97 protein-coding genes are annotated in these 115,343 nt (G+C 63.3%); 47 read left to right on the top strand and 50 right to left on the bottom strand.

What is annotated here, in order from left to right; translation table 11 throughout:
* Positions 1 to 287: 287 nt before the first annotated feature.
* Entirely contained in the window at positions 288 to 2,249 is a 1,962-nt protein-coding gene (gene acs, locus OCX61_RS06880) for an acetate--CoA ligase (protein WP_261943143.1), read from the bottom strand.
* Between the two features lie 419 nt (positions 2,250 to 2,668).
* Here acs and OCX61_RS06875 point away from each other — a divergent pair, with 419 nt between their 5' ends.
* A complete protein-coding gene (locus OCX61_RS06875; RefSeq protein ID WP_085675843.1) occupies positions 2,669 to 2,923 on the top strand; it encodes a DUF2790 domain-containing protein in 255 nt (84 codons plus the stop codon).
* Positions 2,924 to 3,022: 99 nt separating this feature from the next.
* On the opposite strand, the gene OCX61_RS06870 is transcribed toward OCX61_RS06875, so the two are convergent.
* Entirely contained in the window at positions 3,023 to 4,582 is a 1,560-nt protein-coding gene (locus OCX61_RS06870; protein WP_027921084.1) for a sigma-54-dependent phenylalanine hydroxylase transcriptional regulator PhhR, read from the bottom strand.
* A gap of 256 nt (positions 4,583 to 4,838) precedes the next feature.
* Here OCX61_RS06870 and phhA point away from each other — a divergent pair, with 256 nt between their 5' ends.
* The 4 genes from phhA (at position 4,839) to OCX61_RS06850 (ending at position 7,643) form a co-directional block, all read left to right on the top strand.
* Positions 4,839 to 5,627: a phenylalanine 4-monooxygenase gene (gene phhA / locus OCX61_RS06865; protein WP_261943142.1), complete on the top strand. Its 789-nt coding sequence runs from the start codon at positions 4,839 to 4,841 to the stop codon at positions 5,625 to 5,627.
* Between the two features lie 38 nt (positions 5,628 to 5,665).
* Positions 5,666 to 6,022, top strand: a complete 357-nt coding sequence (locus OCX61_RS06860; RefSeq protein WP_261943141.1) for a 4a-hydroxytetrahydrobiopterin dehydratase — start codon at positions 5,666 to 5,668, stop codon at positions 6,020 to 6,022.
* Between the two features lie 200 nt (positions 6,023 to 6,222).
* Positions 6,223 to 6,351, top strand: a complete 129-nt coding sequence (locus OCX61_RS06855; protein WP_256587427.1) for a hypothetical protein — start codon at positions 6,223 to 6,225, stop codon at positions 6,349 to 6,351.
* 98 nt (positions 6,352 to 6,449) lie between these two features.
* A complete protein-coding gene (locus tag OCX61_RS06850) occupies positions 6,450 to 7,643 on the top strand; it encodes an MFS transporter (RefSeq protein WP_261943140.1) in 1,194 nt (397 codons plus the stop codon).
* A gap of 136 nt (positions 7,644 to 7,779) precedes the next feature.
* Here OCX61_RS06850 and ydiJ read toward each other — a convergent pair whose 3' ends face one another.
* Positions 7,780 to 10,800, bottom strand: coding sequence for a D-2-hydroxyglutarate dehydrogenase YdiJ (gene ydiJ / locus OCX61_RS06845; RefSeq protein WP_261943139.1), 3,021 nt, complete (start codon positions 10,798 to 10,800; stop codon positions 7,780 to 7,782).
* A 152-nt stretch (positions 10,801 to 10,952) separates the two neighbouring features.
* Here ydiJ and OCX61_RS06840 point away from each other — a divergent pair, with 152 nt between their 5' ends.
* The gene (locus tag OCX61_RS06840; RefSeq protein ID WP_261943138.1) at positions 10,953 to 11,837 is read left to right on the top strand and encodes a LysR substrate-binding domain-containing protein; all 885 of its coding nucleotides are present in this window, start codon (positions 10,953 to 10,955) and stop codon (positions 11,835 to 11,837) included.
* A gap of 85 nt (positions 11,838 to 11,922) precedes the next feature.
* On the opposite strand, the gene OCX61_RS06835 is transcribed toward OCX61_RS06840, so the two are convergent.
* The 6 genes from OCX61_RS06835 to OCX61_RS06810 all read right to left on the bottom strand — a co-directional run bounded on the left by OCX61_RS06835 (position 11,923) and on the right by OCX61_RS06810 (position 18,612).
* Complete coding sequence (locus OCX61_RS06835) at positions 11,923 to 13,341, bottom strand: amino acid permease (RefSeq protein WP_261943137.1); 1,419 nt, start codon at positions 13,339 to 13,341, stop codon at positions 11,923 to 11,925.
* Positions 13,342 to 14,072: 731 nt separating this feature from the next.
* Positions 14,073 to 15,215, bottom strand: coding sequence for a 23S rRNA pseudouridine(2605) synthase RluB (gene rluB, locus OCX61_RS06830; protein ID WP_261943136.1), 1,143 nt, complete (start codon positions 15,213 to 15,215; stop codon positions 14,073 to 14,075).
* 273 nt (positions 15,216 to 15,488) lie between these two features.
* On the bottom strand, positions 15,489 to 16,256 hold the full coding sequence (gene scpB / locus OCX61_RS06825; protein ID WP_261943135.1) for an SMC-Scp complex subunit ScpB: 768 nt from the start codon (positions 16,254 to 16,256) through the stop codon (positions 15,489 to 15,491).
* On the bottom strand, positions 16,243 to 17,112 hold the full coding sequence (locus OCX61_RS06820) for a segregation and condensation protein A (RefSeq protein ID WP_510177790.1): 870 nt from the start codon (positions 17,110 to 17,112) through the stop codon (positions 16,243 to 16,245). Before OCX61_RS06820 ends, scpB begins: the two co-directional genes overlap by 14 nt.
* Positions 17,109 to 17,738 carry an L-threonylcarbamoyladenylate synthase gene (locus OCX61_RS06815; protein ID WP_261943134.1) on the bottom strand — a complete coding sequence of 210 codons (630 nt, stop codon included), beginning with the start codon at positions 17,736 to 17,738 and terminating at the stop codon, positions 17,109 to 17,111. The genes OCX61_RS06820 and OCX61_RS06815 overlap by 4 nt, the downstream gene beginning before the upstream one ends.
* Positions 17,739 to 17,751: 13 nt before the next feature.
* Positions 17,752 to 18,612: a PHP domain-containing protein gene (locus OCX61_RS06810; protein ID WP_261943133.1), complete on the bottom strand. Its 861-nt coding sequence runs from the start codon at positions 18,610 to 18,612 to the stop codon at positions 17,752 to 17,754.
* A gap of 67 nt (positions 18,613 to 18,679) precedes the next feature.
* Between OCX61_RS06810 and OCX61_RS06805 the strand changes: the two genes are divergently transcribed.
* From OCX61_RS06805 to OCX61_RS06785, 5 genes are all read left to right on the top strand, one after another.
* Complete coding sequence (locus OCX61_RS06805; protein WP_261943132.1) at positions 18,680 to 19,273, top strand: septation protein A; 594 nt, start codon at positions 18,680 to 18,682, stop codon at positions 19,271 to 19,273.
* Between the two features lies 1 nt (position 19,274).
* Positions 19,275 to 19,574 (top strand): YciI family protein, encoded by a 300-nt coding sequence (locus OCX61_RS06800; protein ID WP_008091826.1) that lies wholly within the window; start codon positions 19,275 to 19,277, stop codon positions 19,572 to 19,574.
* A gap of 132 nt (positions 19,575 to 19,706) precedes the next feature.
* Entirely contained in the window at positions 19,707 to 20,384 is a 678-nt protein-coding gene (locus OCX61_RS06795) for a response regulator transcription factor (RefSeq protein WP_027921069.1), read from the top strand.
* 124 nt (positions 20,385 to 20,508) lie between these two features.
* Positions 20,509 to 20,925: a Spy/CpxP family protein refolding chaperone gene (locus OCX61_RS06790; RefSeq protein ID WP_261943131.1), complete on the top strand. Its 417-nt coding sequence runs from the start codon at positions 20,509 to 20,511 to the stop codon at positions 20,923 to 20,925.
* 60 nt (positions 20,926 to 20,985) lie between these two features.
* The gene (locus OCX61_RS06785; RefSeq protein WP_261943130.1) at positions 20,986 to 22,323 is read left to right on the top strand and encodes a sensor histidine kinase; all 1,338 of its coding nucleotides are present in this window, start codon (positions 20,986 to 20,988) and stop codon (positions 22,321 to 22,323) included.
* Positions 22,324 to 22,457: 134 nt separating this feature from the next.
* On the opposite strand, the gene OCX61_RS06780 is transcribed toward OCX61_RS06785, so the two are convergent.
* Positions 22,458 to 23,015, bottom strand: coding sequence for a nitroreductase family protein (locus tag OCX61_RS06780; RefSeq protein ID WP_261943129.1), 558 nt, complete (start codon positions 23,013 to 23,015; stop codon positions 22,458 to 22,460).
* A gap of 102 nt (positions 23,016 to 23,117) precedes the next feature.
* Here OCX61_RS06780 and OCX61_RS06775 point away from each other — a divergent pair, with 102 nt between their 5' ends.
* Positions 23,118 to 24,572, top strand: a complete 1,455-nt coding sequence (locus tag OCX61_RS06775; protein WP_261943128.1) for a TrkH family potassium uptake protein — start codon at positions 23,118 to 23,120, stop codon at positions 24,570 to 24,572.
* Here OCX61_RS06775 and OCX61_RS06770 read toward each other — a convergent pair.
* Positions 24,529 to 25,590, bottom strand: a complete 1,062-nt coding sequence (locus tag OCX61_RS06770; RefSeq protein ID WP_261943127.1) for an AraC family transcriptional regulator — start codon at positions 25,588 to 25,590, stop codon at positions 24,529 to 24,531. The two genes, OCX61_RS06775 and OCX61_RS06770, sit on opposite strands and share 44 nt — an antisense overlap.
* A gap of 155 nt (positions 25,591 to 25,745) precedes the next feature.
* On the opposite strand from OCX61_RS06770, the gene OCX61_RS06765 reads away from it, so the two are divergent.
* Entirely contained in the window at positions 25,746 to 26,057 is a 312-nt protein-coding gene (locus OCX61_RS06765; protein ID WP_261943126.1) for an Mpo1-like protein, read from the top strand.
* Here OCX61_RS06765 and OCX61_RS06760 read toward each other — a convergent pair.
* A complete protein-coding gene (locus OCX61_RS06760; RefSeq protein ID WP_261943125.1) occupies positions 26,054 to 26,863 on the bottom strand; it encodes a UDP-2,3-diacylglucosamine diphosphatase in 810 nt (269 codons plus the stop codon). The two genes, OCX61_RS06765 and OCX61_RS06760, sit on opposite strands and share 4 nt — an antisense overlap.
* Positions 26,864 to 26,989: 126 nt before the next feature.
* Between OCX61_RS06760 and OCX61_RS06755 the strand changes: the two genes are divergently transcribed.
* Both OCX61_RS06755 and OCX61_RS06750 read left to right on the top strand, forming a co-directional pair.
* The gene (locus tag OCX61_RS06755) at positions 26,990 to 27,754 is read left to right on the top strand and encodes a helix-turn-helix domain-containing protein (RefSeq protein ID WP_261943124.1); all 765 of its coding nucleotides are present in this window, start codon (positions 26,990 to 26,992) and stop codon (positions 27,752 to 27,754) included.
* 183 nt (positions 27,755 to 27,937) lie between these two features.
* The gene (locus OCX61_RS06750) at positions 27,938 to 28,828 is read left to right on the top strand and encodes a DMT family transporter (RefSeq protein WP_261943123.1); all 891 of its coding nucleotides are present in this window, start codon (positions 27,938 to 27,940) and stop codon (positions 28,826 to 28,828) included.
* Between the two features lies 1 nt (position 28,829).
* Here OCX61_RS06750 and OCX61_RS06745 read toward each other — a convergent pair whose 3' ends face one another.
* Complete coding sequence (locus OCX61_RS06745) at positions 28,830 to 29,111, bottom strand: Rdx family protein (RefSeq protein ID WP_016498461.1); 282 nt, start codon at positions 29,109 to 29,111, stop codon at positions 28,830 to 28,832.
* Between the two features lie 67 nt (positions 29,112 to 29,178).
* On the opposite strand from OCX61_RS06745, the gene OCX61_RS06740 reads away from it, so the two are divergent.
* Positions 29,179 to 31,365 (top strand): patatin-like phospholipase family protein, encoded by a 2,187-nt coding sequence (locus OCX61_RS06740; protein ID WP_261943122.1) that lies wholly within the window; start codon positions 29,179 to 29,181, stop codon positions 31,363 to 31,365.
* 33 nt (positions 31,366 to 31,398) lie between these two features.
* On the opposite strand, the gene OCX61_RS06735 is transcribed toward OCX61_RS06740, so the two are convergent.
* Complete coding sequence (locus OCX61_RS06735) at positions 31,399 to 31,836, bottom strand: MarR family transcriptional regulator (RefSeq protein ID WP_261943121.1); 438 nt, start codon at positions 31,834 to 31,836, stop codon at positions 31,399 to 31,401.
* A 138-nt stretch (positions 31,837 to 31,974) separates the two neighbouring features.
* A complete protein-coding gene (gene recQ, locus OCX61_RS06730) occupies positions 31,975 to 34,119 on the bottom strand; it encodes a DNA helicase RecQ (protein WP_261943120.1) in 2,145 nt (714 codons plus the stop codon).
* Positions 34,120 to 34,365: 246 nt separating this feature from the next.
* Here recQ and OCX61_RS06725 point away from each other — a divergent pair, with 246 nt between their 5' ends.
* On the top strand, positions 34,366 to 34,953 hold the full coding sequence (locus OCX61_RS06725; protein ID WP_012315632.1) for a YecA/YgfB family protein: 588 nt from the start codon (positions 34,366 to 34,368) through the stop codon (positions 34,951 to 34,953).
* Positions 34,954 to 34,960: 7 nt separating this feature from the next.
* On the top strand, positions 34,961 to 35,326 hold the full coding sequence (locus tag OCX61_RS06720) for a YbaN family protein (RefSeq protein WP_261943119.1): 366 nt from the start codon (positions 34,961 to 34,963) through the stop codon (positions 35,324 to 35,326).
* A 125-nt stretch (positions 35,327 to 35,451) separates the two neighbouring features.
* Here the strand turns inward: OCX61_RS06720 and OCX61_RS06715 are convergent, their stop codons facing one another.
* A complete protein-coding gene (locus OCX61_RS06715) occupies positions 35,452 to 45,507 on the bottom strand; it encodes a retention module-containing protein (protein ID WP_261943118.1) in 10,056 nt (3,351 codons plus the stop codon).
* 467 nt (positions 45,508 to 45,974) lie between these two features.
* Between OCX61_RS06715 and OCX61_RS06710 the strand changes: the two genes are divergently transcribed.
* From OCX61_RS06710 to OCX61_RS06700, 3 genes are all read left to right on the top strand, one after another.
* On the top strand, positions 45,975 to 47,348 hold the full coding sequence (locus tag OCX61_RS06710; protein WP_261943117.1) for a TolC family outer membrane protein: 1,374 nt from the start codon (positions 45,975 to 45,977) through the stop codon (positions 47,346 to 47,348).
* Positions 47,349 to 47,423: 75 nt separating this feature from the next.
* Entirely contained in the window at positions 47,424 to 49,559 is a 2,136-nt protein-coding gene (locus OCX61_RS06705) for a type I secretion system permease/ATPase (RefSeq protein ID WP_261944274.1), read from the top strand.
* A 58-nt stretch (positions 49,560 to 49,617) separates the two neighbouring features.
* On the top strand, positions 49,618 to 50,970 hold the full coding sequence (locus OCX61_RS06700; RefSeq protein ID WP_261943116.1) for an HlyD family type I secretion periplasmic adaptor subunit: 1,353 nt from the start codon (positions 49,618 to 49,620) through the stop codon (positions 50,968 to 50,970).
* 556 nt (positions 50,971 to 51,526) lie between these two features.
* On the opposite strand, the gene OCX61_RS06695 is transcribed toward OCX61_RS06700, so the two are convergent.
* The 3 genes from OCX61_RS06695 to OCX61_RS06685 form a co-directional block, all read right to left on the bottom strand.
* The gene (locus OCX61_RS06695; protein ID WP_261943115.1) at positions 51,527 to 52,123 is read right to left on the bottom strand and encodes a tRNA-uridine aminocarboxypropyltransferase; all 597 of its coding nucleotides are present in this window, start codon (positions 52,121 to 52,123) and stop codon (positions 51,527 to 51,529) included.
* A 199-nt stretch (positions 52,124 to 52,322) separates the two neighbouring features.
* Entirely contained in the window at positions 52,323 to 53,888 is a 1,566-nt protein-coding gene (locus tag OCX61_RS06690; RefSeq protein WP_261943114.1) for a methyl-accepting chemotaxis protein, read from the bottom strand.
* Between the two features lie 124 nt (positions 53,889 to 54,012).
* Positions 54,013 to 54,906, bottom strand: coding sequence for a LysR family transcriptional regulator (locus OCX61_RS06685; RefSeq protein WP_027918723.1), 894 nt, complete (start codon positions 54,904 to 54,906; stop codon positions 54,013 to 54,015).
* Positions 54,907 to 55,131: 225 nt separating this feature from the next.
* Between OCX61_RS06685 and speB the strand changes: the two genes are divergently transcribed.
* The gene (gene speB, locus OCX61_RS06680; protein WP_261943113.1) at positions 55,132 to 56,082 is read left to right on the top strand and encodes an agmatinase; all 951 of its coding nucleotides are present in this window, start codon (positions 55,132 to 55,134) and stop codon (positions 56,080 to 56,082) included.
* 131 nt (positions 56,083 to 56,213) lie between these two features.
* A complete protein-coding gene (locus tag OCX61_RS06675) occupies positions 56,214 to 57,593 on the top strand; it encodes a sodium:solute symporter family protein (RefSeq protein WP_261943112.1) in 1,380 nt (459 codons plus the stop codon).
* 176 nt (positions 57,594 to 57,769) lie between these two features.
* Here the strand turns inward: OCX61_RS06675 and OCX61_RS27205 are convergent, their stop codons facing one another.
* Complete coding sequence (locus tag OCX61_RS27205; protein ID WP_308451135.1) at positions 57,770 to 57,898, bottom strand: PA1414 family protein; 129 nt, start codon at positions 57,896 to 57,898, stop codon at positions 57,770 to 57,772.
* Between the two features lie 124 nt (positions 57,899 to 58,022).
* Positions 58,023 to 58,916 carry a putrescine utilization regulator PtrR gene (gene ptrR, locus OCX61_RS06670; RefSeq protein WP_261943111.1) on the bottom strand — a complete coding sequence of 298 codons (894 nt, stop codon included), beginning with the start codon at positions 58,914 to 58,916 and terminating at the stop codon, positions 58,023 to 58,025.
* A 106-nt stretch (positions 58,917 to 59,022) separates the two neighbouring features.
* On the opposite strand from ptrR, the gene OCX61_RS06665 reads away from it, so the two are divergent.
* On the top strand, positions 59,023 to 60,192 hold the full coding sequence (locus OCX61_RS06665) for an MFS transporter (RefSeq protein WP_261943110.1): 1,170 nt from the start codon (positions 59,023 to 59,025) through the stop codon (positions 60,190 to 60,192).
* 67 nt (positions 60,193 to 60,259) lie between these two features.
* Here the strand turns inward: OCX61_RS06665 and OCX61_RS06660 are convergent, their stop codons facing one another.
* Positions 60,260 to 61,186, bottom strand: coding sequence for a DMT family transporter (locus tag OCX61_RS06660; RefSeq protein ID WP_261943109.1), 927 nt, complete (start codon positions 61,184 to 61,186; stop codon positions 60,260 to 60,262).
* Between the two features lie 106 nt (positions 61,187 to 61,292).
* On the bottom strand, positions 61,293 to 61,688 hold the full coding sequence (locus tag OCX61_RS06655) for a transcriptional regulator (protein WP_261943108.1): 396 nt from the start codon (positions 61,686 to 61,688) through the stop codon (positions 61,293 to 61,295).
* Between the two features lie 227 nt (positions 61,689 to 61,915).
* Here OCX61_RS06655 and OCX61_RS06650 point away from each other — a divergent pair, with 227 nt between their 5' ends.
* From OCX61_RS06650 to OCX61_RS06640, 3 genes are all read left to right on the top strand, one after another.
* Positions 61,916 to 62,218: a type II toxin-antitoxin system RelE/ParE family toxin gene (locus OCX61_RS06650; RefSeq protein ID WP_261943107.1), complete on the top strand. Its 303-nt coding sequence runs from the start codon at positions 61,916 to 61,918 to the stop codon at positions 62,216 to 62,218.
* On the top strand, positions 62,211 to 62,504 hold the full coding sequence (locus tag OCX61_RS06645) for an addiction module antidote protein (RefSeq protein ID WP_085675807.1): 294 nt from the start codon (positions 62,211 to 62,213) through the stop codon (positions 62,502 to 62,504). The genes OCX61_RS06650 and OCX61_RS06645 overlap by 8 nt, the downstream gene beginning before the upstream one ends.
* A 234-nt stretch (positions 62,505 to 62,738) precedes the next feature.
* Complete coding sequence (locus tag OCX61_RS06640; protein WP_261943106.1) at positions 62,739 to 63,011, top strand: ribosome-recycling factor; 273 nt, start codon at positions 62,739 to 62,741, stop codon at positions 63,009 to 63,011.
* 65 nt (positions 63,012 to 63,076) lie between these two features.
* Here OCX61_RS06640 and OCX61_RS06635 read toward each other — a convergent pair whose 3' ends face one another.
* Complete coding sequence (locus OCX61_RS06635) at positions 63,077 to 64,438, bottom strand: DEAD/DEAH box helicase (protein ID WP_261943105.1); 1,362 nt, start codon at positions 64,436 to 64,438, stop codon at positions 63,077 to 63,079.
* A 106-nt stretch (positions 64,439 to 64,544) separates the two neighbouring features.
* On the opposite strand from OCX61_RS06635, the gene OCX61_RS06630 reads away from it, so the two are divergent.
* The gene (locus OCX61_RS06630; RefSeq protein ID WP_261943104.1) at positions 64,545 to 65,846 is read left to right on the top strand and encodes a mechanosensitive ion channel family protein; all 1,302 of its coding nucleotides are present in this window, start codon (positions 64,545 to 64,547) and stop codon (positions 65,844 to 65,846) included.
* A 53-nt stretch (positions 65,847 to 65,899) separates the two neighbouring features.
* On the opposite strand, the gene OCX61_RS06625 is transcribed toward OCX61_RS06630, so the two are convergent.
* The 5 genes from OCX61_RS06625 to OCX61_RS06605 form a co-directional block, all read right to left on the bottom strand.
* Positions 65,900 to 67,261, bottom strand: coding sequence for a purine-cytosine permease family protein (locus tag OCX61_RS06625; RefSeq protein ID WP_261943103.1), 1,362 nt, complete (start codon positions 67,259 to 67,261; stop codon positions 65,900 to 65,902).
* 333 nt (positions 67,262 to 67,594) lie between these two features.
* On the bottom strand, positions 67,595 to 68,530 hold the full coding sequence (locus OCX61_RS06620) for an AEC family transporter (RefSeq protein ID WP_261943102.1): 936 nt from the start codon (positions 68,528 to 68,530) through the stop codon (positions 67,595 to 67,597).
* 1 nt (position 68,531) lies between these two features.
* Entirely contained in the window at positions 68,532 to 69,407 is an 876-nt protein-coding gene (locus OCX61_RS06615) for a carboxylate/amino acid/amine transporter (RefSeq protein ID WP_261943101.1), read from the bottom strand.
* A gap of 284 nt (positions 69,408 to 69,691) precedes the next feature.
* Positions 69,692 to 70,291, bottom strand: coding sequence for an FMN-dependent NADH-azoreductase (locus OCX61_RS06610; RefSeq protein WP_027918711.1), 600 nt, complete (start codon positions 70,289 to 70,291; stop codon positions 69,692 to 69,694).
* 110 nt (positions 70,292 to 70,401) lie between these two features.
* The gene (locus OCX61_RS06605) at positions 70,402 to 70,716 is read right to left on the bottom strand and encodes a 3-phosphoglycerate kinase (RefSeq protein ID WP_152953954.1); all 315 of its coding nucleotides are present in this window, start codon (positions 70,714 to 70,716) and stop codon (positions 70,402 to 70,404) included.
* A 48-nt stretch (positions 70,717 to 70,764) separates the two neighbouring features.
* Between OCX61_RS06605 and OCX61_RS06600 the strand changes: the two genes are divergently transcribed.
* The 4 genes from OCX61_RS06600 (at position 70,765) to OCX61_RS06585 (ending at position 74,960) form a co-directional block, all read left to right on the top strand.
* Entirely contained in the window at positions 70,765 to 71,688 is a 924-nt protein-coding gene (locus tag OCX61_RS06600) for a LysR family transcriptional regulator (RefSeq protein ID WP_261943100.1), read from the top strand.
* 13 nt (positions 71,689 to 71,701) lie between these two features.
* Positions 71,702 to 72,514, top strand: a complete 813-nt coding sequence (locus OCX61_RS06595; protein ID WP_261943099.1) for an alpha/beta fold hydrolase — start codon at positions 71,702 to 71,704, stop codon at positions 72,512 to 72,514.
* Complete coding sequence (locus OCX61_RS06590; RefSeq protein ID WP_261943098.1) at positions 72,508 to 73,065, top strand: peptidylprolyl isomerase; 558 nt, start codon at positions 72,508 to 72,510, stop codon at positions 73,063 to 73,065. The genes OCX61_RS06595 and OCX61_RS06590 overlap by 7 nt, the downstream gene beginning before the upstream one ends.
* Positions 73,066 to 73,127: 62 nt before the next feature.
* Positions 73,128 to 74,960 carry an ABC transporter ATP-binding protein gene (locus OCX61_RS06585; RefSeq protein WP_261943097.1) on the top strand — a complete coding sequence of 611 codons (1,833 nt, stop codon included), beginning with the start codon at positions 73,128 to 73,130 and terminating at the stop codon, positions 74,958 to 74,960.
* Positions 74,961 to 75,082: 122 nt separating this feature from the next.
* On the opposite strand, the gene OCX61_RS06580 is transcribed toward OCX61_RS06585, so the two are convergent.
* The gene (locus tag OCX61_RS06580) at positions 75,083 to 76,210 is read right to left on the bottom strand and encodes a GNAT family N-acetyltransferase (protein ID WP_261943096.1); all 1,128 of its coding nucleotides are present in this window, start codon (positions 76,208 to 76,210) and stop codon (positions 75,083 to 75,085) included.
* Between the two features lie 260 nt (positions 76,211 to 76,470).
* On the opposite strand from OCX61_RS06580, the gene OCX61_RS06575 reads away from it, so the two are divergent.
* Positions 76,471 to 77,715, top strand: a complete 1,245-nt coding sequence (locus tag OCX61_RS06575; RefSeq protein ID WP_261943095.1) for a putative porin — start codon at positions 76,471 to 76,473, stop codon at positions 77,713 to 77,715.
* A 203-nt stretch (positions 77,716 to 77,918) separates the two neighbouring features.
* Here OCX61_RS06575 and OCX61_RS06570 read toward each other — a convergent pair whose 3' ends face one another.
* Both OCX61_RS06570 and hrpA read right to left on the bottom strand, forming a co-directional pair.
* Positions 77,919 to 79,040 carry a beta-ketoacyl-ACP synthase III gene (locus tag OCX61_RS06570; RefSeq protein ID WP_261943094.1) on the bottom strand — a complete coding sequence of 374 codons (1,122 nt, stop codon included), beginning with the start codon at positions 79,038 to 79,040 and terminating at the stop codon, positions 77,919 to 77,921.
* A gap of 218 nt (positions 79,041 to 79,258) precedes the next feature.
* Positions 79,259 to 83,164 (bottom strand): ATP-dependent RNA helicase HrpA, encoded by a 3,906-nt coding sequence (hrpA, locus tag OCX61_RS06565; protein WP_261943093.1) that lies wholly within the window; start codon positions 83,162 to 83,164, stop codon positions 79,259 to 79,261.
* Positions 83,165 to 83,696: 532 nt separating this feature from the next.
* On the opposite strand from hrpA, the gene OCX61_RS06560 reads away from it, so the two are divergent.
* Both OCX61_RS06560 and OCX61_RS06555 read left to right on the top strand, forming a co-directional pair.
* A complete protein-coding gene (locus OCX61_RS06560) occupies positions 83,697 to 85,061 on the top strand; it encodes a glutamine synthetase family protein (RefSeq protein ID WP_261943092.1) in 1,365 nt (454 codons plus the stop codon).
* A gap of 30 nt (positions 85,062 to 85,091) precedes the next feature.
* Positions 85,092 to 86,399, top strand: a complete 1,308-nt coding sequence (locus OCX61_RS06555; protein WP_261943091.1) for an NAD(P)/FAD-dependent oxidoreductase — start codon at positions 85,092 to 85,094, stop codon at positions 86,397 to 86,399.
* Positions 86,400 to 86,511: 112 nt separating this feature from the next.
* On the opposite strand, the gene fadD1 is transcribed toward OCX61_RS06555, so the two are convergent.
* A complete protein-coding gene (fadD1, locus tag OCX61_RS06550) occupies positions 86,512 to 88,209 on the bottom strand; it encodes a long-chain-fatty-acid--CoA ligase FadD1 (protein WP_261943090.1) in 1,698 nt (565 codons plus the stop codon).
* Positions 88,210 to 88,552: 343 nt separating this feature from the next.
* A complete protein-coding gene (fadD2, locus tag OCX61_RS06545; RefSeq protein ID WP_261943089.1) occupies positions 88,553 to 90,241 on the bottom strand; it encodes a long-chain-fatty-acid--CoA ligase FadD2 in 1,689 nt (562 codons plus the stop codon).
* A 212-nt stretch (positions 90,242 to 90,453) separates the two neighbouring features.
* On the opposite strand from fadD2, the gene OCX61_RS06540 reads away from it, so the two are divergent.
* Both OCX61_RS06540 and OCX61_RS06535 read left to right on the top strand, forming a co-directional pair.
* On the top strand, positions 90,454 to 91,398 hold the full coding sequence (locus tag OCX61_RS06540; RefSeq protein WP_261943088.1) for an alpha/beta hydrolase: 945 nt from the start codon (positions 90,454 to 90,456) through the stop codon (positions 91,396 to 91,398).
* Positions 91,399 to 91,431: 33 nt separating this feature from the next.
* Complete coding sequence (locus OCX61_RS06535) at positions 91,432 to 91,902, top strand: MaoC family dehydratase (RefSeq protein WP_261943087.1); 471 nt, start codon at positions 91,432 to 91,434, stop codon at positions 91,900 to 91,902.
* A 112-nt stretch (positions 91,903 to 92,014) separates the two neighbouring features.
* Here the strand turns inward: OCX61_RS06535 and OCX61_RS06530 are convergent, their stop codons facing one another.
* The 6 genes from OCX61_RS06530 to OCX61_RS06505 form a co-directional block, all read right to left on the bottom strand.
* Positions 92,015 to 93,253 carry an RNA polymerase sigma factor gene (locus OCX61_RS06530; RefSeq protein ID WP_261943086.1) on the bottom strand — a complete coding sequence of 413 codons (1,239 nt, stop codon included), beginning with the start codon at positions 93,251 to 93,253 and terminating at the stop codon, positions 92,015 to 92,017.
* Positions 93,253 to 93,738, bottom strand: coding sequence for an SRPBCC family protein (locus tag OCX61_RS06525; RefSeq protein ID WP_261943085.1), 486 nt, complete (start codon positions 93,736 to 93,738; stop codon positions 93,253 to 93,255). The genes OCX61_RS06530 and OCX61_RS06525 overlap by 1 nt, the downstream gene beginning before the upstream one ends.
* A gap of 21 nt (positions 93,739 to 93,759) precedes the next feature.
* Entirely contained in the window at positions 93,760 to 94,104 is a 345-nt protein-coding gene (locus OCX61_RS06520) for a YciI family protein (protein WP_261943084.1), read from the bottom strand.
* Between the two features lie 43 nt (positions 94,105 to 94,147).
* A complete protein-coding gene (locus OCX61_RS06515) occupies positions 94,148 to 94,573 on the bottom strand; it encodes a YybH family protein (protein WP_261943083.1) in 426 nt (141 codons plus the stop codon).
* 420 nt (positions 94,574 to 94,993) lie between these two features.
* The gene (locus OCX61_RS06510) at positions 94,994 to 95,632 is read right to left on the bottom strand and encodes a LysE family translocator (RefSeq protein ID WP_261943082.1); all 639 of its coding nucleotides are present in this window, start codon (positions 95,630 to 95,632) and stop codon (positions 94,994 to 94,996) included.
* 78 nt (positions 95,633 to 95,710) lie between these two features.
* Positions 95,711 to 96,670, bottom strand: coding sequence for a threonine dehydratase (locus OCX61_RS06505; RefSeq protein ID WP_261943081.1), 960 nt, complete (start codon positions 96,668 to 96,670; stop codon positions 95,711 to 95,713).
* A 76-nt stretch (positions 96,671 to 96,746) separates the two neighbouring features.
* Here OCX61_RS06505 and OCX61_RS06500 point away from each other — a divergent pair, with 76 nt between their 5' ends.
* Entirely contained in the window at positions 96,747 to 98,108 is a 1,362-nt protein-coding gene (locus tag OCX61_RS06500; RefSeq protein WP_261943080.1) for an aminotransferase-like domain-containing protein, read from the top strand.
* A gap of 65 nt (positions 98,109 to 98,173) precedes the next feature.
* Here OCX61_RS06500 and OCX61_RS06495 read toward each other — a convergent pair whose 3' ends face one another.
* The gene (locus OCX61_RS06495; RefSeq protein WP_054885703.1) at positions 98,174 to 98,431 is read right to left on the bottom strand and encodes a DUF2790 domain-containing protein; all 258 of its coding nucleotides are present in this window, start codon (positions 98,429 to 98,431) and stop codon (positions 98,174 to 98,176) included.
* A 274-nt stretch (positions 98,432 to 98,705) separates the two neighbouring features.
* Between OCX61_RS06495 and OCX61_RS06490 the strand changes: the two genes are divergently transcribed.
* On the top strand, positions 98,706 to 99,155 hold the full coding sequence (locus tag OCX61_RS06490) for a GNAT family N-acetyltransferase (RefSeq protein ID WP_261943079.1): 450 nt from the start codon (positions 98,706 to 98,708) through the stop codon (positions 99,153 to 99,155).
* Here the strand turns inward: OCX61_RS06490 and def are convergent.
* The 3 genes from def to OCX61_RS06475 form a co-directional block, all read right to left on the bottom strand.
* Entirely contained in the window at positions 99,110 to 99,646 is a 537-nt protein-coding gene (gene def / locus OCX61_RS06485) for a peptide deformylase (RefSeq protein ID WP_261943078.1), read from the bottom strand. The genes OCX61_RS06490 and def overlap by 46 nt on opposite strands.
* On the bottom strand, positions 99,643 to 100,596 hold the full coding sequence (locus OCX61_RS06480; RefSeq protein WP_261943077.1) for a YihY/virulence factor BrkB family protein: 954 nt from the start codon (positions 100,594 to 100,596) through the stop codon (positions 99,643 to 99,645). Before OCX61_RS06480 ends, def begins: the two co-directional genes overlap by 4 nt.
* 147 nt (positions 100,597 to 100,743) lie before the next feature.
* The gene (locus OCX61_RS06475; RefSeq protein ID WP_261943076.1) at positions 100,744 to 100,923 is read right to left on the bottom strand and encodes a CsbD family protein; all 180 of its coding nucleotides are present in this window, start codon (positions 100,921 to 100,923) and stop codon (positions 100,744 to 100,746) included.
* Positions 100,924 to 101,168: 245 nt separating this feature from the next.
* On the opposite strand from OCX61_RS06475, the gene OCX61_RS06470 reads away from it, so the two are divergent.
* Entirely contained in the window at positions 101,169 to 102,638 is a 1,470-nt protein-coding gene (locus OCX61_RS06470) for a right-handed parallel beta-helix repeat-containing protein (protein WP_261943075.1), read from the top strand.
* 174 nt (positions 102,639 to 102,812) lie between these two features.
* Positions 102,813 to 103,193, top strand: coding sequence for a hypothetical protein (locus tag OCX61_RS06465; protein WP_060510375.1), 381 nt, complete (start codon positions 102,813 to 102,815; stop codon positions 103,191 to 103,193).
* Here the strand turns inward: OCX61_RS06465 and OCX61_RS06460 are convergent, their stop codons facing one another.
* Positions 103,194 to 104,030, bottom strand: a complete 837-nt coding sequence (locus OCX61_RS06460; RefSeq protein WP_261943074.1) for a CvfB family protein — start codon at positions 104,028 to 104,030, stop codon at positions 103,194 to 103,196. It lies immediately after the preceding gene.
* A gap of 131 nt (positions 104,031 to 104,161) precedes the next feature.
* Here OCX61_RS06460 and OCX61_RS06455 point away from each other — a divergent pair, with 131 nt between their 5' ends.
* Entirely contained in the window at positions 104,162 to 105,022 is an 861-nt protein-coding gene (locus OCX61_RS06455; protein WP_261943073.1) for a DUF6279 family lipoprotein, read from the top strand.
* 128 nt (positions 105,023 to 105,150) lie between these two features.
* On the opposite strand, the gene aceK is transcribed toward OCX61_RS06455, so the two are convergent.
* Positions 105,151 to 106,866, bottom strand: coding sequence for a bifunctional isocitrate dehydrogenase kinase/phosphatase (gene aceK, locus OCX61_RS06450; protein ID WP_261943072.1), 1,716 nt, complete (start codon positions 106,864 to 106,866; stop codon positions 105,151 to 105,153).
* Between the two features lie 240 nt (positions 106,867 to 107,106).
* On the opposite strand from aceK, the gene OCX61_RS06445 reads away from it, so the two are divergent.
* A complete protein-coding gene (locus OCX61_RS06445) occupies positions 107,107 to 107,982 on the top strand; it encodes a DMT family transporter (protein ID WP_261943071.1) in 876 nt (291 codons plus the stop codon).
* A gap of 13 nt (positions 107,983 to 107,995) precedes the next feature.
* The gene (locus OCX61_RS06440) at positions 107,996 to 108,454 is read left to right on the top strand and encodes a DUF4265 domain-containing protein (RefSeq protein ID WP_261943070.1); all 459 of its coding nucleotides are present in this window, start codon (positions 107,996 to 107,998) and stop codon (positions 108,452 to 108,454) included.
* 3 nt (positions 108,455 to 108,457) lie between these two features.
* Here OCX61_RS06440 and OCX61_RS06435 read toward each other — a convergent pair whose 3' ends face one another.
* From OCX61_RS06435 to cysK, 4 genes are all read right to left on the bottom strand, one after another.
* Positions 108,458 to 109,339: a DMT family transporter gene (locus tag OCX61_RS06435; RefSeq protein ID WP_261943069.1), complete on the bottom strand. Its 882-nt coding sequence runs from the start codon at positions 109,337 to 109,339 to the stop codon at positions 108,458 to 108,460.
* A gap of 116 nt (positions 109,340 to 109,455) precedes the next feature.
* Complete coding sequence (locus OCX61_RS06430) at positions 109,456 to 109,620, bottom strand: hypothetical protein (RefSeq protein ID WP_177408485.1); 165 nt, start codon at positions 109,618 to 109,620, stop codon at positions 109,456 to 109,458.
* Between the two features lie 165 nt (positions 109,621 to 109,785).
* Positions 109,786 to 110,721 (bottom strand): aspartyl/asparaginyl beta-hydroxylase domain-containing protein, encoded by a 936-nt coding sequence (locus OCX61_RS06425; protein WP_261943068.1) that lies wholly within the window; start codon positions 110,719 to 110,721, stop codon positions 109,786 to 109,788.
* Positions 110,722 to 110,893: 172 nt separating this feature from the next.
* Positions 110,894 to 111,868, bottom strand: a complete 975-nt coding sequence (cysK, locus tag OCX61_RS06420) for a cysteine synthase A (protein ID WP_261943067.1) — start codon at positions 111,866 to 111,868, stop codon at positions 110,894 to 110,896.
* A gap of 134 nt (positions 111,869 to 112,002) precedes the next feature.
* Here cysK and OCX61_RS06415 point away from each other — a divergent pair, with 134 nt between their 5' ends.
* From OCX61_RS06415 to OCX61_RS06405, 3 genes are all read left to right on the top strand, one after another.
* Positions 112,003 to 113,076 carry a DUF748 domain-containing protein gene (locus OCX61_RS06415; protein ID WP_261943066.1) on the top strand — a complete coding sequence of 358 codons (1,074 nt, stop codon included), beginning with the start codon at positions 112,003 to 112,005 and terminating at the stop codon, positions 113,074 to 113,076.
* A gap of 228 nt (positions 113,077 to 113,304) precedes the next feature.
* On the top strand, positions 113,305 to 114,150 hold the full coding sequence (locus OCX61_RS06410) for an AAA family ATPase (protein WP_023629931.1): 846 nt from the start codon (positions 113,305 to 113,307) through the stop codon (positions 114,148 to 114,150).
* A gap of 13 nt (positions 114,151 to 114,163) precedes the next feature.
* Entirely contained in the window at positions 114,164 to 115,342 is a 1,179-nt protein-coding gene (locus OCX61_RS06405; RefSeq protein ID WP_261943065.1) for a vWA domain-containing protein, read from the top strand.
* Position 115,343: the final 1 nt, after the last annotated feature.

The raw sequence follows: 115,343 nt of genomic DNA, 5'->3' as shown, positions 1-115,343 counted from the left end.
CGTTTCACCTTGCAGAAAATGGCCAGCGTGATGCACCAAAACGGAAAGGATATGTTTCCCTGCGCCCCGATCCTGTGCGAAATCGGTGACAGAAGAGTTACCGATGATTGTCGGGTAACAGTAAAGCAAAAACCCCGCCGGTTGCCCTGGCGGGGTTCAAGACAGGTTTCCCTGTGGGAGCGGCGGTTCGGCGCCCCGATTCACCCGCGAAGACGTCGGCAGCCTTACCGGCCTCTTCGCGAGTGAACTCGCTCCCACAGGATAGGCGATCAGCCCTCAGGGCAAGGTCAGGCCGTAGCCAGGCTCATCGCCTTGTGGGTGTCGATCAGGTGCTGCACCACGCCTGGGTCGGCCAAGGTCGAAATGTCACCCAGGGCATCGTATTCGCCGGTGGCGATCTTGCGCAGGATGCGCCGCATGATCTTGCCCGAACGGGTTTTCGGCAGCCCCGGCGCCCACTGGATCACGTCCGGCGAGGCGATCGGGCCGATCTCCTTGCGCACCCAGTTCTTCAGCTCCAGGCGCAGCTGCTCGCTCGGCTCGATGCCGGCATTGAGGGTGACATAGACATAGATGCCCTGGCCCTTGATGTCGTGCGGCACGCCAACCACCGCAGCCTCGGCGACCTTGGCGTGGGCGACCATGGCACTTTCGATCTCGGCGGTGCCCATGCGGTGGCCGGATACGTTGAGCACATCGTCCACGCGGCCGGTGATCCAGTAGTAGCCATCCTCGTCGCGACGCGCGCCGTCGCCGGTGAAGTACATGCCACGGAAGGTCTTGAAGTAGGTGTCGACGAAGCGGTCGTGGTCGCCGTACAGCGAACGCGATTGGCCCGGCCAGGAATCAAGGATCACCAGGTTGCCTTCGGCGGCGCCCTCGATCAGGTTGCCCAGGTTATCCACCAGCGCCGGCACCACGCCGAAGAACGGCCGGGTCGCCGAGCCCGGCTTGAGCGCCGTGGCACCCGGCAGCGGGCTGATCAGCACGCCACCGGTCTCGGTCTGCCACCAGGTGTCGACGATCGGGCAACGCTCCTTGCCAACGGTCTTGTAGTACCAGTTCCAGGCCTCGGGGTTGATCGGCTCGCCGACCGAGCCCAGCAGGCGCAGGCTGGAACCGTCGGCGCCGGCAACGGCAGCCTGCCCTTCGGCCATCATGGCGCGGATGGCGGTCGGTGCGGTGTAGAGGATGTTGACCTTGTGCTTGTCGACGATCTTCGACACGCGGGTGATGTCCGGATAGTTCGGCACGCCCTCGAACAGCAGCGTGGTGGCGCCGTTGGCCAGCGGGCCGTAGACGATGTAGCTGTGGCCGGTGACCCAGCCGACGTCGGCGGTGCACCAGTAGACTTCGCCCGGGCGGTAGTCGAACACGCGCTCATGGGTCAGCGCGGCATACACCAGGTAACCCCCGGTGGTGTGCAGCACGCCCTTGGGCTTGCCGGTGGAGCCGGAGGTATAAAGGATGAACAGCGGCTCTTCGGCGCCCATTTCTTTCGGGGCACAGTGGCTGGAGGCGACTTTCATCAGGTCTTCGAACCAGATGTCGCGGTGCTGGTGCCAGGCGATGTCGCCACCGGTGCGCTTGCACACGATGATCTTCTGCACGCTGTTGGTTTCGGGGTTGGTCAGCGCCAGGTCGACGTTGGCCTTGAGCGGCGTGCGACGGCCACCACGCAAACCTTCGTCAGCGGTGATCACCACCTTGGACTTGCAGTCGATGATGCGCCCGGCCAGGGCCTCCGGCGAAAAGCCGCCGAACACCACCGAGTGGATGGCACCGATGCGGGCGCACGCGAGCATGGCCACCACGGCCTCGGGGATCATCGGCATGTAGATGGTCACCACATCGCCACGGTGCACGTCCTGGCCACGCAGGGCGTTGGCGAACTTGCAGACCTGCTCGTGCAGCTCGCGGTAGGTGATGTTGCGGTGCTCGGAAGGGTCGTCGCCTTCCCAGATGATTGCCAGCTGGTCGCCGCGTTCTTCGAGGTGGCGGTCCAGGCAGTTGGAGGAAACGTTCAGAGTGCCGTCGGCAAACCACTTGATATCGACATGGTGGTCGTCGAACGAGGTCTGCTTGACCTTGGTGAAGGGCTTGATCCAGTCCAGACGCTGGGCCTGCTCGCGCCAGAAGCCGTCCGGGTTGATCACCGATTGCTGGTACATGGCCTTGTAGGTGGCCTCGTCGGTCAGGGTAGTGGCCGCAACCTCGGGACGAACGGGATACAGTGGAGCCGCACTCATCTGTGTTACCTCGGTGTAATAGTTGTTTTTGTATGGAATCGTTTGTAACTGTACCAGAGCGGGAAAAACCATACGACGATGGTAGTAGCACAGCCGGCGAATCTTCATGCGAACCGCGCGGAAGGCTCTAGCCCGCAGCCGCCGGCCCGACGAGGGAAAAATGCGATCAACCCTGCCAGGGGATTGTTACAGATTCTGGAAAAAGGCAAAAAAACTTTATCAAAACGCCCTCTGTTTCCCTTAGTTGCCCAGGCATAAGATTCACCTCGCCAGCAACGGCAAGGCGATTAACTACTGGAAACAGCCCCCACGAAGGCAATCAGTTAATCCCCTCTCATTTAGATAGTTGAACTTTGGCAATACTCGCGGCGCCACAAGCGCCGCGCGCCCCCTCACGACCTTAGACAGGTAAATAGAAAATGAAAGCTTTACTGGTATTGGTACTTGGCGGTCTTTGCGGCGCGGCGATGGCCGGCGAAGCAAACAATGTCGAGCAGATTCCGGTTGAACAGTACAGTTACTCGCAGCACCTGGACATTGCCCGCGTCATCTCCATGAGCGAAGTGCCCAACGTCTGTGAAGTCGTGCCAGCCCGCATGACCTATGAGGACTCCAAGGGCCAGAAGCACATTCTCGAATACCGCGTGATGGGGAACGGCTGCTCCAACGGCTGATACCTTGAATCGGGGCCCTGGTGGGCCCCGTTCGCGTTTTTGCCCGCCTACAACTTGGGCACCGACTTGAGCGTTAACGGGCCATTAAATAACAGGTATTTAATCCGCCGACTTGCCCAGGGAATAATCCCGCAACTTATTGGCAATCGTCGTATGGGAAACACCCAGGCGCTTACCCAATGCCCGGCTACTTGGAAATTCGCCCATCAGACTTTCCAGCACCGCCTTTTCAAATCGCCCGACAATCTGCGAAAGATCCCCATCCAGCGAAAACTCGCCCAACGGTTGCCGCACGCCATAGTCCGGCAGGCGAATATGCTCGCTTTTCACCACCCCGCCTTCGCATAACGAAACCGCCTGGAACAGGACGTTCTCCAACTGCCGCACATTACCCGGCCAGTGATACTGGCTGAGCTTGTCCATGGCCGCCGGTGCCAGGCGTGGCATGGCGCAGCCGATCTGCCGGCTGGCCTGATCAAGGAAGTGCTGCACCAGGCCCTCCAGCCCGTCCATGCATTCGCGCAGCGGCGGAATGTGCAGCGACAGCACGTTGAGCCGGTGATACAGGTCCTGGCGGAACTCGCCACGGGCGCACAACTCGGACAGGTCGACCTGGGTGGCGCAGATCACCCGCACATCCAGGTACACCTCTTCATCGCTGCCGACACGGCGGAAGCAACCGTCCTGCAAGAAGCGCAGCAGCTTCACCTGCAGGCGAGGACTCATCTCCCCGACCCCATCAAGGAACAACGTACCGCCAGCGGTCAGTTCCAGCAGCCCCAGTTTGCCTTCGGCACGCGCCCCCTCGAATGCCCCTGGGCCATAACCGAACAACTCGGTTTCTGCCATCGACTCCGGCAGGCCGGCACAGTTGAGCGCCATCAACGGCGCCTGGCCACGCGGGCTGGCCAGGTGGCAAGCGCGGGCCAGCAACTCCTTGCCGGTGCCGGTCTCACCTTCGATCAGTAAGGGCGCATCCAGCGGCGCCATGCGCCGCGCCTCACGCACCACCGCCGCCATCACTCGCGAACTCTGGAAGATGCTGTCGAAACCGCGCAGCTCCTGCTTGCGCACGTTATAGATGCGCTCACCGATGCGGTCGGCGCGATGCAGGGTCAGCACGGCACCGGCCAGGGCCTCGCTGTCATCGTGCTCGGACTGCAGCGGCGCGATATCGGCCAGGAACACATCACCCTTGACCTTGATGCGCAGGCCATTGATGCGCGACTTGTTGGCGCGCACCAGCTCAGGCAGGTCGAAATCCTCGACGTAGCGCGCCAGCGGCATGCCCGGCACCTCGTCGACCCGCACCCCAAGCAACTGCGCCGCAGTGCGGTTGGCGGCAACGATACTGCCGCCCATGTCGATCGACAGCACCGGGAAATCCAGCGCACCAAGCAGGGCATTGAGCTCCATGTGGCGGCGCTCACTGGGCATCAGGCCGACGCGCTTGACCCCGAATACGCCGGCAATCGATTCGAACTTGGGCCGCAACGCCTGGAACTGCAGATTGATCAGGTTCGGGCAGTGCAGGTAGATGGCGTTGCCATGGTCTCCCCCCACCTCGCCGCGCAGCACGTTGATGCCGTATTCCACCAGCAGGTTGAGGATGTCGCGAAGGATGCCGATGCGGTTCTGGCAATGCACTTTGATACGCATGGAAGCTCTCTCAGCAGCGAAGTTTTTCAACCTCGCACGGAAAAGTCGTAAAGATAAGCTGACAAAAACCCCGTTAAGGACAGCTTAATCAGGCGGATTTTCCGGCATGCCAGGCATTTTGTAAAATTATCGTTACGCAACACCGATCAAAGGGCACCTGCCCGCAGGGCCTGCCCCCGTGCAAATCATCCGCTGAAGGGATATTCCTAAATCATGTCGTGGACATAACAAGAAAAGCCCTCACCAGGAGAGCCACATGAAACAGACGCAATACGTGGCACGCGAGCCCGATGCGCACGGTTTTATCGATTACCCGCAGCAAGAGCATGCGGTATGGAACACCCTGATCACCCGCCAGCTGAAAGTCATCGAAGGCCGCGCGTGCCAGGAGTACCTGGACGGCATCGACCAGCTCAAGCTGCCCCATGAGCGCATTCCGCAGCTGGGCGAAATCAACAAGGTGCTAGGCGCCACCACTGGCTGGCAGGTTGCCCGGGTACCGGCGCTGATCCCCTTCCAGACCTTCTTCGAACTGCTGGCCAGCAAGCGCTTCCCGGTCGCCACCTTCATCCGCACCCCGCAAGAGCTGGACTACCTGCAGGAACCGGACATCTTCCACGAGATCTTCGGCCACTGCCCGCTGCTGACCAACCCGTTCTTCGCCGAATTCACCCACACCTACGGCAAGCTCGGCCTGGCCGCGACCAAGGAACAACGCGTGTACCTGGCGCGCCTGTACTGGATGACCATCGAATTCGGCCTGATGGAGACCGCCCAGGGTCGCAAGATCTATGGCGGCGGCATCCTCTCCTCGCCGAAAGAGACCGTCTACAGTCTGTCAGGCGAACCTGAGCACCAGGCCTTCGACCCGATCGAGTGCATGCGCACGCCGTACCGTATCGACATCCTGCAGCCGCTGTACTTCGTGCTGCCGAACATGAAGCGCCTGTTCGACCTGGCCCACGAAGACATCATGGCCATGGTCCAGCAAGCCATGCAGCTGGGGCTGCACGCACCGAAATTTCCACCCAAGGTCGCAGCCTGAGCGCCTTGCCGATAACAACTCGAAGCGGAAACCACACCATGAATGCCTTGAACCAAGCCCACTGCGAAGCCTGCCGCGCTGACGCACCCAAGGTCACCGACGACGAACTGGCCGAGCTGATTCGCGAGATCCCGGACTGGAACATCGAAGTCCGCGATGGCCACATGGAACTGGAGCGCGTGTTCCTGTTCAAGAACTTCAAGCACGCGCTGGCGTTCACCAATGCCGTGGGCGAGATCGCCGAGGCCGAAGGCCACCACCCTGGCCTGCTGACCGAATGGGGCAAGGTCACCGTGACCTGGTGGAGCCACTCGATCAAGGGCCTGCACCGCAATGACTTCATCATGTGCGCACGCACCGACAAGGTCGCCGAGGCGGCTGAAGGCCGCAAGTAGGCACCACGAACAGGGCCTCAAGGCCCTGTTTTTTTGCCCGCTTTCTATCCGAAATCTGTCCGGTATCCGCCCTGGAAACCGACAAGCGACCGGGAAAATTTACAAACTGTCATTCAGACTTGTGTATCCTGCCCGAGCTTCACGAAGCTTCGAACGCGCCTGGCGCAGACTTTTCACTCACACTTGCGAGGAACGACGAGATGCATGAAATCCCGAATCTTCCCTTCCCAAGCCTGAACCCCGAAGAGCCATCCGTTACCGTCCACGCCGAACCGACGCCTGCCGTCGATCAGGATGGTGACGATCAATCCAGCGCTGACCAGGAATAAACCGCGCATCCCTGAGACTGTGTGAAAACGGCTGACCTGCGGGCTACCCCCGTCATCACGTTTTCACACCGTCACGAACCTCTGCCACGAAGACCCTCATGCCTGACTCACCGCGCCCCCTTGCGGTCACCCTGCAAGTCGTTTCCATCGTCCTCTTCACCTTCATCGGCTACCTGAACATCGGCATCCCCCTTGCCGTGCTGCCTGGCTACGTGCATAACGACCTCGGCTTCAGCGCCGTGATCGCCGGCCTGGTGATCAGCGTGCAGTACCTCGCTACCCTGCTGAGCCGCCCTACCGCCAGCCGCATCATCGACAACCTCGGCAGCAAGAAGGCGGTCATGTATGGCCTGGCCGGCTGCGGCCTGAGCGGCGTGTTCATGCTGGCCTGCGCCTTCCTCACCGACTTGCCCTGGGTCAGCCTGGGTTGCTTGCTGGTCGGCCGCCTGGTGCTGGGTAGCGCGGAAAGCCTGGTGGGCTCTGGTTCGATCGGCTGGGGTATCGGCCGGGTCGGTGCCGAGCACACCGCCAAGGTGATTTCCTGGAACGGCATCGCCAGCTATGGCGCGCTGGCCATCGGTGCGCCATTGGGCGTGCTGATGGTCAAGGGCCTGGGACTTTGGAGCATGGGCGTGAGCATCATCCTGCTGTGCGCGCTGGGCCTGCTGCTGGCCTGGCCGAAGCGCGCAGCGCCCGTGGTCAGCGGCAAGCGCCTGCCGTTCATGCAGGTGCTGGGCAAGGTGTTCGCGCATGGCTCGGGGCTGGCCCTGGGCTCGATCGGCTTTGGCACCATCGCCACCTTCATCACCCTGTATTACGCCAGCCGCGGCTGGGCCAATGCGGCACTGACCCTGAGCCTGTTCGGCGCCAGCTTTATCTGCGCGCGGCTGCTGTTCGGCAACCTGATCAATCGGATGGGTGGGTTCAGGGTGGCAATCGTTTGCCTGTCGGTGGAAACCCTGGGCCTGCTCATGCTGTGGCTGGCGCCGAATGCCGAGATGGCGTTGGCGGGGGCGGCGCTGAGTGGTTTCGGCTTCTCGCTGGTGTTCCCGGCGCTGGGCGTGGAAGCGGTGAACCAAGTGTCGGCAGCCAACCGCGGGGCGGCGGTGGGGGCGTATTCGCTGTTCATCGACTTGTCGCTGGGGATTACCGGGCCGCTGGTAGGTGCGGTGGCATCGGGGTTCGGGTTTGCCTCGATGTTTCTGTTTGCGGCGGCGGCGGCGTGTTGTGGGCTGGTGTTGAGCCTGTATCTGTACAAGCAGGCCCGTAGCCAGCGCAAAAGTCCTGAATAACGGGTCGCCTGCACCGGCCTCTTCGCGGGCAAGCCCGCTCCCACAGGTTGAGCACTGACCTCAGGCCCAGTGGTCCCCCTGTGGGAGCGGGCTTGCCCGCGAATGGGCTGCGAAGCAGCCCACAGGGCCTTGCGGGTTAGCGCTTGGCGTACTGCAACACAACTTCCAGAGGGTGGCGCATCTGCCGCTCGGTCATGCGCTTGACCTGGCTGCGGCACGAGTAGCCGGTCGCCAGCGCCTCACCTTGCTTGTCCAGCTTGGTCGCCCACGACTGCTCGAAGATGGTCCGCGAAGTCTCCTGGTTGCGCGCCTCGTGCCCGTAGGTACCGGACATGCCGCAGCAGCCGGTCGCCTCGGTCACCAGTTTCAGCCCCAGACGGGCAAACACCTGCTCCCACTGCCGGGTGCTGGCTGGCACGTTGGTCTTCTCGGTGCAGTGCGCCATCAGGCGGAAGTTGCCCGACGCAGCAGGCGCCTGCTCCGGCAGCACATCCATCAGCCACTCCTGTGGCAGCAGGACGTTCGGGCAGGCATCCAGCCCCGGCACCTTCTGGTACTCCTGGCGATAGACCAAGGTCATCGCCGGGTCCAGGCCCACCAGCGGCACGCCGCAGTCAGCCAGGGCCTTGAGCTGGGCAGCATTACGGATCGCCGCCTTGGCGAAAGCGCCGAGGAAGCCTTGCACATGCAGTGGCTTGCCGTTGGCGCTGTACGGCGCCAGGAACACCCGGTGCCCCAGGCGATGGGCCAGTTCGATGAACGCAGCGAGCAGCGGCGTTTCGAAGTAACGGGTGAAGGCATCCTGCACCAGCACGATGCTGCGCTCGCGCTGGGCCGGAGTCAGCTCGCGCAGGGCCGGCACGCTGGCCATGCCGACACGGCAGCGGGTCAGGGTCGACTGGAAGTTGAAGCGGCTGATCAGCGGGCTGTCGACCATGCCGACCTTGTCCGCCAGCAGCTTGCTCACCCACTTCGAGCCCATCACGGCGTTGTACAGGCCGGGGGCATGGGCCAGGTACGGGATGGTGAACTCCAGCGAGCCGATCAGGTAGTCACGCAGCGGGCGCTGGTAGCGGCCGTGGTACAGCTCGAGGAAGCGCGAGCGGAAGTCCGGCACGTTGACCTTGATCGGACACTGCCCGGCGCACGACTTGCACGCCAGGCAGCCAGCCATGGCGTCGTACACCTCATGGGAGAAGTCTTCCTGGCCCTGGTTGCGTGCACGGTTGTTGCGCAGCCGCGCCGGCAGCCCCTTGAGCCACGACACCTTGTTGCGCGCCGCTGCCAGCACATCGATGTTGGCCTCGCCCTGCAGGCGCAGCCATTCGCGCATCAGCGAGGCACGGCCCTTGGGCGAGTGCTGGCGTTCACGGGTGGCCTTCCACGACGGGCACATGGCGTCGTTGGGGTCGTAGTTGTAGCAGGCGCCGTTGCCGTTGCAGTGCACGGCGCTTGGGAAGTCCTGCCACACCCGCTCGTCGATGGTGCGGTCGAGGTCGCCGCGCAGGGTCACGCCATCCACCGGGGTCAGGCCCTCGGCGCTGCCCGGCGGGGTGCAGATCTTGCCTGGGTTGAGCTGGTTGTGCGGGTCGAAGGCGCCCTTCAGGCGCTGCAGCGCCGGGTACAGCTCGCCGAAGTACTCGGGCACGTATTCCGAACGCAGGCCCTTGCCGTGCTCGCCCCACAGCAGGCCGCCGTAACGCTTGGTCAGCGCCGCCACGGCATCGGAAATCGGCTTGACCAGCGCGGCCTGGGCCGGGTCTTTCATGTCCAGCGCCGGGCGCACGTGCAGCACGCCGGCATCGACGTGGCCGAACATGCCATAGGCCAGGCCATAGCCATCGAGCAGCGCGCGGAAGTCGGCGATGTAGTCGGCCAGCTGCTCCGGCGGCACGGCCGTGTCTTCAACGAAAGGCTGCGGGCGCACCTCGCCCTCGACGTTGCCGAGCAGGCCCACCGAGCGCTTGCGCATGGTGTAGACGCGGGTCACCGCCTCGGCACCCTCGGCCAGGGTGTGGCCCAGGCGCTCGACGCTGGTGTCGCGCTGCAGGTGATCGATGAACGCCTGGACCCGGGCATTGACCTCGGCCGGCTCGTCACCGCAGAACTCCACCAGGTTGATGCCCAGGGTCGGGCGCTCGGGGTCGGCCGGGAAGTATTCGGCCACGCTGTGCCAGACGATGTCCTTCATCGCCAGCATCAGCACCTTGGAGTCGACCGTTTCGATCGACAGTGGCTTGAGCGCCATCAGTGCGTTGGCATCGCGCAGGGCGTCCATGAAGCTGGTGTAACGCACGTTGACCAGCACCGCGTATTTCGGGATCGGCAGTACATTGAGCTTGGCTTCGACCACATAGCCCAGCGAACCTTCGGCGCCGCACAGCACGCTGTTGAGGTTGAAGCGGCCCTGCTCGTCGCGCAGGTGCGCCAGGTCATAGCCGGTCAGGCAGCGGTTGAGCTTGGGGAAGGTGGTCTCGATCAGCTCGGCCTGGGTTTCCTGGATCTCCCGGGCCATGCGGTACACCTCGCCGACCCGGCCAGGCGCGGCGCAGGCTTGCTCCAGTGCGGCGTCGTCGATCGGCAGGCTGTGCAGGCGCTCGCCGCCGAGCAGCACGCTGTGCAACTCGAGCACGTGGTCGCGGGTCTTGCCGTAAGTGCAGCTGCCCTGGCCGCTGGCGTCGGTGTTGATCATGCCGCCGACGGTGGCACGGTTGGAGGTAGACAGCTCAGGGGCGAAGAACAGCCCGTGGGGCTTGAGCGCGGCATTGAGCTGGTCCTTGACGGTACCCGCCTGGACCCGCACCCAGCGCTCCTGCACATTGATTTCGAGGATCTGGTTCATGTGCCGCGACAGGTCGACGACGATGCCGTCGGTCAGCGACTGGCCATTGGTGCCGGTTCCGCCGCCACGCGGGGTCAGCTTGACCGCCTTGAAGCGTGGTTCGCCCATCAGCGTGGCGACCCGCGCCACGTCGTCGGCGTCCAGCGGGAACACCGCCGCCTGCGGCAAGCGCTGGTAGATCGAGTTGTCGGTGGCCAGTACCGTACGGGTACCGTAGTCGGCGCTGATCTGGCCACGGAAGCCACTGTTGCGCAGGGCCTCGAGGAATTCAGGGTAGTTGGCGCTCGGCGCAAGGGTCGACAGCTGGGCGATCATCGAAGGATGGCCTCTTGATATGGGCTAATTCACGGGATTCCTGTCGTGCCGGCATGCATTGTTTCATGCAGGGATGACGTATAGGTCAATGTTCCTGTAGTTTCGCTTCAGGGGCAAACGGATAATCCTGCCGCTATCAATGACTTTTATGAATGAATTACCGCCACCTGACACCGTCCATGTCGCTGCTGCTGGCTTTCGAGGCCGCCGCCCGGCATGAAAGCTACACCCGCGCCGCTGCCGAACTGTCGCTGACCCAGAGCGCGGTCAGCCGCCAGGTACAGGCGCTGGAGCAGCAACTGGGCCTGACCCTGTTCCGCCGCGAAGGCCGCCAGGTCCAGCTGACCGACGTTGGCAGGCTGTACCAGCGCGAGCTGAGCGAAGCACTGGGGCGCATCCGTAGCGCCACCTTGCAGGCGCTGGCCTACCAGTCCGGGGTCGGCACCCTGCGCCTGGCGACCCTGCCCACCTTCGGCTCGAAGTGGCTGCTGCCGCGCCTGCATGCGTTCTACAGCGCCCACCCGGGCATGCTCGTGCACATTCATTCACGTATCGAAGCGATCAATTTCGACACCAGCGAGATCGACGCCGCCATCGGCGTGGCCAGCCATGACCTGCCGGGCTTGATCTGCCACCGGCTGCATGCCGAGGAACTGGTGGTGATCCTGCCGCCCGAGGCAGGTGGCGATGGCCTTGGCTGGGGCCCGGCTCGGGTCAGTGAAGAGGTCCTGCTGAACGTGGCCAACAACCCCCATGCCTGGGGCGAGTGGTTTTCCCACCACGGCTTGCCGCACCGGGCGATGCGCCTGGGGCCGAGCTTCGAACTGACCTCGCACCTGATTCAGGCCGTGCGGGCCGGGATTGGCATCGGCCTGGTACCGAGGATTCTGGTGGAGGAAGAGCTGGCCAAAGGCGAACTGTTCAGCCCAGGGGCGGCGTTTGCCAGCCAGCGCAGTTATTACCTGATCTATCCGCCGCGCAATGAAGCACTGCCTTCACTGAGGGCATTTCGCAGTTGGCTGCTGGAACAGATCTGAATCCTGCCCCGCGAAGAGGCCGGAACAGGCAACAAAAACCCGATGCCAGTCACCTGGTATCGGGTTTCTTCAATCAACCAGCGGCTTACTTGGCCACGGTACCGGCAGTGCCATTGGCCAGTGGCCGGCGCTTGCCCTTGAGCAGGTAGGCAATCAGCATCGCTGCCAGCCATACCGGGATCGCATACACCGACACCTGGATGCCCGGAATCATCAGCATGATGCCGAGGATCAGCACCACGAAGGCCAGCACCAGGTAGTTGCCGTACGGGTACCACAGCGCCTTGAACAGCGGCTTCTGGCCAACGCGGTCAAGGTGCTGGCGGAACTTCAGGTGCGAGTAGCTGATCATCGCCCAGTTGATCACCAGGGTCGCGACCACCAGCGACATCAGCAGCTCCAGCGCATTCTGCGGCATCAGGTAGTTGAGCAGCACCGCAATCAGGGTCACGGCCGCCGACACCAGGATCGAACGCACCGGTACGCCACGCTTGTCGACCTTGGCCAGCGAAGCCGGAGCATCACCCTGCTCGGCCATGCCCAGCAGCATCCGCGCGTTGCAGTAGGTGCCGCTGTTGTACACCGACAGCGCCGCAGTCAGGACCACGAAGTTCAGCAGGTTGGCCGCCACATCGCTGCCCAGCAGCGAGAACACCTGGACGAACGGGCTGCTGCCGTAGCTGCCGCCGGACGCGTCGATGCTGGCGACCAGGTTGTCCCATGGGGTCAGCGACAGCAGCACGACCAAGGCACCGACATAGAAGATCAGGATGCGGTAGATGACCTGGTTGATCGCCTTCGGGATCACGGTCTTCGGCTTGTCGGCCTCGGCGGCGGTGAAGCCGAGCATTTCCAGGCCACCGAACGAGAACATGATGAACGCCAGGGCCATCACCAGGCCGCTGACACCGTGCGGGAAGAAGCCACCGTGGCTCCACAGGTTGCTCACCGAAGCGTCAGGGCCACCGTTGCCGCTGGTCAGCAGGTAGGCACCCAGGCCAATCATGCTGACGATGGCCACGACCTTGATGATGGCGAACCAGAACTCGGCCTCACCGAAGAACTTCACGTTCATCAGGTTGATGGCGTTGATCAGCACGAAGAACGCGGCCGCCGTGACCCAGGTCGGGATCTCCGGCCACCAGTAGTGCACGTACTTGCCCACCGCCGACAGTTCCGACATGCCCACCAGGATGTACAGCACCCAGCAGTTCCAGCCCGACAGGAAACCGGCGAAGCCGCCCCAGTAGGTGTGCGCAAAGTGGCTGAACGAGCCGGCCACCGGCTCTTCGACGATCATCTCGCCGAGTTGGCGCATGATCATGAAGGCGATGAAGCCGCAGATGGCGTAACCGAGGATCATCGACGGGCCGGCGGATTTCATCACGCCTGCCGAGCCGAGGAACAGGCCGGTACCAATCGCGCCGCCAAGGGCGATCAACTGGATGTGGCGGTTCTTCAGGCCCCGCTTGAGCTCGCCTGAATGCATGTTTTGTCCACTCATGAACGAAGTCACCTGCATTGTTTTTATCTGTGACGGAATCGGACCCACCGCGCTCGTGGCGCAGCGGAATGGGCAAGGTGGTTACCTTGGGTTTCCTGCCAACGGATACCGCCGGGGCGGATCAGCCAGGTGTGGGCAGGAGTGCGCGGTACGCAAGAGGGTCACAGGTAAAACGCGGCGCACTGTATACCCCTGCAAACGCGCAGGCGTCAACGCGTTGCATCGTTTCCTCGGGAAAAAACGCAGCGATCCTGTGGTAAGAGCCTGAAAAGGCGAAGTGATCGGCGTACATGGCGCCTCCATTTGTTGTTTTGTCAGCCCGGCTCTGCGGACGGGCTCTTGCACACGGCAATGAGCGCTATATCACCGTGGTACGGGGGTTTGGGCAAGACTGGACAGGGGCAAGGCTGGGGTTTCAAGGCAGGTGATGCGGCAAGTTTTGTTTACGCGAAAAGGAAAAATCCGAAATCGTGGCTGAACTCGAGCAACTCTGTATAACTTTCTTTACGGGGTGGTTTGAAAACTTGCCAGTCGTCCGAAAAATTCTTTTCCTTCAATATCTTGGGGCCGCTTTGCGGCCCATCGCCGGCAAGCGCGGCTCCCACAAAAGCAGGTTTACACGGTCAATGTGGGAGCCGCGCTTGCCGGCGATGGGCTGCGCAGCAGCCCCAAAATCTTGCAGGCATAAAAAAACCAGCCCGAAGGCTGGTTCTTGTTACCGCTGTGACCCATCAGCCGCGAGGCTTGCCGCGACCGCGACCGGCCGCCTTGTCACCGTCAGGCTTGCCAGGGCGCTTGCGCATCTCGCTCGGGCGCTCGGCCACGGCGCTGCCGCGGCTGCCTTTGCGCGGCGCTTCGTCACGGGACTGACGTGCAGGGCGCTCACCGGAGGCATCTCGTGGCTGACGCGCCGGGCGTTCACCCGAAGTATCTCGCGGCTGGCGTGCCGGGCGCTCAGCGGCAGCAGCGCCGCCGTCATGGGCCGGGCGCAGGCTGCGCACGCGCTCGTTGCGCCCCATTGGCCGGCTCGACTTGCGCTGCAGGCGCTCCATCTTGTCCTTGGCCTTGAGGTTCATGGCCGGCAGCGCCACCGGCTGCAGGCCCACTTCAGCGGCGAGAATGTCGATTTCGCCCTGGCTCATTTCACGCCAGCGGCCCATCGGCAGGTCGGAGTTGAGGAACACAGGGCCGAAACGCACGCGCTTCAGGCGGCTGACCACCATGCCCTGGGACTCCCACAGGCGGCGCACTTCACGGTTGCGGCCTTCCATCACCACGCAGTGGTACCAGTGGTTGAAGCCTTCGCCACCCGGCGCCTTCTGGATGTCGGTGAACTTGGCCGGGCCGTCTTCGAGCATCACGCCCGCCTTCAGGCGATCGATCATCTCGTCGTCGACTTCACCCCGTACACGCACGGCGTATTCGCGGTCCATCTCGTAGGACGGGTGCATCAGGCGGTTGGCCAGCTCACCGTCGGTGGTGAACAGCAGCAAGCCCGTGGTGTTGATGTCCAGGCGGCCGATGTTGATCCAGCGGCCTTCTTTCGGCCGCGGCAGGCGGTCGAACACGGTCGGGCGACCTTCCGGGTCGTCACGGGTGCAGATCTCGCCATCGGGCTTGTTGTACATGATCACCCGGCGGGTGGCCTCGGCGGCCTCTTCGCGCTTGATCAGCTTGCCGTCGACGGTGATGGCGTCATGCAGGTCGACGCGCAGGCCGAGGGTGGCCTCGACGCCGTTGACCTTGATGCGGCCCTGGCTGATCCAGGCTTCGACGTCACGGCGCGAACCGACGCCGATGCGCGCCAGCACTTTCTGCAGCTTTTCGCCGGCTGGCGGGGTGATTTCGGTATTTTGCAGGTCTTGCTCACTCATCTGGGCACCTCCCGGTGTAGGAATGAAATCAGGGTTCTGGCGACGAACGCGCCAAAAGGCCGCGCATCATACGCGGTTCGCTGGGGGAACGCACTGCAGGGTAGAGGGTTTTGTCGGCTTTGCGAGTGAATTCTGCCTAATGGTGATGTGTGGCCAGTGCCGGCCCTTTCGCGGGCAAGCCCGCTCCCACAGGTACTGCAGCGCACTCAGGGATGTGACCTACCTGTGGGAGCGGGTTTACCCGCGAAAGGGCCGGCACAGACAGCGGAAAAGTCAGGACTCTGACTTGCCCTCTTCCTCCACCGAGGCCTCGGGCTCTTCCTCGCGCAGGTCATCGAAGTCGGTCTTCAGCCCTTCCTCCATGGCATCCAGCTCTACCAGCAGGGTGCGGAAGCTGGTCTCATCTTTCGGCTCAGCCACCTCCTCTTCACCCAAGCTGGCATCGGCCAACGCCTGCAGGTGCGCCGGCACCGGGGCATCATCCGGGTCCAGCAGCGGCTCCGGCTCCATTTCGCGCAGCTCGGCAAGCGCCGGCAGTTCATCCAGGCTCTTGAGGTTGAAGTGATCGAGAAACGCCTTGGTGGTGGCAAACATCGCCGGGCGCCCGGGCACCTCGCGGTAGCCGACAACGCGAATCCACTCGCGCTCCATCAACGTCTTGATGATGTTGCTGTTGACCGCCACGCCCCGTACATCCTCGATCTCGCCGCGGGTGATGGGCTGGCGGTAGGCGATCAACGCCATGGTTTCCAGCAGGGCCCGGGAATACCGCTGCGGGCGCTCCTCCCACAGCCGGCCAACCCAGGGCGCGAAGTCTTCGCGAATCTGCAGGCGGTAACCGGTGGCCACTTCCTTGAGCTCGAAGGCCCGCCCGGCGCAGGACTTGCCAAGCACTTCCAGGGCCTTGCGGAACACCTTCGGTTCGGGGCGCTCGGCTTCTTCGAACAGCTCGTAGAGACGTTCAAGGGACTGCGGCTTGCCCGAAGCGAGCAGGAACGCTTCGATCAGCGACGCCAGGTCGCGGGGTTCATTCAGATTCATCAGGTTCTTCGACAGACTCGGGGCGCAGCCGCACATGGATCGGCGCGAAGGGCTCATTCTGCACCAGTTCGACCAGCGATTCCTTCACCAGCTCAAGGATCGCCATGAAGGTCACCACCACGCCAAGCTTGCCCTCCTCGGGCGTGAACAGCTCGACAAACGGCACGAAAGCGCCGCCCTTGAGACGTTCCAGCACGTCGCTCATGCGCTCGCGGGTGGACAGCGTCTCGCGGGTGATCTGGTGGCTTTCGAACAGGTCGTTGCGGCGCATGACCTCGGCCATGGACACCAGCAGCTCTTCCAGGCTGACCTGCGGCAGCAGCTTGCGCACCTTGGCCTGCGGGGCTTCCAGGCGCGGCACGACGATCTCGCGGCCAACCCGAGGCAGCTCATCGATACCCTCGGCGGCAGCCTTGAAGCGTTCGTACTCCTGCAGGCGGCGGATCAGCTCGGCGCGTGGGTCACCCTCCTCTTCCTCGACCTCGGTCGATCGCGGCAACAGCATGCGCGACTTGATCTCGGCAAGCATGGCTGCCATCACCAGGTACTCCGCAGCCAGCTCCAGGCGCACGCTCTTCATCAGCTCGACGTAGCCCATGTACTGGCGGGTGATCTCCGCCACGGGGATGTCGAGGATGTCGATGTTCTGCTTGCGGATCAGGTACAGCAGCAAGTCCAGCGGGCCCTCGAAGGCTTCGAGGATGACTTCCAGGGCGTCCGGCGGGATGTACAAGTCCAGCGGCATCTCGGTCAGCGCTTCGCCGTAGACCAGGGCCAGCTGCAACTGCTGGGGGGGCGCTTGTGCTGGCAAGTCTGCCTGTTCGGCAGGCGCCTCGGGTGCTTCCACCTGGCTCACGCGTTGACCATGAACGGCGTGGGGTCGCCGCAGCCTTCACGGATCAGTTCAGGCTCGTCGCCGGACAGGTCAATGATGGTCGAGGCCTTGAGGTCGCCGAAGCCACCATCGATGACCAGGTCGACATGGTGTTCCAGGCGCTCGCGGATCTCGTACGGGTCGGTCATCGGCTCGCTGTCGCCGGGCAGGATCAGGCTCACGCTCATCAACGGCTCGCCCAGTTCGGCCAGCAGCGCCAGGGTGATGCCATGGTCCGGCACGCGCAGGCCGATGGTGCGGCGCTTTTCATGCAGCAGCAGGCGCGGCACTTCGCGGGTACCGTTGAGGATGAAGGTGTACGGCCCAGGCACATGGGCCTTGAGCAGGCGGAAGGTGCCGGTGTCGACCTTGGCGTACAGCCCCAGCTGCGACATGTCGCAACACATCAGGGTGAAGTTGTGGGTCTTGTCCAGGCCGCGCAGGCGGCGAACCCGCTCGATCGCCGCCTTGTCGCCGATCTGGCAACCCAGGGCATAGGCCGAGTCGGTCGGATAGACCACCACGCCACCCTTGCGGATGATCTCCACCGCCTGGCGGATCAGGCGCGGCTGCGGGTTCTCCGGATGAATCTGGAAAAATTGGCTCACGAAGTCATCCTGTTCATAGCGCCATAGGCTGTTCATGGCTGAATCGACGCCACAGAGGTGGCAAGTCCTCGGGCAATGGCCGGTAGGCACCGATCTCGCCCCAGGTGCCGGGGCCGTGGAAATCGCTGCCAGCGCTTGCCAGCAGGCCGAACTCACGAGTAAGGATGGACATCGTGCCCACCTGCTCGGCCGGCATCATCCCGTTGACCACTTCAAGTGCCTGCCCGCCTGCCTGAATATAGTCGGCAATCAGCCGCCTGCGCTTGCTGCGGGTCAGATCGTAGTGCATCGGGTGCGCAAGGCTCACCCAAGCGTTGGACTGGCGAAGGGTGGAGACAGTTTCCTCGAGCGTTGGCCAGTGCTGTTTGACATCGCCCAGCTTGCCGGCCCCCAACCACTTGCGAAAGGCCTCGGCACGGTCCTTGACATGGCCCGCGCGCACCATGAATTCGGCAAAATGCGGCCGCGCCGGGGCGTTACCGCTGTCCCCCAGTTCCTGCTGCACGGCGCGCGCGCCATCCAGGGCACCGGGCATGCCCTTGGCCGCCAACCGTTTGTCGATTTCTTCGGCACGCAACCAGCGGCCACGGTGCAGGGCCTCGATGGCCTGGAGCAAGGGCGGCGCGTCGAGCGGGAAGTTGTAGCCCAGCACGTGAATGGTCGCGCCACCCCAGGTGCACGACAGCTCTACCCCGCTGATCCAATGCATGCCGCGCGCATGGCAGGCCTGGCGCGCCTCGGGCAGGCCTTCGAGGGTATCGTGGTCAGTCAGTGCCAGCGTTTGCACCCCGTGCTCTTGGGCCCGGGCGACCAGGTCCGTGGGCGACAGGGCGCCGTCGGAGGCCGTGCTGTGACAGTGCAGATCAACATTCATGGAGGAGCGCTTTCGCTGGAATCGATGTTTGTTATTATGCCGTCACATCCCGATTCTGGCTGCCATTGTGAAACAATTCATCGATTTCATCCCGCTGCTGCTGTTCTTCATCGTCTACAAGCTCGACCCACGCCCGATGGACGTTGCAGGCCACAGCTTCGAATTCGGCGGCATCTACAGCGCCACGGCAATGCTGATCATCAGCTCGCTGGTGGTGTACGGCGCGCTGTTCCTGCGCCAGCGCAAGCTGGAAAAGGGCCAGTGGCTGACCCTGATCGCCTGCCTGGTGTTCGGCGGCCTGACCCTGACTTTCCACAGCGAAACCTTCCTCAAGTGGAAGGCGCCGGTGGTCAACTGGCTGTTCGCCCTGGGCTTTGCCGGCAGCCACTTCATCGGTGACCGGGTGCTGATCAAGCGCATCATGGGCCACGCGCTGACCCTGCCCGATGCCATCTGGTCGCGCCTGAACGTGGCCTGGATCGCCTTCTTCGTGTTCTGCGGCGCCGCCAACCTGTTCGTCGCCTTCACCTTCCAGAACTTCTGGGTCGACTTCAAGGTGTTCGGCAGCCTGGGCATGACCGTGATCTTCCTGGTGGCCCAGGGCGTGTACCTGTCGCGTCACCTGCACGACGACCCTTCCACCTCCAAACCCAAGGATTGACATGCTCTACGCCATTATCGCCAGCGACGTCGCGAACTCCCTGGAAAAACGCCTGGCCGCACGCCCGGCGCACATCGAGCGCCTGCAACAGCTCAAGGCCGAAGGCCGCGTGGTGCTGGCCGGCCCGCACCCGGCCATCGACAGCAACGACCCGGGTGAAGCCGGTTTCAGCGGCAGCCTGATCGTCGCCGAGTTCGATTCCCTGGCCGCCGCCCAGGCCTGGGCCGACGCCGACCCGTACATTGCCGCGGGCGTGTACGACAAGGTCATCGTCAAGCCGTTCAAGCAAGTCCTGCCTTGACCTGATACCGCGTCGCCCGCGAAGAAGGCGACGCGGCTTCCCCCGCTCAAATTGCACGTACGTCCTCAGTCTGCGGTATCTTTGCCACTGGCGGACACAGAAGACGCCGTCAATGGTTGAATTGAGTGAGTCATGAGCGAGCTGTTACTGATTGATGATGACCAGGAACTCTGCGAGCTGCTCGGCAGCTGGCTGACCCAGGAAGGGTTTGCGGTACGCGCCTGCCACGATGGCCAGAGCGCGCGCCAGGCCTTGGCCGAGCATGCCCCGGCGGCCGTGGTGCTGGATGTGATGCTGCCCGACGGCAGCGGCCTGGAGCTGCTCAAGCAGCTGCGCAGCGAACATGCCGAGCTGCCGGTGCTGATGTTGTCGGCCCGTGGCGAGCCTCTGGACCGCATCCTCGGCCTGGAGCTGGGTGCTGATGATTACCTGGCCAAGCCCTGCGACCCCCGTGAGCTCACCGCCCGCCTGCGCGCCGTGCTGCGCCGCAGCCACCCCACTGCCACCACCACCCAGCTGGAGATCGGTGACCTGGCGTTCAGCCCGGTGCGCGGCGTAGTCAGCATCGATGGCCGCGACATGAGCCTGACCCTGTCCGAAAGCCGCATTCTCGAAGCGCTGCTGCGCCAGCCGGGCGAGCCGCTGGACAAGCAGGAGCTGGCGCAGATCGCCCTGGGGCGCAAGCTCACCCTGTATGACCGCAGCCTGGACATGCACGTCAGCAACCTGCGCAAGAAAGTCGGCCCGCATGCCGATGGGCGGCCGCGGATCGTCGCATTGCGTAGCCGTGGTTACTACTACAGCCTGTAAACCCGCATGGGGCCGCCTGCGCCCCATCTTTACCCTGCCTTTACGCTGCGCTGACTGCGCTTGACCTTGATCTCCCTAGACTGAGCTCATCCGGTAAACACCGGCCCATGAGAGGAGAGACACCATGCGCAAGACCCTTATCGCCCTGATGTTCGCCGCCGCCCTGCCAACCGTGGCCATGGCCATGCCTGAAGGCGGCCAGCGTCACGACGGCCCACATCATCGCGGTGATGCGCCTTTCGCCCAACTGGACCTGAGCCGCGACCAGCGCCAGCAGATCGGCAAGCTGATGGGCGAGCAGATGCAGAACCGCCGCGAAATCACCGAGCGCTACCTGAACAAGCTGCCGGCCGCCGAGCAGAAGGCCATGAAGGACGAACTCAAGGCCAGCCACGACAAGACCGACAGCCAGGTCCGCGCGCTGCTCAAGCCTGACCAGCAGAAGAAGTTCGACGAACTGCAGAAGGAACGCGAAGCACGCAAGGCTGAATGGCAAGAGTTCCAGACCTGGAAAGCTGAAAAAGCTGCCAAGGCCCAGTAAGCTGTGCCACCAATGCCCGGCCCGCCCTCAAGCGGGCCGGGCTTTTCCCGTTTACAGGAGGTGCTCTTGCGTTCTCTGTTCTGGCGCATCCTGGCCAGCTTCTGGCTGGCTATCACCCTGGTCGCGGGCCTGTCGATCCTGCTGGGCCACATGCTCAACCAGGATGCCTGGATCCTCAGCCGCCACCCGGGCCTGAAAACCATGGCCAGCCATTGGGCCAAGCATTATGAGCAGGAAGGCCTGGAGTCTGCCCAGGCCTTCCTGGAACGACGCAAGCAGCGCTACAAGATCGATGTGCAGGTGCTCGACGACAGCGGTGATGCCGTGGTGCCCGGCACCTTCCCGCGCCGCGCGGCAGCGTTCGAGGCACGCCAGCACAATGACGAGCGCCGCCTGCCGTGGCGCCGCCTGACCGAGGAATACACCAGCCCCGACAGCGGCGAGACCTACCTGCTGATCTACCGCATCCCGCACCCGGAACTGGACGCCTGGCACCGCGAGAGCCTGCTGTGGCCATTGAGTGCCCTGGGCATCGCCTTGGTGGTGCTGACCTTGTTCAGCCTGCTGGTGACCCTGTCCATCACCCGCCCGCTCAGCCGCCTGCGCGGCGCCGTGCATGACCTTGGCCAGGCCACCTACCAACAGAACAGCTTGGCACGCCTGGCCGCCCGGCGCGACGAGTTCGGTGTGCTGGCCAAGGACTTCAACAAGATGGGCGCGCGCCTGCAGAGCCTGATCGGCAGCCAGCGCCAGCTGCTGCGCGACGTGTCCCACGAACTGCGCTCACCGCTGGCCCGCCTGCGCATTGCCCTGGCCCTTGCCGAGCGCGCCGAAACCGAACAGCGCCAGGCCCTGTGGCCACGCCTGACCCGTGAATGCGACCGCCTGGAAGACCTGATCAGCGAAATCCTGACATTGGCCAGGGTCGATGCCGAGCAGGCCCATGCCGAACCCGTCGACCTCAACGCGCTGCTGGGCAGCGTGCGCAAGGACGCTCAGCTCAGCGCGCCGGAGCAGGAAGTGAAGCTGGAGGCCCAGCCTGGGTTGACCCTGCAAGGCTGGCCGACGCTGATCGAGCGTGCCGTGGACAACCTGGTGCGCAATGCCCTGCGCTTCAACCCGCAGGGGCAGCCGATCGAGATCAGCGCGAAGCGTGAGCAAGAGAAGATCGTGCTGAGCGTGCGCGACCATGGGCCAGGCGCGGCGCCGGAGCACTTGGCGCAGTTGGGTGAGCCGTTCTTCCGGGCGCCGGGGCAGGAGGCAGCGGGGCATGGGCTGGGCCTGGCGATCGCGCGCAAGGCGGCAGAGCGGCATGGCGGCAGCCTGGTGCTGGAGAATCACCCGCAGGGTGGATTCGTGGCCCGGTTGGAGTTGCCTGAGAACATTGCTGCCACCTGACAGAATGCCGGGGCTGCTTTGCAGCCCTTCGCCGGCAAGCGCAGCTCCCACAGGTACTGCACATCCCTTGAGGTCAGCGCTGTACCTGTGGGAGCCGCGCTTGCCGGCGATGGGCCGCAAAGCGGCCCCCTGGGTCATTCGCCCCAGGTACTGACGTACTCGGCAGTTTCGAGTATCGGCGCCGTGCGCGGCTCGGTCAGCGGCGTGCCGACATACAGGTAACCGATCAACTCCTCGTTCTCGGCCAAGCCCAAGCCCTTGTGCACGTGGGCGTCGAAGGCCATGTCGCCAGTTCGCCACACTGCGCCGATCCCCTGGGCATGCGCCGCAATCAGGATGCCGTGGGCCGCGCAACCCGCCGCCAGGCGCTGCTCGGACTTGGGTACCTTGAAGTGATCCTGCAGCTTGGCGATCACCACGATCAGCAACGGCGCACGCAGCGGCATCGCCCGTGCCTTGTCCAGCGCAGCCTGGCTGGCATCGCCCTTGCGCTGCAGCGCTTCGGCGAACAGTTCACCGAGCTTGTCGCGGCCCTGACCCTCGATGGTCAGGAAGCGCCACGGCCGCAGCTGACCGTGGTCCGGTGCGCGCAAGGCGGCCTGGAACAGCGCCTCACGCTGGGCCTCGTTGGGCGCAGGGTCGGTCAGGCGTGGCACGGAAACACGGTTGAGCAATGCGTCGAGAGCCTCCATCGGCTACCCTCCTGGCAGGTAAATGTGCGGCCATTCTAGCGTTTACATCACCAGACCCATAGGTAGAATGGCGCCCTTCCGTTTCGAGTCAGAGCAGATCACATGGCGTTGCCGACCTTAAGGATCATTGGTTTCATCATCGGCATCTTCCTGATCACCCTGGCGGTCAGCATGGTCGTGCCCATGGCGACCCTGGTGGTCTTCGAACGCACCGGCGACATGCCGTCGTTTCTCTGGTCCAGCCTGATCACCTTCATCGCCGGCCTGGCCATGGTCCTGCAGGGCCGCCCCGAGCACGTCCACCTGCGCCCGCGGGACATGTACCTGCTGACCGTCAGCAGCTGGGTGGTGGTGTGCGTCTTCGCCGCCCTGCCCTTCCTGCTGACCCAGCACATCAGCTACACCGACGCCTTCTTCGAGAGCATGTCCGGCATCACCGCCACCGGCGCCACCGTGCTCAGCGGGCTGGACACCATGTCACCGGGCATCCTGATGTGGCGCTCGATGCTGCACTGGCTCGGCGGCATCGGCTTCATCGCCATGGCGGTGGCGATCCTGCCGCTGCTGCGTATCGGTGGCATGCGCCTGTTCCAGACCGAATCGTCGGACCGCTCGGAAAAGGTCATGCCGCGCTCGCACATGGTCGCCAAATCGATCGTAGGCGTGTACGTCGGCTTCTCGATCTTTGGCGCACTGGCCTTCTGGTGGGCCGGCATGAGCCCGTTCGATGCCATCAACCACGCCATGTCGGCGATCTCCACCGGCGGTTTTTCCACCTCTGACCAGTCGCTGGCCAAATGGGACATCCCTGCCGTGCACTGGGTCGCGGTGGTGGTGATGATCCTTGGCAGCCTGCCCTTCACCCTGTACGTGGCAACCCTGCGCGGCAACCGCAAGGCGCTGATCCGCGACCAACAGGTGCAAGGCCTGCTGGGCATGCTGGTGGTGACCTGGATCGTGCTCGGCACCTGGTACTGGTACACCACCAACCTGCACTGGCTCGACGCCCTGCGCCACGTGGCACTGAACGTGACCTCGGTGGTCACCACCACCGGCTTTGCCCTGGGCGATTACAGCCTGTGGGGCAACTTCTCGCTGATGCTGTTCTTCTACCTGGGCTTCGTCGGTGGCTGTTCCGGCTCCACGGCCGGCGGTATCAAGATTTTCCGTTTCCAGGTGGCCTACATCCTGCTCAAGGCCAGCCTCAACCAGCTGATCCACCCGCGCGCGGTGATCAAGCAGAAATACAACGGCCATCGCCTGGACGAAGAGATCGTGCGCTCGATCCTGACCTTCTCGTTCTTCTTCGCCATCACCATCTGCGTGATGGCCCTGCTGCTGTCGCTGCTGGGCGTGGACTGGATGACCGCACTGACTGGCGCCGCCGGCACGGTGTCGGGCGTCGGCCCGGGCCTGGGTGAAGTGGTCGGCCCTTCGGGCAACTACTCGACGCTGCCGGATGCCGCCAAGTGGATCCTTGCCACCGGCATGCTGCTGGGGCGCCTGGAGATCATCACGGTGCTGGTGTTGTGTATGCCGGCGTTCTGGCGTCACTGACCTCGGCAGGCTCGGTACCCAGCCGGGCACGGTATTCACTGGGGGTCACATCGAACCAGCGGCGGAACGCCCGGTAGAAATTGCTCGGGTCGGCAAAGCCTAGCAAGTAGGCAGTTTCCAGCAGGGTCATGCCTGGCTGGGCCAGGTATTGCTCGGCCAGCTCGCGGCGGGTGTCGTCGAGCAAGGTCTGGAAACTGGTGCCCTCTTCCTGCAGCCGGCGCTGCAAGGTGCGCTGGGACAGGTGCAGGGCCTGGGCCAGGGTTTCGCGCTTGGGTTCGCCTTGCGGCAGGATGCGGCACAAGACCTGGCGCACGCGGTGAGTCACGCGGCTCTCCGAAAAGCGCGCGAGGTACTCACCGGCAAAGCGATCATGCAGGATGGCCATGGCTTCGTTGGCGGTGGGCAATGGCGCTTCCATGTCGGCCCGCTCGAACACCAGGGCATCGTGCGGCGCACCGAACACCAGCGGGGAATGGAACGCCACCTTGTACGGCTCGATATTCTTCGGTTGCGGCCCTTGCACCAGCACCCGCCGTGGCTGCACCGGTCGCCCACTCAGCCATTTGCACAGGGCCAGTGCGCAGGCCAGCGATGCTTCGGCGCTATGGCGGGTGGGCGGCAGGTGGTCGCCATGCACGGTCAGAATCAGTGAATAGCCTTCGGGGCCAAGGACAAAACTCAGGTCGGAGCTTTCGGCGATGATGCGCTGGTAGCGCACCAGCCGTTCGAACCCTTCGGCCAGGGTGCGGCTGGACATCAGTGCGTAGCCCACCACGTGGAAGGAGGCCGGGCGCACCACCCGCGCCATGTTCAGGCCAATGGCTTCGTTGCCCGACAGTTCGACCGCCAGCTGCCAGAGGCGGGTCATGGAGTCCTGCGGAAAACGTGCATCCGGGTCGTCGAGTGCAGCGAAATCAAGCCCCAACTGCTTGAACATGGCCGGGCAGTCGAGCCCTTCCAGCTCCAGCGCCTTGACAATCCCTGATGCCCAGCTGGCCGATGTGGTTCTTTCGCTCATGGCAGGCTTCTTATGCTGACCGCTTCATGCGATTAACCTCAAGGATACTTATTTGGCGCCTATTGTCACTGGCCGGCCCCGCCAATCACTCTAGACTCGATTCAGGCTCCACGCCGTGTATCCTGTCAAAAAGTGATAATCCCGGAGTACTGCCCATGGCCAGCACCACGCAGTTTCGCAGTTTCGCCGAATTCTATCCGTATTACCTGGGGGAGCACAGCAACCCCACCTGCCGGCGCCTGCACTTTGTCGGCACCAGCCTGGTGATCGCCTTGCTGGCTTACACCATCGGCAGCGGGAAGTGGTTGCTGTTGCTGGCAGTGCCGCTTTGCGGGTACGGCTTCGCCTGGGTGGGGCACTTCTTCTACGAGCGCAACAGACCGGCGACGTTCAAGCACCCCTGGTACAGCCTGGTGGGTGATTTCGCCATGTTCCGCGACATCCTGCTTGGCCGGATCAGCCTCTAGGCCGGCTCACGCAGGGCTGCCGCCTGTGCCTTGCGTGCCTGCGCGTCAGCCAGCCGGTACAGCTCGATGCTGCCGTCCCAGTGCTCGATCAGCGCCGTGCATGATTCGACCCAATCGCCACAATTGAGGTAATCCACCTCGCCGACCTTGCGTATTTCGGCGTGGTGGATATGCCCGCACACCACCCCGTGAAATCCACGGCGGGTGCACTCATGGGCAATCGCATCCTCGAAGTCGCTGATGAAATTCACCGCCCCCTTGACCTTGTGCTTGAGGTACGCCGACAGCGACCAGTAGCCATACCCGTAGCGCGCACGCCAGTGGTTGAGCCAGCGGTTGAGCACCAGGGTGAACTCGTAGGCACGGTCGCCCAGGAAGGCCAGCCAGCGGTGATAGCGGGTGATCACGTCGAACTGGTCACCATGGATCACCAGCAGCCGGCGACCATCGGCAGTCAGGTGCTCGGCCTCGTCCACCAACTGGATGTTGCCCAGCATCAGCTTCGAGTAACGGCGCAGGAATTCGTCATGATTGCCGGTGACGTAGATCACCTCGGTACCGCGCTTGCTCATGGTCAGCAGGCGGCGGATCACGTTGCTGTGGGCTTGCGGCCAGTAGATGCCGCCGCGCAGCTTCCAGCCATCGATGATGTCGCCGACCAGGTAGATGCGGTCGGCCTGGTAGCCCTTGAGGAACTGCGACAGGTGTTCGGCCTGGCAGTCACGCGTGCCCAGGTGCACGTCGGATATCCACAGCGTGCGCACGCGCTGCTTGCGTGACGGGCGGGAAAATTCGGCATGGGTCATGGGCAGGCTCCGGCGCTGTTTGCTGGAGACTGGCAGGCACAGGTGACAGGGTGGTGGCAGGGATGTGACGAGTGATGGCGTGCCAGGAATGCGGCACAATGGCTGGCAGCCCCACGAGGAAGCCCCATGGCCGGCCCGATACTTTCCTTGCGCCACTACCGCGATGAGCTGATCGCCCACAGCCACGAACACCCGCAATTGGTGTTCGGCCTGCACGGGCGCCTGGATTTCGAGGTACAGGGCCGCGGCGCCAGGGTCGCCCGCCAGGGGCTGGTGGTGGTACCCGCGGGCGCTCATCATACCTGCGGCAGCGCTGTCGGCAGCGATTGCCTGGTGCTGGACGTGCCCGGTGAGCACTGGCTGCATGAGCAGCTGGGGGCCCATGCCGATGCCAGCAGGCGCCTGCTCGACCAGCCTGGGGCACTGGGGCTTGATGATCGCCAACAGCAACTGGTGGACTGGCTGGCGGCGAGCCCCATGGACGACCCACTGATCGCCCGGCAAGGCGCGGTGCTGTTGCTGGCCAGCCTCAACCCCAGCGCCTCGGCCATCGTCACACCCAGCCATCGCCTGCCCTATGCGGCATTCGACGCGCATATCGAAGCGCATGCAGCGTACCCGTTGCAGGTGGCCGACCTGGCGCGCATCGCCGGCTTGTCCAGTACCCGGCTGCATGCACGGTTTATCGCAGAGTGCGGCATGACGCCGATGGACTACATCCGCCAGCGGCGTCTGCTCAAGGCAAGGCGGCTGGTCACGCAGACGTTGCTGCCGATGGGGGAGATTGCGGCGCAGGTGGGGTACAGCTCGCAGAGCGCATTTTCGGCGGCGATGCTGCGCGCGTTTGGTTGCTCGCCGTTGGCCATGCGGCGAGAGCCTGGCGACAACTGACAGCAGGATGGCGACAGAACCTGTTGCCCTGAGAATTTACACTTTGCTGCACCGGCCCTTTCGCGGGCAAGCCCGCTCCCACAGGAATATCGCCACCCTTCAGAGCAACACTTTTCCTGTGGGAGCGGGCTTGCCCGCGAAAGATCCGGTACAGCCAGTAAAGATCTTGAGCAAGGACCCAACATGAACCACCGCACTGCCCTCGGCGCCCTGCACATCGGCGCGCTGTTCTTCGGCCTGACCGGCGTCTTCGGCAAACTGGCCGCCAGCGCCAGCCCGGCGATCATCGTCTTTGGCCGCGCCGCCTTCGCCGTGCTGGCCCTGGCGCTGTTCGCCAGCCTCACCGGCCCCGGCTGGCGACGCCTGAGCAGCCAGGACATACGCCGCCTGCTGCTCGGCGGCGTGCTGCTGGCCGGCCATTGGGTCAGCTTCTTCATCGCCGTGAAAGTCGGTGGCGTGGCCATTGCCACCCTGGGTTTTGCCAGCTTCCCGGCCTTCACCGTGATCCTCGAGGGCTTGCTGTTTCGCGAGCGCATCCGCCGCAATGAAGGCGTGCTGGTGGCGCTGGTCAGCATCGGCCTGATACTGGTCACTCCAGAATTCGACCTGGCCAGCCAGGCCACTGGCGGTCTGCTCTGGGCTTTGCTCTCCGGCTTGCTGTTCTCGCTGCTGTCGCTGACCAACCGTGTCGGCTCAGGGCGCTTGCCGGCCGTGCAGGCGGCGCTGTGGCAGAACCTGGTGGTCGGCTTGTGCCTGCTGCCCTTCGCCGGCCCGGGCCTGAGCCAGGTGGCCAGCATGGACTGGCTGTGGATCGCCCTGCTCGGCATCTTCTGCACCGGTGTCGCCCACAGCCTGTTCGTGGCCAGCCTCTCGGTGATCAAGGCGCGTACCGCCGCCGTGGTGTTCGCCATGGAACCGGTCTACGGCATCGCCGTGGCCTGGGCGGTGTTCGCCGAAACGCCCACCCTGCGCATGCTGCTGGGCGGCGTGCTGATCATCTTCGCCATCGTGCTGTCCAGCCGCCTGGCCGCCGAACAACCGCCGCGGCACAAGGCCGTGGCCGAGGGCGCCTGACTCAGCGATCGTTGTGGCCCAGGTCGCGCTGTGGGTCGATCTGGTCGCGTACGCGCTGCTTGAGCACCTTGGCCTCGGGGAAGCCACCGTCGGCCTTGCGCTCCCAGATCTGCACGCCATTGCAGGTGATGCGGAAGATCCCGCCGGTGCCCGGCTCCAGCGCCACCCGGCCGAGGTCATCGGTGAAGGTGCTGAGCAGTTCCTGGGCCAACCAGGCGGCGCGCAGCAGCCATTGGCACTGCGTGCAATATGTGATGACGATTTCCGGCTTGTTGTCGGCCATGCTGAGGCATCTCCAGGTAAGGGGCCGCTTATACTAGCGGTCTTTAGCCTTCGGTTTGAGACTCACGATGCGCCGCCTGCTGTTCTGCCTTTTGCTGACGCTCACTGCCCTCACCGTCTTTGCCGCCGAGCCTGCCCGCCCCAAGGTCGGCCTGGTGCTGTCTGGCGGTGCCGCCCGCGGCCTGGCCCATATCGGCGTGCTCAAGGCCCTGGAGGAACAGGGCATACACATCGACGCCATCGCCGGCACCAGCATGGGCGCAGTGGTGGGCGGGCTGTATGCCTCTGGCTACAGCGTCGAAGAGCTGGAAAAACTCGCCACCACGCTGGACTGGCAGCAGGCGCTGTCCGATGCACCGCCACGCAAGGATGTGCCGTTCCGGCGTAAACAGGATGACCGAGACTTCCTGGTCAAACAGAAGCTGAGCTTTCGCGACGACGGCAGCCTCGGCCTGCCCCTGGGTGTGATCCAGGGCCAGAACCTGGCGCTGCTGCTGGAAAGCAAGCTGGCCCATACCGCCGACACCCGCGACTTCGACAAGCTGCCAATCCCCTTCCGCGCCGTGGCCACCGACATCGCCAGCGGCGAAAAGGTGGTGTTCAGCCGTGGCCACCTGCCGCAGGTAATTCGCGCGAGCATGTCGATCCCGGCCGTGTTCGCCCCGGTCGAACTGGATGGCCGCCTGCTGGTGGATGGTGGCATGGTCGACAACATCCCGCTCGACGTGGCCCGGGAAATGGGCGTCGACCTGGCGATCGTCGTCGACATCGGCACCCCGCTGCGCGACCGCAAGCAACTGGCCACGGTGGTCGACGTGCTCAACCAGTCGATCACCCTGATGACCCGGCGCAATTCCGAGGAGCAGCTGGCCAGCCTGCACCGCGACGACATCCTGATCCAGCCGCAGCTGGCCGCGTTCGGCGTCACCGACTTCGGCCGTGCCCAGGACATGATCGACGCCGGCTACCGCGCCACCCGCCTGCTCGACACGCGCCTGGCCACGCTGCGCCAACCAGAGCGCGACGCCAGCCTCGCCGTGGCGCGCTCGCCAGGCCAGCGCACGCCGGTGATCACCGCCATCAGGATCGAGAACGACTCCAAGGTCAGCGACGACGTGATCCGCTACTACATCCGCCAGCCGATTGGCGAGCCGCTGGCGCTCGACCGCCTGCAGACCGACATGGGCACCCTGTACGGCCTGGACTACTTCGACCGGGTGCAATACCGCGTGGTGCACAAGGGCAATGACAACACCCTGGTGATAAATGCCCGCGGCAAGCGCGGTGGCACCGACTACCTGCGCCTTGGCCTGAACCTGTCGGACGACCTTCGCGGCGACAGCGCCTTCAACCTCGGCGCCAGCTACCGCATGAACGGCATCAACCGACTGGGCGCGGAATGGCTGACCCGTGCCCAGCTCGGTGACCAGCAGGAGCTGTACAGCGAGTTCTATCAGCCCCTGGACGTGGGTTCGCGCTACTTCGTCGCGCCGTACCTTGACCTTGGCTCGCAGAACATCGAGGCGACCCTGGACAACGACCCGATCGCCGAGTACCGGCTGGAGCGCTATGGCTTTGGCCTCAACGTCGGTCGCCAGATCGGCACGTCCGGCGAAGTGCGCCTGGGCGTGGGCAAGGCCTGGGGCGAAGCCGAAGTGCGCATTGGCGACCAGGACCTGCCCTCGGTCAGCTTCAACGAAGGTTTCTACGAGCTGAAGTATTCGTTCGACACCCTCGACAACGTGTACTTCCCGCACCGTGGCGAGGACATCGGCCTGACCTTGCGCAAGTACGACAAGTCGCTGGATTCGGATGACGACTACCGGCAGTGGCTGCTGAACCTGGACAAGGCCTTGAGCGTCGGGGCGAACACCTTTGTGCTGGGTGGGCGCTACGGGCGCACGCTGGACCCTACCGAGGTGGTGACCTCGAGTTTCGTGCTGGGGGGTGCGCGGGAGCTGTCGGGCTTCCGCCAGGACTCGGTGTCAGGGCAGAACGTCAGCCTGCTGCGGGTGGTGTACTACCGGCGCCTGACGCCGCGGGCCTATCTGCCACTGGACTTTCCGTTGTATATCGGTGGGTCGCTGGAACGTGGGCGGGCCTGGAACAACGACAACGAGTTCGACAGTGGCTACATCAATGCGGCGAGCATCTTCCTGGGGCTGGAGACACCGCTGGGGCCGTTGAACCTGAGTTATGGGGCCAACAGTGCGAATGAGCAGTCGGTGTATCTGAACCTGGGGCATACCTTCTAGATTGCCGGGGCCGCTTTGCGGCCACCGGAGGGATCAGGATTTTTCCAGGTTGGCGAGAATCTTGGCATGCACCCGCATGCACACTTCCAGATCCGCCTCATCCACGCCCGTGAACAGCTCCAGGCGCAGGGCGTTGGCAATGGTCTCGATCTGGTCGATCAGCGGCTTGGCCGGTGGGCACAGCAGGATCTTCTTCGCCCGCCGGTCTTCCAGCACCGCCTGGCGACGTACCAGGCCCTGGCTTTCCAGGCTGTCGAGCAGCCGCGCCAGGGTTGGGCCTTCAACGCCCACGCTTTGCGCCAGCTCACGCTGGGTGGGCGCCTCCTCGAAGCGGGCCAGGTGCAGCAACACCAGCCAGCGCGCCTGGGACAGGTTGAGCCCGGCCAGGCGGCGATCCAGCTCGGCACGCCAGCCGCGGGACATCTGCGCCAGCTGCATGCCGAAGCGGTGTTGGTTGTCAGTCAGGGGCATAAGCAACTCATAGACTAGAACTAATTGTTAGTCAGCTAACCATGCTCCGAGGCATCAGGCAAGGCTGCCCGCCCCGGAAACGTCCGATAATCGTCAAAAAGGATGACAAGCATCAGCAGTTGACGGAAATGCCGCCCATCAGAGCTCGAACTCCGCCGCCAGTGCCGCACGCACACAGTACAGCACGCCTTCTGGCACCCGTGCGCCGAACAAGGGGGCAATCGCCGATACCGGCGGCAGTTCGCCCTCGCCGTCGAGGAAGGCGTCCTGCACTTCCATCATCAGGTCTTCCGGCAGGTCCAGTGCCTGCTCCAGGCTCAGCTCCTGGCGGCCAAGGGCCTCGGCCAGCAAGCTGTAGACGTTCTTCTCGCTGCAGTTGAGCTGCCCGGCGATCTGCGCTGGCGTCATGCCGGCGCGCGCCAGGCTGACCAGTTCATGGCGCAGGTCGAGCACCACCTTTGGCGCCTCCTCCGTGCCACCGGCGCCATTGAGCACCTCGAGGAAGGCCTGGCCATAGCGCTCCAGTTTGCGCGCCCCCACGCCACTGACCTGGGCCATGTCGCTGAGGCTGGTCGGCTGGCTGCGGAGCATTTCCAGCAGGGTGGAATCGGGGAAGATGACATAGGGCGGCACGCTGTGCTCTTCGGCCAGCTTGCGCCGCAGGGTTCGCAGCGCCTCCCACAGTTCGCGCTCTTCGGCGCGCACCAGCTGGCTGGCCGGGCTGCCGCCGCTGGAAGAAGCCTTGGCCACGGTCTGCGGCTTGAGGTCGCGGCGCAATTGCAGGTTCACCTCACCACGCAGCAACGGCCGGCAGCTGTCGGACAGGCGCAAGCCGCCATAGCCTTCAAGGTCGATGTCGACCAGGCCGCGCGCCACCAGTTGGCGGAACAGCGAACGCCACTCGGCCTCGGCCAGGCCCTTGCCTACGCCGAATACCGAAAGCTTCTCGTGTCCGAAGTTGCGCACTTTCTCGGTGTCCTTGCCCAGCAGCACGTCGACCAGGTGGCCGACGCCGTAGCGCTGGCCAGTGCGGAACACTGCCGACAACGCCTGGCGGGCAGGCTCGGTGGCGTCCCAGGTCTGGATCTGATCGACGCAGTTGTCGCAGTGGCCGCAGGGTTGTTCGAGGATTTCGTCGAAATAGGCCAGCAGCGACTGGCGGCGGCAGCGGGTTTCTTCGCACAGGGCCAGCATGGCGTCGAGCTTGTGCTGTTCGATGCGTTTGTGGCGCTCGTCACCTTCGGAGTTCTGCAGCATCTGCTTGAGCATCACCATGTCCTGCAGGCCGTAGGCCATCCAGGCATCCGATGGCAGGCCGTCACGGCCAGCACGGCCGGTTTCCTGGTAATAGGCCTCGAGCGACTTGGGCAGGTCGAGGTGGGCAACGAAGCGCACGTTGGGCTTGTCGATGCCCATGCCGAAGGCAATGGTGGCGACCATGATCAGCCCTTCCTCATTGAGGAAGCGATGCTGGTTGGCGGCGCGTGTCTCGGCGGCAAGGCCGGCGTGGTACGGCAACGCCGGAAAGCCTTGCTCGCAGAGAAACGCAGCGGTTTCATCGACCTTTTTGCGCGACAGGCAGTAGACGATGCCGGCATTGCCACGGCGCTCGCCGAGGAAGGCCATCAGCTGCTTGCGCGGCGCCTCCTTGGGCACGATGCGATAGAAGATGTTCGGCCGGTCGAAGCTCGACAGGAAACGCTCGGCGCCCTGCAGGTGCAGGCGCTGGACGATCTCCTCGCGGGTTCGCATGTCGGCGGTGGCGGTCAGGGCGATTCGCGGCACGTGCGGGAACAGCTCGGCCAGCTGCCCCAGTTGCAGGTACTCGGGGCGGAAGTCGTGGCCCCATTGCGACACACAGTGGGCTTCGTCGATGGCGAACAGCGAGATGTCAAGGCCGCGCAGGAAGTCCAGCATGCGTGGCTGCACCAGGCGCTCCGGCGCCAGATAGAGCATTTTCACCTCGCCCCGGCGCAGGCGCCCGGCCAGGTCACGCTGCTGCTCGGGGCTCAGCGTGGAGTTCAGCGCCGCCGCGGCAACACCGAGTTCGTCGAGGGTGGCGACCTGGTCGTCCATCAGCGCGATCAGCGGCGACACCACCACCGTCAGGCCCGGGCGCAGCAGGCCGGGCACCTGGAAGCACAGCGACTTGCCGCCACCGGTAGGCATCAGCACCAAGGCATCGCCGCCATTGGCCACGCATTCGATGATCGCTGCCTGGCGCCCACGGAAACTGTCGTAACCGAAGATATCCTTGAGAACGCGCTGAGCCTGTTCGAGCATGTGCAACTCCACAAATCGCCGTACCATCCTGGACACAGGCTGGACGAAAAACCCGCTCCGCACACGCCAAAAGCGTAAGCGGCTTTTGCCAGATGGCCGGGATAACCGGCCCCTGGATGAAAAACGGCGGAGTATACCGCAGTGCTGGCCCGCACAGGATGCCCGGTGACAGACGTTCCCTTTGCCCCGCTGGCGCCGCAAGGTGCTAGAATTCACTATCGTTTATTCCCCCAAGGTAGCCCTGTAATGTCCTTCGCCGAGCAACTGACCCGCCTGCAAGCCTTCCTCGACGCCGACGAGCTGCACGAAGAAGCGCTGGACTACGTCGCCGCACACGGCTACCTGACCGCGCTGTCGATCTGCTCCGAGGACGTCCCCGAGCGTGAATGGATCGACGCGCTGTTCGCCGAAGAGCCCCATTACGCCAGCGATGCCCAGCGCACCGAGATCGAAGCGACGCTGGTGGCCCTCAAAGGCCACATCGCCCGTCAACTGGCCAGTGACGAAGAATTCGACCTGCCATGCGACCTGGACCTGACCGACGAGCCGGACGATTCCGACCTGCGCGGCTGGTGCATCGGTTTCATGGAGGGCGTGTTCCTGCGTGAAGAGGCCTGGTTCGAGAACGCCGAGGAAGAAGTCAGCGAGATGCTCCTGCCGATCATGGTCGGTTCCGGCCTGTTCGACGAACAGCCTGAGTTCGCCGACATCGCCAGCAACGCCAACCTGCAGGACGACATGATCGTGCAGATCCCGGAAGCGCTGAGCGCGCTGTTCCTGCTGCTGCACGCTCCCGACGAGAAGCCGGCGCTGCTCAAGCCACGCCATCACTGAGTCGGCCGTGCGCTACCTGCTGCTGGCCGTCGGCTGGCTCAGTGTTGCGCTGGGGGTGCTGGGGATCTTCCTGCCGGTATTGCCCACCACCCCGTTCCTGCTGCTGGCGGCAGCCTGCTTCGCCCGCAGCTCACCGCGCTTTCACGATTGGCTGGTCAACCACCCCAAGCTTGGGCCGTGGATCCGTGACTACCTGAGTGGCGAGGGCATTCCGCTCAAGGGCAAGGTCTACGCCATCGGCCTGATGTGGGCAAGCATCGGGCTGTCCTGCTACCTGGTGCCGCTGTTCTGGGCCAGGACCTTCATGCTCACCAGTGCGGTGCTGGTAAGCCTGTACATCCTCAAGCAGAAGACCCTGCGCCGGCCCGGTTGAACGCTGCTCACTCCTGTTCTGGCCTCTTCGCGGCCAAAGCCGCTCCCGCAAGTACTCCACAGTCTTCAAATCTGTGGTGGACCTGTGGGAGCGGCTTTAGCTGCGAAGAGGCCGGAACAGGCAAATTAGACCGTATCCACCTTCAACGAATGGTCATTGATCATCCCATTGATGATGGTCGCAGTATCCTGCCCTGCCGAAACTACTCCGCCGGCCCCCGCAGTCACCCCGTAATGCTGGGCCAGGTCGACCCCCGCCAGGTCGATGGTCTGAGTCGGCGCCGCCCCTGCCACACTGCTGACCTCGATGGTCGAGACCACATTGCTGCCGCTGCCGCTGACCTTGAAGTGCAGGTAGTCATCCAGCGAAGCCGCAGTGGCATTTTCGCCCTGCAGCAGCTGCGACAGGTCCAGATGATCGCTACCCGGGGTGAAGTCGGTCACCGTGTCATGCCCGGTATCGCCCTTCTGCCAGACGAAGGTGTCGTTGCCGTTGCCGCCGGTCATGATGTCGTTGCCGGGCCCGCCGATGATGATGTCATTGCCGTCGCCGCCCTTGAGTACATCGTTGCCCAGGCCGCCGTTGAGCAGATTGTCGCCAGCATCACCGATCAAGGTGTCGTCGTAATCAGAGCCGATCAGGTTCTCGATGCCGGTCAAGGTATCGACACCGGCGGCACCGGTATGTTGTGGGCCGGTCAGGCTGAGGTCGACCGTCACCCCTCCGGTGGCCGAAGCATAGCTGGCGGTATCGTTGCCCGCCCCGCCATCGAGCAGGTCGTTGCCAAGGCCGCCGATCAACAGGTCATTGCCATTGCCGCCGTGCAGGGTGTCATTGCCTGCGCCCCCCACCAGCACATCATGGCCGTCACCGCCGTTGAGAAGGGTGTCGGCGTTGCTTGCCATCAATACATCATCGCCCGCCGTGCCGTTCAGGGTAGCCCCGGCCTGGTAAGTGATATCCACCGCGCCGGTAGCACTGCCGCCGTGGCCATCGCTGACCGTGTAGCTGGCCTGATGGACTTCGTTCACGGCGTTGCTGTAGTCGACCACCATGCTCAGCTTGTAGCTCTCGGCGGCCTTGCTGTTGTCCGACGGGTTGGCCTGATTGACCACATGGATGCTGTACACCCCGTCATGGCTGGCGGTGAAGCTGCCGCCATCGGCAATGGGCTGGTAGCTGCCGCTGGCATCCTTCCACGCCAGGCTCAGGTTGCCGTCGGGGCGGTCATGGTCCAGTTGCAGGGTCTCGCCCTTGCGCAGGCTGACGGTGATCACATCCTCGCCATTGGCGTTGCTGCTGTTGATGTTGCCAAGGTAGCCAAGCACCACCAGCGCCGCCGTCATGCTGCCGGCGGCAGTGGTGAAGGCGCTGCGCTCCAGGGCCTTGAACTGGTTGTCGAGCGAATCGCCATCACCATCGAAGGTGATGTTAGGGACGGTGTTGCCGAGGGTGAAGCCTGCCCCTTTGTTGGCGAAGTCCGTGTTGACGGTGATCGGCACCGCACTCAAGCGGTCGTTTTCTGCATCACTGTCATTGGCAAGCAACACGTCGGACGGCAGGCTGATACTGGCGCCGGCAATGTTGGTGATGACGTGGTCGGCAACTGCCACGGGGGCATGGTTGCCATTGAGCCACACCATCAGGTCGGTGCTGCTGGTATCGCCGTCATTGTCACTGACGGTGAAACCGAAACGCTCGACCTGGCTGTCACTGCCCTTGGGCGGCGTATAGGTGAACTCGCCGCTGTCCATGTTTACCAGCAGGCTGCCACCCAGGCTGGTCTTGATGGTGAGCGTATTGCCCGCGGTATCGAAGCTGGCCTGGTCTGCGCCACCGCTGGCCAGGTATCCACCCTGCCCCGCGTTGGCTTTCGGATCGTAGGTGTAGGTAGTGCCGTCCACCAGCAGTGCCTTGATGAACCCGCCATCGGCACCGAAGGTGCCACCGCTGAGCAGGCTGCCGGTAATCGGTGAGCCTTGCACGGTATCCGAAAGCACACCATAAAGCTCGTCGAGGTTGGTAACGACAGCCGAATGGGTGTCGGTATGGCTGCTGCCGTCGTAGGCCAACGGATCGAGGTTGCTGACATTGATATCCTTGCCCAGGCCGATGGCGTAGGCCTTGATACCATTGCTGTCGAGGAAGCTTTCCCAGCTGGTTTCGCGTGCGCCGGTGATGGCATGCCCGGAGGTAGGCTCGCCATCGGAGAAGAAGTAGCTGACATTCTGCGCATCGGCCAGCTTGCCATTCTGGGCAAAGGCCGTCTGCGCAGCGGTGGCCGCGCTGTCGTAGTAGGTCGAACCACCCGCGTGCAGGCCGTTGACGATCGACTTGGCCACGTCGATGCCGACCCATTCGGCCGACTGGATTTGCGCGCCACTGCCGAAGGTGACGATCTGCACCTTGATGTCGCCCATGTCGTCGTATTTGTCGAGCAGCGCAGAGATGGCTTGCTTGGTCGCTTCCAGGCGGGTCATGCCTGGAATGCCCGAAGCCGAGGCCATGCTGCTGGACACATCAATCACCAGCAGTATGTTGGAATCCACCTGGTCCGGCGTGATGATGCGCTCGGCGCAAACTGCATTGGGCACATCGTCGACGATGGTGATGGCGATGCTGCCGGTGATGCTGTGGCCTAGCGAATCCGTGGCCTTGTAGGTGAAGTTTTCGACCGCCGAATCGTCACCCGGGGTATTGGCGGGCGAGGTCAGCGTGTAGGTGTAGCTGCCGTCAGGGTTGACGCTGATCTGCCCATACTGGCCGACAGCGTTGCCCACCAGGCTGTAGGACAAGGCGCCTATGCCACCACTGGCCAAGCCAACCAGGCTGCCAGAGGCGGTTTCCAGGGGCGATGTCGGGTCGCTGCCGGTGACGGTACCTGCAGCCAGGTCGCCACCGTCCTTGCTCAAGTCCAGGGCTTTTTCAAACACCGTGGCGCTGCCGTCCATGCATACTTCGATGCGTGGGTCATGCACGTTGATAGTGATCGTCGTGGTGCTTTCGTCGCCATCGGCATCGCGGATGGTGTAGACGAAGGTGTCTACGGCATCGCGCGGCGACACCACGTCCGGGTTGGAGTGGTAGACCGCATTACCCTTCTCGTCGATGGACAGGTAGCCGTACTGGCCATTCACCTGGGTGTTCAGCTGGCCGACGGCCGAGGTGGAAGTATCGCTGCCAGCGCGTACGCCGACCACGTAGTTGCCGTCGCTGCGCACATCGGCACCGACCACATCGTTGTACAGCACATTGCCGCGCACCTCGTCGCCCTTGTACACACTGGTGTAATCACTGTGGGCTTGCGGCACGTCGTCGACGATGGTGATGACGATGGTGCTGGTGGCCGAATGGCCATAGGCATCCTGCACCTGATAGGTAAAGGACTCGGTAGCGCTGTTGGCACCGTCGTTGGCATGTACCGGCGAGCTGGCAGGTGACGTCAGGGTGTAGGTGTAGCTTCCGTCGGCATTGAGCTGAATCTGACCGTACTGGCCGACAGCATTACCCACCAGGCTGTAGGACAGAGCGCCTATGCCACCAGAAGCCAAGCCGGCCAAGCTGCCAGTAGCTGTTTCGAGGGGAGATGTCGGGTCGCTGCCAGTGACGGTACCTGCAGCCAGATCGCCACCTTCCTTGCTCCCATCCAGAGCTTTTTCGAACACTGTGACACCGCCGTCCATGCACACTTCGATACGCGGGTCATGCACGTTGATGGTGATCGTCGTCGTACTTTCGTCGCCATCGGCATCGCGGATGGTGTAGACGAAGGTGTCGACGGCATCGCGCGGCGACACCACGTCCGGGTTGGAGTGGTAGACCGCGTTGCCCTTCTCGTCGATGGTCAGGTAGCCGTACTGGCCATTCACCTGGGTGTTCAGCTGGCCGATGGCCGAAGTCGAGGTATCGCTGCCAGCGCGTACGCCGACCACGTAGTTGCCGTCGCTGCGCACATCAGCGCCGACCACGTCGTTGTACAGCACATTGCCGCGCACCTCGTCGCCCTTGTACACACTGGTGTAATCGCTGTGGGCTTGCGGCACGTCGTCGACGATGGTGATGACGATGGTACTGGTGGTCGAATTGCCGAGCGAATCTTTCACCTGGTAGGTGAAGGTTTCGGTGACGGTATTGGGGCCGTCATTGGCGTGGGCCGGTGAAGTGGCCGGTGAGGTCAGGGTATAGGTGTAGGTGCCGTCGGCATTCAGGTGGAGTTGGCCGTACTGGCCGGTGGCATCGCTCACCAGGCTGTAGGTCAATGCACCGACGCCGCCGCTGGCAGAGCCGACCAGGGTGCCGCTGGCGGTTTCGCGGGTCGAATCCGGGTCGCTGCCGGTGACACTGCCCGCGGCCAGGTCGTTGCCGTCCTTGTGCAGGTCCAGGGCGTTTTCGTACACCGTGACATCGCGGTCCGCGCAGGCCATCAGCGAGTTGTGCACGTTGATGGTGATCGTCGTCGTACTTTCGTCGCCATCGGCATCGCGGATGGTGTAGACGAAGGTGTCGACGGCATCGCGCGGCGACACCACGTCCGGGTTGGAGTGGTAGACCGCGTTGCCCTTCTCGTCGATGGTCAGGTAGCCGTACTGGCCATTCACCTGGGTGTTCAGCTGGCCGATGACCGAAGTCGAAGTATCGCTGCCAGCGCGTACGCCGACCACGTAGTTGCCGTCGCTGCGCACATCGGCACCGACCACGTCGTTGTACAGCACATTGCCGCGCACCTCGTCGCCCTTGTACACACTGGTGTAATCACTGTGGGCTTGCGGCACGTCGTCGACGATGGTGATGACGATGGTGCTGGTGGCCGAATGGCCATAGGCATCCTGCACCTGATAGGTAAAGGACTCGGTAACGCTGTTGGCACCGTCGTTGGCATGTACCGGCGAGCTGGCAGGTGACGTCAGGGTGTAGGTGTAGCTTCCGTCGGCATTGAGCTGAATCTGACCGTACTGGCCGACAGCATTACCCACCAGGCTGTAGGACAGAGCGCCTATGCCACCAGAAGCCAAGCCGGCCAAGCTGCCAGTAGCTGTTTCGAGGGGCGATGTCGGGTCGCTGCCAGTGACGGTACCTGCAGCCAGATCGCCACCGTCCTTGCTCCCATCCAGAGCTTTTTCGAACACTGTGACACCGCCGTCCATGCACACTTCGATGCGCGGGTCATGCACGTTGATGGTGATCGTCGTCGTACTTTCGTCGCCATCGGCATCGCGAATGGTGTAGACGAAGGTGTCGACGGCATCGCGCGGCGACACCACGTCCGGGTTGGAGTGGTAGACCGCGTTGCCCTTCTCGTCGATGGTCAGGTAGCCGTACTGGCCATTCACCTGGGTGTTCAGCTGGCCGATGGCCGAAGTCGAGGTATCGCTGCCAGCGCGTACGCCGACCACGTAGTTGCCGTCGCTGCGCACATCAGCGCCGACCACGTCGTTGTACAGCACATTGCCGCGCACCTCGTCGCCCTTGTACACACTGGTGTAATCGCTGTGGGCTTGCGGCACGTCGTCGACGATGGTGATGACGATGGTGCTGGTGGTCGAATTGCCGAGCGAATCTTTCACCTGGTAGGTGAAGGTTTCGGTGACGGTATTGGGGCCGTCATTGGCATGGGCCGGTGAGGTGGCCGGTGAGGTCAGGGTATAGGTGTAGGTGCCGTCGGCATTCAGGTGGAGTTGGCCGTACTGGCCGGTGGCATCGCTCACCAGGCTGTAGGTCAATGCACCGACGCCGCCGCTGGCAGAGCCGACCAGGGTGCCGCTGGCGGTTTCGCGGGTCGAATCCGGGTCGCTGCCGGTGACACTGCCCGCGGCCAGGTCGTTGCCGTCCTTGTGCAGGTCCAGGGCGTTTTCGTACACCGTGACATCGCGGTCCGCGCAGGCCATCAGCGAGTTGTGCACGTTGATGGTGATCGTCGTCGTACTTTCGTCGCCATCGGCATCGCGAATGGTGTAGACGAAGGTGTCGACGGCATCGCGCGGCGACACCACGTCCGGGTTGGAGTGGTAGACCGCGTTGCCCTTCTCGTCGATGGTCAGGTAGCCGTACTGGCCATTCACCTGGGTGTTCAGCTGGCCGATGACCGAAGTCGAAGTATCGCTGCCAGCGCGTACGCCGACCACGTAGTTACCGTCGCTGCGCACATCAGCGCCGACCACATCGTTGTACAGCACATTGCCGCGCACCTCGTCGCCCTTGTACACACTGGTGTAATCGCTGTGGGCTTGCGGCACGTCGTCGACGATGGTGATGACGATGGTGCTGGTGGTCGAGTTGCCGAGCGAATCTTTCACTTGGTAGGCGAAGGTTTCGGTGACGGTATTGGGGCCGTCATTGGCGTGGGCCGGCGAGGTGGCCGGTGAGGTCAAGGTGTAGGTGTAGGTACCGTCGGCGTTCAGGTGGAGTTGGCCGTACTGGCCGGTGGCATCGCTCACCAGGCTGTAGGTCAATGCACCGACGCCGCCGCTGGCAGAGCCCGCCAGACTGCCGGATGCGGTTTCACGCGTCGAGTCAGGGTCGCTGCCGGTAACGCTACCTGGGGCCAGGTCGTTGCCATCCTGATGAACATCCAGCGCGCTTTCATGGACCGTTACCCCGCCCACCGGGCCTGCGACGAGCGAGCAGTCCTGCACATTGATCGTGATGGTGGTGGTGCTCTCATCGCCGTCAGTGTCGCGAATGGTGTAGACGAATACATCACTGGCGCCTGGCGGCAGCACCGCATTCGGGTTGGCGTGATAGACCGCGTTACCCGCCGCATCGATGGTCAAGGTGCCGTACTGGCCGGCGATTGCGGTGTTGAGATTGCCGATGGCGGAGGTCGAGGTATCGGAGCCGGCACGTGCACCGACCACGACATTGCTGGTTCCTGCCTGATCTGCACCCAGCTTGTCATTCCAGAGAACATTGCCCGTGGCAGTACCGCCTTCCACGACGCTGGTGGAATCCGCCGCAGCCTGCGGCACATCGTCGACGATGTTCACATCCAGGCTGCCGCTGGCGGTGCTGCCATCAACGTCCTTGGCAACCACAGCGAAGTGTTCGCTGATGCTGTTGCTGCCTGCACCGTCTGGGTGGCTGCCGTTGTCGGTCAGCGTGTAGCTGTAGCTCACCACCCCGGTGCCCGGGTTGTAGCCGGTGATGGTCAGGGTGTTGCCTTCCGGTGTGGTCACCGATTGCGGGAAGCCGGCGGCCACGCCGCCAGTGACCACTGCGATGCCGCCCACGGTCAGGCTTTGCAGGCCATCCGGCGCCGTAACCTTGAAGGTGCCTTGCTGGGTCAGTGCATTCGCGTCTGGCGCGGTGCCGTCGCTCAGGTGCTTCTCGTAGACGGTCAGCTCACCGTTCTGCACGTCCAGGCCATCGAGGTTGACCGGGTCGTTGAGGTTGCTGATGTTCAGCGTCAGGGTCGCCGTGCTGGTGTCGCCGTCGGCGTCCTTGATCGTGTAGGTGAAGTTCTCCACCCCGTTGCCGCCACCGCCCAGGTTCTTGAAGTCCGGGGCGTTGGGGTTGAGCGTGTAGGTGTAGGAACCGTCGGCGGCCAGGACCAGCGTGCCGTAGGTGCCAGTGTAAGTGCCGGCGATCACTGGACCACCCACCACACGGTCGGCGCCTTGCACGTCGTTGGTCAGCACATTGCCGGTCAGTTCTGTGTGCTGTTCGGTCGCCGTGACAGCGTTGCTGTCATCCACTGCCTTCGGCACATCATCGACGATATTCACGTCCAGGCTGCCGCTGGCAGTGCTGCCATCGACGTCCTTGGCAACCACAGCGAAGTGTTCGCTGATGCTGTTGTTGCCTGCACCGTCTGGGTGGCTGCCGTTGTCGGTCAGCGTGTAGCTGTAGCTCACCACCCCGGTGCTCGGGTTGTAGCCGGTGATGGTCAGGGTGTTGCCTTCCGGTGTGGTCACCGATTGCGGGAAGCCGGCGGCCACGCCACCAGTGACCACTGCGATGCCGCCCACGGTCAGGCTTTGCAGGCCATCCGGCGCCGTAACCTTGAAGGTGCCTTGCTGGGTCAGTGCATTCGCGTCTGGCGCGGTGCCGTCGCTCAGGTGCTTCTCGTAGACGGTCAGCTCACCGTTCTGCACGTCCAGGCCATCGAGGTTGACCGGGTCGTTGAGGTTGCTGATGTTCAGTGTCAGGGTCGCCGTGCTGGTGTCGCCGTCGGCGTCCTTGATCGTGTAGGTGAAGTTCTCCACCCCGTTGCCGCCACCGCCCAGGCTCTTGAAGTCCGGGGCGTTGGGGTTGAGCGTGTAGGTGTAGGAACCGTCGGCGGCCAGGACCAGCGTGCCGTAAGTGCCGGTGAAAGTGCCGGCGATCACTGGACCACCCACCACGCGGTCGGCGCCTTGCACGTCGTTGGTCAGCACATTGCCGGTCAGTTCTGTGTGCTGTTCGGTCGCCGTGACAGCGTTGCTGTCATCCACTGCCTTCGGCACATCATCGACGATGTTCACATCCAGGCTGCCGCTGGCGGTGCTGCCATCAACGTCCTTGGCAACCACAGCGAAGTGTTCGCTGATGCTATTGCTGCCTGCACCGTCTGGGTGGCTGCCGTTGTCGGTCAGCGTGTAGCTGTAGCTCACCACCCCGGTGCTCGGGTTGTAGCCGGTGATGGTCAGGGTGTTGCCTTCCGGTGTGGTCACCGATTGCGGGAAGCCGGCGGCCACGCCGCCAGTGACCACTGCGATGCCGCCCACGGTCAGGCTTTGCAGGCCATCCGGCGCGGTAACCTTGAAGGTGCCTTGCTGGGTCAGTGCATTCGCGTCTGGCGCGGTGCCGTCGCTCAGGTGCTTCTCGTAGACGGTCAGCTCACCGTTCTGCACGTCCAGGCCATCGAGGTTGACCGGGTCGTTGAGGTTGCTGATGTTCAGTGTCAGGGTCGCCGTGCTGGTGTCGCCGTCGGCGTCCTTGATCGTGTAGGTGAAGTTCTCCACCCCATTGCCGCCACCGCCCAGGTTCTTGAAGTCCGGGGCGTTGGGGTTGAGCGTGTAGGTGTAGGAACCGTCGGCGGCCAGGACCAGCGTGCCGTAGGTGCCAGTGTAAGTACCGGCGATGACCGGGCCACCCGCCACACGGTCGGCACCCTGGACATCGTTGGTCAGCACATTCCCAGTCAGCTCGCCTTGCTGTTCGGTCGCCTTGACCACGTTGCCATCATCGAACGCCTGTGGCGCATCATCGTGGATGATCACATCCAGCGAGCCTTGGGCGACATCGCCGTCACTGTCACTGACCAGGACCGGTAACTGCTCGGTCAGCGACTTGGCTCCATCGTTCTCGATATGTTGCCCGGATGCAGTGAGCGTATAGGTGTAACTCACCTCGCCGGTGCTTGAGTTGTAGCCGGTAATCGTCAGGATGTTGCCCAGCCCGGTAGTGATCGACTGGCCAACGCCGGTCACCACGCCGCCTGTCACCACGTTGATGCCACCGACACTGAGATTGAACACGCCATCCTGAGCCACCACGGTAAAGCTGCCCTGCCGAGTCAAGGCCGCCGCATCACTGGCAGAGCCCAGTGGCAGGTTCGCCTCGTTCAGGCTCAGCTCACCGGGGGCGATATCCAGCCCCAGCAAGGTGACGGGATGATTTTCATCGATCGTCACAGGGCCCGTTCCGCCATCGCCGCCGCCAACCGAACGACCGTTGAGCGAACTGCCATTGCTGGGATCAAGGCCGCCCACTTCGCGGTTGGCCAGTTCGGGAAAGCCATTGAAACCCGCCGTCGGAAAGCCCACCACGGGATCGACGCGCGCGCCCACTTCACTCAGCATGACGAAACTATGGCCCCCTCCCACGGCCCCGGAAGCACTGCCGCTGCCTGGCCCGGCGGCAGTTGCCTCGGCGCTCTGGGTCGGGTCGTCGCCAGCGGCAATGGCCCGCTGGATACGTTCTACGTCACTCAATTGCGCGTCGCTCGGCGCAGCCTCGTGGCCCTGCCCATGGGGCGCCTGGCTGGCAAGCAGGTCCGGCGTCATCTCCAGGCTGCTGTCGCGGCCCAGCGTCAACTCGGCACCGTTCTGCAGGTGCACCGCCACGGCCCCTGCAGCACCGGTCTCCAGTTGCTCGCCAGCGAAAAGTCGGTCGCCTTCGATCAGGGGGCGCCGACTACCATCGCTGGCAACCGCGAAGACCTGACCAATCACCTTGCTGACCACACCGATTAACTTTGCCATGAGCGAACGCCTCCCCTTACTGATCGGCTACTTCAGCCAATGGCATTGCGTAGGCAGGTGTGGGCAGGGAGTCCGAAAAATCTCAACGGTGAGAATCGTTCTCTCAGGTACTACTTTGGCGATAGTAGTAATGTAAGTTGGCCATCAATTTATGCCAATTTTTTGTCGCCAAATTCCACTTTCACCTATCCGTTCCGCATCCTTAGCTGAAAAAAAACTGGACCTTACAGAAGTGCTTGAAAGTCGCGCCTTGCAACGGCTCGCGAATTCACTTGGATGAAACAATGTCTTGCTTTGCATAGACCGCATAAGTTTTTTTTCGCATAGGCGTTATGAAAAAATCTTCTTAGCTCGCGCGTTAAATGTTCTTAGCTCTGTTGTTACAAACATGAAACGGTTTGAACTATAAAAATCGTCATTTTATTGGCGAAAAGCAGGATTTTTTGTGACCAGGGAGAAGTAGCCCCATGCGCGTTCCAACCCCCCTCGCCAGCGCAATGCTGGTAGCCATGGCATGCACGAACGTCGAGGCGATGTCCCTCAACGAAGCTATCCAGAGTGCCGTGGACTACCACCCGCAGATCAGCTCCAACCGCAACAGCAAGCTTTCGGCCGATGAGGACGTCAAATTCGCTCGTGGTGGCTACTACCCGACCGTCGACCTGGTGGCAGGTTATGGGCGCCAGCGTTCGGACAACCTCAATACCCGTGGCCTCAACCCGGACGGCACGACCAACCACAACAAGGAGACCTTGAACTACACACAGTCGGAACTGCGCCTGCGGCAGATGATCTTCGACGGCTTCAACACCGCCAATGAAGTGGGCCGCACCGAGGCAGTGGCGACTTCTCGGGCCTACTACACCCAGGCCATCGCCCAAGATGTAGCCTTGCGTACCGTCGAGGTGTACCTGGAAGTGCTCAAGCGTCGAGAGTTGGTGGACCTGGCCAGGAACAACCTGCAGGCACACCTGCGCGTCAACGACCAGATCGGCCTGCGCAGCGAACGCGGCGTTGGCAGCACCGCCGACCTCGACCAGTCCCGCGCCCGTCGCGCCCTGGCAGAAAACAACCTGGATACCGCCGAAGTCGACCTCGCCGATGCCGAAGCCAACTTCTACAGCGTGGTAGGCCGCGTGCCTGACGAGCTGGAAGGGCCGCAGTCGATCAAGGTGGAAATACCCGCCACCCTCGATCAAGCGCGCGAAGGCATGCGCCAGAACAACCCGTATCTCAAGTCGGCCCAGGCCGACGTCAACGCCGCCGAACAGCAGTACGAAGTGGCCAAGTCGCCGTTCTACCCGCGCCTGGACGCCGTGCTGGCCACCGGCGCCAACAACAACATCGGCGGCGAGAAAGGCCACAGCAACAACGACTGGCAAGCTGGCGTCGAGCTCAGTTACAACCTTTTCCGTGGCGGCAGTGACAAAGCCCGGCTGCAATCCGATGCGCACAAGATCAACCAGGCCCTGGACATCCGCAACAACGCGCTGCGCGAGCTGACCGAGAACCTCAGCCTGTCCTGGAACGCCATGAACAACGCCCGCAAGCAGACCCCGACCGCGCGTGAGTACGCCGAAACCACCCAGCGCGTACGGGCGGCGTACCAGGACCAGTTCGGGCTTGGCCAGCGCACCCTGCTCGACGTGCTCGACAGCGAAAACGAGCTGTACAACGCCAACCGCCGCTACACCGAAGTGCGTTACACCGAAGAATTCTCGATGTACCGGGTGCTGGCGACCATGGGTGAACTGCTGAACAAGCAACGCATTTCGCTACCACCGGAGGCTATCGCCAACAACGAGGTCAGGACCGAGGCCAGATTGCCCGACATGCGCTGAGCGTCGAGCACACTGGCACGGATCGCCTGCACAGCAACCCATCCACCCTGGCGGGAGTAGGCCATCGTGACCAGTATGCAAAGCGCGCAGCCGCGCCCGGATGTCGATGACCCACTGCTTGATGGCCTGCTGATCCTGTGCCGGCTGCACGGCCGCCCGGCCAGCCGCGCCAGCCTGTGCAGCGGCCTGCCCCTGGCCCAGCAGCGTCTCGGGGCCGATCTGCTGCCGCGGGCCGCGGCGCGTGCCGGCCTGCAAGGGCGAGTGCTGGAACGGGCGCTGGATGACATATCGGCGCTCAACCTGCCTGTGCTGCTGTTGCTCGGCAATGGCCGCAGCGCGGTGTTGCAACGCTGGGGCGATGACGGCCGTGCGCTGATCCTGCCCTGCGAGGCCGAAGGCGGCGAGCAATGGGTCGAGCGTGAAGCGCTGCAGCAGGCCTACAGCGGCCACGCCCTGTTCGCCCGCCCGCGGCATACCCTGGAAGACGTGCGCTCCCCGCTGCTGCCGCGGGTCAACGCCTGGTTCCGCGACACCCTGCGCCATTCCCGCTGGCTGTATGGCGACGCCCTGCTGGCCAGCCTGCTGATCAACCTGCTTGGCCTGATGGTGCCGCTGTTCGTCATGCAGACCTACGACCGCGTGGTCCCCAACCAGGCGCTGTCGACCTTGTGGGTGCTGGTCGCCGGCCTGTTCATCGGCACCGCCTTCGAACTGGTGCTGCGCATGGTCCGCGCGCACCTGCTGGACCAGGCCGGCAAGAAAACCGACCTGATCCTCTCCGCCACCCTGTTCGAGCGCATCACCGGCATGGCCATGAAGGCCAAGCCCGCCACCATCGGTGGTTTCGCCCAGAGCATCCATGACTTCCAGGGCCTGCGTGAATTCCTCACCGCAGTCACCCTGACCAGCATCATCGACCTGCCCTTCGTGGCCCTGATGCTGCTGGTGATCGGCCTGCTCGGTGGCTGGCTGGTGCTGATCCCGCTGATCGCCTTCCCGCTGGCGGTGGGCTTTGCCCTGATCATCCAGGCCCGCCTGCGCGACACCGTGCAGAAAAGCCTGAGCCTCGGTGCCGTGCGCCAGGCCCTGCTGATCGAAACCCTGGGCGGCCTGGAAACCCTCAAGGCCTGTGGCGCCGAAAGCGAGCGCCAGTACCAGTGGGAGCACACCAATGCCGCCATCGCCCGCCTCGACGCCCACGCCCGCAACCTGTCATCGCTGGCCAGCAACGGCACGCTGTTCATCCAGCAATTCTGCGGCATGGCCACCATCGTTGCCGGGGTCTATAGCATCATCGCCGGCAACCTCAGCGTCGGTGCCCTGGTCGCCAGCTACATGCTCGGCAGCCGGGTGCTCGCGCCGCTCGGCCAGATCGCCGGGTTGATCACCCGCTACCAGCAGGCGCAGCTGACCATGCGCAGTACCGACGCCCTGATGGCCCTGCCCCAGGAGCGCCAGCCCGACCAGCAGGCACTTGAACACACCACGCTCAAGGGGGCGCTGGCGCTGAGCCACGTCACCTTCCGCTACCCAGGGCAGGTCAGCCCGGCGCTGCACGATGTGCAACTGGCCGTCACCCCCGGCGAGCGCATCGGCATCATCGGCCGCAGCGGCTCTGGCAAAAGCACGTTGGGGCGCCTGTTGATGGGTTTTCATCACCCCGATGAGGGCCAGGTTCTGCTGGACAACCTCGACCTGCGCCAGCTGGACATCGCCGACTTGCGCAGCCAGATTGGCTACGTTGCCCATGACCTGCCACTGCTGGCCGGCAGCCTGCGCGACAACCTGACCCTGGGCGCGCGCCACATCAGCGATACGCGCATGCTCGAAGTGGCCGAACTGACCGGCGTCAGCGAGCTGGCCCGGCAGCACCCGAACGGTTTCGACCGCCCGGTGGGCGAGCGTGGCCAGTTGCTCTCCGGTGGCCAGCGCCAGGCCGTGCTGCTGGCCCGTGCGCTGCTGCTGGAGCCACCGATCCTGATCCTCGACGAACCCACCAGCCACATGGACAACAGCAGCGAAGAACAACTGCGCCTGCGCCTGCTGGGCTGGGTGCCGGGCAAGACCGTGCTACTGGTCACCCACCGCACCTCGATGCTCAGCCTGGTGGACCGGCTGGTGGTGCTGGACAACGGCAAGATCGTCGCCGACGGGCCGAAGGATGCGGTGATCGACGCCCTGCGCAAGGGCCGTATCGGCTCGGCCCTTTGACTCAACATACTCGACCCCTGTGGGAGCGGGCTTGTCACTGAGAAAAGTGAGGTGGGCCATGTCCTTGAACCACAATATCCGCAGCAGCCATGGCACCGACAAGCGGGCCGAGCACGACTACATGCCGGAACTGGCCGGTGCCACCCTGCAGGACTCGCCTCGCCTGTCGCGCCTGACCGTGTGGCTGGCCGCGGCGCTGCTGCTGGTGGCGCTGGTCTGGGCCAGCCTGGCGGTGCTCGACGAAGTGACGGTCGGTGAAGGCAAGGCGATCCCGTCGAGCAAGGTGCAGGTGGTGCAGAACCTCGAAGGCGGTATCGTCACCGAGATCTTTGTGCGCGAAGGCCAGATGGTCGAAAAAGGCGCCACCCTGCTGCGCCTGGACGACACCCGGTTCAAGTCCAACAAGGGCGAAAGCGAGGCTGACCGCTATGCCCTGACCGCCCAGGTCGAGCGCCTGTCGGCAGAAGCCGAAGGGCGCCCGTTCGTGCTCTCGGACGAAGTGCGCGCCAAGGCGCCCCAGGTCGCCGACGACGAGATCGCCCTGTACGGCTCGCGCCAACGGCGCCTGGCCAGCGAAAAACAGACCCTCAACGAACAGCTGCGGCAGAAGAACCAGGAACTGGCCGAGTTCCGTTCCAAGGTCGATCAGTACCGCTCGGCCGTGGCGCTGCTGCAGCAGGAGACGGACATGTCGGCGCCGCTGGTGAGCAAAGGCGCCATCTCTCCGGTGGAGATCCTGCGCCTCAAGCAACGCACCGTGGAAGCCCGCGGCCAGCTCAATGCCACCAGCCTGGCCATCCCCCGCGCCGAGGCGGCGATCGCCGAGATCAAGAGCAAGATCGAAGAGTCCGATGCAAGCTTCCGCTCGGACGCGGCCAAGGAGCTCAATGACAAGCGCACCGAGCTGTCCAAGATCACCGCCACCAGCATCGCCATCGACGACCGGGTCAACCGCACGACGGTGGTGTCGCCCGTGCGCGGCATCGTCAAGCTGCTCAAGGTCAACACCATTGGCGGCGTGGTGCAGCCGGGCAGCGACCTGGTGGAAATCGTGCCGATCGAGGACAACCTGCTGATCGAGGCCAAGGTGCGCCCGCAGGACGTGGCCTTCCTGCACCCGGGGCAACCGGCGATGGTCAAGTTCAGTGCCTATGACTACACCATCTACGGCGGGCTCAAGGCCAAGCTGGAGCTGATCAGCGCCGACACCGTGACCGATGACAAGGGCAATGCGTTCTACCTGATCCAGGTGCGGACCGAGAAGAACCACCTGGGCGGGGACAACAAACCGCTGCTGATCATCCCCGGGATGGTGGCCACGGTGGATATCATCACCGGGCAGAAGAGTGTGCTGGATTATCTGCTCAAGCCGGTGCTCAAGGCGCGGACCGAGGCATTGCGGGAAAGGTGATTGGTTTGGATTGCGTGAGGGCGGGCAGGTGCATGTCGGGAGATTTTCTGCGCCTGTGAGATCGAGCGCCGCCCGCGCGGCGCATCGCGAGCTGCGCTCGCTCCTACGTTTGTTTCGGGCCAGTTATTCCTGGGGGATTTGCGCGCGGACGCCTTGGCGCATGGTGCGGTATCGCGTCGTACCAACAAGGCGGTCGCGCGCGCCTGCCACAGGCGTTACTGGCCCGAAACAAACGTAGGAGCGAGCGCAGCTCGCGATGCGCCGCGCGGGCGGCGCTCGATCTCACAGGCGCAGAAGATGCCAAGGCATGCACCCTCAAGCTCCAAATCACGCCAGCGGAGAACGAATACGAGGATCCTGGCAGGGCTCAAGGTAAGCATGCATGAAACTCCAAGTTAGGTTGGCTGCCACACATCGTCGCCAAACAATTGGGTGGCAGCTGTACGCCAAACCCGGTCGCGGAATGTGCCGCGACAGAGGGATTTATCCCTCCAAGGACTTTACGGTAAGCGGCGAAACCACCTCTATTGCCTATTCAACATGTAGGAAATCACTTTCATTCACCATGGTTTCGCTCGAACACATCAGCGCCCATCGCCTTGATCTGCCCTTCGATCAATGCCTCGAACGGCCGTAGCAACTCATCGAAACCGGCTGGCTGTTCCAGCACGTTCAACGCCTGCACCACCGCCTCGATGGTCGACACCGCCCCCGGCTCTGGCGCCTTGCGCAAGCGATAGCGGGAAGGTGCCACCTCGGCCAGGGTCACCCGGGGCAGCGCCTCCAGCAGCGGGTTCATGTACAGCAGCTTGCGGGCCTTGCGCCAAGTGCCGTCGGGGACGATCAGCATGAATGGCCTGTGGTCCGTTTCGTCGTAGGCTGCCAGCGCTTGTGCCTGCTCACCCGGGAACAGCAGCACAGGCCGATAGCCTGGGGTAGCCAACAGTTCGGCAAGGTCAGCAAACATTTCCCCCACCCGCAGTTCGGCATTGACCAGGCCCAAGGCGGCCAGGCGGGCGGTATTCAGCGCATGGGCGGTTTCACTGGGGTGCTGCAGCAGGACCACGCGGGTGCGGCTGTCGAGGCTGGGGATCAGTGGGCAGAGGCAATGGTCGAGCGGGCGCTGGCAGCGTTCGCAGCGGGGTCTGGGCATGGGGGTCTCCGTTGGCGGAGGGATTTTGCCACAGGCTGGAAAATTGGGCCCGCTTTGCGGGCCATCGCCGGCAAGCGCGGCTCCCACAGGGATATCGCAGACCTTGAAGACAGCGCTGATATCGCAGGCCTTGAAAACAGCGCTGTACCTGTGGGAGCCGCGCTTGCCGGCGATGGGCTGCAAAGCAGCCCCAAGGGCCTCAGCGGTTGAACCGCTCCGCCAGGCTATGCAGGTACTCGGCCATGCGTTCCAGATCCTGGCTGATCTCGGCCCCTTGCTTGGCCTGCCCCGCCGACTGGTCGCACAGCTGGGCAATGCGCACGATCTGTTGGTTGATGTCCTCGGCCACATGGCTCTGCTGCTCTGACGCCGTGGCCATCTGCTGGCTCATGCCAGTGATGCGGCTGACTGCCTGGGCGATCCCGGCCAGCGCCGTCTGCACCGCCTCGACGCTGTGCACGCTGTCTCGCGAAATCTGCTCGCCACGGCTGGCGCTGCTCACCGCCCGTTCGGCCCCGGCACGCAGCGAGGCGATGATCTGGTGGATCTCGTCAGTGGAAGCGCGCGTACGCCGGGCCAGCGAGCGCACCTCGTCGGCAACCACGGCAAAGCCCCTGCCCTGTTCACCCGCCCGCGCCGCCTCGATCGCCGCGTTGAGCGCCAACAGGTTGGTCTGTTCGGCAATCGAGGTGATCACATCGACCACACTGCCGATCGACTGGGTCTGCTCGGCAAGGGCATTGACTGCCTGGCCGATATCGCTGACCGCCTCGCTCATGCTGCCCATGGCCTTCAGGCTTTGCTGCGCCAGCTGGCTGCCGTGCTGGGCCAGTTGGTCGGCATCGCCGGCCGCGTGGGCGGTACTCTGCACGTTGTGGGTGACCTCCTGAATGGTCGCCGCCATCTGCGCGATGGCCGTGGCCGACTGGTCGGTCTCGCTGCGCTGGCGGTCGAGCATCTGCGCCTGGGCATCGGACAGGTCAGCCGATTGCGCGGCCCGTGACTTCACGCCGACGCCGGCATCCACCAGGCGGGTCAGTGCGGTTTGCAGGCGTGCCTCTTCGCTGATGATGGCGAGGTCGAGCTGGCCACGCAGACCAGGGTTGTCACTGTAGGTCAGGGCCACCAGTGGGCTGGTGAACGCTTTTGGATGCTCCGCGAGCGTGCGGCGGATTGCCTGGTGCTGCTGATGCTCGATCAGGTACCAGGCCACCAGCAAGCTGGCCATCAGCACCCCCAGAGCCCCATAAGTCGGCAGCCACAGGTAGCCGGCCGCGGACAACAGACCCGCGCCGATCAGTGGCCAGCCATGCCCCAGAAGCTGGCCCAGCCGGGCCGCCGCTGGCACCGCCGACTTGCCCCCGCGCAATCGCGCATAGAGCACTTCGGCACGGCGGATCTGCTCACGGGTCGGCACCGAACGCACCGACTCGTAGCCGCTGATGCGGCCATTTTCGTAGATCGCCGTGACATAGGCGCTGACCCAGTAGTAATCGCCGTTCTTGGCGCGGTTCTTGACCACGCCCATCCAGGGTTTGCCTTGCTTGATGGTTTCCCACATGTGCCCGAATACCGACGGCGGCATGTCGGGATGGCGCACCAGGTTGTGCGGCTGGCCGACCAGCTCGTCATAGGTGAAGCCGCTGATCGCCACGAAGGCATCGTTGCAATAGGTGATGCGGCTGTTGAGGTCCGTGGTGGAGATCAGGCGCTGATCGCTGGAAAAAGTTCTTTCATGCTCAGTGACGGGCAAATTCATGCGCATCTTGGGGCGGTCCCTGCTCGTATAGATGGAGGGCATCACAGCAATTAGAGGTTTAGCAGAACGCCATCACCGGAGCGGCCAGCCTGGTGTAGGAAACGGACTACTTTCCGACGAGCTGCACTCATCACCCCACATAGAGCTGGCTTTTGAGCAGGTCGCGGAAGGTCTGAATCAGCGGCTCGCGGCTGCGGCCACGACGGATGATCAGCGAGAATGGCGCCTGATAGCCGAAAGTGGCCGGCGATAGCACCCGCAGGTCGCCCTTGTCCGCCCACGCCTGGGCATAGTGTTCGGGCAGGTAGCCAATGTAGGCACCAGAGAGGATCAGGATCAGCTGCGCCTCCATGCTCTCGACCGTCGCCGCGCTGTGCTTGAAGCCATGCCGGGCCAGCTCGGCCTGGCTCCAGTACCCGCGCCCGACCATGCGCTGCTGGGTCACCACCTGTTCGGGGATGCGCCTCTCGGCGAACAGCGGATGGCGGCTGCTGCAATACAACCAGTGCTGCTCACGGTACAGCGGTTGGTAGAGCAGGCCGCTCATGCGCGAGGAGAACGCACCAATGGCCAGGTCCAGGCGGTTGTCCTGCACACCCAGCTGCAGTTCGTAAGGGCTGGACACCGACAGGTGCAGGTGCACGGCGGGGTGCTCCTGACTGTAGGCGCCGATCACTTCGGCCAGTGGCAGCGCGCGATCGCCCACCGTGGAGTCGATCACACCGAGGTTGAGGGTGCCGCGCAGCTCGCCCTTGAGCGCTGCGGCGTACTGCTCGAAACCATCCAGCTCGGCCAGCAGGCGCAGCGTCTCCTGGTGGAACAGTTCACCCTTGCTGGTCAGGCTGAAGCCGCCGCGGCCGCGGTGGCACAACACGATACCCAAGGCGCCTTCGAGCTGGCTCATGTAGGTACTGATGGCCGAGGTCGACAGGTTGAGCTCGCGCTGGGCATTGGCGAACCCCTGGTGGCGTACCACGCTGACGAAGATGCGCAGCAGTTTCAGGTCGGGCAAGGTCGATGCCATGGTGCAACGGTTCCGCAACGGTATATGCGCGCAGTCTAACCGCTCCCGCCGCCTTTAGTTCAGAAATTCCTGAAGTAAGTATTTGCCGGTAGCGATTCTTCCTACGCACTACCTTGCGCAGACTTGGCCGCAATGACCCTGCCCGCCGGCATATCCAGACTTCAAAGGCGTGCGGCGGCACAGGTTCGAACAAACAGAACAATCGACCGACTGATGAGGCCCACCGTGGACAAAGTTCTCCACCAACCACTGGGCGGCAACGAAATGCCGCGTTTCGGCGGCATCGCCACCATGCTCCGTCTCCCCCACCTGCAAACAGCCGAAGGCCTGGACGCCGCGTTCATTGGCGTACCGCTGGACATCGGCACCTCGCTGCGCTCCGGCACCCGTTTCGGCCCACGCCAGATTCGCGCCGAATCGGTGATGATCCGCCCGTACAACATGGCCACCGGCGCCGCCCCGTTCGACTCGCTGTCGGTGGCTGACATCGGTGACGTGGCAATCAACACCTTCAACCTGCTCGACGCCGTGCGCATCATCGAAGAAGCCTACGACGAGATCGTCGAGCACAACGTCATCCCGCTGACCCTGGGTGGCGACCACACCATCACCCTGCCGATCCTGCGCGCCCTGCACAAGAAGCACGGCAAGATCGGCCTGGTGCACATCGATGCCCACGCCGACGTCAACGACCACATGTTCGGCGAGAAGATCGCCCACGGCACCACCTTCCGCCGCGCCGTGGAAGAGGGCCTGCTCGATTGCGACCGCGTGGTGCAGATCGGCCTGCGTGCCCAGGGCTATACCGCCGACGACTTCAACTGGAGCCGCCGCCAGGGCTTTCGCGTAGTGCAGGCCGAAGAGTGCTGGCACAAGTCGCTGGAACCGCTGATGGCCGAAGTACGCGAAAAGGTCGGCGGCGGCCCGGTGTACCTGTCGTTCGACATCGACGGCATCGACCCGGCCTGGGCCCCAGGCACCGGCACCCCGGAAATCGGCGGCTTGACCACCATCCAGGCGATGGAGATCATTCGCGGCTGCCACGGCCTGGACCTGATCGGCTGTGACCTGGTCGAAGTCTCCCCGCCTTACGACACCACCGGCAACACCTCGCTGCTCGGCGCCAACCTGCTGTTCGAGATGCTCTGCGTACTGCCGGGCGTCGTGCGTCGCTGATACCGCTGTACCCCGGCAGGAGCCATGAGGGAGGGCCATAGAGGCCCGCCAACACAAGACAAGACCGCCGGGCGCCGTGAACACGCCTTGCGGTCGATCTCGCCATAATAAAGATAATCGGGAGACCCCCAATGGCCTTGGACATCATTGTTGTAATGATCTATACCGCCGGCATGCTCGGGCTGGGCTGGTATGGCATGCGGCGCGCAAAAACCCACGAAGACTACCTCGTGGCCGGGCGCAACCTCGGCCCGACCCTGTACATGGGCACCATGGCCACCACCGTGCTCGGCGGCGCGTCCACGGTTGGCACCGTGCGCCTGGGCTACGTCCATGGCATTTCTGGCTTCTGGCTGTGTGCCGCCCTGGGCCTTGGCATCATCGCCCTCAACCTGTTCCTCGCCAAGCCGTTGCTGCGCCTGAAGATCTTCACCGTCACCCAGGTGCTGGAGCGCCGTTACAACCCCATGGCCCGCCAGGCCAGTGCGGCGATCATGCTGGCCTATGCGCTGATGATCGGCGTCACCTCGACCCTGGCCATGGCAACCGTGCTGCAAGTGCTGCTCGACCTGCCCTTCTGGGCGTCGCTGCTGCTTGGCGGCGGCGTGGTGGTGGTCTATTCGACCATCGGTGGCATGTGGTCGCTGACCCTCACCGACATCGTCCAGTTCGTGATCAAGACCGTTGGCCTGATGTTCATCCTGCTGCCGATCTGCCTGTACAAGGCCGGCGGCTGGGATACCCTGGTGGCCAAGCTGCCGGCGGCCAGCTTCAGCTGGACCACCATCGGCTGGGACACCATCATCACCTACTTCCTGATCTACTTCTTCGGCATCCTGATCGGCCAGGACATCTGGCAGCGGGTCTTCACTGCCCGTGACGAGAAGGTCTGCCAGCGCGCCGGCACCACCGCAGGTGTGTACTGCGTGCTGTACGGCCTGGCTTGTGCCCTGATCGGCATGTCCGCGCATGTGCTGATGCCGGACCTGGCCAACCCGAACAATGCGTTTGCCGAGATGATCAAAGGCCAGCTGCCCGATGGCATTCGCGGCCTGCTGATGGCTGCGGCCCTGGCAGCCATGATGTCCACCGCCAGTGCCGGCCTGCTGGCAGCCTCGACCACCCTGACCGAAGACCTGCTGCCCAAGCTGCGGGGCGGCAAGCAATCGAGCCTGGGCGTCAGCCGCCTGTTCACCCTGATCACCGGCCTGGTGGTGTTGGCCATCGCCCTGGCAGTGAACGATGTGATCAGCGCCCTGACCCTGGCCTACAACCTGCTGGTCGGCGGCATGCTGATCCCGCTGATCGGTGCGATCTTCTGGAAGCGTGCGACCACCTCCGGCGCCATCGCCAGCATGACGCTGGGCTTTGCCACCGCACTGTTCTTCATGTTCAAGGACGGGCTGGATGCCAACACGCCGATCTACTACAGCCTGGCGGTTGGCCTGGTGAGCTTCGTGCTGGTGAGCGTGCTGTCGCGCAAGCCGGTGGGTGAAGTGAAGCTGGCCTGATCGATCGCATCAGGTTCTTCGCGGGCAAGCCCGCTCCCACAGGATCGCAACAGGCCTTGAAGCCATGCGATCCCTGTGGGAGCGGGCTTGCCCGCGAAGAGGCCCGCACAGGCGAGACAAATCTTGCAGAAACAAAAAGGCCGCAGCATCGGTCAGATGCTGCGGCCTTTTGCATTTCAGCGACGACGCGGCTGGCGCTGGCGCTGCTCTTCATCAGTCGGGATCGGCACCGGCTGCAAGGGTGGTGGAATCAGCCCCAAAGCGACGGCCAGGTCGTGGAGCCAGTTGAACATTTGGTTTTTCATAGTGCCCCCTTGACGGGTCAGCCTCACGGCAATTCAATCCTGCGATGTTTCATACAGATCATAGTCCGATGTCCTGTACTACGCATGCTCTTGTTCCTACAGATATGGCCTAGCTTGACGCGGATCAAGCGGAAACGGCGCATTCCGACGACTGGTTAATCGTTTCGCTTTGTTGCAAATCGATCCAGGCCTGCAAATTCGCCCCGCGCATGCCCTGGCGCCACATCAGCCAGGTTTCCGCGTGATCGAATGGCGATTGCAGGCGGTGGGCGCGAACCCGGTCACGCCCAGGCAGGCTGTCGAGCATCGATTGCGCCATCAACGCCACCCCTGCACCCGCGATCACGCAGGCCAGCATGCTCTGGTACGACTCGATTTCCATCACTCGCCCCATGGGCGTGTGGTCATGGGCGTACCAGGCCTCCAGGCGCATCCGGTAGGAACAGCCCTGGCGGAAGGTGAACACCGCCTTGCCCGCCACGTCCTTGGCACTGCGCACCGCCGGGTGCTCGGGGCTGGTGATCAGCACCAGCACTTCATCGCACAGCGGCACACCATCCAGCCCGGCCAGGCTCGGCGGGCCGTCCACCAGCGCCGCATCCAGCCGATGGCTGAGCAAACCTTCAAGCAGGTCGCCGCTGGGTGCCGCCTGTACCTGCAGGTTCACCGCCGGGTATTGCTGGTGGTAGCGCGCCAACAATGCTGGCAAGTGGATGGCGGCGGTGCTGTACATGGTGCCCAGCACAAAATCGCCGGCCGGCTGCCCACCCTGCACCGCCGCCACGGCTTCATCATGCAGCGCCGCCAAACGGTTGGCGTAATCGAGCAACACCTTGCCAGCGGGCGACAACTGCAGGCGCTGGCGCTCACGCAGGAACAGCTCCACCCCCAGTTGCTCCTCCAGTTGGCGCAGGCGCGTCGACAGGTTCGACGGCACCCGGTGCAGGCGCTCGGCGGCGCGGGTTACCGAACCTTCCTCGGCCACGGCCTGGAAGATACGCAGTTGGCTGAACTCCATTGCATTCTCCAAAACAGAACAACTTGATCATCATTATTCAATTTTATTGAAAGTCAATCCGCCCTAACCTGCCATCCATCGCATTGATTCGCGCAGGAGATTCCTCATGTCGCCGTTCGTACAACTGCTGGCCAGCGCCGTGGCGCTGATGATGGCCATGGGCATCGGCCGCTTTGCCCTCACTCCGCAATTGCCACAACTGATCGCCGAAGGCCAGTTCGACCTCACCGCCGCCGGGCTGGTCGCGGCAGCCAATTACCTCGGTTACTTCCTCGGCGCCGTGGACGCCATGTACGCCCGCCGGCCTAACCAGGTAAAACTGCGCCTGCACGGTGGCCTGTGGTTGTGCGTGCTGCTGACCCTGGCCTCCTGGGCTGCGGACGGATTCTGGAGCCACCTGCTGCTGCGCTTCGGTACCGGCGTGGCCAGTGCCTGGGTGCTGGTGATGATCACAAGCCTCAGCCAGCAAGTGGCCAATGCCCACAACCGTCAGCGCCTCGGGGCACTGGTGTTCGCCGGGCCTGGAGTGGGCATTGCGCTGACCGGTTTGCTGGCACTGGTCGCGCATCTGCTGGGGCTGGGTTCGGCGGCACTGTGGCTGGTCTATGCCGTTGCGGCGCTGGTCATGCTGCTGGCTGTACGCCCCTGGCTGCCTCGCGCGCTGCAACCTGCCGTGGTACCCGCCGCCTCGCAGCCGGGGCCGACCCGCAGCGTCGGCATCGGCCGCCTGGGCCTGGTCTATGCCTTGTACGGTGTGGGCTACATCCTGCCGGCCACCTTCCTGTCGCAGATGGCCAACCAGCAGTTCGGCGGCAACTGGATGGCTGACCTGTTCTGGCCAGCGTTCGGCCTGGCGGCGGCACTCGGTGTGGTGCTGGTGAGCCTGCGCCGGACGGGCCGCACTTCGGCCTGGCTGACGCTGACCCTGTGGTTGCAAGGCTTGGGGGTTCTGGCCTGCCTGATGGGCGGGGGTGTTGGCCTGGCACTGGGTGTGGTGCTGTGCGGCGGGCCATTCCTGGCGTGCATGCAACTGGTGATGCAGCGCTCGCGGGAACTGGCACCGCATGCCACGCAGCGCAATGCCGGGCTGCTGACCGCGTGCTTTGCCCTCGGGCAGTTGAGTGGGCCGCTGCTGGCAGCGCTGAGCAACCATTACAGCGGGAGCCTGCAGCCGGCGCTGGTGCTGGCTGCGGCGGGATTTGGAGTGGCAGGCGTGCTGATCTTGACCAGCGTACGAAGCCGTCAGGGTTGCCAGGCAGCAACCCGAATAGCCTGAAGTTCAGAGGTTTTCAGTACCGGCCCTTTCGCGGGCAAGCCCGCGAAAGGGCCGGTACTGGCAAACTCTAACCCACAAACCTGCGCAATTGCTGCTTCACCCAAGGCTCGGCACTCACCAGAATCACGCCCAGCAGCACCATCACTGCCCCAACCACGAAATTCAGACTCAACGGCTCACCCAACAGCACAACGCCGAAGGTGACCCCGAACAAGGGCGTGATGAACGAAAACACCGCCAGGTTGGAAGCCAGGTACTTGCGCAACAGCCAGAACCAGGTCAGGTAGCTGATGAACGACACGACGATCCCCTGGAACAGCACGCTGCCCACCGCCAGCGGCGTCAATCTCACATCGCCAATCTGCCCGCTGACCAGGGCGATCAGCAGCAAACCGGCAAACCCCACCGCCAACTGATAGAACAGGGTCAGGGTCGCCGGTGCCTCCGACAGGCGCGAACCACGCACCACCACCGTGGTCGCGCCCCAGGCCAGCCCGGCGAGCACGCCTAAGGCATCGCCCAGCAGCATGCGCCCATCCATTTCGGCGAACGACAGCCCCCCCGCAAATGCCATCGCAATCCCGGCAAAGGCCAGCAAGATACCCAGCCACTGCAATAACCGCAGCCGTTCGCTGGGCAACATGAAGTGCAGGCCCAGCGCCGTGAACACTGGCGCGGTATAGAGGAACACCGACATGTGCGCCGCCGAGGTCAGTTTCAGCCCCTCGGCGATGAACAGAAACTCCAGCCCGAACAAGCCACCGGCCAGCAGCCCTGCTCGCCAGGTAGTGCCCAGCTGTTCCCAGCCGCCACGCCAGCAGATCATCGCGCCCACCAGCAGCGCGGCAATGCAGTTACGCAGGGCGGCTTGCATCACCGGTGCGATATCCACCGCCGCGGTCTTGATCAGCACCTGCTGGCAGCCCCAGATCAGGCACAGCCCCAGCATTACCTGGAAGGCAAAGGCATCGGGGTTCTTGCGGGCCGCGCTCATGGGCGGGCCTTTTGGGTAGTCGGGGGCATGGGCAATGGCTCGGCAGTCTTCAAGGAGTACCGATTATCGGGTTTCCCGGCCCGCCCTTGCCAGCCTCAAAACGACCTCAAGCGATTTGCGCCTTGGCCGACACCTGGTCGAAGGTATTCTCGTCCAGCCCGTCTTCCTGCTCATCCAGCACCTGACGCGGGTGCTCGAAGCCCGGAATGCTGCTGTCGATCAGGCTCAACAGCCGCGAACCACGCTCGGTGAGCACGAAATTCTCGCCATTGCCGCCATCCTCTTGCGGCCGGCTCTCGATGAAGCCGCGCTCGAACAGCAGCTTTTCGTATTCGCAGGCACGGGTCTTGAGGTGGTCCAGGTCGCCCACCTGCTGGCCTTTGGCGGCCAGTGCCGCAGCATGCTGCTCGGCATAGGGGCGTGGCGTGAAGCTGTGACCGGCGCCGTTCTGCACTTCGTGCAGCAAACGCTCGATCAGGTCCCAGTCGTAGGTGCTGCTCATGGAGATGGCCTCCTGCTGTGGACGAAGGGGGTACACAGGTTGGGACCTGTTGGCAGGCGGGAGTGTTCCAAAAGTTACCTAGACACGAATCTTGCCGAATGTGACTACGACAGAATCCGGAACTGGAACGGCATGACGCAAGGTCGCTCACATCAGGTAACAAGTGGCAAAAGGTAGAAACTATTTGCTGCGTCCCGCGAATGTATTTTATAAACTACATTCGCCCGATGAAAAAATTAGAATCCAGCAGTTTCAGAAAATGGATAGTCGGGCTTCGAGATGCCAATGCGAGGGTCAGGATCATCTCCCGCATCAATCGGCTTGTGGAAGGCATGCCAGGCGACGTCTCTCCCGTTGGCCAAGGTATCAGTGAACTGAGGATTCACTATGGTCCGGGTTACCGGGTGTACTTTCACCAATCGGGTGATACGTGGGTAATTCTGCTTTGTGGTGGTGACAAAAGTAGTCAACCAAGAGATATCAGGGCTGCCCACCAGATTCTGCGTTCGTGGAGGATGCAAAATGACTGAGAAATTCTTCGAATTCGATCCAGCGGATTACCTCACCACACCTGAGGCAATAGCGCATTTCATGACAGATGCGCTGGAGACAGGCGATGCTGGCTATGTTGCGAAAGCCGTCGGCGTCGTGGCACGGGCCAAGGGAATGAGTGAGTTGGCAAAAGAGACTGGCCTTTCCCGTGAACAGCTTTATCGCTCGTTCAGCGAGCATGGCAACCCAACGCTCAAATCCTTTCTGGCAGTAATGAAGGCACTGGGCATAGATATGGCGGCCAAACCTCACCTTGCCCATTGAGCATCAGCTATTTTTCGCCAGGTAATTGATAAACAACCGAAACAACTCCGCATTCCCAGTAATCAGCTTGGCCACATCCACTCGGTTTCGGTCAGCTGGCCCTGAAGGATATCGACGAAGGAGCCGAGGGGGATCGCGGTAAATACCCAGAGGTATAGCCACCGGTCGTTGCCGCTGAACTAACCGTCTGCCAAGCGCCTCCACCGGGCATCACCCCCGCCGGAGGTAGAAAGGATGAAACCGCTGCTGCGCATCGCCTGTGCCACCGCCCTGTGCTGTGCCCTGCCCGCCTGGGCCTGCACGCCGGAAGAAGCGACAGAGAAACGTGAAGAGCTGGCCGGATTGGTCACTCAGCTGACCGAGCAGAACCCGCAGAAGGCCAAAGAGATCAATGATGAGCTCCAGGGGATGGAGCTGGGGACGGCGAGCAAGGACTTGCCCGACAAGTGTCAATTGATCGACAAGCGGATCAAGGAGCTGAAACAGGCGGAGAAAAAGGCTGAATAGGTAATAGCCTGTGCTGGCTTCTTCGCGGCGGTTCTACGCGAAGAAGCCAGCACCGCTATCGAATATTACTCAGCTGCCGGCTTGCGCTTCTTCAGCGGCGCCAGGCCATCGGAGCTGGCCAGCGGCGCATTCGGCCGTGGCTTGGCGGTCGGCTTGCGCTTAGCAGCAGCCTTTTTCTCGCCAGTCTTCTTGTCGACCTTCTTCTTCTTGGCGCCCACCGCCTTGCCCGAGGCCTTGACCTTCTTCGGCCCGCTGTAGGTGCCCTTCACTTCCTTGATCACCCGGCGCTCGAACTGCTGCTTGAGGTAGCGCTCGATGCTGGACATCAGGTTCCAGTCATTGTGGGTGATCAGCGAGATCGCCAGGCCTTCACCACCGGCACGGCCGGTACGGCCCACGCGGTGCACGTACTCGTCGCCGCTGCGTGGCATGTCGAAGTTGATCACCAGGTCCAGGCCGTCGATGTCCAGGCCACGGGCCGCCACGTCGGTGGCGACCAGTACCTTGGAGCTGCCCTGCTTGAAGCGCTCGATGGCCAGCTTGCGGTCCTTCTGGTCCTTCTCGCCGTGCAGCACGAAGGCTTTCACGTCCTTGGCCACCAGGTGGCCGTAGATGCGATCGGCCAGGGCGCGGGTGTTGGTGAAGATGATCGCCTTGTCGAAGGTCTCGTTGGCCAGCAGCCACTGCACGATCTGCTCTTTGTGCTGGTCGTGGTCGGCGGTGATGATCTGCTGGCGGGTGCCTTCGGCCAGCTGCGAGACGCTGTTGAGCATCAGGTGCTCAGGGTCTTTCAGGACCTTGCCGATGATGTCGCGCAGGGCCGCGCCGCCGGTGGTGGCGGAGAACAGCAGGGTCTGCTCGCGGTTCTCGCACTCCTTGCACAGGCGCTCCATGTCCTCGGCGAAGCCCATGTCGAGCATGCGGTCGGCTTCGTCGAGGATCATCACTTGCACGTGGGACAGGTCGAGGTTGCCGGCGTTGAGATGCTCGAGCAGGCGGCCCGGGGTGCCGATCAGCACGTCCGGCACCTTGCGCAGCATGGCGGCCTGTTCCTTGAAGTCTTCACCGCCGGTGACCAGGCCCGCCTTGATGTAGGTGAACTGCGAGAACAGTTGCACTTGCTTGAGAGTCTGCTGGGCCAGTTCGCGGGTCGGCAGCAGGATCAACGAGCGGATCTCTACCCGCCCGCCTTTCAGGTCGACCAGGCGGTTGAGCAGCGGCAGGACGAACGCCGCGGTCTTGCCGCTGCCCGTCTGCGCGGTCACGCGCAGGTCGCGCCCTTGCAGGGCCAGGGGGATGGCCGCGGCCTGCACCGGGGTTGGCTCGACAAATTTAAGCTCGGCCACGGCTTTAAGCAGGCGTTCGTGCAGGGCGAATTGGGAGAACACGGAGGTAACCTCAGGCAAGTGCGGGAAATTCAGTTGCATAGGGTAACGTTTTCTGCCGCCTTAGCCGAATTTCTTTTAGCAACTTTCTCGCCATCCGCGCTCTAATGGCGCTTCGTTTCGCTGCAATAGACCGGTTTACAAGCTTATGGACATCCAACGCATCTGGCGTGACAGCCTCGACCTGTGGGGCACCCTCGACCAACATCCACTGCTCCACGCCGCCATCGGCCTGGCGGTGCTGCTACTGATTTCCCTGGTCCTCGGCCGCCTGGCGCGCTTTCTGGTGCTGCACAGCGCGCGCCTGCTGGCCCGGCAGGCGGCGCTGAAGTGGCTCGACGACCTGCGCCATAACAAGGTGTTCCACCGCCTGGCCCAGACCATCCCGTCGCTGGTGATCCAGTTCGGCCTGAATCTGGTGCCGGAACTGTCCGACACCGCCCAGCACTTCCTCGGCAATGTCGCCCTGGCCTTCACCCTGCTGTTCATGACCATGGCCCTGTCGTGCCTGCTCGATGCCCTGCTGGACATCTACGCCCGCACCGAACACGCCCGCACCCGCTCGATCAAGGGTTACGTGCAACTGGCCAAGATGATGCTGTGGATCTTCGCCTCGATCGTCATCGTCGCCACCCTGATCGACCGTTCGCCGCTGCTGCTGCTGTCGGGCCTGGGTGCGATGTCGGCGGTGCTGCTGTTGGTGTACAAGGACACGCTGCTGTCGTTCGTCGCCAGCGTGCAGCTGACCAGCAACGACATGCTGCACGTGGGCGACTGGATCGAGATGCCGCAGGTCGGCGCCGATGGCGATGTGGTCGATATCACCTTGCACACGGTCAAGGTACAGAACTTCGACAAGACCATCGTCTCGATCCCGACCTGGCGCCTGATGAGCGAGTCGTTCCGCAACTACCGCGGCATGCAGCAGTCCGGCGGGCGACGCATCAAGCGCAGCCTGTTCATCGACGCGGCTGGCGTACGTTTTCTGACCCATGATGAAGAGCGGCGCCTGAGCCAGGTGAGCCTGCTTGGCGACTACCTGGCCGGCAAGCGCCAGGAACTGCAACGCTGGAACGAGGCCCTGGGGCCGGTGGCGGAGCTGTCGGCCAACCGCCGCAAGCTGACCAATATCGGCACCTTCCGCGCGTTTGCCCTGGCCTACCTGAAGAACCACCCCAACGTGCATCCCAACATGACCTGCATGGTGCGGCAGATGCAGACCACCGCCGAGGGCGTGCCGCTGGAGATCTACTGCTTTACCACCACCACGGCGTGGGCGGAGTACGAGCGGATCCAGGGGGATATCTTCGATTACCTGCTGGCGGTGCTGCCGGAGTTTGGCTTGAGCCTGTACCAGCAGCCGAGTGGCAATGACATGCGGGTGGGGTTGGCTGGGCGCGCGGTGCCAGAGCCGATGCCGCGTCGCCTTGAAGAAATGAACGAGGTTTGAGATTGCCGGGGCTGCGTTGCAGCCCCTTCCCCTTTCAAGGCCGAGTCAGATACCTAGCTTGCCAGAAGCGGTTTGCTTTCGCGGGCGTGGACCATGCAGTAGAGCGCGCCAGCCAGGATCAGCCCCATCGCCCAGCTGATGTCCGCCCCCAGCCACTCGGCCACGAAGCCCGTGTAGAACGACAGCTTCATGAACGGGATGGTCCCGATGATCGCTACGGCATACACCGCCAGGCTTCGACGATTGAAGCAGCCGTAACGCCCCTTGGCGTCATACAGTGCCCCCACGTCATACTGGCCTCGGCACACCCAGTAGTAATCCACCAGGTTGATCGCGCTCCATGGAATCAACAGGTACAGCTGGCCGATCAGGATGTCGGCAAAGAACGTATCGAAATTGTATTGGGTCGCGATGGCGATCAGCGTTGCCGCTGCGGTCAGGCCAGCCATCACCAGCGCCTTGGCAGTTGCGCTCACACGCCTGATGGTCTTGAAGGCGCCGAAGATGGTGACCGACGACATGTAGGCGCTGTACAGGCACAACACGTTGTACTGGATCACCCCCAGCGCAATCACAGCCAGTGCCAACGGCGCCCAGGGGCCAAACAAGCCGGCAATGGCGGTCGCAGGATCATGCCCCAGTGCCGAGGGTAACTCCACGGCCACCAGCGCGCCCAATGCCATCATGGCGAAGGAACCCAGCGCACAACCGCAATAGGTGGCCCAGAAAGTGGCGCGAGGGTTGACGTTGGCTGGGAGGTACCGCGAATAATCGGCCACATAGGGGCCATATCCGAGCGTCCACGAGGCGGCCTGGGCCACGATCAGGTTGAAGGCGGTGAATGAAAAGCCCGTGCTTACCGCCGCTGTGCCTGTCAGGTCGCCGGGGTGCAGCAGGATCAGCACCAGGGCGCCGGCAAAGACCAAGGTCGACAGCAGGCTCATCCACGCCCCCAGGCGGTGGATCAGTTCGTAACCGACAAAGCCGATGATGAAGGTCAGCACACCGACCACCACGATGGCCTGGTCATTGCTCATGGGCACCAGCGCCTGCACGGCATTGCGCATCAGCACGCCACTGGCGGCAAGGAACAGTACAGCGGCCGTGACCATCACCAGCAAAGGCAGCGCCGCACCATGGACACCGAACTGGGCGCGGCTCTGGATCATCTGGGGCACGCCCAGGTGCGGGCCTTGGGCGGAGTGCGCGGCCATGAACACGGTGCCGATCAGGTTACCGACCAACAAGCCCAGCAAGGTCCAGCCGAAACTCAGCCCCGACGCAGCGCCCAGGGTGCCGACCATCAGTGCGGTTATCTGGAAGTTGGAGCTGAACCAGACGGTGAACAATCGTTTAGGCGTGCCATAACGCTCAGCGTGTGGGACGAATTCGATACTTCGCGTTTCTAGCTTCACGCCGGTCTCCCGATTTCATTTTCATGATTATCGGGTAGGCACCGGCGGGGTTTGGGTTCATTAACGAACGCGCCTTAGCTAGCTGCGTCATGCCTTGCTTGATAACGTCAGGCTCTGCCCAGGCGGCTCATCCACAACAACGCCAGGATCACCGCCCCGCCGATGAGCAGCCTGCCAGTGGCTCGGGCTGGTTCCAGATAAGCAAATTGGCTGAGATAGCCCGGGGCTGCTTTGCAGCCCATTCGCGGGTAAACCCGCTCCCACAGGTGCCGCGCAGCCCTCAGGCCTGCGCAGATCCCGTGGGGGCGGGTTTACCCGCGAAGAGGCCGGCAGCTACCCCGCATACCCCAGCACGTATAGCAGCCCGGTCAGGGTCAGCAACGACGCCACGGTCGACAACAGGATCGTGCGTGAAATCAGCCCCGCCTCGCGGTTGTAATACTCCGCCAGCATGAACGGCCCGGTACCGGTCGGCAGCGCCGCCAACAGCACCGCCGACGCAGCCCACATGGTCGGCAGGCTGAACACCTTGAACGCCAATACCCAAGTCAGCGCCGGTTGCCCGACCAGCTTCAGCGCCACCAGCGGCCACGGGCTTGCCTGCGAACCGGTGCGTTTCTCGGCCAGAAATGCCCCCAGCGAGATCAACGCGCAAGGCGTGGTCGCCAAGGCCAGCATGTCCAGAAAATGCATCACCGGCTCGGCCAGCCCCAGACCGCTCATGGCCCACCCTGCCCCCGCCAGCGGCGAGATCACCAGCGGATTCTTCGCCAGCGCCTTGCTCACCAGCAAAACGGCGCGGCCGATCTGCCGCTCCTCCTGCAGGCCGATCTCGATCAGCGTCAGGGAAATCGCGAACACCAGGCAGACCACGATCAATGACGAGATCAGCGCCGGCTGCAGCCCCGGCTGGCCGAACAGCAGCAGGCACAGCGGGATGCCGATGTAGCCGGTATTGGCATAGCCGGCACTGAGCCCGTCGATGCTCGCCGCCACCAAGCCGTGGCCGCTGTGCAGGCGCCAGGCCAGGGTCACGACGAACATCGCCAGCGCACCGGCGCCGAAAGCGACGATGAACCCTGGGTGCCAGATCTCGCTCCAGGTTGCCGTGGCGGTGACCTTGAACAGCAACGCCGGCAGGCACAGCCAGACCACCATCTTGTTGATCTCGGCGGCGGCCTTGTCACCCAGTTTGTCTGTCTTGCGGCACAGGAAGCCGACCAGGATCAGGGCGAAGATCGGCGCGACGATGACGAAGATGGTGTGCATGTCAGGCCTTGCCAGCCGCTGGCGCCGTGACGCGGTTGCCCAGGCGGCTGAGCCATACCGACGCGAGGATGATCGCGCCACCGAGCAGCAACCGGCCAAGCGGTTCGTCGCGGTTCCAGATCAGCAGGTTCAGTAGCAGCCCCACCGGCACATGCAGGTTGTTCATCACCGCCAGCGTAGCGCCCGAAACCAGGCAGGCGCCTTTGTTCCACCAGTACAACCCCAGCGCCGTAGGGCACAGGCCCAGGAACAGCAGCACCAGCCATTGCACGTTGCTGGTCGGCAGGTGCTGGGCGTTGCCGAACAGCAGGAACGCCGGCAGCACCACGATCAACGCACCCAGGTAGAAGTAGCCGAAACGCTTGTAGTGCGGCAGGTCGCTTGGGTGGCGGGCAACCAGGTGACGGTACAGCACCTGGCCGGCGGCGTAGGTGAAGTTGGCCAGCTGCAGCAACAGGAAGCCGATGAAGAAGTCACCACTGATGCTGTCGAAACGGATCACGCCCGCCCCCGCCACCGCCACCAGGGCCGCGAGCAGCGCCCAGGGGTTGAAGCGCCGGTTCAGGGCGTCCTCGATCAAGGTCACATGCAACGGCGTGAGGATGGTGAACAGCAGCACTTCCGGTACGGTCAGCACGCGGAAGCTCAAGTACAGGCAGACGTAGGTGATGCCGTATTGCAGCGCGCCGATCAGCAACATCGAGCGCAGGAAGCGCGGCTCGACCTGGCGCCAGCGGGTCAGTGGCAGGAACACCAGGCCCGCCAGCACCACGCGCGCGAGCACGGCGAAGTAGCTGTCGACGTGCCCGGCCAGGTACTCGCCGATCAGGCTGAAGGAAAACGCCTGGATCAGCGCGACGATTATCAGGTAGCCCATGGTTGCCTCTCGTAAATCAAGGGCGCGACCTTAGCGGGTTGCGGCAAGTGAGTTCAACCATGAGGAATGTGGGGGCTGTAGCGGCCCTTTCGCGGGCAAGCCTGCTCCCACAGGTACCGCACAAGCCTTGAATGCTGTGGAGTACCTGTGGGAGCGGGTTTACCCGCGAAGAGGCCGGCACAGGCAATCCAAGAATCCCAGGCATAAAAAAGCCCGGCCATCAGGCCGGGCAGGTACACCCAAAGGAGCAAAAACAGGTGTCAGGGATGGGAATTCGTTGACCCTCAGGCCACCGCAGCCAGCTTGGCCTTGGCCTGGTTCAGGCCTTTCTCGTGGAACTCGCCGCTCATGTTCAGGCCTTCGGCGTGGATGAAGTCGACATCGTGAATACCGATGAAGGCCATCACCTGGCGCAGGTACGGTTCCTGATGGTCGCTGGTGGCACCGGCATGGATGCCGCCGCGGGCGGTCAGCACGATGGCGCGCTTGCCAGTGAGCAGGCCTTGCGGGCCGGTCGGGGTGTACTTGAAGGTGATGCCGGCACGCAGCACGTGGTCGAGCCAGGCCTTGAGGGTGCTGGGGATGGTGAAGTTGTACATTGGCGCAGCCAGCACCAGCACATCGGCAGCCAGCACTTCATCGGTCAGCTCGTTGGAACGGGCCAGGGCCTCCAGTTCAGCGGCGCTGCGCTGTTCTTCAGGCTTCATCCAGCCACCGAGCAGGTTGGCATCCAGGTGCGGCACCGGGTTCACCGCCAGGTCACGTACGGTGATCGCGTCGGCCGGGTGCGCCGCCTGCCACTGCTGGATGAAATCACGGGTCAGTTGACGGGAAACGGAATCCTGCTGGCGGGCGCTGCTTTCGATGATCAGTACGCGGGACATGGGGTGCCTCCATCGGCAAATAGGGTTGCGATTCGATGGAGGTGAGATTAAGGCTTGACCTATCGATAAAAAAGCGTAAAAAGTGGGTTCAATCTATCGATTAATCCGTTTTATTGCGCTTTGCAGTCCAGCGCGATACGCAGCTTGATGATCTGCCGATTGAAATTGGCCGTCACATCGACGCTTTTACCGGCCGGCACGTTGACCCGGCGCACCCGCGGCGCCTCGGGCCCGTTGCGGAAAGTCACCTTGCAGGCCGCCGGCACTTGCCCATAGTTGTTCAGGGTAATGGAACCGATATCGTAGGCAGTGTCGTAGGTGGTGTAGTCCAGCTTGACCCCGGTCAGGTCCTTCTCCACGTCGATGGGGTAAGCCATGGCCCCAAGGGGCAGGCACATCAGTATTGCCGCACAACATTTCTTCATGGGGCGCTCTCCTTGAAAGAGCGCAGCTTAGGACAACAGGAGCCAAACATGAAAGCGCCGCGCGTGACCCTGGATCAATGGCGGACCCTGCAGGCAGTGGTCGACCATGGCGGGTTTGCCCAGGCCGCCGAAGCCCTGCACCGTTCGCAGTCTTCGGTCAGCTACACCGTGGCGCGCATGCAGGAGCAACTGGGTGTGCCGCTGTTGCGCATCGATGGCCGCAAGGCCGTGCTGACCGAGGCCGGCAACGTGTTGCTGCGCCGTTCGCGGCACCTGGTCAAGCAGGCCAGCCAGCTGGAAGACCTGGCGCATCACATGGAGCAAGGCTGGGAAGCCGAGGTACGCCTGGTGGTCGATGCGGCCTACCCCAGTGCCCGCCTGGTGCGCGCCCTGGCTGCGTTCATGCCGCAGAGCCGCGGTTGCCGGGTGCGCCTGCGTGAGGAGGTGCTGTCCGGCGTCGAGGAAGTGATGCACGAAGGCATCGCCGACCTGGCCATCAGCAGCTACAGCATCGGCGGCTACCTGGGCAGCGAATTGAGCTCGGTGGAGTTCGTCGCTGTCGCCCACCCCGAGCACAGCCTGCACCGGCTGGGCCGGGAGATCACCTTCCAGGACCTGGAAAGCCAGTTGCAGGTGGTGATCCGCGACTCCGGTCGCGCCCAGCCGCGCGATGTCGGCTGGCTCGGCGCCGAGCAGCGCTGGACGGTCGGCAGCCTGGGCACTGCCGCCACCTTCGTCGGCAGCGGCCTGGGCTTTGCCTGGTTGCCACGGCACATGATCGAACGCGAACTGCACGACGGCGTGCTGAAGCCGCTGCCGCTCGATCAGGGTGGCAGCCGCCACCCACTGTTCTACCTTTATTCGAGCAAAGAGAAGACCTTGGGCCCGGCTACGCAGATTCTCATCGACCTGCTGCGCAATTTCGACACTGCGCCACTGGACGTGCCCTTCGCAGCCCCCCCACAAGCTTGAGAGGACCGCGCCCATGGCCTATTTCGAACATGAAGGATGCTCGCTGCATTATCAGGAATATGGCCAGGGCGAGCCCCTGGTCCTGCTGCACGGCCTGGGTTCCAGCAGCCAGGACTGGGAGCTGCAGGTACCCGAGCTGAGCCGCCACTACCGGGTGATCCTCATGGACATCCGCGGCCACGGCCGTTCCGACAAGCCCCGCGACGGTTACCAGATCGCCACCTTCAGCGAAGACCTGCTGGCCCTGCTCGAACACCTGCAGACCGGCCCGGTGCACTTCGTCGGCCTGTCCATGGGTGGCATGGTCGGTTTCCAGTTCGCGGTCGATCACCCGCACTGGCTGCGCAGCCTGTGCATCGTCAACAGCGCCCCCGAGGTCAAGCGCCGAACCCGCAGCGACTGGTTGTGGTGGCTCAAGCGCTGGGGACTGGCGCGCATCCTCAGCGTCGAGACGGTCGGCCAGGGCCTGGCCGCACGGCTGTTCCCCAAACCGGGGCAAGCCGAACTGCGCAAGAAGATGGCCGAACGCTGGGCACGCAATGACAAACGCGCCTACCTCAAGAGCTTCGATGCCATCGTCGACTGGGGCGTGCAGGAACGCATCGGGCAAATTCGCTGTCCCACGCTGGTGATTGCCGCCGACCACGATTACACCCCGATACACCTTAAAGAACGCTACGTCGCCCTGATGCCCCACGCCAGGCTGGTGGTCATCGACGATTCCCGGCACGCTACGCCCCTCGATCAACCCGAGGTCTTCAACCAGACCCTGCTGCAGTTCCTTGCAGCCGCTTCCACCTCTCAAGGATCATTGAGCCCATGCTGAAAAAACTCCTGCTCACCGCCTGCTCGGTCGCCTTCGCCACCAGCGTCATGGCCTCCGACAAGACCCCGCACGTACTGCTGGACACCAGCTTCGGCCAGGTCGAAATCGAGCTCAACGCCGAGAAGGCACCGGTCAGTACCAAGAACTTCCTGCAGTACGTAGACAGCGGCTTCTACAACAACACCATCTTCCACCGGGTGATTCCGGGCTTCATGGTCCAGGGCGGCGGCTTCACTGACCAGATGGTGCAGAAAGACACCCAGGCCCCGATCAAGAACGAGGCCAGCAACGGCCTGCAGAACACCCGTGGCACGCTGTCGATGGCGCGCACCTCCAACCCGAACTCGGCCACCAGCCAGTTCTTCATCAACGTCGCCGACAACGACTTCCTCAACCCGGGCCGCGACGCCGGTTACGCCGTGTTCGGCAAAGTGACCAAGGGCATGGAAGTGGTCGACCAGATCGTCAATTCGCCAACCACCGTCAAGAAAGGCATGCGCGATGTGCCGGCCGACCCGGTGTACATCAAGTCCGCCAAACGCATCGACTGACCGCAGGTTTCACAGGGACGTGAAACCTTCCAGGGTCGGGTAGCACAGGAGTCTTGTCACCCATGCTGTACCGCCGTTTCGAGCAACTGATCGACATCTTCCGCGACGCGCCCAGCGAGTCGCCGCCCGGCCAGGTCTGGCCGTTCTACCTGTACTACCTGCGCCAGGTCTGGCCCAGCTTTCTCGCCCTGTTGGTGGTCGGCCTGTTCGCCTCGCTGATCGAGGTGGCGATGTTCAGCTACCTGAGCCGCATCATCGACCTGGCCCAGGGCACGCCCAATGCCAATTTCTTCAGCGAACACAGCGGCGAACTGATCTGGATGCTGGTGGTGATCCTGCTGCTGCGGCCGGTGTTCTTCGGCCTGCACGACCTGCTGGTGCACCAGACCATCAACCCCGGCATGACCAGCCTGATCCGCTGGCAGAACCACACCTATGTGCTCAAGCAGAGCCTGAACTTCTTCCAGAGCGACTTCGCTGGGCGCATCGCCCAGCGCATCATGCAGACCGGCAACTCGCTGCGCGACTCCGCGGTGCAGGCGGTGGATGCGCTGTGGCATGTGCTGATCTACGCCATCACCTCGCTGGTGCTGTTCGCCGAGGCCGACTGGCGCCTGATGCTGCCGCTGCTGCTGTGGATCATCGGCTACATCGCCGCGCTGTACTACTTTGTGCCGCGGGTGAAGGAACGTTCGGTGATTTCCTCCGATGCCCGCTCCAAGCTGATGGGGCGGATCGTCGATGGCTACACCAACATCGCCACCCTCAAGCTGTTCGCCCATACCGACTATGAACAGCAGTACGCCCGCGAAGCGATCCGCGAACAGACCGAGAAAACCCAGCTGGCAGCGCGTGTGGTCACCAGCATGGACGTGGTCATCACCACCCTCAACGGCCTGCTGGTCGTCACCACCACCGGCCTGGCGCTGTGGCTGTGGAGCCAGTCGCTGATCACCGTCGGTGCCATTGCCCTGGCCACCGGCCTGGTGATCCGCATCGTCAACATGTCGGGCTGGATCATGTGGGTGGTCAACGGCATCTTCGAGAACATCGGCATGGTCCAGGACGGCCTGCAGACCATCGCCCAGCCGGTCACCGTCACCGACAAGCCCCAGGCGCCGCCACTCAAGGTCAGCCGCGGTGCCGTACGCTTCGACGACGTGGACTTCCACTACGGCAAGGCCGCCAACGTGATCGAAGGGCTGAACCTGGACATCCGCCCGGGCGAGAAGATCGGCCTGATCGGCCCGTCCGGCGCCGGCAAGTCGACCCTGGTCAACTTGCTGCTGCGCCTGTACGACGTGCAAGGCGGGCGCATCCTGATCGACGGCCAGGACATCGCCGAGGTCAGCCAGGCCAGCCTGCGCGCACAGATCGGCATGATCACCCAGGACACCTCGCTGCTGCACCGCTCGATCCGCGACAACCTGCTGTACGGCCGCCCTGGCGCCAGTGAAGCGGCGCTGCACGAGGCCGTGCGCCGTGCACGGGCCGACGAGTTCATTCCGCAGTTGTCGGATGCCCAGGGCCGCACCGGCTTCGATGCCCATGTCGGCGAGCGTGGTGTGAAATTGTCTGGCGGCCAGCGCCAGCGCATCGCGATTGCCCGGGTGCTGCTGAAGAATGCCCCGATCCTGATCATGGACGAAGCCACGTCGGCACTGGACTCGGAGGTCGAGGCGGCCATCCAGGAAAGCCTGGAGACGCTGATGCAAGGCAAGACGGTGATCGCCATCGCCCACCGGCTGTCGACCATCGCCCGGATGGACCGCCTGGTGGTGCTGGACAAAGGGCGGATCGTCGAGAGTGGCAGCCATAGTGAGCTGCTGGAGCAGCAAGGGCTGTATGCCCGCTTGTGGCATCACCAGACCGGGGGCTTTGTCGGGGTCGACTGAGTGCTGTTCTGGCCTCTTCGCGGGTAAACCCGCTCCCACAGGGACCGCACAAGCCTAAGGGCAACGGTGATCCTGTGGGAGCGGGCTTGCCCGCGAAGAGGCCGGTACAGGCAGTAAAGATCTTATTCCTTGCGGTAAGGCAACATGCCCTTGGCCTCCTCGGCATATCCCCTCACCCCTGCCCGCTCCTGCTGCAGAAAATCCTCCACCGCCCGCCGCAATCCCGGGTGCAGCAAGTAATGCCATGACCGCGTCAGCACCGGCTCGAACCCGCGAATCAGCTTGTGCTCGCCCTGGGCCCCGGCATCGAAACGCTGCAGCCCTTCGGCAATGGCAAAGTCCATGCCCTGGTAGAAGCAGGTCTCGAAATGCAGCCGGTCGAACTCATCGAGGCAGCCCCAATAGCGACCAAACAGGCTATCGCCCCCAACCAGGCTCAAGGCCATCGCCACATCACGCCCACCCTGACGCGCCATCACCACCCGCACCGCCTCGGGCATGCGCTCGGCCAGCAGGCTGAAGAACTCCCGGGTCAGGTACGGCGCGCGCCTGCGCACCGCATAGGTGTTGGCGTAACAGAGGAAAACGAAATCCCACTGCACCTCATCCAGTTCGTCACCGCGATACCAGCGAAAATCGATGCCGTGCCCTGCCACTTGCTCACGTTCCTTGCGCATCTGCTTGCGTTTGCGTGAGCTGAGGCTGTCGAGAAAGTCCTGGAAGTCCCGGTAGCCATGATTGCGCCAATGGAACTGGCAACCCAGGCGCTCCATCCAGCCCGGCAGGCCAGCCATCTGCGCATCCAGCTGGGCGTCGGTGAAATTGATGTGTGCCCCGGACAACCCGCCCTTGCCCAGGTATTCCGGCAACGCCTGCAACACCAGCAGTGCGTCGGCTGGGTCGGCCGCCAGCAGGCGCGGCCCGCTGACCGGGCTGAACGGCACGGCACCGAGCAACTTGGGGTAATAGGCGATGCCGGCACGCTCGCAGGCATCGGCCCAACCGTGGTCGAACACGTACTCGCCATACGAATGCCATTTGCGATAAGCCGGCAGCAGCGCACGTACCTGCCCGTCGCGCTCCAGCACCAGGTGTTCGGCGGCCCAGCCAGTGTTGGGCGCAACGCTGCCGCTGTCTTCCATGGCACTGAGAAAGGCATGGCGCAGGAACGGTTGGCCAGGGGGGACCAGGGCATCCCAGGTCGCCGCTGGCAGGTCACGCAGATGGGCAAGGCTGTAGAGACTAGTCACGTTTTCGACTCGCTGTGCAAGGCCATCAGTATCGGCGAACAGAGGCCCGTGGCTCAAATGAGGATCGGCCTGTTTCGTCTTTCATTCTCGATTACTTAACCGCAGTGCCACTAATTAGACATTATTCTGTCATTGCCCCCCGCAATACTTGCGCCTGTTTTCCGGAACCCCAGAACCTGTCTAGTCAGGCCCTTTCCGAAGACATGCCAACATGGGGCGGGCGCTGAGCCTCCCCAAATCTTTTTAGTAGGGAGAACCTTATGCGTCTTGTTTCTACACTTACCGGAGTGAGCCTCACCGGCATGATGCTGGCTCTGAGTACTCCGGCCAGTGCTGCTGTCGACGCCAAGCTGCTCGAAATGCTCCGCGCCAACGGCTCGATCAACCAGGCGCAGTACAACGAACTGCAGGGCGACCTGGCAAAAGAAACCAAGGAAAAGGCCGACCAGAAAGCTCAGTCCGAACGTATGAGCGCTTTCGAACAAAAAGTGGCATGGGCCGCCAAGACCCAGATCAAGGGTGATGTGCGCCTGCGTTACGAAGACGTCAACGTCGACAACCCGATCTCCCGCAGTGGCAACCAGGACCGCGAGCGCGTGCGTGCCCGCGTCGGCTTCTACAGCGAGATCAACCCGCAGGTCGACGCCGGCGTGCGTGTGGCCACCGGCAGCAGCGCCGATGCCCGCTCGACCAACCAGAGCCTGGACAACTACTTCGAGAAGAAATCACTGTGGGTCGACCTGGCCTACCTCGACTGGCACCCGACCGCCGTCCCTAACCTGCACCTGATCGGCGGCAAGATGATGCAGCCTTGGGTGAGCATGGGCGACATTATCTGGGACAGCGACATCAACCCGGAAGGCGTGGCTGTCACCTACAAGACCAACGCCGGCCCGGCCGAGGTGTTCGGCAGCATCGGTCACTACAACCTGAAGGACAACGTCGACGGCGACGGCGTGCAGTTCAAGCACGACGCACAGCTGTACGCGGCCCAGCTGGGTACCAAGTTCAACGCGGCTGACACCGTCAAGGTCACTGTCGGTGCCAGCCTCTACGGCTACGACAACGACAAGGCCTCGGCGGCGCTGCGTTCGCTGGGCAACACCACCGACGAGTTCAACCTGGTTGAAGGCTTCGGCCAGCTCGACTTCACTGGCTTCGCCATCCCGCTGTCGGCTTACGGCCAGTACGTCAAGAACACCGAGAGCACCGATGGCAAGGACACCGCCTGGCTGGCGGGCCTGAAGTCGAAGATCGGTGCCTGGAGCCTGGACTACAACTACCGCGACGTACAGCGTAATGGTGTGGTCAGCCTGTTCACCGACTCTGACTTCGGTAACGGCTTCACCGGTTCCCGCGGTCACAAGTTCAAGGTCGGTTACGAAATCGACAAGAACTTCGCCCTCGGCGCGGCCTACATGATGGCCAAGACCGACTACTCCAACCTGCCGAACAGCGATGCTGACGTCGACACCCTGCAGGTGGACCTGGAAGCCAAGTTCTAAGCTGCAAGCTCCTCTGCTTCACGCTGAGGCGGGAAATACCGACCCCATCCGGTATTTCCCGCCTCTTTTTTGCCTGCCAGAAATGCACCCGGCCCCTTCGCGGGTAAACCCGCTTCCACAGGTACTCCACAGGACTTGTTAACCGTGGTGTACCTGTGGGAGCGGGTTTACCCGCGAAGAGGCCGGTACAGTCTCTACAAAACTCAGCGCTTGCGCAGAATCACGCTACCAATCGAATAACCTGCACCAAACGAGCTCAGCACGCCAAGCGACCCTTTGGCCAGATCATCCTGGTACAGGTGGAAGGCAATCACCGACCCGGCCGAGCTGGTGTTGGCATAGCGGTCGAGAATCACCGGTGCCTCTTCCTCGCTCACCTCACGCCCCAGCAGCTTCTTGACGATCAGGTGGTTCATGCTCAGGTTGGCCTGGTGCAGCCAGAAGCGTTTCACATCGCTTGGTTGCAGCCCGTTTTCCTGCAGGTGCTCACCGATCAACTCGGCCACCTTCGGGCAGACCTCGCGGAACACCTTGCGGCCTTCCTGGATGAACAACTTGTCCGCCGCGCCCTCGCCCTCTTCCGCCGCACGGTTGAGGAAGCCGAAGTTGTTACGGATGTTGTTGGAGAACTCGGTCCACAACTTGCTGCTGACGATGTCGAACTGGTGCGCCGAGGTGGCCTGCTCGGCACGCTCGATCAGCACCGCGGTAGCGGCATCACCAAAAATGAAGTGGCTGTCACGGTCACGGAAGTTCAGGTGGCCGGTGCACACCTCCGGGTTGACCATCAGCACCGCACGCGCCTGCCCCAGGGCCACACTGTTGGCGGCGGTCTGGATGCCGAAAGTGGCCGACGAACAGGCTACGTTCATGTCGAAGGCAAACCCCTGGATGCCCAGCGCCTGCTGCACTTCGATGGCGATGGCCGGGTATGGGCGCTGCAGGTTGGAGCAGGCGACGATCACCCCGTCGACATCCGCCGGGGTGCGGCCCGCGCGTTCCAGCGCCTGGCGCGCAGCGGCCACGCCCATTTCGCAGAGGATCGACTGCTCGTCGTTGGAACGCTCCGGCAGGCGCGGCTTCATGCGTTGCGGGTCGAGGATGCCGGCCTTGTCCATGACGAAACGGCTCTTGATGCCCGAGGCCTTTTCGATGAAGGCGGCGTCGGACACGGGAGCTGCTTCGAGTTCGCCACGCTCGATGGCAGCAGCGTTGTCCTGGTTGTACTGCTGCGACCAGGCATTGAAGGAGGCCACCAGTTCATCGTTGGAAATGCTCTGGGCCGGGGTATACAGGCCGGTGCCGCTGATCACGACGTTATGCACGATCGATCCTCTGCTCAAAGGCCATCGCCACGGGGCGCTGGCTGGGAATATGACAGAATAATGGCACTTTAGTACCAATTTCACGACGAGGGCTGCGCCCTCGATCGCGGATGAATCCGCTCCAACAGAAGGCTGCTATCCCTGTAGGAGCGGATTGATCCGCGATGGGCCGCAAAGCGGCCCCCAAATTCACTGAAGTGTGCCACAAATCAAGGAAGTTAGCCTTCCACCTGGCTCCACTGCTTGCTCAATCGCTTGTCGGAAATCGGCACTTTTGTACCCAACTGCTGGGCAAACAGCGATACCCGATACTCCTCCAGCAACCAGCGGTACAGGGTCAGCTGCTCATCGCGCTTGCCTTCCTGGGCATGCTTGTCGGCCCGAGCCTTGTACTGCGCCCACAGGTTGCCCAGCTCGCCGCTCCAGACCCGGTCCTTCTGCACCTGGCCGCCCAGCTTCTCGAGGCGCAACTCCACCGCCTTGAGGTAACGCGGCAACTCCTTGAACCAGGCTGCCGGGGTCTCGCGCACGAAGCCCGGATAGACCAGGTTGGCCAACTGCTGCTTGATGTCGTTCAGCGCCACCGCCTGGCTCAGGTCGATCTTGCCCTTGAAGCGCTTCTGCAGGCCGTGCCACAGCTTGAGCACTTCCAGTGTCTGCCGGGCCAGGCGTTCGGCGTGCTCGGCCCAGCTGCCACGCTTGCGCTCGGCCAGCCCGGCCAGGGCGGCACCGTCACGCGGCAAGGTCGCTTCACCGTCAAGGATGCAGCTGTCGAGGCTCGCCAGCAGAATATCCTCGACCAGCGCCTCGATCCGGCCCAGCTCGCGGTACAGCAGCCCCAGCTCGGTCAGCCCCGGCAGCTTGCCGCGCAGGAACTTGGCCGGCTCCGCCAACTGCTGCAGCAGCAGGCGCTGCAGGGCACGACGGTGCTGGAACTCGGCTTCGGCCTGGGTCGAGAAACGCCCTTCGCGCACAGTGCCGTTTTCTTCCACCAGCGCCGGGTACACGGTCATCGACAGGCCGGCAATCTTCTGCTGGGCGGTCTGCTTGACCTCGCTGAAGGCCTTGGCCTGCACCGGTTGCTCGCTCTTCTCGGTACGCGGCACGGCCAAAGCGGCCTGGCTGGCAGCAGCAAAGCGCGCGGTCAGCTCGGCCAGGTCGCGGCCTTCGCCAAGGAACTTGCCCTGGCCATCGACCACTTCGATGTTCATCCGCAGGTGGCCTTCGACCAGGTTGACCGACTCGGCCCAGGCCTCATCGGAAACCCGCGCGCCGGTCATGCGCAACAGCTCCTGGCCCAGCGCCTGGGGCAGCGCACCCTGGCCGAAGGTCATGCGCGCCAGCGAGGCCTTGACGAAGTCCGGCACCGGCACGAAGTTCTTGCGCAGGGCCTTGGGCAGGTTGCGCACCAGCGCCACGCACTTGGCTTCCAGCAGGCCTGGCACCAGCCACTCCAGCCGTTCGCCCGGCAGGCTGGGCAGCAACGGTGCTGGCACGCGTACGGTCACGCCGTCACGCGGGTGGCCCGGCTCGAAGTGGTAGGTCAGCGGCAGGCGCAGCTCGCCGACCTGCAGGCTGTCGGGGTACTGCGCCGCGGTGACTTCGCTGGCCTCGCGGGCCAACACGTCTTCCTCGCGCATGATCAGCAGATTCGGATCCTTCTGGCTGTTCATGCGGTACCAGGCGTCGAAGGTCGCGGTCTGATGGATTTCCGCCGGCAAGCGTGCTTCGTAAAAGGCGTACAGGGTTTCTTCATCGGCAAGAATGTCACGCCGACGGGCCTTGGCCTCCAGTTCGTCGAGCTCTTCGAGCAGGCGCTTGTTAGCGGCCAGGCACTTGGCCCGCGACTGGATTTCACCGCCAACCAGGCCTTCGCGAATGAAGATTTCCCGCGAGGCAACCGGGTCGATCGGGCCATAGTGCACCGGGCGGCGGCCGACCAGGATCAGGCCATACAAGGTGATCTGCTCATAGGCCACCACCTGCCCGCGCTTCTTTTCCCAGTGCGGTTCGAAGTGATTCTTCTTGATCAGGTGGGTCGCCAGCGGCTCGATCCAGTCAGGCTCGATCTTGGCGACCATGCGCGCATACAGCTTGGTGGTTTCCACCAGCTCTGCGGCCATCACCCACTGCGGGCGCTTGCGGCCGATGCCGGAAGAAGGATGCACCCAGAAGCGCCGCTGGCGGGCACCCTGGTAATCACCTTCTTCGGTCTTTTGCCCGATCTGGCTGAGCAGGCCGCTGAGGATCGCCTTGTGCACCTTGTGGTAGTCGGACGGCTCTTTGTTGACCGCCAACTGCAGCTCGCGGCAGATCAGCGACAACTGGCGATGGGCATCGCGCCACTCACGCAGGCGCAGGTAGTTCAAGAAATTCTTGCGGCACCAGTTGCGCAGCGGGCTGGCAGTCAGCGCCTGGCGCTGCTCTTCAAAACCCCGCCACAAATTGACCAGCGCGGCGAAGTCGGTATCGCCGTCCTTCCACTGCGCATGGGCCTGGTCGGCGGCCTGCTGGCGCTCCGGCGGGCGCTCGCGCGGGTCCTGCACCGACAGCGCACTGGTGACGATCAGCACTTCCTGCAGGCTGCCCTGGCGCGCACCTTCGAGCAGCATGCGGCCCAACCGTGGGTCGATCGGCAAGCGCGCCAGCTGGCGGCCAATTGGCGTCAGCTGGTTCTCGCGGTTGACCGCCGACAGCTCCTGCAGCAGGTTGAAACCGTCGCTGATCGCCTTGCCATCCGGCGGCTCGATGAACGGGAAGGCGTCGATCGCCCCCAAGCGCAGGTGCAGCATCTGCAGGATCACCGCCGCCAGGTTGGTGCGCAGGATCTCGGGGTCGGTGAATGCCGGCCGGCCATTGAAGTCTTCTTCGCTGTACAAGCGAATGCAGATACCCGGCTCGACCCGGCCGCAACGGCCTTTGCGCTGGTTGGCACTGGCCTGCGAAATCGCCTCGATCGGCAAGCGCTGGACCTTGGCGCGGTAGCTGTAGCGGCTGATGCGCGCGGTACCGGTGTCGATCACGTAACGGATGCCGGGTACGGTCAGCGAGGTTTCCGCAACGTTGGTGGCCAGCACCACCCGGCGCCCGGCGTGCGACTGGAAAATGCGCTGCTGTTCGGCCGGCGACAGGCGCGCGTACAGCGGCAGGATCTCGGTGTGGCGCAACTGCGCCTTGCGCAGGATCTCTGCGGCATCGCGGATTTCCCGCTCACCCGGGAGGAACACCAGCACATCGCCGGGGCCTTTGCCCACGCTGCGTTCGTGCTGGGCAATCTCGTCAAGGGTGGCAAGGATCGCCTGGTCGACGGTGAGGTCGTCCTCGACCTGGTTGCCCTCCTCGTCCTGTTCGCTGGTCAGGGGGCGGTACCAGGTTTCCACCGGGAAGGTACGGCCGGACACCTCGATGATCGGGGCATTGTCGAAATGCCTGGAGAACCGCTCCAGGTCGATGGTCGCCGACGTGATGATCAGCTTCAGGTCTGGCCGGCGGTGCAACAGGGTCTTCAGGTAGCCGAGCAGGAAGTCGATGTTGAGGCTGCGCTCATGCGCTTCGTCGACGATGATGGTGTCGTAGCGTTCGAGAAAACGGTCGTGTTGGGTTTCGGCCAGGAGGATACCGTCGGTCATCAGCTTGACCAGGGTGTTGGCATCGCTCTGGTCTTCGAATCGCACCTGGTAGCCGACCAGCCCACCCAGCGGCGTGCCGAGCTCTTCGGCAACCCGGGCGGCGACACTGCGCGCGGCGATACGCCGCGGCTGGGTATGGGCAATCAGGCCATGGCTGCCGCGGCCCAGCTCCAGGCAGATCTTCGGCAACTGGGTGGTCTTGCCCGAACCGGTTTCGCCGGCAATCACCAGCACCTGGTGTTCTGCCAGGGCCTTCTTGATCTCATCACGCTTGGCAGCGATCGGCAGGCTGTCGTCGTAGTGGATCTGCGGCACGCTGTTCTGGCGTGCGGTGACCTGGGCGCAGGATGCCTGGACCTTTTCCACCCACTGCGCCAGCTTCGCCTCGTCGGGGCGCTTGCGCAGATCATGCAACTGCCGGCGCAAGCGATGGCGCTCGGCGATCATGGCGTGGTCGAGGTTTTGCAGCAGTTTGTCGATGGCTTGGTCAGTCATGGGGCTTTTTAGTGATGCAGGTGGGCCTGCTTTTTCATGATCGGCATTCGTAGGATGCGCGATTGTCGCAGATTTGCCGGTTCTCTGCTGCCTGTGCCGGCGCTTTCGCGGGTAAACCCGCTCCCACAGGAACCGCAGTGGAATCAGATTTGAGGGAATCCTGTGGGAGCGGGTTCACCCGCGAAGAGGCCAGTCCAGACAGTACATATGTTTAGCCAAGTCCGATGTGAAGGTTGCCATTCACTGCTTTAATCAACCTTACGCCGCATGTGAGTATCAAAGGCATGACTCCCGTCCAGACCATCGCCCCACCGTCGTCCCGTCCTTCGCCAGCGAAGGCCCGGTCCCGCGCCGGTGAAAATCCGCTGGTCCATGTCATCCTCGCCTTCTGGGCGCTGTGGCACTGCCGCCACGCACGCCCACCGGATTTCTCGCTCACGCCGTTGTGACCCAACTCGGCCGCAGCCCGGCCGTTTGATTCCAGTGGACCGCGCCCGTGCGCCGGTCCCGTGCGCCTGTGAGCCAATCCATCATGCACTTTGCACCTGTAGAGCACGCCAGCCGTTTCCTGGCAGAAAACCCCGATATCGAACTGTTCGAACTGTTCATCCTCGACGCCAACGGCGTGCCACGAGGCAAGTTGCTGCACCGCGAGGAACTGCTGGCGGTCTACCAGAGCGGCCGCCCGCTCCCCAGCACCATCCTCGGCCTGACCCTCAATGGCGACGACGTGGAAAACTCCGGCCTGGTCTGGGATGTCGGTGACATCGACTGCCGCGCCTACCCACTGGATGGCAGCCTGGTACGCCTGCCCTGGCGCCGGGTGCCGACTGCGGCGGTGCAGGTCAGCATGCACCCCAGCGAAGGCCTGCCGGCCAGCGTCGCCGACCCGCGCCATGTGCTGCTGCGTACCATCGAGGCGCTCAAGGCTGATGGTTACCACCCGGTGATGGCCTGCGAGCTGGAGTTCTACCTGCTCGACCAGAAGCGCGATGCCCAGGGCCGCCCACAACCGGCGCTGGACAACGACGGCGGGCGCCCGCGCAGCACCCAGGTCTACGGCCTGCGCGAGCTGGAGCAGATCGAACCGTTCCTTGCCGACCTCTACGCTGCCTGCAAGGCCCAGGGCATCCCTGCCCGCACGGCAATCTCCGAGTACGCTCCCGGCCAGGTGGAAATCACCCTGGAACATGGCGATGCGCTGCAGGCGATGGACCAGGCCGTGCGCTACAAGCGCCTGGTCAAGGGCGTGGCCCATGCCCATGGCATGCAGGCCTGCTTCATGGCCAAGCCGTTCGCGCAACTGGCCGGCACCGGCATGCACATGCACCTGAGCCTTGCCGACAGCGCTGGCAACAACCTGTTCGCCAGCACCGATCCGGCCGGCACCCCGCTGCTGCGCCAGGCGGTGGCCGGCATGCTCCGCCACCTGCATGAATCGCTGCTGCTGTTCTGCCCCAACGCCAACTCGTTCCGCCGGTTCCAGGCCAACAGCTATGCACCATTGGCACCGACCTGGGGCGTCGACAACCGCACCGTCAGCCTGCGCGTGCCCGGCGGCCCGGCCAACAGCCGGCATGTCGAGCACCGCATCTGTGGCGCCGATGCCAACCCGTACCTGGCTGCCGCTGCCATTCTGGCCGCCAGCCATCGCGGTATCCGCGAACAGCTCGACCCCGGTGCGCCGGTCGAAGGCAACGGCTATGCCCAGGCCACCGAGCACCTGCCCACCGACTGGCTGACCGCACTCGACGCACTGGAGCGCTCGCACTGGGCGCGCGAGGCGCTCGGCGAGGCGTTTCTCGGCGTCTACCTGAAGGTCAAGCGCGCCGAGTATCGCCAGTTCATGGCCGAAGTCAGCGAACAGGACTGGCGCTGGTACCTGCACCAGGCCTGAGCCTTACCCCATTCAGAACAAGGAACACCCATGAACGCAGCATTGAACAATGGCCCGGCCCAGCGCGCGCCGTCCTATTACAGCGCCTCGCTGAACGACCACACCGAGTACCCGCAGCTCAAGGGCACGGTGCAGGTCGACGTCGCCATCATCGGCGGCGGCTTCACCGGCGTAGCCACCGCAGTGGAACTGGCCGAGCGCGGCCTGAAGGTGGCGATCGTCGAGACCAACCGTATCGGTTGGGGTGCCAGCGGCCGCAACGGCGGCCAGGTCACCGGCAGCCTGTCGGGTGACGAGGCCATGCGCACGCAGATGCGCAACCACCTGGGCGCCGAGGTCGATGATTTCATCTGGCACCTGCGCTGGCGCGGGCACCAGGTCATCGAGAAGCGGGTCGAGCGCTATGGCATCGACTGCGACCTCAAGCGCGGCCATCTGCATGCAGCGATGAAACCCTCGCACATGCAAGAGCTGCGCAGCTTCCTGGCCGAGGCCGAACGCCGCGGCATGGGTGACCAGGTGCAACTGCTCGACCGCGACGGCGTGGCCGGGCACCTGCAGAGCCCGCTGTACCTGGGCGCACTGAAGAACCTGCGCAACCTGCACCTGCACCCGCTCAACCTGTGCCTGGGCGAAGCCCGCGCCGCCCACAGCCTGGGTGCGCTGATCTTCGAGAACTCCGAAGTGCTGGACATCGTCCACGGCCCACGCCCGGCGGTGGTCACCGCCCACGGCCGGATCGAAGCGCGCCAGGTGATGCTCGCCGGCGACGTCTACCACAAGCTGGAAAAACGCCAGCTCAAGGGCAAGATCTTCCCGGCCATGGGCGGCATCGTCACCACCGCCCCGCTGGGCGAACTGGCGCAGCAGATCAACCCGCAGGACCTGGCGGTATACGACTGCCGCTTCGTGCTCGACTACTACCGCCTGACCGCTGACAAGCGCTTGCTGTTCGGCGGCGGCGCCAACTACTCGGGCAAGGATTCGCGTGATATCGAAGGCGAGCTGCGCCCCTGCATCGAGCGTACCTTCCCGGCGCTCAAGGGCGTGCCGATCGAGTTCCAGTGGAGCTGCGCGATGGGCATCGTGGTCAACCGCATTCCGCAACTGGGCAAGCTGTCGGACAACGTCTGGTACTGCCAGGGCTATTCCGGGCACGGCATCGCCACCAGCCACATCATGGGCGAGATCATGGCCGAGGCACTGACGGGAACGCTGGAGAAGTTCGACACCTTCGCGCAGTGCAAGCACGTGCGGGTGCCGATGGGGGACTTGCTGGGCAATCCGCTGCTGGCGGCGGGGATGTGGTACTACCAGATGCTGGAAAAACTGCGCTGACGCTAAAGGCCCATTCGCGGGCAAGCCCGCTCCCACAGGGACAGCACAACACTCAAGAGGTGTGCTGCCCCTGTGGGAGCGGGCTTGCCCGCGAAAAGGCCAGTAAGGTCGATCAGGCGATCTTCTTCAGCCCCTGCTTCTTCAGCTCTTCATCGCGCAGTTCACGGCGCAGGATCTTGCCGACGTTGGTGGTCGGCAAGGCATCGCGGAACTCGATGTAACGCGGCACCTTGTAGCCCGTGACGTTGGCACGCATGTGCTCCATCACCTGCTCCTTGGTCAAGGTCATGCCCGGCTTGACCACGATGAACACCTTGATCACTTCACCCGACTTCTCGTCCGGCACACCGATGGCTGCGCACTGCAGCACGCCCGGCAAGGCGGCGAGCACGTCTTCCAGCTCGTTGGGGTACACGTTGAAGCCCGAGACCAGGATCATGTCCTTCTTGCGGTCGACGATGCGCATGTAGCCATCTGGCTGGATCAGCGCGATGTCGCCGGTCTTCAGCCAGCCCTCGCTGTCGAGGATCTCGTGGGTGGCGTCTTCACGCTGCCAATAGCCCTTCATCACCTGCGGCCCCTTGACGCACAGCTCACCGGTTTCGCCAAGCGCCAGCTCGTTGCCGGCATCGTCGATGACCTTGCACAGCGTCGATGGCACCGGGATGCCGATGGTACCCACCTGGTTGGCCTCGGCCGGGTTCACCGCCGCCACCGGGCTGGTCTCGGTCATGCCGTAGCCTTCGCAGATGGCGCAGCCGGTGACGCTCTTCCAGCGCTCGGCCACGCTCAACTGCAGGGCCATGCCGCCGGACAAGGTGATCTTCAACGCCGAGAAGTCAAGGGCGCGGAATGCCTCGTTGTTGCACAGGGCAACGAACAGCGTGTTGAGGCCGACGAAACCACTGAACTTCCACTTGCTCAGTTCCTTGACCATTGCCGGCAGGTCGCGGGGGTTGCTGATCAGCACGTTGTGGTTGCCGATCAGCATCATCGCCATGCAATGGAAGGTAAAGGCATAGATGTGATACAGCGGCAGCGGAGTGATGAGGATCTCGCAGCCTTCCTGCAGGTTCGAGCCCATCAGCGCCCGGCACTGCAGCATGTTGGCCACCAGGTTGCGGTGGGTCAGCATCGCGCCCTTGGCCACGCCGGTGGTACCACCGGTGTACTGCAGCACGGCCACGTCATTGGCTTGCGGGTTGGCTTCGGTGACCGGCTGGCCCTTGCCCAGCGCCAAGGTATCGTTGAAGCGTACGGCACGCGGCAGGTTGTAGGCCGGCACCATCTTCTTCACGTACTTGATCACGCTGTTGATGAGCAGGCGTTTGAGCGGTGGCAGCAGGTCGGCTACTTCAGTGACGATGACGTGCTTGACCTGGGTCTTGGGCACCACCTTCTCGGCCAGGTGCGCCATGTTGGCCAGGCACACCAAGGCCTTGGCACCGGAATCGTTGAACTGGTGCTCCATTTCCCGCACGGTGTACAGCGGATTGGTGTTGACCACGATCAGCCCGGCGCGCATGGCACCAAATACCGCCACCGGGTATTGCAGGACATTGGGCAGCTGGACGGCAATGCGGTCACCTGGCTTGAGGTCGGTGTGCTGCTGCAGCCAGGCCGCGAAAGCGCCAGACAGCGCGTAGAGCTCGCCGTAGGTGATAGTCTTGCCCAGGTTGCTAAAGGCCGGTTTATTGGCAAAGCGTTGGCAGGATTGCTTGAGTACCGCCTGGATATTGGGGAATTCGTCAGGATTGATTTCCGCCGTAATCCCGGCTGGGTATTTATCCTTCCAAAAATTTTCGATCATGGAAGCCCACTCCTTCAGCAACAGCGAAGTTCGATTCACGCGTCGATGCGTTTATTATTGATATGTGATGAGGGTTCGTTGCAAACCTGATCATCTGAAAGCGGCCCGAGAGTAACAGCTTTAAATGGGGTCGCCTAGGGGCCAATACCGGCCTCATAGTCACAAAAATGACTCAATGAACGATACAAGTCATTTTTAGAGTAATTGACCAAAATGTCGCAAATCGGGCTGCAAGCAGCCTGTTAGAGCACCTTGAAGCATTCGCGGGGCAAGCCCGCTCCCACAGGTCATGCACAATCCTTCTGTGGGAGCGGGCTTGCCCCGCGAAAAAGCAAACCCGATATCAGGCGATGTCGCGCAATTCGCGCCGCAGGATCTTGCCCACCGGTGTCATCGGCAGCGACTCGCGCACCACGATGTGCTTGGGCACCTTGTAGCCGGTGAAGTTGGCCTTGCAGTAGGCCTTCAGATCTTCGACGCTCACCCCACCCTCACGCGCCACCACGAACAGCTTCACCGCCTCCCCCGAACGCTCATCGGGCACGCCGATGGCCGCGCAGTTGGCCACCTGCGGATGGCCCATCACCACATCTTCGATTTCGTTGGGGTACACATTGAAACCGGAGACGATGATCATGTCCTTCTTGCGGTCGACGATGCGGGTGAAGCCGTCCGGGTCGATCACCGCGATATCGCCGGTCTTGAACCAGCCCTCGGCATCCAGCGCCTGCGCCGTGGCCTCCGGTTGCTGCCAGTAGCCCTTCATCACCTGCGGGCCCTTGATGCACAACTCGCCTCGCTCCCCCAGTGGCAGCTCGTTGCCGTCGTCGTCGATCACCTTGAATGCCGTGCCCGCCACAGGAATGCCCACAGTGCCCAGTCGCGCCAACTGGCCATAGGGATTGGTACTGGCCACCGGTGAGGTCTCGGTCAGGCCATAGCCCTCGACGATGCGGCAGCCGGTGAGCGCTTCCCACCGCTCGGCAGTAGCCTTGACCAGCGCCGTGCCGCCGGAGTTGGTGACTTTCAGTGCCGAAAAGTCCAGCTGACGGAAGCCGGGATGATCCATCAGCGCGACGAACAAGGTGTTCAACCCCAACAGCGCCGAAAAACGCCACTTGCCCAGCTCCTTGATGAAGCCCGAGATGTCGCGCGGGTTGGTGATCAGCACGTTGTGGTTGCCGGTAACCATCATGCACATGCAGTTCGCGGTGAAGGCATAGATGTGATAAAGCGGCAGCGGCGCAATCATCACCTCCTGGCCTTCCTTGATCAGCCGCTGCCCGTCCGGGCCGTGCTGGGAGAAACAGGCCAGCACCTGCAGCATGTTGGCCACCAGGTTGCCGTGCGTGAGCATGGCCCCCTTGGCCAGGCCCGTGGTGCCGCCGGTGTACTGCAGCACGGCGATGTCGTCGAGGTTGAGTGGCACCGGCTTGTGCGCCAGGCTGCGGCCTTCGCGCAATACCTGCTTGAACGCGATGGCCTGCGGCAGGTGATAGGCCGGGACCATTTTCTTCAGTTTGTCGACCACGGTGTTGACCAGCCAGCCCTTGGCCGCGGGCAGCAGGTCGCCCATCTTCGCCTCGATCAGGTACTCGATACCGGTATCGGGCAGCACCTCCTGCACGCGCTTGCCGAACATGTTCAGGTACACCAGGGCGCGGGCCCCGGCATCCTTGAACTGGTGACGCATCTCGCGCTCGGTATACAGCGGGTTGGTGTTGACCACGATCAGCCCGGCGCGCAGGGCGCCGAACACGGCAATGGGGTACTGCAGAACGTTGGGCATCTGCACCGCGATGCGGTCACCTGGTTTGAGGTCGGTGTGCTGCTGCAACCAGGCGGCGAAGGCGGCCGAATGGCGCTCCAGCTCGGCGTAGCTCAGGGTCACGCCGAGGTTGCTGAACGCCGGGCGCTCGGCGAACCGCTTGCAGGAGCGCTCGAACACCTCGACGACCGAAGCGTATGCGTGGATGTCGATGGTGGAAGGCACGCCCTCGGGGCGTTTGTCATTCCAGAAGTCGGCTTGCATTTATTATTGTTCCTCTGCCTGAGCTCGCACGGATTCCTTGCCCTGTCTGCCTGACGGCAAAAAAAGGCGTTGAACCGACGTTAGCAGGTAAGCCCGAGGTGGCATATACGCCAAGTGCCGCCATTAACATTGTGAATCTTATTTGTGCCCTTCCTGCAATTCGGCCGGTTGTGCATACACTGTGCGGGTAACCTTCGCGCAAAGGATTCGCCATGCCCCATGACGCCTTCTGGCTGCCTGCCAGCGAGCATTGCCAGCTCTACGTGCACCAATGGCTGCCGGCCACACCGGTCAAGGCTGTGGTGCTGCTGGCGCATGGCATGGCCGAGCATGGCGGGCGCTACCAGCGCCTGGGCCAGGCCCTCAGCGATGCCGGCTACGCCCTGCTGGCGCCCGACCTGCGCGGCCACGGGCGCACCGCCGAGCATGGCAGCCTCGGCCTGTTCGCCCGGCAACATGGCTGGAATGCCGTGCTCAACGACCTTGGCCTGCTGGCCCAGCACATCGGCCAGCAGTTCCCTTGCACCCCGCTGTTTCTGTTCGGCCACAGCATGGGCAGCTATATTGCCCAGGCCTATCTCACGCACCACAGCGGCAGCCTGCACGGGGCGATTCTCAGTGGTTCCAACTTCCAGCCCGCGGCGCTGTACCGGGTGGCCCGCCTGATTGCGCGCCTGGAAGCCTGGCGCCAGGGGCCACTGGGCAAGAGCGCACTGATCGAGTGGCTGTCGTTCGGCTCGTTCAACCAGGCCTTCAAGCCCAACCGCACGGCTTTCGACTGGCTCAGCCGTGACCCGGCGGAAGTGGACAAGTACGTCAACGACCCGCTGTGTGGCTTTCGCTGCAGCAACCAGCTTTGGCTCGACCTGCTGCAGGGGTTGGCGCAGATCAGCCAGGCGCGCAACCTTGCGCAGATCGACCCGAACCTGCCGATGCTGGTGATTGGCGGCGAATGTGATCCGGTGAGTGCCGGCAAGCGTCTCACCCATCTGGCCGACGCCCTGCGCGCGACCGGCAATCGACATGTACAGCTGCGCGTCTATCCTGAGGCGCGGCATGAAGTGCTAAACGAAATCAATCGGGACGAGGTCACCGCCGATATCCTCGCATGGCTTGAGCAGGCACTGGCCCTTGGCCGCCCTGCTCGCAGTGAATGATATCGGCCTCGTCCGCCTATCAAGGAATCGCCAATGACCCAGGTCACCAACACGCCTTACGAAGCTTTGGAAGTCGGCCAGAAAGCCAGTTACGAAAAGTCTGTCGAAGAACGCGACATCCAGCTGTTCGCCGCGATGTCCGGTGACCACAACCCCGTGCACCTGGATGCCGAATTCGCCGCCAAGAGCATGTTCAAGGAGCGCATCGCCCACGGCATGTTCAGCGGTGCGCTGATCAGCGCCGCAGTGGCCTGCACCCTGCCAGGCCCTGGCACCATCTACCTGGGCCAGCAGATGAGCTTCCAGAAGCCTGTGAAAATCGGCGACACCCTGACCGTGCGCCTGGAAATCCTCGAGAAGCTGCCGAAGTTCAAGGTGCGTATCGCCACCAACGTGTACAACCAGAACGATGAACTGGTGGTCGAGGGCGTGGCCGAGATCCTGGCACCGCGCAAGCAGCAGACCGTCGAACTGGTATCGCCGCCGAACTTCATCGCCAGCTGATATCGGTGCTGGACTCTTCGCGGGTAAACCCGCTCCCACAGGTATTGCACCGCCTTCCAGGCCTTCGCCACCTGTGGGAGCGGGTTTACCCGCGAATGGGCCGGAAAAGCTATCACAACAGTTCGCGTAGACGCCGCTCGATATGCCGCCGCTCCGGCGCCTGATGGGTCAGCGACAGCGCCTGCTGCCAGGCCACCCGCGCCTCATCAACATTCCCCAGCTCCTGATGCAACTGGGCCCGCGCCGCATGCGCCAGGTGATAGTCGCGCAGCTCCCCAGTCGCCAGAATCGCCTCCACCGCCACCAAGCCAGCCTGTGCCCCGTCACGCTTGGCCAGCGCCACCGCCCGGTTGAGCGCCACGACGGCTGACGGCCAGTGCCTATGCAGCACATCGTACAGCCCGACGATCTCTGCCCAGTCGGTCTCTTGCGCGGTGGCCGCCTCGGCATGCACCGCCGCGATCGCCGCCTGCACGGTGTAGGCACCAAAGGTTCGGCTGGCCAACGCCAGGCGCACCAGCTCGCAGCCTTCGGTAATCAGCGCGCGGTCCCACAGGCTGCGGTCCTGCTGGTCAAGCAGTATGAGGTTGCCTTCGGCATCGCTGCGCGCACGCTGGCGCGAGGCCTGCAACAACATCAGTGCCAGCAAACCCACCGCTTCGGCGTCCGGCAACAGTTGAACCAGCAGGCGCCCCAGGCGGATCGCCTCGTCGCTCAGTTCCTGCTGCAGCAACGCCTCGCCCGAGGACGCCGAATAGCCTTCGTTGAACACCAGGTAGATCACCCGCAGCACGCTCTCCAGTCGCTCGGGCAGTTCGTGCAGCTCGGGGACCTGATAAGGAATACCGGCGTCGCGGATCTTGGCCTTGGCCCGGACGATGCGCTGGGCGATGGTCGACGGGCTTTGCAGAAACGCCCGGGCGATCTGCTCGGTGGTCAGGTCGCAGACTTCGCGCAGGGTCAGCGGCACCTGGGCATCGGCCGCCAGGGCCGGGTGGCAGCAGGTGAAGATCAGCCGCAGACGGTCGTCGGCGAGCAACTCCTCATCACTGGGGTCCTGCCCCTGGCCTTCGATCAGCATGATCAGCTCGGCCTGGGAGCGGTCGAAGCGGGCACGCCGGCGCAATGCGTCAATGGCCTTGAAACGCCCGGTCGAGACCAACCAGGCCCGCGGGTTGTCGGGGATGCCGTCGCGCTGCCAGCGCTCGACGGCAATGAAGAAGGCATCGTGCATGGCCTCCTCGGCGAGGTCGAAATCCCCCAGCAGGCGGATCAGCGTCGCCAGGATCCGCCGCGAATCACGCCGATATACCGCTTCGACTTCGGCACGTACCTGCGCCAGCTCCGCCATCAGTCAGGCATCCGCTGGGTCACGACCTCCACCAGGCGGTCCAGGCTTTCTCCCCAGCCCTGATGGAAACCCATTTCTTCATGGGCGCGGCTGTCGGCTGCATTCCAGTGCCAGGCACGGGCGGTATAGCGGGTCTTGCCGTTTTCTTCGTCAAAGCTGATCACCGCTGTCATGAAGGCTTTGCCCGACGGCACCCAACCCGGCCCGAAGGCATCGGTGAACACCAGCCGGCGCGGTGCGGCAATTTCCAGGAACACACCCTGTGTCGGATACTCGGAGCCATCCGGGGCCCGCATGAGCGTACGGAAAAGGCCCCCGACCCACAGTTGCATCTCGCATTCCGGGGTGGTCATGCCGTGCGGTCCCCACCACTGCATCAGCCATGCGGGCTCGGTCCAGGCTCGGAACACCTTGGCAGGCGGGGCATCGATCAAGCGGCTGATGGACAGTTCATGCTGCGCAGGCGCGGGTTCGACAAGGGTCATTCTTGTTGTTCTCCATTGCTTTCAGGGTTGCAGTTCGCGCACCGGCCGCACTTCCACGCTGCCGACCCGTGCCGCCGGAATGCCCTTGGCGATGTTCAGCGCCTCGTTGAGGTCACGGGCATCGACCAGGTAAAAGCCGGCTAGCTGCTCTTTGGTTTCGGCGAACGGGCCATCGGTGATGCTCATTCGCCCGGCGCGCACGCGCACGGTGGTAGCGGTCTGCACGGTTTTCAGCGCCTCCGCCGCGATGATCCGCCCGGCGCTCTGCAGCGATTCGGCGTAGGCCATGCATTCGGCGTCTTCCGGGCTGTCGGGCAGGCTGTGCAGCAGCCCTTCGTCACAATAGACCAGGCACAGGTATTTCATGGTCGTCTCCAGGCGTTGGCAACGTGCATTTGGCGATAGCCGATCAAGGCTTGAGATCGAACAGTGCTTTCTGGGTTTGCATGTCGAACGGTGCCGACCAGTGTTCGTGAATCACCTGCCACTGGCCGCCAGACTTGCGGTAACCGACGGTGGCACGCATGAAGCCGCACTGGCTCTCGTCAGCCCCAGGGCCGCAGCGGTTCAGCCAGTGAGCCAGGCCCAGGTCACCGTCAGCGTGCACGGTCAGTTGGGCGAGCTCGAAGACCATGGGCCCGGGGCACATGCTCATGCACATTTCCCAATGCGCCTGGTAGGCCGCCTTGCCCTTGAATTGCAGCGACTGAATGGCATCGAAGGCGACGATGTCGTCGGCGTACGGTGCGGTGATGGCGGGGATGTCACGGTCGCGCACGGCCTGCATCCAGCGGTCGATAAGCTGACGGATTTCGTTTTCGGCTGCCGTGTTCATCGGGTGTTCCTCCGATCGCTCATGAGCGTTTCGGTACAGGGTTGTCTTGTACCTTCAGCTCATGGTCGAACGGTAGCCGGATAAATCGACAGGTCTTGCGAAAGTTTTGTTTGAGAGGTGCATGTCTTGATTGCGGCGGCGCCGGTGAGATCGAGCGCCGCCCGCGCGGCGCATCGCGAGCTGCGCTCGCTCCTACGTTTGTTTCGGGCCAGTAAGCCAGTGCCAGGCGCGCGCGACCGCCTTGTTGGTGCAACGCGGTATCGCGTCATACGCCAAGACGTTCGCGCACAAATCCCCCAGGACTCATTGGCCCGAAACAAACGTAGGAGCGAGCGCAGCTCGCGATGCGCCGCGCGGGCGGCGCTCGATCTCACAGGCGCCGCCGCAATCCAGGCATGCCCCCATGACGGCAACCGCATTCTAAAGGCTGGCGCCAATGAATTCACGGTAACCCGAGACAATCACATACACCGCGAAATAGCAGAAAATCGCCGCCGACAGCACGTACGACCAGGTCAGCAGCCGGTCCCCCAGCAAGCGCCCACCGTGGCTGGCGATACCGCAAATGCCCATGCACCAGACCAGCCCGGCAGCGAAGAAGCCGCCAAGAAACAGCCCGGCATCCAACAAGCTGCCACCGCCGGAGCGGGAAATCAGCACGCCACCGACAGCAGCGAACCAGAGGATGGCGCTGGGCGACGACATGGCCAGAAATACACCCCGCAGAAACTCGCGCCAGCCCGACTCCACCACCACTTGCGCACTGGCATCCATGTGCCCGCCACGCCAGGCGGCCAGCAGCATCTTGATGGCGAACCACACCAGCAACACCGAACCGCCAAGCCACAAGGTCCAGCGAACGCTGTCGAACTGCAGCAACACGGTCATGCCAGCCAGCGCCGCAATGGCGTAGACGAGGTCTCCCACGCAAGTCCCCAGGCCGAGCCAGAAGCCCTGGAGGAAACCGCGTTGCATGGCGAGGGTGATCATGGCGATGTTGGCCACACCGATATCCAGGCACAGGGACAGGCTGAGGAAGAAACCGTTGGAAAATGGCATTGAACACTCGTGGCAGGCTAACAGGCACCGTAGAGCCTGCCATGAGTAATCCAGGGATTGAAAGTGCAATGCCCCAAGTCAGTCGCTGCTTGCCAGCACCTGCGCATAACGCTCGCGATCCACATTGGCCCCGCTCAGCACCACGGCCACGCGCTTGCCTGCTTGACGCTCGCGCTCCTGCAGCAACGCCGCCAGCGCCGCAGCGCCAGCACCTTCAGCCGTGTTATGGGTGGTTTCGTGATACATGCGCATGGCCTCTGCCACCTCGCTGTCGGTGACCCGCACGATCCGCGCGGCATGCTCGCGCACGAGGGCAAAGGCATCCGGGTGCGGTACCCGGCAGGCCATGCCATCGGCAAAGGTATCGGCGGTAGCCGTGGTGACGATGCGACCCAGCTCGAAACTCTGTGCGTAGGCATCGGCCGCACTGGAGACCACGCCGACGATTTCGGTCTTCAGCCCCAACAGGTTGCGTGCCTGGATCAGCCCGCAGATGCCCGAGCCCATGCCGATCGGCACGTACACGCAATCCAGCTCGCCCACAGCCTCGAACAGCTCCAGGGCATAGGTGGCTACCCCGCGCACCAGCTCAGGGTGGAACGATGGCACCATGTCATAACCCAGTTCCTCCGCCAGGCGGGCCGCCTCTTCGCGGGCCACGTCGAAGTCGACACCGTGCTCCACCAGTTCGGCGCCAAGCGCGCGCATGGCTGCGTTCTTCTCTTTCGAATTGCCCTCGGGCACCACGATCACCAGCGGCACACCGGCCTGGCTCGCGGCCAGTGCCATGCTCTGGCCGTGGTTGCCACGGGTGGCGGTAACCAGGCCACGCGGGGGCTTGCCAGCGGCCAGCAGCGAACGCACATAGACCAACCCGCCGCGCACCTTGAAGGCGCCGGTGGGCGCGTGGTTTTCGTGCTTGACCCACAGCTTGCAGCCCACCCGCTCTGCCAGAAGCGGCCAGCTGCGCTGTGGCGTCGGTGGAACGTGCTGGTGTACGAAATCGGCAGCTTCGCGCAGGGCAGCAAGGTCGAACATGGCGATCATCCCTCTTCGGTAGGTGGTTGATCCGATCCTAAGCGCCGGGCATTGTATGGGTAAAACCTTATATTGCATGGGTAGCAATATCGTGTGGATCCCGCAGCTGGTCGACGATGACCAACCCCGCTATCTCGCCTTGGTCGATGCAATTGCCCACGCCATCGAAAGCGGCGCACTCAAGGTCGGTGATCGCCTGCCTCCGCAACGTCGGCTGGCCTGGAAACTGGGCCTCAACCCCAGTACCACCCAGCAGGCCTACCGCGAAGCTGCCGCTCGCCACCTGGTGGCTGGCGAAGTGGGCCGCGGCACTTACGTGCTGGCGGGCAGCAAGGAAGCGACCTTGTTTCGCCTCAAGCATCATGACGGGCAACGCCCGCTGATCGACCTGTCGACCAATGTTCCGGTGGCCGATCCGCACAACCATGATTTGCACGACAGCTTGCGCAGCCTGCTGCAACGCCCCGATAGCAACTTGCTCGATCATTACCTGGGCCCCGAGCAGTTGCTGCTAGGGCGGATTCGCGGCGCCCAATGGGTGGCCAACCGCGGCCTGGCCCTGTCAGCGGACGAGCTGTTGCTGTGTGGAGGAGCCCAGCAAGCGCTGGCACTGGTGCTGCAGTCGTTCTGTCAGGCGGGTGAGCCGGTCATGCTCGAGGCCCTGACCGCACCGGGCATCAAGGCGGCCTGTCGGCAACTGCGCCTGCCCGTGCATGGTGTGGCACTGGACAACCAAGGCCTGCGGCCCGATGACCTGGACCGTGTGGCGCGCGCCAGTGGTGCCCGCGTGCTGGTGACCACACCGACCCTGCACAACCCCACTGGTGCCTGCATGGAAGATGCGCGCCGCGCGGCGATTGCCGGGGTAGTCAAACGTCTGGGGCTGTTGGTGATCGAGGATGATGTGTATGGCGCATTCAGCAACCAGCCGCCGCTCTATCCACTACTAGGCGATCAGGCGGTTTACATCAACAGCCTGTCCAAGACGGTGGCTGCTGGTTTGCGATTGGGATGGATTGCGGCCAGCCAGAAGCTGCTGGCTCAGGTTGACCCGTATGCCCAGGCCAGCCACTGGCCGGTGTCGCCTCTGAGCCTGGAGATCGCTTGCCAATGGATCGAAGACGGCACAGCTGCGCAGCGCCTCGCCTGGCAGAAAACGGAAATTACCGAGCGCTGGCGCCTGGCACGCAGGCTGCTGGGTGATGGACTGCACAATACCGGCCAGCCTTCGCCCCACGCGTGGCTGGGCACGCCGCAGGGGGCCGAGGCGGTGGTAAAGCAATGCCGCGAGCAAGGTGTGGAAGTTGTTCCGGCCAGTGTGTTTGCCATTGGCGCGACCGAGGTGCAGGCCGTGCGCATCAGCCTGTCGGCAGCCGGTAGCCGGGCGGAACTGAAACAAGGCCTGGAGGTAGTACGGCAGGTACTGTCGGGGCGATGAACCGGGCGGACGACAGCAGCTTCTTCGCGACGGCTAAACGCGAAGAGGCCGCTGACGTTGGGCTATCAACCCTGCTGGCAACCTTCACCCATTGCCCGGTACTGAATGGTATGCACCTGGCCATGATGGTCTTCATAGGTCATGGTCGCAGGCACCACTTCACAGACATTGGGGATGGTCGACAGGTTGATCACCCGTTTGATGTCGAGGTTCATGGAATAGTCGTACTGCTGGGCCACAGGCTCGCTGGAGACCGGTTTGGCCTCATCGGCGAGGGCGAACGAGGACATACCGACCAAAGCAAGAATCAGTAATGGTTTCATGGGGGTTGACCTTCAAAGCAATCCAGCTGATCGAGTGACTTCTGATGCCGTCAATGGCGCGGAGAAGTTGTCATCAACTACGAAGATGACACGAAGTACCGATCCCGCTTCATCTACTGCCAGGGGGGATGTGTAAAATTCTACTCCTGGCCGAAAATAGTTGAACCCTGAACTCGGACATTCACCCTTGCAGGATTTGCAACAATCTGCGACAAGACGAAACGGCTCGATGGCCTGGAATCACCGAGCCAGAGCCAACCGCTTCAGGTATCCCATGACTGCCCTGCACTGCGCCCTGCTTACCGGCCCCGAGCGTCGATTGCTCGAACACTTCTACAAACAGCAGGGTTCGCGCATGCGCGCAGCCAATGATGGTGAATTGTGGGTGGCACGCCGTGAAGGGATCGTAGCCGGCCTCTGCCTCAGTGCCGTCGCCGACGGCCACTGGCTTACCGGCCTGTTCGTCGCCCCGCAAGCGCGCAAGCGTGGCGTGGCCACGCAGTTGGTCGAGGCGGCGCTGGCCGGCCACAGTGGCCCGACCTGGCTGTTCTGCCACCCCGACCTCACGGTCTACTACCAGCGCCTCGGCTTCGGCATCACTGCGCAGTTGCCTGAAGCCTTGGCCTCGCGCCTGCATCGCTACCAGCGCAGCAAAAGCCTGCTGGCCATGGTGCGGTATCAGTCGTCGCGGTCATCCAGCCCCGGGAACAACACATCGGTGTAGCCGAACCGGGCAAAGTCCTGGATGCGCGAGGGGTACAAGCGGCCGATCAGGTGGTCGCACTCGTGCTGTACCACCCGGGCATGGAAGCCGTCAGCGAAGCGGTTGATCGGATTGCCCTGCGGGTCGATGCCTTCGTAGCTGATGTGCTTGAAGCGCGGCACCACCCCACGCAGGCCGGGCACCGACAGGCAACCCTCCCAACCGTCCTCGATCTCGGTGGTCAGCGGGGTGATCACCGGGTTGAGCAGAATGGTTTGCGGCACCGGCTCGGCATCCGGGTAACGCTCGCTGCGCTCGAAACCGAAAATCACCAGCTGCAGGTCGATACCGATCTGCGGCGCGGCCAGCCCCACGCCACCGACGTGGTGCATGGTTTCGAACATGTCGTCGATCAACTGCTGCAGTTCGCTGCTGCCGATCAGATGTTCAGGCACCGGTGGGGCGATGCGCAGCAGGCGCTCGTCGCCCATCTTGAGAATGTCACGGATCATCGCGGGTTCGGCTCGGTCGGTTCAGGCTCGACCGGGTGTTCATGGCCGAGCACGGTGATGGTTCCCTGGGGTTTGGCGCCCTTGAAATCCTTCTCGCCCGGGTCCTTGCCCTCGCTCGACATGTGCTCGATCACCGCGTTCATCTCAGCGCCCAGCAACAGCACGGCGGCAGAGATGTAGAAGTACAGCAACAGCACGATGATCGCACCGATGCTGCCATACATGGCGTTGTAGTCGGCAAAGGTCTTGACGTAGTAGGCAAAGCCCAGGGAGGCGATGATCCATACTACTACCGCCAGCACCGAACCGGGGGTGATGAAGCGAAACTTCTGCTTCACGTCCGGCATCACGTAATAGATGAGTGCTACCGCCACCATCAGCAGAATGACAATAGCTGGCCAACGCAAGATCGTCCACACCGTGACGATGACCTCCTGCATGCCCACCTGTGCCGCGATCCACTCCATCACCTGTGGCCCTAGCACCATCAGCGCTGCCGCCACCAGCAACATGCCGGCGATACCGACGGTGTAGAAGATCGACAGTGGGATGCGCTTCCACACCGGGCGCCCTTCGGGCACGTCATAGGCGGCGTTCATCGCGCTCATCATCAGGCGCACACCGGCCGAGGCGGTCCACAGCGCGATGACGATACCTACCGACAATAGCCCGCCCTTGGACTGTTGCAACTGGTCGATCACCGGATTTACCTGCTCCAGCGCCTGGGGCGGGAGCACCAGTTCGGATTGCAAGCGCAGCCATGAAAAGAAGTCCGGCAGGTGCAGGAAGCCAATCAGGGCGATCAAAAACAGGATGAAGGGGAACAGCGAGAACAGCATCTGGTAGGCGAGTGCCGATGCATAGGTCGACATCTCGTCGTCGAGGAATTCCTTGACGGTGCGCACCAGCACGCGGTGCAGGGGCAGGCCGCGCAGGTCGGGGAAAATCATAGCGTCTCCTTTCGCCGCTTGATTCTTGAGTACAACGGGTAAGTCTAATAGACCACGCCGGTGATGTACTGCTCCCAGCCTTGGAAGAAGAAAATGCCTACACCTGTTCCTGCCTCGCTCAGAGGCAGAAACAGGCCATTTTTCAGATCAAGGCTTTTTCACCGCATCCTTCACATTGCCTTTGATCTGCTGCGCCTCGCCCTTCAATTCCTGGGCCTTGCCCTCGGCCTGCAGCTTGTCGTTGCCGGTCACCTTGCCGACGCCCTGTTTAATGTTGCCGACCGCTTCATTGGCCAGGCCTTTCGCTTTGTCTTTAGTGCCGCTCATGGCAAATCTCCTGCAAATGGAGACACGGGGACCGTGTCGACAGACGGTGGACCAAGCGCCGTTGGCAAGAGTTTCAATCAATTTGCCGAGTTCAAGCCAAGCGGTGATTCTTCGGGCGAATACCGCACCAAATCGGCCCTGGCGCGCTGCCCAAGCCCTGCGTGCTCCCCTAGAATCGCCGGCAAACGGCAACCCCAAGCAGGTTGCCAGCGTACAAGAACAACAGTTTCCGGAAACCCGCACCCATGCGTCTGATGCCCCTGTTCGCGGCCATGCTGCCGTTGTTGCCCTTGCCTGCCCTGGCCGCTGCACCGGCCAGCGAAACCCTCAAAGTCGAGCGTTATACCGACGATGGCCAACCCGGCACCCTGCGCTGGGCCATCGAAACCAGCAACCAGAACCCCGGCCACTACCGCATCGAGATCGCTGCGGTTGGCAAGCCGCCCTACGTGATTCGCCCGACCCGCGCGCTGCCGGAAATCAAAGGCCCGGTGCAGATCACCGGCCTGCCCTGGGCCCGTGACGGCCAGTACATCGCCATCGACGGCTCGGGCTACATCAAGGACCAGGGCGTGCGCACCTGCCCTGGCGCCCTGCCCGGCCAGTTCGGCACCAACGTACGCACCACCACCAACCCCGGGCTGGTGTTGCGTGATACCCAGGGCGTGCACCTGAGTGGCCTGGAAGTGCGCAACTTCTGCATCGGCATCCTGGTCAACCGCGCCAGCGGCAACGTCATCGAAGACAACCGCATCGTCGCCAACAAAGGCGGCGCCGGCATCATGCTCACGGGTGATGACGGTGCCGGCAACCCGACTGCCACCACCACCATCAACAACAAGGTGCTGCGCAACCAGCTGATCGACAACGGCGATGGCCTTGAACTGACCCGCGGCGCGGCCTTCAACCTGGTGGCCGACAACCTGTTCCGGTCCACCCCGGCCAACCCTGAACCGTCCCAGGGCATCGAAATTCTGCTGGGCAATGACAACAGCGTGGTGCGCAACCGCTTCGAGAACTACTCCGACGGCCTGCAGATCAACTGGGGCAAGCGCAACTACCTCGGCGCCAACACCTTCAGCGGCAACTCGATCGGCGTCAGCGTCACCGGCGAAGGCAACATCCTCGACGGCAACCTGATACACGGCAACCGCATCGGCGTGGCCCTGCGCCCGGAGCCGGATGTCACCACCACGCGCCTGAGCGGCAACCGCATCTGGGGCAACAGCCAGGACATCCGCCGTTGTGAAGCCGGTGGTTCATGCGTGCCGAACCAGCGTACCGGTGCCATCGTCTTTGGCGTGCCGGCCCAGGCCCATGCGCTGTACGTGGGTTCGCGCGGGGTCGGCGCGGATTTGCCGAAGAAGGACCAGGCGATCATCTGCGATGCCAAGGGCGAGCCCAAGCCATGCCAGCCGTTGCCCAACCACAACCAGCAGGCGCCACACCTGATCGCGCTGGACGGCAACGTGTTGCGTGGCGAGGTGCAGGGGCCGGTGTCGAGCCTGTTGCGTATCGAGGTGTTTGGCAATGCCCTGGCAAATGGGGCCGAGGCGGAGCAGTATCTGGGAGAGTTGTTGGTCAATAGCGATGCGCAAGGGAAGGCAAGGTTTGCTCAGGTGCTGGAGAACATCGGCCAGTTGAAGAGTTTCACTGCGACGGTGACCACTGCGGATGGGGCCACTTCCGAGTTGAGCCTGCCGGTCAGCCGCTAGGGCTGATGGCCTCTTCGCGGGCAAGCCCGCTCCCACAGGGATATCACATAGCCTGAGGGCATTGACATTCCTGTGGGAGCGGGCTTGCCCGCGAAGAAGCCTGTAAACCTTGCTAGGCCTGGTGCCACCCCTCACAATGCAGCCCTAATCTAGCGTCAACCCGCAGGAACCTGCATGAAACTCGACAAACCCGCTGCCATCGCCCGCCGCAACCAGGCCCTGGCCAACCCGGTGCTGACCAGCGCCAACACCCTGTTCGCCATCCTCGACCGCAAGCGCAACCTGTGGTGGTTCGAGGTGCCGGTGGCACTGCTGCGCAAAGGCCAGCCCGACTGGGTCAACCTGCTGCTGCACACCCCGGAAAGCGACGAGCTGCAGCACCTGAAGGTGCCGGTCAACTTCCTCCGTGCTCACCAGGAGCAGATGGAAGTGCGCAACCCCGGCAAGCGCCGCTCGACCATCAGCCTGGCCCTGAGCGCCGACCGCGACTCGCTGCTGCGCGACACACGCCCCGGTGGCGAGCAGCTGGACTTCCGGACCTTCGTACAGGCCTGATCAGACCTTCTCGATGCGATCGTCATGGATGACGATGCGGCCCTGCTTGAACAACCCACCAATGGCCTTCTTGAAGTTGCCCTTGCTGACGTTGAACATCTGGCTGATCACTTCCGGAGCGCTCTTGTCGCTCACCGCCAGCACCCCGCCATCGGCCTCCAGGCGCGCCATGATGCGCGCCTGCAGGTCGTCGCCCAGCGCCTGGCCGACCGGCTGCAGGCTCAGGGCGATCTTGCCGTCATGGCGCACTTCCTTGATGAAGCCATCCACATGCATGCCCGAACGCAGGAACTTGAACACCTCGTTCTTGTGGATCAGGCCCCAGTGGCGGTTGTTGATGATGGCCTTGAAACCCATCGGTGTCTCACCAGCCACCAGCAGCTGGACGGGCTGGCCAACCTGGTAGTCGGCCGGGGTGCGGTCGAGGTAGCGGTCCAGGCGCGAGGTAGCGGTGATGCGCCGGGTACGCTTGTCGAGGTAGGCGTGCACCACGCAGTAGTCGCCGATCTTCAGTTGGCGTGATTCTTCCGAATACGGCATCAGCAGGTCCTTGGACAGGCCCCAGTCGAGGAAGATACCGGCACCGTTGATGTCCTTGACCTTGAGGCTGGCGAACTCGCCGACCTGCACCTTGGGCTTCTCGGTGGTGGCAATCAGCTGGTCTTCGCTGTCCAGGTAGATGAACACGTTCAGCCAGTCGTCGACCTCGGTTTCGGCGTCCTTCGGGATGTAGCGCCCGGGCAGCAGGATTTCGCCGTCGGCCCCGCCGTCCAGGTAAAGGCCGAATTCCACGTGTTTCACGATTTGCAAACTGTTGTAACGCCCAAGCAGAGCCATTTCCGATGTTCCTCAAGACAAGGCGGCTATTCTACACCTGAAGCCACTGCGCTGCCCGATCACTGATTGGGCGGAACCGCGCTGGCCCCCCTTGCGTCTACCCAATGGCCAGTCACAGCCAGGACCTGCACATGCCTGTACGCCTGTCCAAAGCCCTGCTCATCGCCATTGCCTGCACCGTGGCACTGGCGGCCTGCAACCGTATCGACCTGGCCTATCGCAACCTCGACCGCCTGGTGCCCTGGTCGCTGGGCGACTATCTGGCGATGAACCGTGAACAGAAAGCATTGCTCGACGAACGGCTCAAGCAGCACCTGGCCTGGCACTGCAAAACCCAACTACCTGGCTACCTCGACTGGCTCGACCGGGTGCGCGACATGGTCGCCGAAGACCAGGTGACCGACCAGGCCCTGCAGCAACGTACCGTCGAAGCGCGCCAGGCCATCGGCCGGGTGGCAACAGAAATCACGCCCTCGGCCACCGAACTGCTGCGCGGCATGAGCGATCGGCAGGTAGCGCAGATGCGCGATGCCTTGCGCGACGATATCAGCGAGCGGCAAAAGGAATATGTCGACACACCCTTGGCCAAACAGGTCGCTCGGCGCAGTGAGCGCATGGAAAAACGCCTGAACAACTGGTTCGGTGAACTCAATACGGCCCAGCGCCAACGGGTGCAGGCCTGGTCGCAAGCGCTGGGTGACCAGAACCGCCAGTGGATCGCCAACCGCCAGCACTGGCAGCAGCAGCTGATGCTGGCCATGAACCAGCGCAACGACGCCAGTTTCGAGCCGCGCCTGGCAACACTCCTGCAACACAAGGAAAGCCTGTGGACGCCGGAGTACCGGGCGGCGTATCTGAATAGCGAACAGCAGACGCGCAGCCTGTTGATCGACCTGATGCACCTGAGTACACCGGTGCAGCGCCAGTTCCTGCAAGAGCGGCTGGCCAAGGTACGTACCGACTTCAGTGAGCTGAAGTGCCTCAAAGGGTGAAGCGATCAGCAGGCCCGGCCTCTTCGCGGGTAAACCCCGCTCCCACAGGGGCCGCGCAACACTGAAGCCAGTGGAATACCTGTGGGAGCGGGTTTACCCGCGAAGAGGCCGGGCCTGACGATCCAGAATCACCTAGCCTTGCGCCGATACGGAAACACGTCGATCACCTTGCCCTCGCGGATCGCCGCCTGCAGCCCCTTCCAGTAGTCCGCGTCATACAACTCCCCGTGCAAGCGGCTGAACAGCCGCCGCTGGCCGATATCGGCAAACAGGAACGGCGGGAACTCCTCGGGAAACACGTCGTGCGGCCCGATCGAGTACCACGGTTCGCCCGACATCTCGTCCTCCGGGTAACGCGGCGGCGGAATGTGCCGGAAGTTCACCTCGGTCAGGAAGCTGATCTCGTCATAGTCGTAGAACACCACCCGCCCGTGCCGGGTGACGCCGAAGTTCTTCAGCAGCATGTCACCGGGAAAGATGTTCGCCGCTGCCAGTTGCTTGATGGCCAGCCCGTAGTCCTCCAGCGCTTCGAGCACCTGCCCTTCGCTGGCCTGTTCCAGATACAGGTTGAGCGGGGTCATGCGCCGCTCGGTCCAGCAGTGGCGGACCAGCACCGTGTCGCCTTCCAGCGCCACGGTCGAGGGCGCCACCTCCAGCAACTCGGCCAGGCACTCGGGCTCGAATTTGCTGCGTGGGAAGCGGAAATCGGCAAATTCCTGGGTATCGGCCATGCGCCCCACCCGGTCGACACTTTTCACCAGCCGGTATTTGTCGATCACGGTGGCGCGGTCGACGGTCTTGGATGGCGAGAAGCGGTCCTTGATGATCTTGAATACCGTGTTGAAGCCCGGCAGGGTGAACACGCTCATGACCATGCCGCGCACCCCGGGGGCCATGACAAAGCGGTCGTCGCTGCTGGCCAGGTGGTTGATCAAGGCGCGGTAGAACTCCGACTTGCCCTGCTTGTAGAAGCCGATCGAGGTGTACAGCTCGGCAATATGCTTGCCCGGCAGGATGCGCTTGAGGAAGTTGACGAAGTCCCCTGGCACCGGCACGTCCGCCATGAAGTACGAGCGCGTGAACGAGAAGATGATCGATACCTCGGCCTCATCGGTGATCAAGGCATCGGCCTCGATGCCATGACCTTCACGGTGCAGCAGGGCAATCACCAGCGGCCACTGCTCGTCGCTGTTGTACAGGCGCCCGACCAGGTAGGCGCCCTTGTTGCGGTAAAGCACCGGCACGAACAGCTCCACGGCCAGGGCCGGGTCCTTGCACACCCAGTCCGGCAGGCATTCGCGCAATTGCTCCTCGAGCCGCGTGAGGTCGCTTTCCAGGTCACCATAGGGCGCACCGAACGGGTAATCGGCAAAGATCGACCGCAGCAGGCTTTTCAGGCCGGTACCGAGCCTGTAGGTGCGGGTCTGCGCAGCGCGCTCATGGGCGCGGATCGAAGGCCGGGTGGTGTGGATGAACATGCAGCCATCGCTGATCTGGTCATGGCTGAACAGGCTGCAGAACAGCGAGTTGTACCAGGTCTCCGCCAACTCGTCGTCGAGGCGGGGATCGATCAGGCGGATGTAGGCGTTTTTCACCAGCGGCCACTGTTCCAGATCCAGCAACACGTCTGCGTCGAAACCATCACGCAGCCAGCCGTTGACCTCGCCGACCTTATGTTCATAAAGGTTGATACGCACCGCAGCAGCCTGCTGAATCTCTTGCCAGCGCGCCTGCTCGAAGCGCTCACGAGCGCCCAGGGTGATGCGGCGAAAATGTTCGCGATAATCGTCAAAGCCGTCGAGGATCATCCGGGCGATCTCGCCGGCTGGCCAATGCTGGGTCATGCGATGAACCTCACTCCTGGTGAGATAAAGAGCTTAGCCTGTACTGGCCTCTTCGCGGGCAAGTCGGATCGCCGCACCGCCGCTCCCACAGGCTCTGCGCCGTGCTTGAAGGCAGTGACATTCCCGTGGGAGCGGCTTTACCCGCGAAGAGGCCGGTGCAGGTTTACAGCGCAAGAAAGCACAAGAATCGCCCACGCCAGTCACGTACACTCGCGCCCTGCCCTGTACCCGGAGACCGTTGTGAGCCCGATCGCCCTAGCCCGCCTGCTGACCCTTGCCGCTGTCTGGGGGGCGAGTTTCCTGTTCATGCGCATCATCGCCCCGCAGCTGGGTACCATTCCCACCGCGTTCTTGCGCGTCTCCATCGCCTGCCTGGGCCTGATCGCCATTCTTGCCGCCACCCGTGTGCGCTGGAACTTCGACGGCAAGCTCGGTGCCTGCCTGGTGCTGGGCATGATCAACTCAGGCATCCCGGCCACCTTCTATTCGGTGGCCGCGCAGGTGCTGCCCGCCGGCTATTCAGCCATTTTCAACGCCACCACACCGCTGATGGGCGTACTGATCGGCGCGCTGTTCTTCCGCGAGGCCATGACCCTGCCCAAGCTCGGCGGCATCTTCCTCGGCCTGTTCGGCGTCGGCATCCTCAGCGGCGCCGGCCCGGTGGCACTGGACATGGCCCTGGTGCAAGGTGCCCTGGCCTGCCTGGCGGCCACCACCTGCTACGGCTTTGCCGGTTTCCTCGCACGGCGCTGGATCAGCGGCCTGGACAGCCGCCTCTCAGCCCTGGGCAGCATGCTCGGCGCCACCTTGCTGATGAGCCCGCTGTTCGCCTGGAGCGCCCTGACCCAGCCACCGGCGAGCTGGGGCGGCTGGCAGGTATGGCTGTCGCTGCTGGGCCTGGGCCTGCTGTGCACCGCCTTCGCCTACATCCTGTACTTCCGCCTGCTGGCCGAGATCGGCCCGGTCAAGGCCAGCACCGTGACCTTCCTGATCCCGGTGTTCGGTGTAGTGTGGGGGGCATGGCTGCTCGACGAGCCCTTGTCGATGGCCCATGCGTATGGCGGTGTGTTGATTGCCCTGGCGCTGTGGCTGGTGCTGCGCCCGGCGCGCACGTGAGGTGATGGGGACTATGAGCGACCTCTTCAAGAAGGTGCTGTTCCGCCTGGAGCAAGATGAGAACGGCTACCCGCCGGCCTCGGTGGAAGGTTTGTGGACTCAAGCGGTCGCAGATGGCTATCGGGTCGACAGCATTCCCTTCCACGCCTACGGCATCGCCCCCGGCGACATCATCAGCATCCGCCACACGGGCGACCAGGCCTGGTTCGACGCCTTGCAGCAGAGCGCCGGGGCGTCGGTGTTCCGGGTCGTCGTCAAACCACCGGAAACCGTGGAGCAGGTGCACGCGGCCTTGACCGAATTCGGTTGCACCTGCGAAGTGGAAAAAGCGGTCAGGATGCTGGCCGTCGAGGTGCCGGCAACGCTATCGGCCGACACCTTGCTCTATTACCTGCTGACCCAGCGCGAAGCCGGCATCCTGGACTTCGAGGAAGGCGTGTTGCGCCACACCATCCCCGAAGAGTTCCGCTAGGGCCTACGCCTCGGCCAGTCGCGTAGCCGGCTTGCGGAACACGAACAACAGGCCGACCACGATCAGCCCCATGCCCAGCAGGCTCAGCGGTGCCAAGCGGTTGCCGAAGATCAGCAAGTCCATCACCGCGGTCACTGCCGGCACCAGGTAGAACAGGCTGGTGACATTGACCAGGTTGCCCTTGGCGATCAGCCGGTACAGCAGCAACGTGGCCAGCAACGACACCACCAGCCCCATCCACAGCAGCGCGCCGACAAAGCCGCCCGTCCATTGCACCTGCAACGGTTGCAGCGGCGCGAACAACGCACACATGGCGAAGCCAGCGATGTACTGCAACGGCAGCGTGCCCATGGGGTTGTCGGTGATGCGCTTCTGCAGGATCGAACCGAAGGTCATGCTGGCCAGCGCCAGCAGGGCGAACAGCATGCCGAGCAGCGAGACCCCGCCGAGGTTGATGCCCTGGTAGACCACCATCACCAGCCCGCCAAGCCCCAGACCCAGGCCGAACAAGCGGCTCCAGGAGCGCTGGCGCTCCATCAGCACCACGGTGAGGATCGGTTGCACGCCCATCACCGTGGCCATCACGCCGGGGGTGACGTGGGTGTTGAGTGCCAGCAGGTAGAAGATCTGGTAGGCGCCGAGCAGCACGCAGCCAGTCCCCAGGGCGCGCAGGATCCCCCCCCTGCTGCGCGGCCAGCGCAGGCCGAGCAACGGCCCGATCAGCAGCAGGCCGCTCAGGGCCAGCGCCGAACGCAACAGCAAGAAGGCGAAGGGGCTGGCATGGGCCAGGCCGAGTTTGGAAACGATCGCGCCACTGCTCCAGAGCAGGACGAACAGGCTGGTGGTGGCCGCCGAGGCCACGGATGCTTTGTTGAAGACAGACATGTATTGCCACCTGATATAAGGCAAATAAGCCAGACGGCGGGCGTGAACTTCAGCGAGGGAAGGTGCCGACCGTGTTCAGTAGGTTGCGAGTGCGTAGGGATGCGGCCAGAAGCCGATCAGCCCAGCACGACCACGCAAGGAGGCGGAGCTACGCCGCCTACGACGCCACTGACAGGTGGTGGTGGGTAGTGACTGATCATGGCCGGCTGCTGGCTGCCACGCACGACCATGCCCGCGACTGGCGCGATGGCAAAGCTTGTGGTGGAAGGGATGGCTGGCATGATCGGGTCTTCAGGGAAGAGAAGTGTTTCGGAATATAGCGGTGAATCCTGGGTTGGGCAATAGCCTGTTCCGGCCTCTTCGCGGGCAAGCCCGCTCCCACAGACCCTGAGACCAGTGCAGTACCTGTGGGAGCGGGCTTGCCCGCGAAGAGGCCGGGCCTGCTATCAGAACAACCAGCGGTACAGCACGTAAGCCACCACCACCGCCAGCACCGGCCGCAAGATGCGGTAGGCCTTGGGGTTTGCGCGCTTGAACTGCTTCACGCGGGTGCTGATCTTGTTGCTGAAGCGCTTGCTCCAGGCATACGCCTGGTTGATGCCGCCCACACGCTCGTCATCGGTGTTCTGCGGCGCGGTGGCGCGGCCGAGGAACGCACTGACCTTGCGGTTGATGCGGGTCATCAGCGGGCTGCTGAGCGGGCGTTCGATGTCGCAGAACAGGATCACCCGGGTCATGTCGGTCTCGTTCTTGACCCAGTGCACGTATGTCTCGTCGAACATCACGTCCTCGCCATCACGCCAGGCGTATTCCTCACCATCGACGTAGATGCGGCAGGCATCGGAGTTGGGGGTCGACAGGCCCAGGTGGTAGCGCAGCGAGCCGGCAAACGGGTCGCGGTGCGGGTTCAGGTGGCTGCCACCGGGCAGCAGGGCGAACATCGCACCCTTGACGTTGGGAATGCTGCTGACCAGCTCGACGGTTTTCGGGCACAGGGCTTCGGCAGACGGCAGCGGCTTGTCGTACCACTTCAGGTAGAAGCGCTTCCAGCCTTTCTTGAAGAACGAGCCGAAGCCGGCGTCGTTGTCCTTTTCGGCGGCACGGATGTACCCCTCGTCGAACAGGCGCATGGCCTCCTCGCGGATCACCTGCCAGTTGTCCTTGAGCACGTCCAGCTCGGGGAAGCGCTGGCGGTCCAGGTAAGGCCTGGACGGCACGCCGGAGAACAGGTACATCAGGCTGTTATAAGGGGCAAACAGCGCCGAATGGTTGACGAACTGGCGCAGTACCGGCAGGCGCGCCTTGCCGCGCAGGTGCACGTAGAGCACGCTGCCGAAGAACACCAGCAGCACACCTGCCTTGGCGAGGAAGGAAAAGGTCATGCAACACTCCTTGGATGGGACGCAGGCCAGCGCTGCCTGCTCCCAGAAAAATCATCCGGCCATCATAAACCCATCCCGCCCCGGTAAAAACAACCAGGGCAGGATCTCACTCATGAAGATTTTGCAATAAACCAGGCCGCCGAATGTTGCGCCGGATCAGCGGCAAGGCCGATTACTGCTGGTTTTCCTGCTCGCTGAACAGGTCGCTGAACAACATGCTGGACAGATAACGCTCGCCCGAGTCAGGCAGGATTACGACGATGGTCTTACCTTGCATTTCCGGCTTCTCGGCCAGGCGCACCGCGGCTGCCATGGCCGCGCCACAGGAAATGCCGCAGAGGATGCCTTCTTCCTGCATCAGGCGAATGGCCATGGCCTTGGACTCTTCGTCAGTCACGGTCTCGACCTGGTCGACGATCGACAGGTCGAGGTTTTTCGGCACGAAACCGGCGCCAATGCCCTGGATCTTGTGCGGGCTGGGCTTGAGTTCTTCACCGGCCAGGGTCTGGCTGATCAGCGGCGAAGCCACCGGTTCGACCGCCACCGACAGGATCGCCTTGCCCTGGGTGTGCTTGATGTAGCGCGACACGCCGGTAATGGTGCCGCCGGTGCCAACGCCGGCAACCAGTACGTCGACCGCGCCGTCGGTGTCGTTCCAGATCTCTGGCCCGGTGGTCTTTTCGTGGATGGCCGGGTTGGCCGGGTTCTCGAACTGCCCCGGCTGGAAATACCGGGCAGGGTCGGAGGCGACGATTTCATTGGCCTTCTCGATGGCGCCCTTCATACCCTTGGCCGGCTCGGTCAGCACCAGCTCAGCCCCCAGTGCCTTGAGCACCTTGCGGCGCTCCAGGCTCATCGAAGCCGGCATGGTCAGAATCAGCTTGTAGCCACGGGCGGCGGCGACGAACGCCAGGCCGATACCGGTGTTGCCCGAAGTCGGCTCGACGATGGTCATGCCCGGCTTGAGTTTGCCGCTGCTCTCGGCGTCCCAGACCATGTTCGCGCCGATCCGGCACTTGACCGAGTAGCCCGGGTTGCGCCCTTCGATCTTGGCCAGGATGGTCACCCCACGCGGGGCGATGCGGTTGATCTGCACCAGCGGCGTGTTGCCGATGGAGTGGGCATTGTCGGCAAAGATACGGCTCATGGCAGGGTCCTTGAACATGAGAAACAACAGGAAAGACTTAAAGGGTAAGCCTGCCCCGGTGACCAGTAAAGCCTGTTCGAACTCCCAGGCTTTGCTTGCGGTCAACCGTGCAACCCGCCGCGGAGAGCCTCGCGATGAAAGCTCGCTATCGCTGGCCGCTGATCGGCCTGGCCAGCCTGATCGTGCTACTGGTGGCCTTGCAGCTGGCCCTGCCCTACCTGGTGCGCGATTACCTGAACGACAAGCTTGCCCACATGGGCGAGTACCGCGGCCAGGTGGCCGATGTCGACCTGGCCTGGTGGCGCGGCGCCTACCAGATCAACGGCCTGAAAATCGTCAAATCTACCGGCAAGGTGCCGGTTCCGTTCCTTGAAGCACCGTTGATCGACCTGTCGGTGAGCTGGCATTCGCTGATCCATGACAAGGCCGTGGTGGCCAAGGTGGCGTTCACCCGCCCCGTACTCAACTTCGTCGACGGCGGCAGCAAGCAGGCCTCGCAGACTGGCCAGGGCACCGACTGGCGCCAGCAGCTGGACAAGCTGCTGCCGATCACCCTCAACGAAGTGCACGTAGACAACGGCACGTTGACCTTTCGCAATTTCAACTCCAAGCCACCGGTCGACCTCAAAGCCACGCAACTGAACGCCGATATCCGCAACCTGACCAATGTGCGCGACGAAAAAGGCCGACGCGATGCAAGTTTCGACGGGACTGCGCTGATAGCCTCAGACGCCAAGGTGGAAAGCCGCGCCACCTTTGACCCGTTCAGCGACTTCGATGATTTCGAGTTCCGGTTGCGCGCCACTGGCATCGAATTGCGCCGGCTCAATGACTTCGCCAGCGCCTATGGCAAGTTCGATTTCAATGCCGGACACGGCGACCTGGTCATCGAAGCCCAGGCCGAGGAAGGCCGGTTGCATGGCTACATCAAGCCGTTATTGCGCGATGTCGACGTGTTCGACTGGCAGCAGGACGTGGAGAACAAGAACAAGAACCTCTTCCGCTCGATCTGGGAGGCGCTGGTGGGGGCCAGCGAGACAGTGCTGAAGAACCAGCCGAAAAACCAGTTCGCCACCCGCGTGGAGCTCAGCGGCAGCGTGCACCAACAGAACATCAGCGGTTTCGAAGCGTTTCTGCAGATTCTGCGCAACGGCTTCATCCAGGCATTCAATGCACGCTACGAGCAGCCACCACCCAAGTCCGACTGAACTGGCGTGACGGGCCATTCAGGGACTGAATACCCAGTCTGCGTTTCCAGCTGCAGAGGCCCGCGTTATAGTCGGTGGCAAATCACAAACATGTGTTGTCTGTACTGGCCTCTTCGCGGGCAAGCCCGCTCCCACAGGACCACCACAGGCTTGAATCTTGTGGAGTACCTGTGGGAGCGGGCTTGCCCGCGAAGAGGCCGGCACAGGCACCCCGCAGAGGAATAAACCATGAAGTTCGAAGGCACCCGCGACTACGTTGCCACAGACGACCTGAAACTGGCGGTCAACGCGGCCATCACCCTCGAACGCCCGCTGCTGGTCAAGGGCGAGCCTGGCACCGGCAAGACCATGCTCGCCGAGCAGCTCGCCGCCTCGTTCGGCGCGCGCCTGATCACCTGGCATATCAAGTCCACCACCAAGGCCCACCAGGGCCTCTACGAGTACGACGCAGTCAGCCGCCTGCGCGATTCGCAGCTGGGCGTGGACAAGGTCCACGACGTACGCAACTACCTGAAGAAAGGCAAGCTGTGGGAGGCCTTCGAGGCCGACGAGCGGGTGATCCTGCTGATCGACGAGATCGACAAGGCCGACATCGAGTTCCCCAACGACCTGCTGCAGGAACTCGACAAGATGGAGTTCTACGTCTACGAAATCGACGAGACCATCAAGGCCAAGCAGCGCCCGATCATCATCATCACCTCCAACAATGAAAAAGAGCTGCCCGACGCCTTCCTGCGCCGTTGCTTCTTCCACTACATCGCCTTCCCCGACCGCGCCACCCTGCAGCAGATCGTCGACGTGCACTACCCGAACATCAGCCAGTCGCTGGTCAGCGAGGCACTGGACGTGTTCTTCGACGTGCGCAAGGTGCCGGGCCTGAAGAAAAAGCCCTCCACCTCCGAACTGGTCGACTGGCTCAAGCTGCTGATGGCCGACAACATCGGCGAAGCCGTGCTGCGCGAACGCGACCCGACCAAGGCCATCCCGCCGCTGGCAGGTGCCCTGGTAAAGAACGAGCAGGACGTGACACTGCTCGAGCGCCTGGCCTTCATGAGCCGGCGCGGCAACCGCTGACAGGAGCCGGGCCATGCTGCTCAACCTGTTCAATGAAATGCGCGCGGCCAAGGTACCGGTTTCGGTGCGCGAACTGCTCGACCTGCACCACGCCCTGCAAAAAGGCGTGGTGTTCGCCGACATGGACGCGTTCTACTACCTGGCCCGCGCCATCCTGGTGAAGGACGAGCGCCACTTCGATAAGTTCGACCGCGCCTTCGCCGCCTACTTCAAGGGCCTGGAAAACCTCGACCAGCACATCGAGGCGCTGATTCCCGATGAATGGCTGCGCAAGGAGTTCGAGCGTTCGCTGAGCGACGAAGAACGGGCACAGATCCAGTCCCTGGGCGGCCTGGACAAGCTCATCGAGGAATTCAAGAAGCGCCTTGAAGAGCAGAAAGAACGCCACGCCGGCGGCAACAAGTGGATCGGCACCGGTGGCACCAGCCCGTTTGGCTCGGGTGGTTTCAATCCCGAAGGCATTCGCGTCGGCGAGGCCGGCAAGCGCCAGGGCAAGGCGGTCAAGGTCTGGGACCAGCGCGAGTACAAGAACCTCGACGACCAGGTCGAGCTGGGCACGCGCAACATCAAGCTGGCCCTGCGCCGCCTGCGCAAGTTCGCCCGCGAAGGCGCCGCCGAAGAGCTGGATATCGATGGCACCATCGACCACACCGCGCGTGACGCCGGGCTGCTGAACATCCAGATGCGCCCGGAGCGGCGCAACACGGTGAAGTTGCTGTTGCTGTTCGACATCGGCGGCTCGATGGACGCCCACATCAAGGTCTGCGAAGAACTGTTTTCGGCCTGCAAGACCGAGTTCAAGCACCTGGAGTACTACTACTTCCACAACTTCGTGTACGAATCGGTGTGGAAGAACAACCTGCGCCGCACCTCGGAGCGCTTCTCCACCTTTGACCTGCTGCACAAGTACGGCGATGACTACAAGGTGGTGTTCGTCGGCGATGCGGCGATGGCGCCGTACGAGATCACCCAGCCAGGCGGCAGTGTCGAGCACTGGAACGAAGAGGCCGGGTATGTGTGGATGCAGCGCTTCAAGGAGAAGTTCAGGAAGATCATCTGGATCAACCCGTATCCCAAGCAGGCCTGGGACTACACCGCATCGACCCACCTGGTGCGGGACCTGATCGAGGACAAGATGTACCCGCTGACCTTGCAGGGGTTGGAGGAAGGGATGCGTTACCTGTCCAAGTGAT

Origin of the sequence: Pseudomonas sp. LRP2-20, assembly GCF_024349685.1 — a bacterium.
Taxonomy (GTDB): domain Bacteria; phylum Pseudomonadota; class Gammaproteobacteria; order Pseudomonadales; family Pseudomonadaceae; genus Aquipseudomonas.
The sequence above is the reverse complement of the archived record's forward strand: the minus strand, read 5'-3'. Positions and strand labels throughout refer to the sequence as shown.

Bases quoted from the DNA above. Each gene is read 5' to 3' on its own strand.
- OCX61_RS06535 (WP_261943087.1), top strand. From the start codon at position 91,432: ATGACCCAGGTCACCAACACGCCTTACGAAGCTTTGGAAGTCGGCCAG.
- OCX61_RS06755 (WP_261943124.1), top strand. From the start codon at position 26,990: ATGGCCGGCCCGATACTTTCCTTGCGCCACTACCGCGATGAGCTGATC.
- OCX61_RS06780 (WP_261943129.1), bottom strand. From the start codon at position 23,015: ATGGAGGCTCTCGACGCATTGCTCAACCGTGTTTCCGTGCCACGCCTG.
- OCX61_RS06840 (WP_261943138.1), top strand. From the start codon at position 10,953: ATGAATTACCGCCACCTGACACCGTCCATGTCGCTGCTGCTGGCTTTC.
- OCX61_RS06810 (WP_261943133.1), bottom strand. From the start codon at position 18,612: ATGAATGTTGATCTGCACTGTCACAGCACGGCCTCCGACGGCGCCCTG.
- rluB (WP_261943136.1), bottom strand. From the start codon at position 15,215: ATGAGTGAGCAAGACCTGCAAAATACCGAAATCACCCCGCCAGCCGGC.
- OCX61_RS06475 (WP_261943076.1), bottom strand. From the start codon at position 100,923: ATGAGCGGCACTAAAGACAAAGCGAAAGGCCTGGCCAATGAAGCGGTC.
- OCX61_RS06655 (WP_261943108.1), bottom strand. From the start codon at position 61,688: ATGAGCAGCACCTACGACTGGGACCTGATCGAGCGTTTGCTGCACGAA.
- acs (WP_261943143.1), bottom strand. From the start codon at position 2,249: ATGAGTGCGGCTCCACTGTATCCCGTTCGTCCCGAGGTTGCGGCCACT.
- OCX61_RS06795 (WP_027921069.1), top strand. From the start codon at position 19,707: ATGAGCGAGCTGTTACTGATTGATGATGACCAGGAACTCTGCGAGCTG.
- OCX61_RS06705 (WP_261944274.1), top strand. From the start codon at position 47,424: ATGCAAAGCGCGCAGCCGCGCCCGGATGTCGATGACCCACTGCTTGAT.
- OCX61_RS06760 (WP_261943125.1), bottom strand. From the start codon at position 26,863: ATGACCCATGCCGAATTTTCCCGCCCGTCACGCAAGCAGCGCGTGCGC.
- OCX61_RS06745 (WP_016498461.1), bottom strand. From the start codon at position 29,111: ATGGCCGACAACAAGCCGGAAATCGTCATCACATATTGCACGCAGTGC.
- OCX61_RS06660 (WP_261943109.1), bottom strand. From the start codon at position 61,186: ATGAGCGCGGCCCGCAAGAACCCCGATGCCTTTGCCTTCCAGGTAATG.
- OCX61_RS06515 (WP_261943083.1), bottom strand. From the start codon at position 94,573: ATGAACACGGCAGCCGAAAACGAAATCCGTCAGCTTATCGACCGCTGG.
- ptrR (WP_261943111.1), bottom strand. From the start codon at position 58,916: ATGGAGTTCAGCCAACTGCGTATCTTCCAGGCCGTGGCCGAGGAAGGT.
- OCX61_RS06765 (WP_261943126.1), top strand. From the start codon at position 25,746: ATGGCCAGCACCACGCAGTTTCGCAGTTTCGCCGAATTCTATCCGTAT.
- aceK (WP_261943072.1), bottom strand. From the start codon at position 106,866: ATGACCCAGCATTGGCCAGCCGGCGAGATCGCCCGGATGATCCTCGAC.
- OCX61_RS06725 (WP_012315632.1), top strand. From the start codon at position 34,366: ATGTCCTTCGCCGAGCAACTGACCCGCCTGCAAGCCTTCCTCGACGCC.
- OCX61_RS06455 (WP_261943073.1), top strand. From the start codon at position 104,162: ATGCCTGTACGCCTGTCCAAAGCCCTGCTCATCGCCATTGCCTGCACC.
- OCX61_RS06870 (WP_027921084.1), bottom strand. From the start codon at position 4,582: ATGCGTATCAAAGTGCATTGCCAGAACCGCATCGGCATCCTTCGCGAC.
- OCX61_RS06465 (WP_060510375.1), top strand. From the start codon at position 102,813: ATGAAACTCGACAAACCCGCTGCCATCGCCCGCCGCAACCAGGCCCTG.
- OCX61_RS06740 (WP_261943122.1), top strand. From the start codon at position 29,179: ATGCGCCGCCTGCTGTTCTGCCTTTTGCTGACGCTCACTGCCCTCACC.
- recQ (WP_261943120.1), bottom strand. From the start codon at position 34,119: ATGCTCGAACAGGCTCAGCGCGTTCTCAAGGATATCTTCGGTTACGAC.
- OCX61_RS06700 (WP_261943116.1), top strand. From the start codon at position 49,618: ATGTCCTTGAACCACAATATCCGCAGCAGCCATGGCACCGACAAGCGG.
- OCX61_RS06410 (WP_023629931.1), top strand. From the start codon at position 113,305: ATGAAGTTCGAAGGCACCCGCGACTACGTTGCCACAGACGACCTGAAA.
- OCX61_RS06405 (WP_261943065.1), top strand. From the start codon at position 114,164: ATGCTGCTCAACCTGTTCAATGAAATGCGCGCGGCCAAGGTACCGGTT.
- fadD2 (WP_261943089.1), bottom strand. From the start codon at position 90,241: ATGCAAGCCGACTTCTGGAATGACAAACGCCCCGAGGGCGTGCCTTCC.
- OCX61_RS27205 (WP_308451135.1), bottom strand. From the start codon at position 57,898: ATGAAAAACCAAATGTTCAACTGGCTCCACGACCTGGCCGTCGCTTTG.
- OCX61_RS06850 (WP_261943140.1), top strand. From the start codon at position 6,450: ATGCCTGACTCACCGCGCCCCCTTGCGGTCACCCTGCAAGTCGTTTCC.
- OCX61_RS06800 (WP_008091826.1), top strand. From the start codon at position 19,275: ATGCTCTACGCCATTATCGCCAGCGACGTCGCGAACTCCCTGGAAAAA.
- OCX61_RS06645 (WP_085675807.1), top strand. From the start codon at position 62,211: ATGACTGAGAAATTCTTCGAATTCGATCCAGCGGATTACCTCACCACA.
- OCX61_RS06460 (WP_261943074.1), bottom strand. From the start codon at position 104,030: ATGGCTCTGCTTGGGCGTTACAACAGTTTGCAAATCGTGAAACACGTG.
- OCX61_RS06630 (WP_261943104.1), top strand. From the start codon at position 64,545: ATGGACATCCAACGCATCTGGCGTGACAGCCTCGACCTGTGGGGCACC.
- OCX61_RS06690 (WP_261943114.1), bottom strand. From the start codon at position 53,888: ATGCGCATGAATTTGCCCGTCACTGAGCATGAAAGAACTTTTTCCAGC.
- OCX61_RS06685 (WP_027918723.1), bottom strand. From the start codon at position 54,906: ATGGCATCGACCTTGCCCGACCTGAAACTGCTGCGCATCTTCGTCAGC.
- OCX61_RS06440 (WP_261943070.1), top strand. From the start codon at position 107,996: ATGAGCGACCTCTTCAAGAAGGTGCTGTTCCGCCTGGAGCAAGATGAG.
- OCX61_RS06650 (WP_261943107.1), top strand. From the start codon at position 61,916: ATGAAAAAATTAGAATCCAGCAGTTTCAGAAAATGGATAGTCGGGCTT.
- OCX61_RS06495 (WP_054885703.1), bottom strand. From the start codon at position 98,431: ATGAAACCATTACTGATTCTTGCTTTGGTCGGTATGTCCTCGTTCGCC.
- OCX61_RS06575 (WP_261943095.1), top strand. From the start codon at position 76,471: ATGCGTCTTGTTTCTACACTTACCGGAGTGAGCCTCACCGGCATGATG.
- OCX61_RS06555 (WP_261943091.1), top strand. From the start codon at position 85,092: ATGAACGCAGCATTGAACAATGGCCCGGCCCAGCGCGCGCCGTCCTAT.
- OCX61_RS06675 (WP_261943112.1), top strand. From the start codon at position 56,214: ATGGCCTTGGACATCATTGTTGTAATGATCTATACCGCCGGCATGCTC.
- OCX61_RS06525 (WP_261943085.1), bottom strand. From the start codon at position 93,738: ATGACCCTTGTCGAACCCGCGCCTGCGCAGCATGAACTGTCCATCAGC.
- OCX61_RS06710 (WP_261943117.1), top strand. From the start codon at position 45,975: ATGCGCGTTCCAACCCCCCTCGCCAGCGCAATGCTGGTAGCCATGGCA.
- OCX61_RS06640 (WP_261943106.1), top strand. From the start codon at position 62,739: ATGAAACCGCTGCTGCGCATCGCCTGTGCCACCGCCCTGTGCTGTGCC.
- OCX61_RS06430 (WP_177408485.1), bottom strand. From the start codon at position 109,620: ATGCCAGCCATCCCTTCCACCACAAGCTTTGCCATCGCGCCAGTCGCG.
- ydiJ (WP_261943139.1), bottom strand. From the start codon at position 10,800: ATGATCGCCCAGCTGTCGACCCTTGCGCCGAGCGCCAACTACCCTGAA.
- OCX61_RS06735 (WP_261943121.1), bottom strand. From the start codon at position 31,836: ATGCCCCTGACTGACAACCAACACCGCTTCGGCATGCAGCTGGCGCAG.
- OCX61_RS06715 (WP_261943118.1), bottom strand. From the start codon at position 45,507: ATGGCAAAGTTAATCGGTGTGGTCAGCAAGGTGATTGGTCAGGTCTTC.
- OCX61_RS06600 (WP_261943100.1), top strand. From the start codon at position 70,765: ATGAAAGCGCCGCGCGTGACCCTGGATCAATGGCGGACCCTGCAGGCA.
- OCX61_RS06510 (WP_261943082.1), bottom strand. From the start codon at position 95,632: ATGCCATTTTCCAACGGTTTCTTCCTCAGCCTGTCCCTGTGCCTGGAT.
- OCX61_RS06790 (WP_261943131.1), top strand. From the start codon at position 20,509: ATGCGCAAGACCCTTATCGCCCTGATGTTCGCCGCCGCCCTGCCAACC.
- OCX61_RS06605 (WP_152953954.1), bottom strand. From the start codon at position 70,716: ATGAAGAAATGTTGTGCGGCAATACTGATGTGCCTGCCCCTTGGGGCC.
- OCX61_RS06520 (WP_261943084.1), bottom strand. From the start codon at position 94,104: ATGAAATACCTGTGCCTGGTCTATTGTGACGAAGGGCTGCTGCACAGC.
- OCX61_RS06490 (WP_261943079.1), top strand. From the start codon at position 98,706: ATGACTGCCCTGCACTGCGCCCTGCTTACCGGCCCCGAGCGTCGATTG.
- OCX61_RS06530 (WP_261943086.1), bottom strand. From the start codon at position 93,253: ATGGCGGAGCTGGCGCAGGTACGTGCCGAAGTCGAAGCGGTATATCGG.
- hrpA (WP_261943093.1), bottom strand. From the start codon at position 83,164: ATGACTGACCAAGCCATCGACAAACTGCTGCAAAACCTCGACCACGCC.
- OCX61_RS06415 (WP_261943066.1), top strand. From the start codon at position 112,003: ATGAAAGCTCGCTATCGCTGGCCGCTGATCGGCCTGGCCAGCCTGATC.
- OCX61_RS06585 (WP_261943097.1), top strand. From the start codon at position 73,128: ATGCTGTACCGCCGTTTCGAGCAACTGATCGACATCTTCCGCGACGCG.
- OCX61_RS06620 (WP_261943102.1), bottom strand. From the start codon at position 68,530: ATGCACACCATCTTCGTCATCGTCGCGCCGATCTTCGCCCTGATCCTG.
- OCX61_RS06770 (WP_261943127.1), bottom strand. From the start codon at position 25,590: ATGAGCGAAAGAACCACATCGGCCAGCTGGGCATCAGGGATTGTCAAG.
- OCX61_RS06470 (WP_261943075.1), top strand. From the start codon at position 101,169: ATGCGTCTGATGCCCCTGTTCGCGGCCATGCTGCCGTTGTTGCCCTTG.
- OCX61_RS06875 (WP_085675843.1), top strand. From the start codon at position 2,669: ATGAAAGCTTTACTGGTATTGGTACTTGGCGGTCTTTGCGGCGCGGCG.
- OCX61_RS06425 (WP_261943068.1), bottom strand. From the start codon at position 110,721: ATGACCTTTTCCTTCCTCGCCAAGGCAGGTGTGCTGCTGGTGTTCTTC.
- cysK (WP_261943067.1), bottom strand. From the start codon at position 111,868: ATGAGCCGTATCTTTGCCGACAATGCCCACTCCATCGGCAACACGCCG.
- OCX61_RS06590 (WP_261943098.1), top strand. From the start codon at position 72,508: ATGCTGAAAAAACTCCTGCTCACCGCCTGCTCGGTCGCCTTCGCCACC.
- OCX61_RS06610 (WP_027918711.1), bottom strand. From the start codon at position 70,291: ATGTCCCGCGTACTGATCATCGAAAGCAGCGCCCGCCAGCAGGATTCC.
- OCX61_RS06595 (WP_261943099.1), top strand. From the start codon at position 71,702: ATGGCCTATTTCGAACATGAAGGATGCTCGCTGCATTATCAGGAATAT.
- OCX61_RS06615 (WP_261943101.1), bottom strand. From the start codon at position 69,407: ATGGGCTACCTGATAATCGTCGCGCTGATCCAGGCGTTTTCCTTCAGC.
- OCX61_RS06480 (WP_261943077.1), bottom strand. From the start codon at position 100,596: ATGATTTTCCCCGACCTGCGCGGCCTGCCCCTGCACCGCGTGCTGGTG.
- OCX61_RS06835 (WP_261943137.1), bottom strand. From the start codon at position 13,341: ATGAGTGGACAAAACATGCATTCAGGCGAGCTCAAGCGGGGCCTGAAG.
- OCX61_RS06560 (WP_261943092.1), top strand. From the start codon at position 83,697: ATGCACTTTGCACCTGTAGAGCACGCCAGCCGTTTCCTGGCAGAAAAC.
- OCX61_RS06435 (WP_261943069.1), bottom strand. From the start codon at position 109,339: ATGTCTGTCTTCAACAAAGCATCCGTGGCCTCGGCGGCCACCACCAGC.
- OCX61_RS06750 (WP_261943123.1), top strand. From the start codon at position 27,938: ATGAACCACCGCACTGCCCTCGGCGCCCTGCACATCGGCGCGCTGTTC.
- OCX61_RS06775 (WP_261943128.1), top strand. From the start codon at position 23,118: ATGGCGTTGCCGACCTTAAGGATCATTGGTTTCATCATCGGCATCTTC.
- OCX61_RS06635 (WP_261943105.1), bottom strand. From the start codon at position 64,438: ATGCAACTGAATTTCCCGCACTTGCCTGAGGTTACCTCCGTGTTCTCC.
- OCX61_RS06695 (WP_261943115.1), bottom strand. From the start codon at position 52,123: ATGCCCAGACCCCGCTGCGAACGCTGCCAGCGCCCGCTCGACCATTGC.
- fadD1 (WP_261943090.1), bottom strand. From the start codon at position 88,209: ATGATCGAAAATTTTTGGAAGGATAAATACCCAGCCGGGATTACGGCG.
- scpB (WP_261943135.1), bottom strand. From the start codon at position 16,256: ATGAATCTGAATGAACCCCGCGACCTGGCGTCGCTGATCGAAGCGTTC.
- OCX61_RS06540 (WP_261943088.1), top strand. From the start codon at position 90,454: ATGCCCCATGACGCCTTCTGGCTGCCTGCCAGCGAGCATTGCCAGCTC.
- OCX61_RS06505 (WP_261943081.1), bottom strand. From the start codon at position 96,670: ATGTTCGACCTTGCTGCCCTGCGCGAAGCTGCCGATTTCGTACACCAG.
- def (WP_261943078.1), bottom strand. From the start codon at position 99,646: ATGATCCGTGACATTCTCAAGATGGGCGACGAGCGCCTGCTGCGCATC.
- OCX61_RS06500 (WP_261943080.1), top strand. From the start codon at position 96,747: ATGGGTAGCAATATCGTGTGGATCCCGCAGCTGGTCGACGATGACCAA.
- OCX61_RS06855 (WP_256587427.1), top strand. From the start codon at position 6,223: ATGCATGAAATCCCGAATCTTCCCTTCCCAAGCCTGAACCCCGAAGAG.
- OCX61_RS06860 (WP_261943141.1), top strand. From the start codon at position 5,666: ATGAATGCCTTGAACCAAGCCCACTGCGAAGCCTGCCGCGCTGACGCA.
- phhA (WP_261943142.1), top strand. From the start codon at position 4,839: ATGAAACAGACGCAATACGTGGCACGCGAGCCCGATGCGCACGGTTTT.
- OCX61_RS06665 (WP_261943110.1), top strand. From the start codon at position 59,023: ATGTCGCCGTTCGTACAACTGCTGGCCAGCGCCGTGGCGCTGATGATG.